General features: G+C 69.4%; 108 protein-coding genes and 1 tRNA gene (2 of these 109 cut by a window edge). 54 read left to right on the top strand and 55 right to left on the bottom strand.

Annotated elements, in window-relative coordinates; translation table 11 throughout:
- The 3 genes in view from K7W41_RS01075 to K7W41_RS01065 are tightly spaced (at most 50 nt apart) and all read left to right on the top strand, a layout consistent with a single transcriptional unit that may run on beyond the window.
- Positions 1-30 carry the 3' end of an MFS transporter gene (locus tag K7W41_RS01075; RefSeq protein WP_224603872.1) on the top strand. 1,230 nt of this gene lie to the left of the window's left edge, so 30 of the gene's 1,260 nt are visible here — the last part of the coding sequence; the start codon falls outside the window, past its left edge; it ends in the stop codon at positions 28-30.
- Positions 31-80: 50 nt separating this feature from the next.
- Positions 81-977, top strand: coding sequence for an HpcH/HpaI aldolase/citrate lyase family protein (locus K7W41_RS01070; protein ID WP_224603869.1), 897 nt, complete (start codon positions 81-83; stop codon positions 975-977).
- 50 nt (positions 978-1,027) lie between these two features.
- Entirely contained in the window at positions 1,028-1,507 is a 480-nt protein-coding gene (locus K7W41_RS01065; protein ID WP_224603866.1) for a MaoC family dehydratase, read from the top strand.
- A gap of 55 nt (positions 1,508-1,562) precedes the next feature.
- Here the strand turns inward: K7W41_RS01065 and K7W41_RS01060 are convergent.
- Positions 1,563-1,637, bottom strand: a tRNA-Val gene (locus tag K7W41_RS01060).
- A gap of 207 nt (positions 1,638-1,844) precedes the next feature.
- Here K7W41_RS01060 and rimP point away from each other — a divergent pair.
- The 4 genes from rimP to infB are packed head-to-tail and all read left to right on the top strand — an operon-like array spanning position 1,845 to position 5,703.
- Positions 1,845-2,306, top strand: a complete 462-nt coding sequence (gene rimP, locus K7W41_RS01055; RefSeq protein ID WP_224603862.1) for a ribosome maturation factor RimP — start codon at positions 1,845-1,847, stop codon at positions 2,304-2,306.
- A gap of 60 nt (positions 2,307-2,366) precedes the next feature.
- Entirely contained in the window at positions 2,367-3,548 is a 1,182-nt protein-coding gene (nusA, locus tag K7W41_RS01050; protein ID WP_224603860.1) for a transcription termination factor NusA, read from the top strand.
- A 5-nt stretch (positions 3,549-3,553) separates the two neighbouring features.
- Positions 3,554-3,835 (top strand): YlxR family protein, encoded by a 282-nt coding sequence (locus K7W41_RS01045; protein WP_224603857.1) that lies wholly within the window; start codon positions 3,554-3,556, stop codon positions 3,833-3,835.
- 41 nt (positions 3,836-3,876) lie between these two features.
- Complete coding sequence (gene infB / locus K7W41_RS01040) at positions 3,877-5,703, top strand: translation initiation factor IF-2 (RefSeq protein ID WP_224603853.1); 1,827 nt, start codon at positions 3,877-3,879, stop codon at positions 5,701-5,703.
- A 316-nt stretch (positions 5,704-6,019) separates the two neighbouring features.
- Here infB and K7W41_RS01035 read toward each other — a convergent pair whose 3' ends face one another.
- The 5 genes from K7W41_RS01035 to K7W41_RS01015 all read right to left on the bottom strand — a co-directional run bounded on the left by K7W41_RS01035 (position 6,020) and on the right by K7W41_RS01015 (position 11,482).
- Positions 6,020-6,979, bottom strand: a complete 960-nt coding sequence (locus K7W41_RS01035) for a hypothetical protein (protein WP_224603850.1) — start codon at positions 6,977-6,979, stop codon at positions 6,020-6,022.
- Positions 6,980-7,073: 94 nt separating this feature from the next.
- The gene (pepF, locus tag K7W41_RS01030; RefSeq protein ID WP_224603847.1) at positions 7,074-8,885 is read right to left on the bottom strand and encodes an oligoendopeptidase F; all 1,812 of its coding nucleotides are present in this window, start codon (positions 8,883-8,885) and stop codon (positions 7,074-7,076) included.
- Positions 8,886-8,940: 55 nt separating this feature from the next.
- Positions 8,941-9,825 carry a metal ABC transporter permease gene (locus K7W41_RS01025; protein ID WP_224603844.1) on the bottom strand — a complete coding sequence of 295 codons (885 nt, stop codon included), beginning with the start codon at positions 9,823-9,825 and terminating at the stop codon, positions 8,941-8,943.
- Positions 9,822-10,589 (bottom strand): metal ABC transporter ATP-binding protein, encoded by a 768-nt coding sequence (locus K7W41_RS01020; protein WP_224603842.1) that lies wholly within the window; start codon positions 10,587-10,589, stop codon positions 9,822-9,824. The genes K7W41_RS01025 and K7W41_RS01020 overlap by 4 nt, the downstream gene beginning before the upstream one ends.
- Complete coding sequence (locus K7W41_RS01015) at positions 10,586-11,482, bottom strand: metal ABC transporter substrate-binding protein (RefSeq protein ID WP_224603840.1); 897 nt, start codon at positions 11,480-11,482, stop codon at positions 10,586-10,588. The genes K7W41_RS01020 and K7W41_RS01015 overlap by 4 nt, the downstream gene beginning before the upstream one ends.
- A gap of 126 nt (positions 11,483-11,608) precedes the next feature.
- On the opposite strand from K7W41_RS01015, the gene K7W41_RS01010 reads away from it, so the two are divergent.
- The 5 genes from K7W41_RS01010 to K7W41_RS00990 all read left to right on the top strand — a co-directional run bounded on the left by K7W41_RS01010 (position 11,609) and on the right by K7W41_RS00990 (position 16,778).
- Complete coding sequence (locus K7W41_RS01010; protein ID WP_224603838.1) at positions 11,609-12,832, top strand: sugar efflux transporter; 1,224 nt, start codon at positions 11,609-11,611, stop codon at positions 12,830-12,832.
- Positions 12,833-12,944: 112 nt separating this feature from the next.
- The gene (locus tag K7W41_RS01005; RefSeq protein ID WP_224603836.1) at positions 12,945-13,589 is read left to right on the top strand and encodes a monothiol bacilliredoxin BrxC family protein; all 645 of its coding nucleotides are present in this window, start codon (positions 12,945-12,947) and stop codon (positions 13,587-13,589) included.
- A gap of 225 nt (positions 13,590-13,814) precedes the next feature.
- Entirely contained in the window at positions 13,815-14,663 is an 849-nt protein-coding gene (locus tag K7W41_RS01000; RefSeq protein ID WP_224603834.1) for a hypothetical protein, read from the top strand.
- A complete protein-coding gene (locus K7W41_RS00995; RefSeq protein WP_224603831.1) occupies positions 14,660-15,070 on the top strand; it encodes a hypothetical protein in 411 nt (136 codons plus the stop codon). Before K7W41_RS01000 ends, K7W41_RS00995 begins: the two co-directional genes overlap by 4 nt.
- Before the next feature lie 58 nt (positions 15,071-15,128).
- Positions 15,129-16,778: a HAMP domain-containing protein gene (locus K7W41_RS00990; protein ID WP_224603829.1), complete on the top strand. Its 1,650-nt coding sequence runs from the start codon at positions 15,129-15,131 to the stop codon at positions 16,776-16,778.
- A 65-nt stretch (positions 16,779-16,843) separates the two neighbouring features.
- Here K7W41_RS00990 and K7W41_RS00985 read toward each other — a convergent pair whose 3' ends face one another.
- A complete protein-coding gene (locus tag K7W41_RS00985) occupies positions 16,844-17,296 on the bottom strand; it encodes a PA2169 family four-helix-bundle protein (RefSeq protein WP_224603827.1) in 453 nt (150 codons plus the stop codon).
- Between the two features lie 274 nt (positions 17,297-17,570).
- On the opposite strand from K7W41_RS00985, the gene K7W41_RS00980 reads away from it, so the two are divergent.
- Positions 17,571-19,232 (top strand): FAD-binding dehydrogenase, encoded by a 1,662-nt coding sequence (locus K7W41_RS00980; RefSeq protein ID WP_224603825.1) that lies wholly within the window; start codon positions 17,571-17,573, stop codon positions 19,230-19,232.
- Between the two features lie 142 nt (positions 19,233-19,374).
- Here K7W41_RS00980 and K7W41_RS00975 read toward each other — a convergent pair whose 3' ends face one another.
- From K7W41_RS00975 to K7W41_RS00960, 4 genes are all read right to left on the bottom strand, one after another.
- The gene (locus K7W41_RS00975) at positions 19,375-20,340 is read right to left on the bottom strand and encodes a hypothetical protein (protein ID WP_224603822.1); all 966 of its coding nucleotides are present in this window, start codon (positions 20,338-20,340) and stop codon (positions 19,375-19,377) included.
- Positions 20,341-20,399: 59 nt separating this feature from the next.
- Positions 20,400-22,664: a RelA/SpoT family protein gene (locus K7W41_RS00970; protein WP_224603819.1), complete on the bottom strand. Its 2,265-nt coding sequence runs from the start codon at positions 22,662-22,664 to the stop codon at positions 20,400-20,402.
- A gap of 520 nt (positions 22,665-23,184) precedes the next feature.
- Positions 23,185-23,799 carry a hypothetical protein gene (locus K7W41_RS00965; protein WP_224603818.1) on the bottom strand — a complete coding sequence of 205 codons (615 nt, stop codon included), beginning with the start codon at positions 23,797-23,799 and terminating at the stop codon, positions 23,185-23,187.
- Between the two features lie 343 nt (positions 23,800-24,142).
- Complete coding sequence (locus tag K7W41_RS00960; RefSeq protein WP_224603816.1) at positions 24,143-25,099, bottom strand: hypothetical protein; 957 nt, start codon at positions 25,097-25,099, stop codon at positions 24,143-24,145.
- Positions 25,100-25,219: 120 nt separating this feature from the next.
- Between K7W41_RS00960 and K7W41_RS00955 the strand changes: the two genes are divergently transcribed.
- The gene (locus tag K7W41_RS00955; protein WP_224603815.1) at positions 25,220-26,176 is read left to right on the top strand and encodes a DUF1152 domain-containing protein; all 957 of its coding nucleotides are present in this window, start codon (positions 25,220-25,222) and stop codon (positions 26,174-26,176) included.
- Here K7W41_RS00955 and K7W41_RS00950 read toward each other — a convergent pair.
- From K7W41_RS00950 to K7W41_RS00940, 3 genes are all read right to left on the bottom strand, one after another.
- Entirely contained in the window at positions 26,118-26,594 is a 477-nt protein-coding gene (locus K7W41_RS00950) for a hypothetical protein (RefSeq protein ID WP_224603814.1), read from the bottom strand. The two genes, K7W41_RS00955 and K7W41_RS00950, sit on opposite strands and share 59 nt — an antisense overlap.
- A gap of 44 nt (positions 26,595-26,638) precedes the next feature.
- Positions 26,639-27,847 (bottom strand): acyl-CoA dehydrogenase family protein, encoded by a 1,209-nt coding sequence (locus K7W41_RS00945; RefSeq protein WP_224603813.1) that lies wholly within the window; start codon positions 27,845-27,847, stop codon positions 26,639-26,641.
- A 195-nt stretch (positions 27,848-28,042) separates the two neighbouring features.
- Positions 28,043-29,707 carry an acyl-CoA carboxylase subunit beta gene (locus K7W41_RS00940; RefSeq protein ID WP_224603812.1) on the bottom strand — a complete coding sequence of 555 codons (1,665 nt, stop codon included), beginning with the start codon at positions 29,705-29,707 and terminating at the stop codon, positions 28,043-28,045.
- 69 nt (positions 29,708-29,776) lie between these two features.
- Between K7W41_RS00940 and K7W41_RS00935 the strand changes: the two genes are divergently transcribed.
- Positions 29,777-31,135, top strand: a complete 1,359-nt coding sequence (locus K7W41_RS00935; RefSeq protein ID WP_224603811.1) for a cytochrome P450 — start codon at positions 29,777-29,779, stop codon at positions 31,133-31,135.
- Here the strand turns inward: K7W41_RS00935 and K7W41_RS00930 are convergent.
- The 4 genes from K7W41_RS00930 to K7W41_RS00915 all read right to left on the bottom strand — a co-directional run bounded on the left by K7W41_RS00930 (position 31,121) and on the right by K7W41_RS00915 (position 35,329).
- On the bottom strand, positions 31,121-32,020 hold the full coding sequence (locus tag K7W41_RS00930; RefSeq protein WP_224603810.1) for a hypothetical protein: 900 nt from the start codon (positions 32,018-32,020) through the stop codon (positions 31,121-31,123). The two genes, K7W41_RS00935 and K7W41_RS00930, sit on opposite strands and share 15 nt — an antisense overlap.
- A gap of 277 nt (positions 32,021-32,297) precedes the next feature.
- Positions 32,298-32,927 (bottom strand): CoA transferase subunit B, encoded by a 630-nt coding sequence (locus tag K7W41_RS00925; protein WP_224603809.1) that lies wholly within the window; start codon positions 32,925-32,927, stop codon positions 32,298-32,300.
- A gap of 78 nt (positions 32,928-33,005) precedes the next feature.
- A complete protein-coding gene (locus K7W41_RS00920; protein ID WP_224603807.1) occupies positions 33,006-33,914 on the bottom strand; it encodes an ADP-ribose pyrophosphatase in 909 nt (302 codons plus the stop codon).
- A gap of 20 nt (positions 33,915-33,934) precedes the next feature.
- Positions 33,935-35,329 carry an MFS transporter gene (locus K7W41_RS00915; protein WP_318010883.1) on the bottom strand — a complete coding sequence of 465 codons (1,395 nt, stop codon included), beginning with the start codon at positions 35,327-35,329 and terminating at the stop codon, positions 33,935-33,937.
- Between the two features lie 55 nt (positions 35,330-35,384).
- On the opposite strand from K7W41_RS00915, the gene nadE reads away from it, so the two are divergent.
- Positions 35,385-36,230, top strand: a complete 846-nt coding sequence (gene nadE, locus K7W41_RS00910) for an ammonia-dependent NAD(+) synthetase (protein ID WP_224603804.1) — start codon at positions 35,385-35,387, stop codon at positions 36,228-36,230.
- 78 nt (positions 36,231-36,308) lie between these two features.
- Here nadE and K7W41_RS00905 read toward each other — a convergent pair whose 3' ends face one another.
- Complete coding sequence (locus K7W41_RS00905; protein ID WP_224603801.1) at positions 36,309-37,625, bottom strand: S41 family peptidase; 1,317 nt, start codon at positions 37,623-37,625, stop codon at positions 36,309-36,311.
- A gap of 714 nt (positions 37,626-38,339) precedes the next feature.
- Between K7W41_RS00905 and ftsE the strand changes: the two genes are divergently transcribed.
- From ftsE to K7W41_RS00850, 11 genes are all read left to right on the top strand, one after another.
- The gene (gene ftsE / locus K7W41_RS00900) at positions 38,340-39,023 is read left to right on the top strand and encodes a cell division ATP-binding protein FtsE (RefSeq protein ID WP_221088911.1); all 684 of its coding nucleotides are present in this window, start codon (positions 38,340-38,342) and stop codon (positions 39,021-39,023) included.
- 115 nt (positions 39,024-39,138) lie between these two features.
- Positions 39,139-40,002 carry a cell division protein FtsX gene (locus K7W41_RS00895; RefSeq protein WP_224603799.1) on the top strand — a complete coding sequence of 288 codons (864 nt, stop codon included), beginning with the start codon at positions 39,139-39,141 and terminating at the stop codon, positions 40,000-40,002.
- The gene (locus tag K7W41_RS00890) at positions 39,999-41,489 is read left to right on the top strand and encodes a murein hydrolase activator EnvC family protein (protein WP_224603798.1); all 1,491 of its coding nucleotides are present in this window, start codon (positions 39,999-40,001) and stop codon (positions 41,487-41,489) included. The genes K7W41_RS00895 and K7W41_RS00890 overlap by 4 nt, the downstream gene beginning before the upstream one ends.
- Before the next feature lie 140 nt (positions 41,490-41,629).
- Positions 41,630-41,878 (top strand): 30S ribosomal protein S16, encoded by a 249-nt coding sequence (gene rpsP / locus K7W41_RS00885; RefSeq protein ID WP_224603796.1) that lies wholly within the window; start codon positions 41,630-41,632, stop codon positions 41,876-41,878.
- 88 nt (positions 41,879-41,966) lie between these two features.
- Complete coding sequence (locus K7W41_RS00880; protein ID WP_199188284.1) at positions 41,967-42,206, top strand: KH domain-containing protein; 240 nt, start codon at positions 41,967-41,969, stop codon at positions 42,204-42,206.
- Entirely contained in the window at positions 42,203-42,748 is a 546-nt protein-coding gene (rimM, locus tag K7W41_RS00875; RefSeq protein ID WP_224603794.1) for a ribosome maturation factor RimM, read from the top strand. The genes K7W41_RS00880 and rimM overlap by 4 nt, the downstream gene beginning before the upstream one ends.
- Positions 42,738-43,565, top strand: coding sequence for a tRNA (guanosine(37)-N1)-methyltransferase TrmD (gene trmD / locus K7W41_RS00870; protein WP_224603792.1), 828 nt, complete (start codon positions 42,738-42,740; stop codon positions 43,563-43,565). The genes rimM and trmD overlap by 11 nt, the downstream gene beginning before the upstream one ends.
- A 113-nt stretch (positions 43,566-43,678) precedes the next feature.
- A complete protein-coding gene (locus K7W41_RS00865; RefSeq protein ID WP_224603791.1) occupies positions 43,679-44,272 on the top strand; it encodes an LON peptidase substrate-binding domain-containing protein in 594 nt (197 codons plus the stop codon).
- Positions 44,273-44,336: 64 nt separating this feature from the next.
- Positions 44,337-46,676, top strand: a complete 2,340-nt coding sequence (recG, locus tag K7W41_RS00860) for an ATP-dependent DNA helicase RecG (RefSeq protein WP_224603790.1) — start codon at positions 44,337-44,339, stop codon at positions 46,674-46,676.
- A complete protein-coding gene (locus K7W41_RS23665; RefSeq protein WP_224603789.1) occupies positions 46,677-47,495 on the top strand; it encodes a HEAT repeat domain-containing protein in 819 nt (272 codons plus the stop codon).
- Complete coding sequence (locus K7W41_RS00850; RefSeq protein WP_224603787.1) at positions 47,492-47,857, top strand: DUF705 domain-containing protein; 366 nt, start codon at positions 47,492-47,494, stop codon at positions 47,855-47,857. The genes K7W41_RS23665 and K7W41_RS00850 overlap by 4 nt, the downstream gene beginning before the upstream one ends.
- A 46-nt stretch (positions 47,858-47,903) precedes the next feature.
- Here the strand turns inward: K7W41_RS00850 and K7W41_RS00845 are convergent, their stop codons facing one another.
- On the bottom strand, positions 47,904-48,572 hold the full coding sequence (locus K7W41_RS00845; protein WP_224603785.1) for a phosphatase PAP2 family protein: 669 nt from the start codon (positions 48,570-48,572) through the stop codon (positions 47,904-47,906).
- A 202-nt stretch (positions 48,573-48,774) separates the two neighbouring features.
- Here K7W41_RS00845 and zwf point away from each other — a divergent pair, with 202 nt between their 5' ends.
- Together zwf and K7W41_RS00835 are read left to right on the top strand one after the other, a co-directional pair.
- Positions 48,775-50,220 (top strand): glucose-6-phosphate dehydrogenase, encoded by a 1,446-nt coding sequence (gene zwf, locus K7W41_RS00840; protein ID WP_224603782.1) that lies wholly within the window; start codon positions 48,775-48,777, stop codon positions 50,218-50,220.
- On the top strand, positions 50,217-51,035 hold the full coding sequence (locus tag K7W41_RS00835; protein ID WP_224603780.1) for an ROK family protein: 819 nt from the start codon (positions 50,217-50,219) through the stop codon (positions 51,033-51,035). The genes zwf and K7W41_RS00835 overlap by 4 nt, the downstream gene beginning before the upstream one ends.
- A 508-nt stretch (positions 51,036-51,543) precedes the next feature.
- Here the strand turns inward: K7W41_RS00835 and K7W41_RS00830 are convergent.
- The gene (locus K7W41_RS00830; RefSeq protein WP_224603778.1) at positions 51,544-51,987 is read right to left on the bottom strand and encodes a cupredoxin domain-containing protein; all 444 of its coding nucleotides are present in this window, start codon (positions 51,985-51,987) and stop codon (positions 51,544-51,546) included.
- A gap of 158 nt (positions 51,988-52,145) precedes the next feature.
- Here K7W41_RS00830 and K7W41_RS00825 point away from each other — a divergent pair, with 158 nt between their 5' ends.
- Positions 52,146-54,485 (top strand): glycoside hydrolase family 15 protein, encoded by a 2,340-nt coding sequence (locus K7W41_RS00825; RefSeq protein ID WP_224603776.1) that lies wholly within the window; start codon positions 52,146-52,148, stop codon positions 54,483-54,485.
- A complete protein-coding gene (locus tag K7W41_RS00820; protein ID WP_224603774.1) occupies positions 54,482-55,087 on the top strand; it encodes a DedA family protein in 606 nt (201 codons plus the stop codon). The genes K7W41_RS00825 and K7W41_RS00820 overlap by 4 nt, the downstream gene beginning before the upstream one ends.
- Positions 55,088-55,308: 221 nt before the next feature.
- Here the strand turns inward: K7W41_RS00820 and K7W41_RS00815 are convergent, their stop codons facing one another.
- From K7W41_RS00815 to K7W41_RS00770, 10 genes are all read right to left on the bottom strand, one after another.
- Positions 55,309-56,493 carry an AI-2E family transporter gene (locus tag K7W41_RS00815; protein ID WP_224603772.1) on the bottom strand — a complete coding sequence of 395 codons (1,185 nt, stop codon included), beginning with the start codon at positions 56,491-56,493 and terminating at the stop codon, positions 55,309-55,311.
- A 99-nt stretch (positions 56,494-56,592) separates the two neighbouring features.
- Complete coding sequence (locus K7W41_RS00810; protein WP_224603770.1) at positions 56,593-56,916, bottom strand: ComEA family DNA-binding protein; 324 nt, start codon at positions 56,914-56,916, stop codon at positions 56,593-56,595.
- A gap of 582 nt (positions 56,917-57,498) precedes the next feature.
- A complete protein-coding gene (locus K7W41_RS00805; RefSeq protein ID WP_224603768.1) occupies positions 57,499-57,891 on the bottom strand; it encodes a low affinity iron permease family protein in 393 nt (130 codons plus the stop codon).
- A gap of 256 nt (positions 57,892-58,147) precedes the next feature.
- Positions 58,148-58,627: a hypothetical protein gene (locus tag K7W41_RS00800; protein ID WP_224603766.1), complete on the bottom strand. Its 480-nt coding sequence runs from the start codon at positions 58,625-58,627 to the stop codon at positions 58,148-58,150.
- A 154-nt stretch (positions 58,628-58,781) separates the two neighbouring features.
- Positions 58,782-62,195: a glycosyltransferase gene (locus K7W41_RS00795; protein WP_224603764.1), complete on the bottom strand. Its 3,414-nt coding sequence runs from the start codon at positions 62,193-62,195 to the stop codon at positions 58,782-58,784.
- Positions 62,196-62,407: 212 nt separating this feature from the next.
- Positions 62,408-63,688 (bottom strand): sensor histidine kinase, encoded by a 1,281-nt coding sequence (locus K7W41_RS23435; protein ID WP_318010882.1) that lies wholly within the window; start codon positions 63,686-63,688, stop codon positions 62,408-62,410.
- Between the two features lie 43 nt (positions 63,689-63,731).
- Positions 63,732-64,400, bottom strand: coding sequence for a response regulator transcription factor (locus K7W41_RS00785; protein ID WP_224603761.1), 669 nt, complete (start codon positions 64,398-64,400; stop codon positions 63,732-63,734).
- A gap of 69 nt (positions 64,401-64,469) precedes the next feature.
- Complete coding sequence (locus K7W41_RS00780) at positions 64,470-65,501, bottom strand: ABC transporter ATP-binding protein (protein ID WP_224603758.1); 1,032 nt, start codon at positions 65,499-65,501, stop codon at positions 64,470-64,472.
- Complete coding sequence (locus K7W41_RS00775; protein WP_224603756.1) at positions 65,498-67,078, bottom strand: ABC transporter permease; 1,581 nt, start codon at positions 67,076-67,078, stop codon at positions 65,498-65,500. The genes K7W41_RS00780 and K7W41_RS00775 overlap by 4 nt, the downstream gene beginning before the upstream one ends.
- A gap of 137 nt (positions 67,079-67,215) precedes the next feature.
- Entirely contained in the window at positions 67,216-68,208 is a 993-nt protein-coding gene (locus K7W41_RS00770; RefSeq protein WP_224603753.1) for an extracellular solute-binding protein, read from the bottom strand.
- A 370-nt stretch (positions 68,209-68,578) separates the two neighbouring features.
- Between K7W41_RS00770 and K7W41_RS00765 the strand changes: the two genes are divergently transcribed.
- A complete protein-coding gene (locus tag K7W41_RS00765; protein WP_224603750.1) occupies positions 68,579-69,421 on the top strand; it encodes an SDR family oxidoreductase in 843 nt (280 codons plus the stop codon).
- Positions 69,422-69,481: 60 nt separating this feature from the next.
- Here the strand turns inward: K7W41_RS00765 and K7W41_RS00760 are convergent, their stop codons facing one another.
- Together K7W41_RS00760 and K7W41_RS00755 are read right to left on the bottom strand one after the other, a co-directional pair.
- Positions 69,482-70,279 (bottom strand): hypothetical protein, encoded by a 798-nt coding sequence (locus K7W41_RS00760; RefSeq protein WP_224603748.1) that lies wholly within the window; start codon positions 70,277-70,279, stop codon positions 69,482-69,484.
- Positions 70,280-70,300: 21 nt separating this feature from the next.
- Positions 70,301-70,873, bottom strand: coding sequence for a gamma carbonic anhydrase family protein (locus K7W41_RS00755; protein WP_224603745.1), 573 nt, complete (start codon positions 70,871-70,873; stop codon positions 70,301-70,303).
- Positions 70,874-71,171: 298 nt separating this feature from the next.
- Between K7W41_RS00755 and K7W41_RS00750 the strand changes: the two genes are divergently transcribed.
- The 6 genes from K7W41_RS00750 to K7W41_RS00725 all read left to right on the top strand — a co-directional run bounded on the left by K7W41_RS00750 (position 71,172) and on the right by K7W41_RS00725 (position 77,186).
- Positions 71,172-72,317 (top strand): YjgN family protein, encoded by a 1,146-nt coding sequence (locus tag K7W41_RS00750; RefSeq protein ID WP_224603742.1) that lies wholly within the window; start codon positions 71,172-71,174, stop codon positions 72,315-72,317.
- Between the two features lie 2 nt (positions 72,318-72,319).
- Positions 72,320-73,423, top strand: a complete 1,104-nt coding sequence (locus K7W41_RS00745; RefSeq protein ID WP_224603740.1) for a M48 family metallopeptidase — start codon at positions 72,320-72,322, stop codon at positions 73,421-73,423.
- Positions 73,424-73,830: 407 nt separating this feature from the next.
- Positions 73,831-74,421, top strand: a complete 591-nt coding sequence (locus tag K7W41_RS00740) for an NADPH-dependent FMN reductase (RefSeq protein WP_224603738.1) — start codon at positions 73,831-73,833, stop codon at positions 74,419-74,421.
- Positions 74,418-75,182, top strand: coding sequence for an RluA family pseudouridine synthase (locus K7W41_RS00735; protein WP_224603736.1), 765 nt, complete (start codon positions 74,418-74,420; stop codon positions 75,180-75,182). The genes K7W41_RS00740 and K7W41_RS00735 overlap by 4 nt, the downstream gene beginning before the upstream one ends.
- A gap of 145 nt (positions 75,183-75,327) precedes the next feature.
- On the top strand, positions 75,328-76,590 hold the full coding sequence (locus K7W41_RS00730) for an MFS transporter (RefSeq protein WP_224603734.1): 1,263 nt from the start codon (positions 75,328-75,330) through the stop codon (positions 76,588-76,590).
- 101 nt (positions 76,591-76,691) lie between these two features.
- Entirely contained in the window at positions 76,692-77,186 is a 495-nt protein-coding gene (locus tag K7W41_RS00725) for a pyridoxamine 5'-phosphate oxidase family protein (protein ID WP_224603732.1), read from the top strand.
- Between the two features lie 59 nt (positions 77,187-77,245).
- Here K7W41_RS00725 and K7W41_RS00720 read toward each other — a convergent pair whose 3' ends face one another.
- Positions 77,246-77,719, bottom strand: coding sequence for an OmpH family outer membrane protein (locus tag K7W41_RS00720; protein WP_224603730.1), 474 nt, complete (start codon positions 77,717-77,719; stop codon positions 77,246-77,248).
- 73 nt (positions 77,720-77,792) lie between these two features.
- Positions 77,793-78,281 (bottom strand): OmpH family outer membrane protein, encoded by a 489-nt coding sequence (locus K7W41_RS00715; protein WP_224603728.1) that lies wholly within the window; start codon positions 78,279-78,281, stop codon positions 77,793-77,795.
- Between the two features lie 131 nt (positions 78,282-78,412).
- Here K7W41_RS00715 and K7W41_RS00710 point away from each other — a divergent pair, with 131 nt between their 5' ends.
- Complete coding sequence (locus K7W41_RS00710) at positions 78,413-79,036, top strand: CBS domain-containing protein (RefSeq protein ID WP_224603725.1); 624 nt, start codon at positions 78,413-78,415, stop codon at positions 79,034-79,036.
- A gap of 60 nt (positions 79,037-79,096) precedes the next feature.
- Here K7W41_RS00710 and lysX read toward each other — a convergent pair whose 3' ends face one another.
- The 6 genes from lysX to K7W41_RS00680 form a co-directional block, all read right to left on the bottom strand.
- Positions 79,097-79,960 carry a lysine biosynthesis protein LysX gene (gene lysX / locus K7W41_RS00705; protein WP_224603723.1) on the bottom strand — a complete coding sequence of 288 codons (864 nt, stop codon included), beginning with the start codon at positions 79,958-79,960 and terminating at the stop codon, positions 79,097-79,099.
- Positions 79,961-80,037: 77 nt separating this feature from the next.
- Positions 80,038-80,211 (bottom strand): lysine biosynthesis protein LysW, encoded by a 174-nt coding sequence (gene lysW / locus K7W41_RS00700; RefSeq protein WP_221088697.1) that lies wholly within the window; start codon positions 80,209-80,211, stop codon positions 80,038-80,040.
- A 76-nt stretch (positions 80,212-80,287) separates the two neighbouring features.
- Entirely contained in the window at positions 80,288-80,623 is a 336-nt protein-coding gene (locus K7W41_RS00695; protein WP_221088696.1) for a phage terminase large subunit family protein, read from the bottom strand.
- Positions 80,624-80,632: 9 nt separating this feature from the next.
- Positions 80,633-81,127, bottom strand: coding sequence for a LeuD/DmdB family oxidoreductase small subunit (locus K7W41_RS00690; protein WP_224603720.1), 495 nt, complete (start codon positions 81,125-81,127; stop codon positions 80,633-80,635).
- Between the two features lies 1 nt (position 81,128).
- Positions 81,129-81,539 (bottom strand): RidA family protein, encoded by a 411-nt coding sequence (locus tag K7W41_RS00685; RefSeq protein WP_224603719.1) that lies wholly within the window; start codon positions 81,537-81,539, stop codon positions 81,129-81,131.
- Positions 81,536-82,762: a 3-isopropylmalate dehydratase large subunit gene (locus K7W41_RS00680; protein WP_396114785.1), complete on the bottom strand. Its 1,227-nt coding sequence runs from the start codon at positions 82,760-82,762 to the stop codon at positions 81,536-81,538. The genes K7W41_RS00685 and K7W41_RS00680 overlap by 4 nt, the downstream gene beginning before the upstream one ends.
- A 331-nt stretch (positions 82,763-83,093) precedes the next feature.
- On the opposite strand from K7W41_RS00680, the gene K7W41_RS00675 reads away from it, so the two are divergent.
- From K7W41_RS00675 to K7W41_RS00665, 3 genes are all read left to right on the top strand, one after another.
- Complete coding sequence (locus K7W41_RS00675; RefSeq protein WP_224603716.1) at positions 83,094-84,452, top strand: esterase/lipase family protein; 1,359 nt, start codon at positions 83,094-83,096, stop codon at positions 84,450-84,452.
- Positions 84,453-84,573: 121 nt separating this feature from the next.
- Positions 84,574-85,878, top strand: a complete 1,305-nt coding sequence (locus K7W41_RS00670) for an erythromycin esterase family protein (RefSeq protein WP_224603715.1) — start codon at positions 84,574-84,576, stop codon at positions 85,876-85,878.
- 81 nt (positions 85,879-85,959) lie between these two features.
- Positions 85,960-86,679, top strand: a complete 720-nt coding sequence (locus K7W41_RS00665; protein ID WP_224603712.1) for an MIP/aquaporin family protein — start codon at positions 85,960-85,962, stop codon at positions 86,677-86,679.
- A gap of 24 nt (positions 86,680-86,703) precedes the next feature.
- On the opposite strand, the gene K7W41_RS00660 is transcribed toward K7W41_RS00665, so the two are convergent.
- From K7W41_RS00660 to K7W41_RS00640, 5 genes are all read right to left on the bottom strand, one after another.
- Complete coding sequence (locus K7W41_RS00660; protein ID WP_224603710.1) at positions 86,704-87,288, bottom strand: hypothetical protein; 585 nt, start codon at positions 87,286-87,288, stop codon at positions 86,704-86,706.
- Between the two features lie 105 nt (positions 87,289-87,393).
- Positions 87,394-88,926 (bottom strand): B12-binding domain-containing radical SAM protein, encoded by a 1,533-nt coding sequence (locus K7W41_RS00655; protein WP_224603708.1) that lies wholly within the window; start codon positions 88,924-88,926, stop codon positions 87,394-87,396.
- Between the two features lie 114 nt (positions 88,927-89,040).
- Positions 89,041-89,451, bottom strand: coding sequence for a hypothetical protein (locus K7W41_RS00650; protein WP_224603706.1), 411 nt, complete (start codon positions 89,449-89,451; stop codon positions 89,041-89,043).
- Between the two features lie 2 nt (positions 89,452-89,453).
- A complete protein-coding gene (locus K7W41_RS00645; protein ID WP_224603704.1) occupies positions 89,454-89,942 on the bottom strand; it encodes a Panacea domain-containing protein in 489 nt (162 codons plus the stop codon).
- 97 nt (positions 89,943-90,039) lie between these two features.
- Positions 90,040-90,354, bottom strand: coding sequence for a hypothetical protein (locus K7W41_RS00640; RefSeq protein WP_224603703.1), 315 nt, complete (start codon positions 90,352-90,354; stop codon positions 90,040-90,042).
- Between the two features lie 90 nt (positions 90,355-90,444).
- Here K7W41_RS00640 and K7W41_RS00635 point away from each other — a divergent pair, with 90 nt between their 5' ends.
- The 3 genes from K7W41_RS00635 (at position 90,445) to nadA (ending at position 93,927) form a co-directional block, all read left to right on the top strand.
- On the top strand, positions 90,445-91,983 hold the full coding sequence (locus tag K7W41_RS00635) for an L-aspartate oxidase (RefSeq protein WP_224603701.1): 1,539 nt from the start codon (positions 90,445-90,447) through the stop codon (positions 91,981-91,983).
- Between the two features lie 100 nt (positions 91,984-92,083).
- Complete coding sequence (nadC, locus tag K7W41_RS00630; RefSeq protein ID WP_224603699.1) at positions 92,084-92,926, top strand: carboxylating nicotinate-nucleotide diphosphorylase; 843 nt, start codon at positions 92,084-92,086, stop codon at positions 92,924-92,926.
- The gene (gene nadA, locus K7W41_RS00625) at positions 92,923-93,927 is read left to right on the top strand and encodes a quinolinate synthase NadA (protein WP_224603696.1); all 1,005 of its coding nucleotides are present in this window, start codon (positions 92,923-92,925) and stop codon (positions 93,925-93,927) included. The genes nadC and nadA overlap by 4 nt, the downstream gene beginning before the upstream one ends.
- A gap of 69 nt (positions 93,928-93,996) precedes the next feature.
- Here the strand turns inward: nadA and hisS are convergent, their stop codons facing one another.
- Entirely contained in the window at positions 93,997-95,346 is a 1,350-nt protein-coding gene (hisS, locus tag K7W41_RS00620; protein ID WP_224603693.1) for a histidine--tRNA ligase, read from the bottom strand.
- A 217-nt stretch (positions 95,347-95,563) separates the two neighbouring features.
- Complete coding sequence (icd, locus tag K7W41_RS00615) at positions 95,564-96,820, bottom strand: NADP-dependent isocitrate dehydrogenase (RefSeq protein WP_224603689.1); 1,257 nt, start codon at positions 96,818-96,820, stop codon at positions 95,564-95,566.
- Between the two features lie 365 nt (positions 96,821-97,185).
- On the opposite strand from icd, the gene K7W41_RS00610 reads away from it, so the two are divergent.
- The 5 genes from K7W41_RS00610 (at position 97,186) to K7W41_RS00590 (ending at position 100,163) form a co-directional block, all read left to right on the top strand.
- The gene (locus K7W41_RS00610; RefSeq protein ID WP_224603686.1) at positions 97,186-97,419 is read left to right on the top strand and encodes a hypothetical protein; all 234 of its coding nucleotides are present in this window, start codon (positions 97,186-97,188) and stop codon (positions 97,417-97,419) included.
- A 34-nt stretch (positions 97,420-97,453) separates the two neighbouring features.
- Positions 97,454-98,035, top strand: a complete 582-nt coding sequence (locus tag K7W41_RS00605) for an FAD-dependent oxidoreductase (protein ID WP_318010881.1) — start codon at positions 97,454-97,456, stop codon at positions 98,033-98,035.
- A gap of 254 nt (positions 98,036-98,289) precedes the next feature.
- The gene (locus tag K7W41_RS00600; protein WP_224603683.1) at positions 98,290-98,817 is read left to right on the top strand and encodes a histidine phosphatase family protein; all 528 of its coding nucleotides are present in this window, start codon (positions 98,290-98,292) and stop codon (positions 98,815-98,817) included.
- A gap of 15 nt (positions 98,818-98,832) precedes the next feature.
- Positions 98,833-99,399: a DinB family protein gene (locus K7W41_RS00595; RefSeq protein WP_224603682.1), complete on the top strand. Its 567-nt coding sequence runs from the start codon at positions 98,833-98,835 to the stop codon at positions 99,397-99,399.
- The gene (locus K7W41_RS00590; protein ID WP_224603681.1) at positions 99,396-100,163 is read left to right on the top strand and encodes an alpha/beta fold hydrolase; all 768 of its coding nucleotides are present in this window, start codon (positions 99,396-99,398) and stop codon (positions 100,161-100,163) included. Before K7W41_RS00595 ends, K7W41_RS00590 begins: the two co-directional genes overlap by 4 nt.
- 315 nt (positions 100,164-100,478) lie before the next feature.
- Here K7W41_RS00590 and K7W41_RS00585 read toward each other — a convergent pair whose 3' ends face one another.
- The 4 genes from K7W41_RS00585 to K7W41_RS00570 form a co-directional block, all read right to left on the bottom strand.
- The gene (locus tag K7W41_RS00585) at positions 100,479-101,033 is read right to left on the bottom strand and encodes a hypothetical protein (protein ID WP_224603680.1); all 555 of its coding nucleotides are present in this window, start codon (positions 101,031-101,033) and stop codon (positions 100,479-100,481) included.
- A gap of 258 nt (positions 101,034-101,291) precedes the next feature.
- Positions 101,292-102,248, bottom strand: a complete 957-nt coding sequence (gene ftsY / locus K7W41_RS00580; RefSeq protein WP_224603679.1) for a signal recognition particle-docking protein FtsY — start codon at positions 102,246-102,248, stop codon at positions 101,292-101,294.
- Between the two features lie 381 nt (positions 102,249-102,629).
- Positions 102,630-102,902 (bottom strand): glutaredoxin family protein, encoded by a 273-nt coding sequence (locus K7W41_RS00575; RefSeq protein WP_224603677.1) that lies wholly within the window; start codon positions 102,900-102,902, stop codon positions 102,630-102,632.
- Between the two features lie 12 nt (positions 102,903-102,914).
- Positions 102,915-104,996 carry a protein kinase domain-containing protein gene (locus K7W41_RS00570; RefSeq protein ID WP_224603675.1) on the bottom strand — a complete coding sequence of 694 codons (2,082 nt, stop codon included), beginning with the start codon at positions 104,994-104,996 and terminating at the stop codon, positions 102,915-102,917.
- 250 nt (positions 104,997-105,246) lie between these two features.
- Between K7W41_RS00570 and K7W41_RS00565 the strand changes: the two genes are divergently transcribed.
- Positions 105,247-107,031 carry a hypothetical protein gene (locus tag K7W41_RS00565; protein WP_224603673.1) on the top strand — a complete coding sequence of 595 codons (1,785 nt, stop codon included), beginning with the start codon at positions 105,247-105,249 and terminating at the stop codon, positions 107,029-107,031.
- 54 nt (positions 107,032-107,085) lie between these two features.
- Positions 107,086-107,736 (top strand): glycosyltransferase family 2 protein, encoded by a 651-nt coding sequence (locus tag K7W41_RS00560; protein WP_224603671.1) that lies wholly within the window; start codon positions 107,086-107,088, stop codon positions 107,734-107,736.
- 190 nt (positions 107,737-107,926) lie between these two features.
- Here the strand turns inward: K7W41_RS00560 and K7W41_RS00555 are convergent, their stop codons facing one another.
- The 3 genes from K7W41_RS00555 to proC all read right to left on the bottom strand — a co-directional run bounded on the left by K7W41_RS00555 (position 107,927) and on the right by proC (position 110,927).
- Positions 107,927-108,481: a hypothetical protein gene (locus K7W41_RS00555; protein WP_224603667.1), complete on the bottom strand. Its 555-nt coding sequence runs from the start codon at positions 108,479-108,481 to the stop codon at positions 107,927-107,929.
- Positions 108,482-108,487: 6 nt separating this feature from the next.
- Complete coding sequence (locus K7W41_RS00550; protein ID WP_224603664.1) at positions 108,488-109,543, bottom strand: LacI family DNA-binding transcriptional regulator; 1,056 nt, start codon at positions 109,541-109,543, stop codon at positions 108,488-108,490.
- Positions 109,544-110,135: 592 nt separating this feature from the next.
- Entirely contained in the window at positions 110,136-110,927 is a 792-nt protein-coding gene (proC, locus tag K7W41_RS00545) for a pyrroline-5-carboxylate reductase (protein WP_224603661.1), read from the bottom strand.
- Positions 110,928-111,007: 80 nt separating this feature from the next.
- Between proC and K7W41_RS00540 the strand changes: the two genes are divergently transcribed.
- The gene (locus K7W41_RS00540; RefSeq protein ID WP_224603658.1) at positions 111,008-111,820 is read left to right on the top strand and encodes a 50S ribosomal protein L11 methyltransferase; all 813 of its coding nucleotides are present in this window, start codon (positions 111,008-111,010) and stop codon (positions 111,818-111,820) included.
- Positions 111,787-112,435, top strand: partial view of a 16S rRNA (uracil(1498)-N(3))-methyltransferase gene (locus tag K7W41_RS00535; RefSeq protein ID WP_224603655.1) — the 5' portion only. Its footprint extends 86 nt past the window's final position; the window shows 649 of its 735 coding nt (coding positions 1-649); it begins with the start codon at positions 111,787-111,789; its stop codon lies off the right edge, out of view. The genes K7W41_RS00540 and K7W41_RS00535 overlap by 34 nt, the downstream gene beginning before the upstream one ends.

Below are 112,435 nucleotides of genomic sequence, written 5' to 3'. Positions count from 1 at the left end.
CTGGAACGCCGGGAAACCCCTGCCGGGTAAGCCGCTATCCTGGGGACCATGAGAACAAACGTTCGTTCAGGGGACCGGGCGTGACGCCTCCCCTGCCCCTGCGGCCCCGCAGCCTGCTGTTTGCGCCGGGCAACCGCCCCGAGCTGGTGGCCAAGCTGCCGCGCAGCGCCCCCGACGCCGTGGTGGTTGACCTGGAAGACGCCATTCCTAGCACGCCCGAGGCCAAGGCGGCGGCCCGCCCCATCGCCCGCGACGCGGCGCGGGACCTGATTGCCGCTGCGCCGCACCTGAGCGTGTTCGTGCGGGTGAACGCGGTGCATTCGCCGTACTTCGAAGACGATCTGGCGGTGCTGACCCCGGAACTGGCGGGCGTCGTGGTGCCCAAGCTGGAGTCGGCAGCGGACGTGCGGCAGGTGGTGGCGGCGCTGGCGGCGCGGGGGTTGGGGCTGCCCCTGCTGGCGGGCCTGGAAACAGGGGCCGGGGTGTGGCACGCCCTGGACATTCTGCGCGAGGACGCCGTGCAGTGGGCCTACTTTGGCGCCGAGGACTATGCGACCGACCTGGGCGGGCTGCGCACGCCAGGAGGGCTGGAAGTGCTCTACGCCCGCTCGCAGGTGGCGCTGGCCGCGCGGCTGGCCGGGGTGCCCGCGCTGGACATCGTGGTGACGCGGCTGAACGATGAGGCCGCCTTCCGGGAAGACGCCGCCCAGGGGCGCGCGCTGGGCTACGCGGGCAAACTGTGTATTCACCCCGCCCAGGTGGCCCTGGCCCACGAGATTTTTGGCGCCACCGAGGCCGAACTCAGGCGCGCCCGCGCCCTGCTGCAGGCCGCCCACGACGCCAGCCTGAGCGGTCACGGCGCCTTTGCCTTTGAAGGGCAGATGGTGGATGAGCCGATGCTGGCGGCGGCGCGGGCGGTGGTGGCAGGCGCGGGAAGTGGGGAGGAGGGAGTGGGACGTGGAACAGCCCCCGCCTGAGCCAGAGCTCTTTACCTCCACTGACCACTCACCACTCCCCGAGGTCCCCTATGAATGAAGACCTTCAGCGCCCCCAGGGCCGATATCTGGAAGAGCTGACGCCCGGCACGGTCATTCGCCACCGCGTCACCCGCACGCTGACCGAAGCCGACAACGTGTTTTTCACGACCCTCACCATGAACCCGCAGCCGCTGCACCTGGACCACGAGTACGCCGCGCAGACTGAGTTTGGGCGCCCCCTGGTGAACAGCCTGCTGACCCTGTCGTTGCTGGTGGGCCTCAGCGTGCATGAACTCACGCTGGGGACGCTGGTGGCCAACCTGGGCCTGACAGACGTGGTGTTCCCCAAGCCAGTGTTTCATGGCGACACCATCCGGGCAGAATCCGAGGTGCTGGAGGTGCGCGAAAGCCGCAGCCGCCCGGACGCCGGGATTGTGGTGGTGGAGCATCGGGCACTGAACCAGCGCGGCGAGGTGGTCGCCAAGTGCAAGCGCACGGCGCTGATGCAGAAGCGGCCGGCGGAAGGCTGAAGCCCTTTCTCCCACGTTCAACACGAAAAACCCCGCCTGGCGCGGGGTCTTCTTCTGGTGGGCGGTGAGGGATTTGAACCCCCGACCTATCGCTTGTAAGGCGAGAGCTCTACCGCTGAGCTAACCGCCCACGCGTGGCCTGACATGCTAAGGGCAGTCCCCCCCGGCGCGCAAGGGGGCCCGGGGCCGCCCCGGGCCGTTTGTGAGGGTCGGCCCGGACAACGGCGCCCAGTGCGGTATACTGCGGGTCGTTCCTCGAACGGGGGGTGGGCCGTGACCCACCCTTTTTCGTGGAGGGGGTGGTGAAACAGGCCTGGGTTTTCCTGGCCGAGACAATATGAATAACAACACAACACACAATCTGGAAGGGCTGGCCCGCACAGCCCTGGAGCCTCTGGGCTTTGAAGTGCTGGAAGTGCAGGTGCAGAACCTGGGCGGGCAACCGGTGGTCCTGATCCGTATTGACCGCCTGGACGAACAGCCGGTGACCGTGGACGACCTGACCAAGGCCAGCCGCGCGGCCGAAGCCGAATTTGACCGCGTGGACCCCATTGCGGGGGAATACCGCCTGGAATTCGAGTCACCGGGTGCCAAGCGGCCCCTGACCCGGGCGCGGCACTTTGAGCGCATGCTGGGCCTGAAGGCCCGGGTGCGCGGCGAGGGCGGGCTGGCGTTTACGGCCCCCATCCAGGCTGTCAGCGGCGATCAGGTGACCTTCATGGTCAGCGGCGAGCCCCAGACCCTGATGGTGGGCACGTTCCAGGCCAATCTGGCCGAGTTTCCGGACCGGCACCGCTGAGCACCGCCGGGGCCCCAAGCACCGTTGCCCGCCACACGCGCGGGCCAAAGGAAGAGTGAGATGAGCCAACCCGAATTCAATTTCGCCGACGCCCTGCGGGAAGTGGCGCAGGCGCGCAACATCAACGAGCTGCAGCTGATCGAGGCCTTCGAGCAGAGCCTCGCGCAGGCCTACACCCGCAACGTGGAGCCCGACAAGCGCATTGAGGTGCACCTGGACCCGCAGAGCGGCGAACTGGAAGTGCTGGTCGTGCGCGAGGTCGTGGAAAAGGTCGAAGACGAGCACCTGCAGATCTCCCTGGCCGACGCGCTGGAGCTGGACCCCGGCGTGGAAGTGGGCATGGAGATGGAGTTCCCGGTGGACCGCGAGAAGTTCTCGCGCATTGCCCTGCAGGCCGCCAAGCAGACCTTGACCCAGAAGATGCGCGAAACCGAGCGCAACGTGGTCTTTAACGAGTACAAGGACCGCGAGGGGCAGGTGCTCACCGCCCAGGTGGTGCGCAGCGACAACAAGGGCAACTGGTTCGTGGAACTGGGCGCGGGCGAGGCGATTTTGCCCCCCCGCGAGCAGATTCCCGGCGAGAAGCTGACCCCGGGCAACCGCGTCAAGATCTACCTGAAAGAAGTGCGCAAGACGCCCAAAGGCCCCACCATCCTGGCCAGCCGCGCCGACGAGCGGCTGCTGGACTACCTGCTGCGCCAGGAAATCCCCGAAGTCGCCAACGGCATCGTGGAAGTCAAGGCGATTGCGCGCGAAGCGGGGCAGCGGTCCAAGGTGGCGGTGTTCTCGCACAACAGCAACGTGGACCCCATCGGCGCGTGCATCGGGCACCGGGGCAACCGCATTCAGGCGGTCACCGGCGAACTGGGCCGCGAGCGCGTGGACGTGATTCTCTGGGACGCCAACACCCGCGACTTCATCCGCAACGCGCTGTCGCCCGCCAAGGTGGGCCTGATTGAAGCCCAGCCCGAGCGCCGTGAGGCCACCGTCACCGTGACGCCCGATCAGTTGTCGCTGGCGATTGGCAAGGGCGGCCAGAACGTGCGCCTCGCGGCCAAGCTGACCGGCTTCAAGATTGACCTGCGCGAGACGGCCGCCATCAGTGACCTGGACGCCGCCATGCAGCAGGCCATGCAAGACGACCAGGGCGCCCAGGGCAACGCGGCGGCGCAGTCGGCCTTTGACGCACTGTTCAAGGACAGCAAGTCGGTGGCCACCGCCAGCCCGGACGACGTGGAGTAAGCGGCTTGACGGGCCCCCACCCTGCCCGCCACGTGCCGGAGCGCACCTGCGTGGCCTGCCGCCGCAAGCGGCCCCAGCCTGAGTTCGTGCGCCTGACCCGGGTGGACGGCGCCTGGACCGTGTGCCCCGGGCCCCGGCAGGGACGCGGCGCCTACCTGTGCGCTGACCGCCCCGAATGCTGGCAGGACAAGCGACTGCGCCGGGTCTTTGGCGCGCAGGCGGCAGCGGTTTCGGCCCTGAGACCAGGCACGGCGCAGACGGGCACCGACCCGATTCACAACGCGTAGCCCCCACGCGGGGACAGGCGCGAGTCTCACCGGAGGTGAGCATGTCGAAAGTTCGTATCTATACCCTGGCCAAGGATCTTGGCGTAGAGAACGCCAAAATGCTGGAAATTCTCGATGGTCTGGGCGTGAGCTACAAGAGCGTGAGCAGCACCATCGAGGAAGACACCGTGGAGCTGATCAAGCAGATTCTGGCCGAGGAAAGTGGCGAGGCGGCCCCTGTGGCCGACACGGTGGCCGACGCCGCGCCCAGCACCCCGGCCCAGCCGGCCTCTACCCCGGCCGCCGAGGCGACCCCGGCCCGCGAGCCTGAAGCCCAGGCCGCGCCCGTGCAGGTGGCCGAGCCCGCCGCCGAGGCCACCCCCGAGATTCCCCACCGCGCCCCGGTGGTCACGATCATGGGCCATGTGGACCACGGCAAGACCAGCCTGCTGGACTACATCCGCAAGACGAAGGTGGCCGCCAAGGAAGCGGGCGGGATCACCCAGCACGTCGGGGCCTTTGAAGCCAAGACGAGCAAGGGCAAGATCGTCTTTATCGACACGCCCGGCCACGAGGCCTTTACCACCATTCGCGCGCGCGGCGCCAACGTGGCGGACATTGCGATCATCGTGATTGCCGCCGACGACTCCCTGATGCCCCAGACGCGCGAGGCGATTGCCCACGCGCAGGCGGCCAAGGTGCCCATGATCGTGGCGATCAACAAAGTAGACCTGCCCCAGGCTGACCCGGAGCGCGTGAAGACGGACCTGACGCAGCTGAACCTGGTGCCCGAAGAGTACGGCGGTGACCTTGTGGTGGTGCCGGTGAGCGCCAAGACCGGCGAGGGCGTAGAAGACCTGCTGGAGTACATCAGCCTGACTGCCGAGCTGGAAGACCTGCGCGCTGACCCCAAGGCGGCCTTCAGCGGCGTGGTCATTGAAGGCAAGGTGGACAAGCAGGCCGGCGTGCTGGCCACCGTGATGGTGCAGGAAGGCACGCTGCACGTGGGCGACTTCCTGGTGGTGGGCGAAGGCTACGGCAAGATCAAGGCCATGACCGACAGCGCGGGCGCGCGCATCAAGGAAGCGGGCCCCAGCACCCCGGTGCAGATTCTGGGCTTCAGCGAAGTGCCGTCCAGCGGTGAAAAGGTGCAGTCGGCCAAGAACGAGCACGCCGCGCGTGAAGTGGTGGCTGGGCGCGTGGATACCCGCCGCGACGCCGAGAACGCCCGCGTGCAGCGCCGCCTGACCCTGGAAGAGATGATGGGACCGCTGGGCAGCGTGCGCACCGTGAACCTGATTCTGCGCGCCGACACCCAGGGCAGCGTGGAAGCCATTCAGGGCATCCTGGCCCGCAAGGAAAGCGACGACGTCAAGATCAACGTGATGCTCGCCGGGATCGGCGCGCCCACCGAAGGCGACGTGCTGCTGGCCTCCACCGCCGAGGCGACCATTCTGTGCTTCAGCGTCACCCCCTCGGGCGGCGTGAAGAAGGTGGCCGACGGCAAGGGCGTGGACATCAAGTCCTTCCGCATCATCTACGAACTCATTGATGAGGTGGACCGCCTGATCAAGGGCAACGTGGAGCCCGTGTTCGAGGAGAAGTACCTGGGCCGCGCGGAAGTGCGCATGGTCATCCGTCACCCCAAGAGCGGCAACATCGCCGGCTCGTACGTGACCGACGGCATGTTCAAGCGCAATGCCAAGGCCAAGGTCACGCGCGGCAAGCAGGTCGTGTACGAGGGCACCGTGGTGGGCCTCAAGCGCTTCAAGGACGACGTGCGCGAAGTGCAGACCGGCTACGAGTGCGGGATTAACCTCGACTGGAACGATGTGATGGAAGGCGACATCATTGAAGCCAGCGAGATGGTGGAAGTCGAGCAGGCGTAAGCCGGGCTGGGCAGGAAAGGGCGAGGCGGCCGGGTGGTCGCCTCGCCCCTTTTGGTGTGGGGCCGATGGAGGTGGAGGCCGGGTCAGGGCTGCGCCACGCTGGCGGTGCCGGCGACAGAACAGCACGGTCTTGAAGACTGCTCGCGGTGGGCGCGCAGTGTCCGCCCTCAGCGAGCCTCCCAGGCGGCGTGCTGAATCTCTCTGGAGCAGTTGACATAAAGATGATGTGGGTTTTCGACCCTCTCCCCTCGTGGGAGAGGGCCTCGCGCAGCGAGGGGTGAGGGGGTTCTTTGGTCAACCGCTCTAGCCTCAGCGGTCAGCGGTTGTACGGCTGTTCGTTCACCCACTGAAAGCCGCGTGTTTTCAGGGGCTCGGCACTGACCTGGGTGCGCTGGCGGTCGGTGTGCAGGGCCGCGAGGCCGGTGCGGGCCTGCACGCCCACCATGACCAGCAGGGCGGCCGTGACCAGCCACGCCAGGACGGTCATCACGCGCGGCTGTGGGCGCGCGACCTGCGCGGGCACCGCCTCGCCGGTGACGAAGGCGCGCAGGCGCCGGGCGTCCAGAGCCAGCAGCACCAGGGCCGCCAGCAGCAGGTGGGCGCTGAAGTTCTTCACAGGCACGTCGTAAAAGAGGTTCAGGGCCAGCACGTTGGTCATGGTGACGGCGGCGATCAGGGCGCCCAGGGTCACAGTGCGGCGGTGCAGCAGCAGCAGGGCGGGCAGCACCTCGGCCACGCCTGCCAGCCACTGGTAACCGGGGCTGGCGGCCATGAAGCGCCACAGCAGGCCCATAGGGCTGGACTCGGCGTAAGTGGTGGTCAGTTGCCGGTCTACCAGCAGGCCAAACTGCCCGAAGTTGAACTTGCTTAGGCCGTAAACCGCCAGCCACCAGATCAGCGACACGCGCAACAACTGCGACAGCGTGACCATCAGGCGGGGGTGGGGCGCCCGGCGGTCCAGCAGGGTCCACACGGCGCCCCCCAGCAGCGACGCCAGCAAAAGCACCAGGGTCCACGCCCAGTCCAGGGCGGTGTCGCCGCTCCCCGTGGGTCCAGCGAGGGGCGGCAGGGGCGCGCTGAACAGGGCGCGGCTGAAAGCGTGGGCCATGGCAAAGCGCAGCGGGTCAGGCAGGGGGGCGAAGCCCTGCACCCCCACCAGGAAATACAGGGCGAGGTACAGGCTGCCGAACTGCAGCGCAAAGCGCCGCCACCACGGCCAGGGGCGGTCCAGCGCAGGCGCTTCAGGGTGGGCAGCAGGCAGGGGCGCCGTGGTCATGGGACCAGCATGACGGGCGCTGAGAGCGCGTGCGAGCACATGTGGGGCCAAAAAAGCCCCCTGGCGGTGAACCAGGGGGCGGCGGCCTGTGCCGTTAGCGGCGTTCTGGCAACAACTCTTCCAGGCGGGCCACGTAGCCTTCCAGGGTGCGGAAGGTGGCCTGCACGGGTTCGGGGCTCAGCATGTCCACGCCCGCTTCCTTCAGGGCGTCAATGGGGTCCAGGCGGCCACCGGACTTGAGGAAGCGCAGGTAGCGCTCACGGGCGCCGGCGGGGTCGGCGGCAAACTGCTCCAGGATCTGGTGGGCCGCGCTGATGCCGGTGGCGTATTGGTAGGCGTAAAAGTTGGCGTACAGGTGGGTGGAAAACTGGGCCCACAGGATGCCAGAGCGCTCGCGGTCCATGGTCACGCCGTCGCCGTAGCCCTGCGAGAGCAGGTCGGCGGTCAGGGTCATCAGGTCCGGGGCGCTGAGGGTGCCGCCCGCCTCAATGCGGCGGTAGGCTTCCAGTTCAAAGGCCGCCAGCGTGGGCATGATGAAGAAGTAGCGGTGGAAGTTCGACAGCGCCTCTTCAATGATCTGCACTTCGAAGGTGGTGTCACCCGCCGCACGGGCCTGTTCCAGCAGATGGGCGCGCACCATCGCCTGATTGAAGTTGCTGGCGACTTCGGCGTGAAACAGCGTGTAACGCGGCACCGAAGAGGGGTGCTCACGCTGCGAGAGCAGCGAGTGCATGGAGTGGCCGATCTCGTGCGCCAGGGTGGAGTACGAATTCATGGTGCCGTTCCAGGTCATGAAGATGTAGGGTTTGACCCGCCCGCCGCCGTTGCTGTAGGCCCCCTGGCGCTTGCCGTCGTTCTCGGCGTAGTCCACCCAGCGGTCGGTGGTCAGGCCGTGGCGCAGGTCGGCCACGTACGCCTCGCCCAGGGGCGCCATGCCCTCGGCAATCCAGTTCACGGCCTGGGCGTAGCTCACCTCGCGCGGGGGGACCAGGGCGGCCTTGACGTCGTACTCGCGCAGTTCATCCAGGCCCAGCCAGTCGCGGCGCACCCGCCAGTAGCGGTGCCAGATCGGCGTGTGGGCGCGGTAGGTGTCCAGCAGCGTGGTCACGACGCCTACGGGAATGCGGTCGGGCGAGAGCGTCGCGGTGATGGCATCCGGGTAGCGGCGGGCCCGCGCCAGGAACACGTTCTGGCGGACGTTGGTGGCGTACATGGCCGCCTGCGAGTGCCGCGCGGCCAGGTGGGCGTCGGCGTAGTGTTCCCAGGCCTCGCGCCGGACCTCGCGCTCGGGGTGGGCGGTCAGGCGGTCCACGTTGCCCTGGGTGACCGGCGTGCCGCCCGCCGTGCCAAAGCGCAGGTCCATATTCGCCAGCGCGGGGTGAATGCCGCGCTCGCTGGCAAACGGCGCCTGCACCGCGCCCAGCAGTTCTTCCACCTCGGCGCTGCGCACATGGGGCTTGCCGCGCAGAATGCGCTCCAGGCGCACGCGCTGATCGGCAAAGGCGGGCGTGTCCAGCCAGCCGCGCACGGTGCGCTCATCCAGGGCCAGCAGTTCGGGGCGGAAAAAGGCCGTGACCGTGTTGTAGCGCGCGGCCAGGGTGGTGGCCACATCACGCCGGGCAGCCGCCACCGCGTCGCGGCCGTCCACACTGGCGCCCATGCTGGCATACGAGAAAAAGCGCGTCAGCCGCAGTTCCATGTCGTCGGCCGCCGTCAGGTAGGCCAGCAGGCCCTCCGGGGTGCCCAGACGGCCCGCGTGGGTGGCCAGGGCGTCCATGGCCCCGGGCAGCGCCTCGGCCTCGGCCTGCCAGTGGTCGGGGCTGGCAAACAGCGCCTCAATATCCCAGGTCTGCTCACGGGGCACGTCGGAACGGGGGGGCAGGGCCGGGGCCTGAATTGTGGTCATGGCCGGAGGGTAGCACTCCCCCCCGGCCACGGGACGCGTCACTAGGCCGCTTGGCTTAGCGACTGGATGATTGGAGCTGGCCCAGTTCTTCCAGACGCTCGCGGCGCTGCTGGCGGCGGCGGGCCAGCTGGCCGTGTTTGGGCGCAAACAGGAACGCCAGCCCAAACAGCACGCTCTGGGTCAGCACGATGCACGCGCCGGTCGCGCCGTCCAGAAAGTAGCTGATATAGGTGCCCAGCACGCTGGACAGCACCCCACAGGCCACCGCCAGCCACAGCATGCGCCCAAAGCGGTCGGTGAGCAGGTAGGCGGTGGCGCCGGGGGTGATCAGCATGGCGACCACCAGAATCACGCCCACGGTCTGCAGCGCCGTCACGATGGTCAGGGCCAGGATGGCCAGCAGCGCGTAGTACAGCAGCGTGGTGTTCAGACCAATGCTGCGCGCGTGCGAGGGGTCAAAGATGTACAGCACGAGGTCCTTGCGCAGGAGCACGACCGCCGTCAGGGCCAGGGTGCCCGCCACCACCGTCTGTAGCAGTTCCGATTGCCCAATGCCCAGCACGTCCCCGAACAGGATGTGCGACAGGTGGACCTCGCTGGAAATCTTGGAAATCATGACCAGGCCCAGTGAGAACAGCGCCGTGAAGACCACGCCGATCACCGTGTCTTCCTTGACGCGCGAGCGCGACCCGATAAAGCCGATGGCCGAGACGCTGAGCAGGCCGAACAGGAAGGCGCCCACCACAAAGGGCCAGCCCAGCAAGTAGGCGATGACCACGCCGGGCAGCACCGCGTGCGACACCGCGTCGCCCAGCAGCGACCAGCCCTTGAGGGTCACGAAGCACGACAGCACCGCGCAGGCGGCGCCCACCAGCGAACTCACCAGCAGGGCACGCACCATAAAATCGTAGGTGAGGGGTTCCAGCAGCGTTTCGATCATGCGCCCACCTCTAGGCGCGCGGGCGCGGCCGGCTGGTGCTGGCGTCCGCCAAAGGCGCGGGCGAGGTTCTGCGGTGTAAAGGTGGTGGCGGTGGGCCCAAAGGCCAGCACGGTGCGCTCGCCCACAAAGGCGACGTGGTCGCAGAATTCCTGCAGGCTGTCGAGGTCGTGGGTGCTGACCAGCACGCTGCACCCGGCCCGGCGCAGGTCGCGCAGCAGGGCAATGATGGCCTCGCTGGTGCCCACGTCCACGCCGCCAAAGGGTTCGTCCAGCAGCAGCAGCCGGGCCTCCTGGGCCAGCGCGCGGGCCAGGAAGGCGCGCTTTTTCTGGCCCCCACTGAGTTCGCCAATCTGGCGCCCGGCAAAGGCGGCCATGCCCACGCGCGTCAGGGCGTCATGCACCATGTCCCGGTCGCGCACGCTGGGGCGGCGCAGGAAGCCCATGCGGCCCTGGCGGCCCATCATCACCACGTCGCCCACGCTCACCGGAAAGTCCCAGTCCACGTCCTCGCTCTGGGGCACGTAGGCAATCAGGCCCTGGCGCTGGGCGGCGCGCATGGGTTGCCCAAAGACCTGAATCTGCCCGGTGATGGGCGGCAGGAACCCCATCGCCGCCTTGAACAGCGTGCTCTTGCCCGTGCCGTTCATGCCAATCAGGCCGCAGATGCTGCCCTCCTGCACGGTCAGCGTGGCGTGGCGCAGGGCCAGCCGCCCGCCGCCGTAGGCCACGCTGAGGTCGTGAATGTCCAGGGCGTGAGGGCTCACTGGCCGGTCAGCCCTTTCACGATGGCGGCGGCGTCCTTGCGCAGCAGGTCCAGGTAGGTGGGCACGGGGCCGCGGGCGTCGGTCAGGGAATCCACGTACAGCACGCCGCCAAAACGCGCGCCGGTGTCGCGGGCCACCTGCTGCATACCGGTCGCCGGCACGGTGCTCTCGCAGAACACGGCCGGAATGCGGTTCTGGCGCACGGCGTCAATCACCGCGCGCACCTGCCGGGGCGTGCCCTGGCCTTCTTCGGCGTTCACCGGCCACAGGTAGAACTCGCGCAGGCCGTAGTCGCGCGCCAGGTAGCTGAAGGCCCCTTCACAGGTGACCAGCGCCCGCTGGTTCTGCGGCACGGTGGCCAGCTGCTTGGCCAGCATGGCGTCCACCTTGCGGATCTCGGCGCTGTAGCGCGCGGCGTTGCGGTTGAAGGTCGCGGCCCCCGCCGGGTCGAGCTTCACAAACGCCTTGCGCATGTTCTCCACGTAGATCAGGGCGTTCTTGGGCGACATCCAGGCGTGGGGGTTGGGCTTGCCCCGGTAGGCGTCAGCGGCAATGGAAATGGGCTTGATGCCCTCGGTGACGGTCACGGTGGGCACACCGCGCAGCTGGCGGGTAAAGCGGGCAAACCACAGTTCCAGGTTCAGGCCGTTGTTCAGGATCAGGTCGGCTTTCTGGGCCTTCACGATGTCGCTGGGCGTGAACTGGTAGCCGTGAATCTCGGCGCCGGGGCGGGTCAGCGACACCACGTTCAGGCGGTCACCGGCCACGTTGCGCGCCATGTCGGCCAGGATGGTGAAGGTGGTCAGCACCGTCTTTTTGGGGGGCGCCGGCTGGGCCAGGGCCGCGCCGGCCAGACTCAGGCTGCCCAGCAGCAGAAAGTGGCGGCAAATCATATTTTTAGTTATACCTAAAAATAATCTTCTGTCAACCTGTGCTTTTGCTTAAGATCGGGCCCCGGCCGCCCACTGGGCCGGCACCCGCGCGGGGTACAGTGGTCGGATGCCGCTGTGGCCCGCCCCATGACCCACCCTGCCCACCCCGACTCAGCGGGGCAGATGCTCCGGGCGGTGCTGCGGCTGCCACACGCGGCGCGGCTGGCCCTCAGCGTGTTTCTGCTGGGCTTTGGCCTGTCGCTGGCGATCCCCTTTATGGCCCTGTTCGCGGTGGAGGAAGCGGGCCTGAACCCGCTGCAACTGGGCCTGTTTCTGTCGCTCAACGCGGTCAGCGCGGTGCTGATCGCCACGCGGCTGGCCCGCTGGTCGGACCGCTGGCCCAGCCGCAAGCCGCTGGTGCTGCTCACCATTGCGGCGGGGGCTATGGCCTACGCGCTGCTGGGCGTGGTGCGCGACTTTGCCGGGCTGCTGCTGGTGGGGGCCGTGTTCCTGGGCACTGGCTCGGCGGCTTTTCCGCAGGTGTTCTCGCTGGCGCGCGCGGCCCTGCAGGACGTGCCCGGCGATCTGGCCGAACGGGCCATGACGGCGCTGCGCTCCGTGTTCAGCCTCTCGTGGGTGGTGGGGCCAGGGCTGGGGGCACTGGCGCTGGCCGGGCTGGACTTTACCGGGGTCTTCGCGCTGGCCAGCAGCTGCTTTGTGCTCTCGGCGCTGCCGCTGTGGCGGGTGCCGGGCCGCGCGCCCCGCGCGGCGGTGGGCCCGGACCGCCCCAGCGCCGGGCCGCCCCGGCGCGCGGTGGCCTGGAGCGCCCTGGCTTTCGTGCTGTATGGCATGGCCATGAGCATGGGGATGACATTTTTCCCCCTGTTCGTCACCGGCACGCTGAACCAGAGCGAGGGGCTGGTGGGGCTGCTGGTGGGCCTGTGCGCGCTGCTGGAAATTCCGGTGATGCTGGCGCTGGTGGCGTGGCGCCGCCCGCCCCCAGTGGCGCGGCTGGTCACAGCCGGGATGGGCCTGTTCGCCGTGCATTTTGCCCTGCTGCTGCTGGCGCAGGGGGTGGGCGCGCTGGTGGCGGCCCAGGTGCTGCGCGCGGTGGTGCTGGCCCTGCTGGCCGGGCTGGGCATGACCTACTTTCAGGGCCTGATGCCGGGGCGCTTTGCGGCGGCCACCACCCTGTTCGCCAATACCGGCAGTGTGGGCAGCATGCTCAGCGGGATCACGGCCGGGGCCTGGGCGCAGGCCTTCGGCTACCGCAGCGTGTTTCTGCTGTGCGCTGCGCTGACGGGCGCCGCGTGGCTGCTGATGCTGTGGCGCGCTCCGTCTGGGGCAGCGTCCACAGACGGGGGAGGATAGGCCTGTCGGCACACCTCCGGGCCTCCTTGCCCTTCCCTCTCCCTGAACCCGTTCTGAGGATGCCCACGACCTCTTTTCACTTCGTTTTGTAAAGCGGCGCTATGCTGGAGGCATGACGCAGACCGCACAAGCCGACGCTCAGGTTCTGGTGCCCCTGACCACGCCCGAAGAGGTGGACCAGTTCCTGCAGGATTACCCGCTGGCCGCCGTCTTCAAGGCCGGCACCTGCCACAAGACCATGCAGGGCTTTGGGGTGGTGGAAACCTTCCTGCAGCGCTTCGAGCTGCCGGTGGGCTACATCCGCGTGGTGGACTGGCGCCCGGCCAGCAACCATGTGGCCCAGCGCACCGGGATCGTGCACCACAGCCCGCAGTTCATTCTGTTCCGGGGCGGCGAGGCGCAGTTTGAGGTGAACAACTGGGACATCACGCCGCAGGCCCTGACGCCCGTTTTTGAGGGCCAGGTGCCGCCCCGAGCCCAGAGCGGCAGCGTGGCCACCGACGACAACGTGGAGCCCTACCGCCGCCTGATGCGCGCTTACCTTGACGGGCAGCTCAGTGAGTGGGCTTTCCAGGACCAGTACGTGACCCTGTTCCGCGACGACGCCAGCCTGCGCAGCCAGCGCGAATTCGAGCTGCTCTCGCGCCTGTTCGGGGACCCGGACGCCTACCACGGCGGCCTGCACCAGCTGGGCGCCCCCCAGGCCCGGGGTGACCTGCGCGAGCGGGTTCAGGCGCTGCTGGCCGAACTGGGCTAGGCAGGCCCCGCCTGCCCGCCACGTGCTGGCGCAGGCGACTGACCCACGCTTGATCAACCTCGCTCTCAGCCGAACCTCACGTGGTGCCCCGGGCCCACGTGAGGTTTCGTACATGTGTAAGCGCGACGTAAGAGCCCCCGAGGTGAGATAGTGCAGTATCCACCCGGTCATGTTCTTTGTGCCTCGCCCCGACCAACTCTCATTCTGACCTCACCCGGAATTGCCATGCCAGAATCTGCTCCTGCTGCCATCCCACCCCTGAACCACGCGGTTGCCGTCCCCCAGGGCGACGCCGTGTACGCTGGCCTCAGCACCGACCATTACCCGTGGACGGAGGTGACCGCCGATCTGACGCTGCGCCAAGCCCAGGGCTTTACCGGGGTCTTTGACGCGTGGCAAAAAGGCCGCTGGGTCCGCTTTTTGTGGACGCGCGGCACCCTGCTGGGCGGCTACACGCACGGCGGCCAGCCGGTGCCCTGGGCGGTGGCCATGCAGGGCGTGCCCCGGGCGCGCATCAGCCTCGCGGCGCTGCCGGTGAATGTCACCGAGCTGCTGTGGGCCACCCGCGCGGCCCCCGGGCGCCCGGCCCCCGCCGCGTGGCCCGCCCTGAAAACGGAGCTGGAGCGCGAGTGCTTCCACGGCCTGCTGGTCTCGGGGCTCAGCTGCAGCTTCTGGTCGTTCGGGCGCTTTCTGGGCGGTGCGCTCCCCGAGGCCGGGGCGCCGTGCCTGCTGTACGCCACCGACGCGGAAGGCAACCGCGCGCAGTTCGTGAAGTTCTGGCAGGAGCTGCTGCAGGCCGTGCACCGCGTCTCGCCGCTGGACAGCGTGTGGCAGCAGGTGGCGGTGCGGCTTGCAGGTGATCACCCCTGCCTGGACCCGTTTGCCCAGGACATCAGCTTCCGGGGTGGGCAACTGACCATTGAAGACGAGGTGCCGGTGCGCGAGTTCCGGCCCGCCATGAACGCGGCGCTGCGCGCCATTCTGATGCGGCTGGGCCTGCGCCTGGCCGACGTTCCCGTGGGCGCCCTGCGTGAGCGCCCAGAATGGGCCGCCTCTGGCCTGGAGGTCGCATGACCCTGACGGTTCCCCACTGGCCTGAAGGCCTGACCGACGCCACGCCGCTGCCCTTTAACATCTGGCGCGTGATGACCCATGTGGACGGCGCCCGCGAGGTGGCCGAGGTGGCCCGGCTGGCCGGCATGACCGTGCCCGACGTGCAAGACCGCCTGCGCATGGCCGCCGACTGGGTCAAGCGCGCCACGCAGCACCACCAGCAGGTCTCCGACGAGATGGCCGACGCCGTGACCGCCTGCCTGACCCCCGTGGTGGGCCCCATGGCCGCCGTGATGGTGGACGAGGCGCTTGACGATCTGGGCGACGGCGGCACCCTGAACGGCCTGCTGTCGCACGTGGCGCGGCAGCTGAGCCCCGAACGGGTGCAGCAGTTTGCCCGCAACCTCCGCGCCCGGGGCCTGGCATGAGCCGCCCCGCCTTGCCCACCCCGCCACCCCCGATTCCCCTCACTCTGGGAGCCCACACATGAAGTACACCGTTGTCATCCGAGAAGCCGTCGCGCAGGACAAGAAGCAGGTGCTAGAGCAGCTGCTGCAGGATAAGTTCGGCCTGAACGCCGAGCAGGCCCAGCGCCTGGGCAGCCGCCGTTCCGGGCGCCTGATGAAGCCCACGGGCCGCGCCCGCGCCGAACTGCTGATGTCAATGTTTCAGCAGGTGGGGGCCAGCGTGGCGCTGGAAGAGGTGCGCGAGGAAACCGACATCCTGAGCGAGCCCTTTCAGGGCGTGGCGCCCAGCCGCCCGGTCGCCGCGCCCACGGCCCCCGACGACGCGCCGCTGGCGCCGCTGCAGACCCAGACCACGGCGTCGCAGGACATGGCCGATCTGCGCGCCTCGGCCATCTGGCCGGCGGTGCCGTTCGGCGAGAGCGGCCCGGACCAGAACCCCTTTGGAGGCGCGGCCGATCCTTTCGCGGCCCCGGCGACGCCGGGCGGCGGCCTGGACGCCGGGCTGGCCAGCGCCCTGGGCGGGCTGGACAGCGCGCCGGCAGGCTGGGGCGCTGGCGCCGGCACAGCGGTGATGGACCCGGTGGTGGCCCCGGTGGTGAGCGCCCCGGCGGCCCCCGAGCCCAGCGCAGATGTGTGGTCGGACTTTACCGGCGCCCTGACGCTGCACGACGCCACGCCGGCCGCCGCGCCTGCCCAGGCCGCCGAAGTGCCCCAGGCCATGGACACCATGGTGGTGACCCCGCTGGTGGACGAGGCGCCCAAGGCGACCAAACGCCGCACCAGCCTGGGCCAGCGCATGGCTGTGGGCGCCCTGGTGCCGCTGGGCATCTCCAGCGCCCTGACCCTGGGTGTGCTGGCTCTGACCCTGCCGCCGCTGCAGCAGGGCCTGGTGCAGCGCAACGCGCAGGCCGTGGCCGTGGCGGTCAGCAGCAACATCGACCCCAACCGTGGCTTCCAGCAGATTCAGCCGCAGCTGGACGCACTGGTGAACAACTCCAGCGTGGGCTTCGTGCAGGTCGAGTTGCGCGACGGCTCGCGCTACTTTGCCAGCCAGAACAGCGAGATCAACGACCTGCTGAACGCCGAAGTCAGCAACTGGTTGATCGAGAACCCCAACAAGAACAACTACCTCGCCACCATCTCGCCCGCCAAGGTGTACCAGGCGCGCGCCAACGAGATGAAGGAGATGGGCGGCACCGCCAACGACGTGCAAAAGCTGCAGGCGCTGGCCGACGACCCCAAGAACCAGAAGGCCACGAACGTGAACTTCATCGTGCAGCAGGTCACCGTGTCGCAGGAGAACGGCAAGCGCACCCTGGCTTCCGGGCGCTCCGTGGAAGGCAACGACAACCTGCTGTACACCGTGGCCGTGGGGGTGTCCAACGCCCAGCAGGCGGCGTCGCTGCGCAACACGCTGCTGCTGGTGCTGTTCGTGTCGCTGCTGGCGCTGGGTCTGGCCGCATACCTGGCGCTGCGGGCCGCCCGGCGCGTGGTAGAGCCCATTGAGCAGCTGGTGAAGATCGCCGACTCGATCAGCATGGGCGACCTGTCGCGCCCGGTGCAGGCCGAGCGCAACGACGAGATCGGGGATCTGGCCCAGGCCCTGGAACGCATGCGCCTGAGCCTGGACTCCGCGATGGAGCGCCTGCGCCGCCGCCGCCGGGGCTAAAACAAAGAGCAGCAATGGAGCGCGCCGCCCCTGTAACCGGGGCGGCGCGCTTTTCATGGCCTGGTTCAGCTGGCCTGCATGCTGTGCTTCATGTCGCGGATCTGGTCGTGGCTGGCCTTCACCTGGGCGTACTGCCCCTCCACGAAGGTGCGGATGTCGGCAGGCAGTTCGGCTTCTTTCAGCACGTCCTGGTAGTTTTCCACGGCCACGTCTTCACCGCGCTCGCACTCGGCGACCACCTGATAGTCGTCGCGGCCAGTCAGGGCGTCGCGCACGTTCAGCCAGGTGCGGTGCAGGGCGGCGCCCACGCTGCCGTGCTCGCGGGGCTTGTCGCCCAGGCGGCTGATGTGGCTTTCCACGTCGCCTGCCATCTGGGCGCGCTGCACGCTGCGCTCCATGAACAGCTGGCGCAGCTGGGGGTCGGTGGCGTGCTCGGCGGCGTCCTTGAAACCCTTCTCGCCGTCGCGCAGGGTGCCCAGCAGGTACTGCAGTTTGTCCAGCACAGTTTCGTTCGTCATGGTCATGGTAATCCCTCCGGTGGTGTGGAATGCCCCCGCTGCGGGGGTGGAACGGCCCCAGCGTAGGGTGAGAACACCGGCCTCACCTGACAGTTGGCCCAACGCGCCATTCACCGAAATTTGGCCCGCAATTGGGCGTTTTCACATCTGATAATGAAGAATCCCAATTTGCCTTGAGAAAAGGTGAAGGCTGGGGCTGCGGGCGCGAACCCGGCTGAACCAGGGCCGCCCGCCGAAAGGGCACCCGACCACCGCTGCCCTGTTTAAATGGGCCATGCCCACACTGGAGACAGACGTACTTGTGGTTGGCGCGGGTCTGGCCGGACTGGTGGCCGCCGCCGAACTGGCCGACGCCGGGCGGCGCGTGCTGCTGCTGGACCAGGAAGGCGAGCAGAACCTGGGAGGCCAGGCCTTCTGGTCGCTGGGGGGCCTGTTTTTCGTGGACAGCCCGGAGCAGCGCCGCCTGGGCATCCACGACTCGCCCGAACTGGCTCTGCGCGACTGGATGGCCACGGCCGCCTTTGACCGCCCCGAGGACCACTGGCCCCGGCAGTGGGCCCAGGCGTACGTGGACTTTGCAGCGGGCGAAAAGCGCGCGTGGCTGCACGGGCTGGGCATGCGCTGGTTTCCGGCTGTGGGCTGGGCCGAACGCGGCGGCGCGGGGGCGGGCCTGCCGGGCAACAGCGTGCCCCGGTTTCACCTCACCTGGGGCACAGGGCCCGGCGTGCTGGCGCCGTTCGAGCGCCGGGTGCGCGAGCATGTGCAGGCGGGCCGCATCCGGCTGCGCTTTCGCCACCGGGTGCGCGGGCTGAACATCACCGGCGGGGTGGTGCAGGGCGTGCACGGGGACGTGCTGGAACCCTCGGACGCCGCGCGGGGCGAGAGCAGTTCGCGGGTGGTGGTGGGTGACTTCAGCCTGAACGCCCAGGCGGTGCTGGTCACCTCTGGGGGTATTGGCGGCAACCACGCGCTGGTGCGCCACTACTGGCCCGCCGAGCGGCTGGGGCCCGCCCCCGCCTTCATGGTCTCTGGCGTGCCCCGGCATGTGGACGGTGCCATGCAGGAGGCGGTGCGCTCGGCCGGGGCGCGGCTGATCAACCCCGACCGCATGTGGCACTACACCGAGGGCCTGCGCAACTGGAACCCGGTTTGGCCGAACCACGGCATTCGCATCCTGCCCGGCCCCAGCAGCCTGTGGCTGGACCCCACGGGGCGGCGCCTGCCCTTCCCGCATTTTCCGGGGGCCAGCAGCCTGGATACCCTGGGGCACATCACCCGGCACGGCTACCCCTACACATGGTTTGTGCTCAACCGGGCCATCATCAAAAAAGAATTCGCCCTGTCCGGCAGCGAACAGAACCCGGACCTGACGGGCCGCAGCCTGCCGCTGACCCTGCGCCGTGTGGGCAAGGCGGTGCAGCCGCCCGTGCAGGCGTTCATGGACCGGGGCGCCGATTTCGTGGTGCGTGACACTCTGCCCGAACTGGTGGCAGGCATGAACGCGCTGACCGGCACCGACCTCGTGGACCTTGTGGTGCTGGAACAGGAGGTCCGGGACCGCGACCTGCAGCTGCGCAACGCGGCGGGCAAGGACCCGCAGCTGGCGGTGGTGCGCGGCGCGCGGCAGCTGCTCAGCGAGCGCCTGATCCGGGTGGCCAAGCCCGCGCCGCTGCTAGACCCGGCGGGCGGCCCGCTGATCGCCGTGCGCCTGAATATCCTCACGCGCAAGTCCCTGGGCGGGCTGGAAACCGACCTGCAGGGCCGGGTGCTGACCCAGGGCGGCCAGCCCATGCCGGGCCTGTACGCGGCGGGCGAGGTGGCGGGCTTTGGGGGCGGCGGGGTGCACGGCTACCGCGCGCTGGAGGGCACCTTCCTGGGCGGCTGCCTGTTCAGCGGGCGGGTGGCTGGGCGGGCCATCGCAGCGGCGGTGCGGTAAGGGGTGGTCAAAGCGGAAGCCTGGGGAACCGAAGGGGTTTAGTGACCCCGTGGGCGAACGAAATCCGTGTCCGATCCAGACCGTGTCGCAGACAGAGTGAAGAGGCTGCCCCTTGGCCCCAGGGTGACGCTGGTCCCCCCTCTCAGCCCAGCGCCAGGGTAAACGGGGTGTCCAGCCCGGCCTGCGCGGCTTCGCGGGCCACCTGGGGGGCATACCCCAGAGCCAGGGTCGCCTGATACGTGCGCCGGGCCAGGTCGCGCTCGCCCTGGGCGTCGCGTACCTGCCCCAGCCGGGCCAGCACCAGCCCCGCCAGACTGCGCGGCAGGTGGTCGGTCAGGGCGTGGGCGGCGCGTTCCAGACGGGCGCGGGCCGCTGCCAGCTCGCCCACCGCCAGATAAATGTGTGCCTCGGCGGCGTCCAGTTCGGCACGGGGCGTCACCGGGTCGCCCGCTTCCCGCTCCAGGGCCGCGAGCAGGCTGCCCAGGTCGTCACTGTCGCTCAGCTGCCACGCGCGGTCGGCCAGGGCCCGCAGGCGGCTGGTGTCGCCGGGGGCAAAGCCACTCAGGTCGGGCAAGGCCGCGCCGGGGAGCAGCGGCAACAGGCCGGGCAGGTCGTCCAGGGGCACCAGGGCCACGCCGCCCTGAGCGGCCAGGACCTGCGCCGTTTCTCCCAGGCGCCGGGCGCGCCAGCGGGTGCCGGGGCCCTCGTCCAGCGCCTCCCGTTCAGCGTCCAGACTGCGCCCAAGGGTGGTCAGAACGTCGGGGCTGATCGCCTGGGGCAGCGTGAGGGGGGCGGTGACCAGGGCAGCCAGCTCGCGCCCGGCCTGCGCGGCCCGCTTCAGGCGCTCGCGGCCCTGGGGGTACTGGCCCAGAAAGGACAGCAGTTGCTCGTGCTCGGCGTCGGCCCAGGACCAGTCGGGAGCGGCCTCGTGGAGGGCCACCCCGGCGGCGGGCAGGGCGTCGCGCAGGGGGTGGTCCGGGTCGCGGCCCGTGGCCCACCACACCTCCCGCGCGCCCAGGTGGCGCAGGGCCTCCACCACCGTGCCCGCGTTGAACTGGGGCTGCAGCCGCAGCAGGTCCCCCAGGTCGGGCAGCAGGGTCAGGGGCACAGGGGCCTCGGGGGACGGGCAGGGGGTCGGCGCATGGCCCGCAGTGTAGAGTGCCTGCGCTACGAGCCCGCGCCGTTGCGTTTGCGCCCGCCCACCCGCACCACGTCGGTCACACCGGGCACGGCCAGGATGGCGCGGCGCACCGCTTCCAGGTCACTCTGGCCCGCCACATGCAGTCTCAGGTGAATCACGGCGATTTCCTGGGCGCCCACCACGGCCTCTACCTTGGTGGGGCTGTGTTTCTCGCGCGCCAGCACACCCAGCACGTCGGCCAGCAGGCCCTGGCGGTCCGGGGCGATCACGTCCACATCCACCAGCATGGTGCCCGCCGTGCCCGCCTCCCAGGAGGCCGCCACGCAGCGTTCGGGCTCGTCTTTCAGGAGGCGGATCATGTTCGGGCAGTCAATGCGGTGCACGCTCACGCCGCGCCCGCGCGTCAGGTAGCCCATCACCTGATCGCCCCGGATGGGATTGCAGCACTGGCTGAGCTTGGTGTTGGTGGTAAAGCCCTCTACGTACACGCCGCCCGGTTCCGGCGCCCTGGGCACGGGCGCGCGGCGGCTGGGGGCGGGGGCCTGCTCCTGGGCCAGCTGCGGCGAGAGCACGCGCCCCACCCCGCTGGGGGTCAGTTTGCCGGCGTGCAGGGCCTGATACAGGTCGTCGGGGTTGCGGGTGCCCAGCAGTTTCTGCGTGGCGTCTTCCAGCAGCTTGGTGCGCATCAGCTGGCGCACGGCCAGCTGGCGCTTGCGCAGGTAGCGTTCCAGCAGGTCGTGGCCGTGCTGCAGCGCCTCGGTGCGTTCCTGCTGGCGGAAGTGGTGGCGAATCTTGGCGCGCGCCGAGCGGGTGACGGCAAAGTTCAGCCAGTCCTTGCTGGGGTGGCCGTTCTTGCTGGTTACGATCTCCACCATGTCGCCGTTGCCCAGGCGGTGCGACAGGGGCACAATCGAGCCGTTCACCCGCGCGCCCACCGTGGTTTCGCCAATCCGGGTGTGGATGTGGTAGGCAAAATCCACGGGCGTGCTGCCCGCCGGCAGGCTGATCGCCAGCCCCTTGGGCGTAAAGACACGCACCCGCTGCGACAGGATGTCGGTTTTCACCGCGTCCATGTAGTCGGAAGCGTCGTTGATCTCGTTTTGCAGTTCGCGCAGCTGGGCAATCCAGTTCTCGCGGTCCTTTTGCGCCAGCTGCGAGCCCTGCTTGTACATCCAGTGCGCGGCAATGCCGTACTCGGCCACCTCGTGCATGCGCCGCGAACGAATCTGCACCTCAATGGGCTGGCCGCTCTGGCTGATGACCGTGGTGTGCAGCGACTGGTAGCCGTTGGGCTTGGGCACGGCAATGTAGTCCTTGAAACGCCCAGGCAGCGGCGTCCAGATGGAATGCACAATGCTGACCGTGTGGTAACAGATGCGCTTTTCGCGGGTGGCCTCGGCACGCTCGCGCCGGGCGTCGTCGGTGCCAGGGGGCACCACGAGGTCACGCGGGGTCAGCATCACGCGGATGGCCAGCAGATCGAAAATCTGCTCCAGGCCCTTGCCCTCGCGCTTCATCTTGTTGTGGATGCTCCACAGGTGCTTGCTGCGCCCGGCAATGTCAATGTCGGCCACCCACTCGGGCAGTTCCAGATCGTCTTCCAGGGCGGCGCGCAGGTCGGCCACCGCGCGGGTGATCAGTGCGTCGCGCTCGTCCTGGCGGGTGCGCAGGCGCGACTGCAAGTAGGCGTAGTCATCCGGGTGCAGGTACTGAAAACTCAGGTCTTCCAGTTCCCACTTGATCTGCCCAATCCCCAGGCGGTGGGCCAGCGGCGCGAAGATGTCCATGGTTTCGCGCGCAATGCGCACCTGCTTTTCGGGCTTCATGGAGCCCAGCGTGCGCATGTTGTGCAGGCGGTCGGCCAGCTTGACCACGATGATGCGGATGTCGCCGGTCATGGCAATCAGCATCTGGCGCAGGTTCTCGGCCTGCACGTCGCGCCCGGTCTCGCTGACCTCGGCGCTCTGCGAGCCCTGCTTGGAGAGCTTGCTGACCTTGGTCTCCCCTTCCACAATGCGCCGCACATCGGGGCCGAACTGGCTTTCGATCAGCTCGAAGGTCACGCCGTCCACGTCTTCCACGGTGTCGTGCAGCAGCCCGGCCATGATGCTGTCGGTGTCCATGCCCAGGCGCGCCAGAATGACCGCCACCGCCACCGGGTGCGTGATGTAGGGCTCGCCGCTCTTGCGGTTGACCCCGGCGTGGGCGTCGCGCGCAAAGATATACGCCGCTTCTACCCGCGCCCTGTCGTCTTCGGGGCGAGACGCGATCAGCGCGCGCAGCTCTCCCATTCCATGATCGCCGTCCACCACGCCCCGCACAATAGCGCCTGAAGCCTGAGACAGATTCTGTGCAGGGCCGCAGCCGCCAAAGCAGAACAGGACGCCCCTGCACGTCCCGGGTGTTTCCCTCTCCTGCCAGTCAACACCTGCCGGCACGCGCGTGGGCAGATTACAGAGGCGGCCTGAAACCCACCCCAACAGAAACACGCCCACCAGTGCGGTGGGCGGAAGAGTGCAAGGAAGAGAAAATCCAGTGATCCAATCAGCGGCGCTGTCGCTCGCGCACGCGGACGGGCACCGGCACGGGCTGGGGTTGCGGGCTCCCCTGGAGCACCTCGCGCAACCACTCCACAAATTCGCGCAGGCCCTTCATGTCGCCATTGTAGGCCCCGCGCTCTGACACAGATGGCACGGGGCTTACCATCATTTCATTCATGGGTAAACGTTAAGCCGTCGTCAGGCGGCGCAGGCGACGCGCGGTTTCGGCGGGCAGGGGGTGTCGGGCGCCGGGCATGGCCAGCACCTGGGTCTAGACTGGCCAGTGGTCCTCTGCTGCGCCCTGGCACAGCACCACCGCGCTCAGGCGGGGCTGGCGCTGGGCAAAAGCGCGGCCGTCCAGGGTCGGGGTGGGCTGCCCGGCCGCTGCCTGCAGCAGACCCAGCGCGCGGCGCAGGAGCCCAGCGGCGTCGCCAGCCTCTGGGGGCAGCACCGCCGCAAGAACAGTGCTGGCGCCCGGCGGCCACTGTCCGGCCTTGTCGGCCAGGGTGCGGGCGAGTTTCATGGTCAGGGCGTCGGGACTGGCCGCCGGGTGCAGGCGCGTGACCTCCAGAAACCAAGCGCCGCTGCCGTCCGGTGCGGCCACGCGGAAATCGGGTCCACGTCCCCCACTGGCGGCCAGTGGTTCGTACGCCAGCGTCCAGCGCCGTTCCTGCAGCAGCCACGCCGCCAGCGCCAGTTCGGCGGCGAGGTCCGCCTGGGCCTCCGGGCCAGTGGCCTGCCGGAGCTTGCGCCGCACCTTGGTCTCGTGGGCCGCCAGGAACGGTGCAAACCCGGGCGAACGGTGGGCCCAGGCCAGCAGCGCCGGGGTCAGCGGGTGCGCGCCGCCCAGGGCCGTGATCAGGGCGGCGTGCCGCTGCGGGGCCATACCAGACGGTAGCGCGGGAGCGGGCTGGGCGCAGAACGGGCCCCCCCTCATCCTGGCCGCGGTCTTCCGTGACGCCGAAGGGAGCAAAGCCCCCCCTGGCCGCCCAGCCAACTGCCCTCTGTGGCGGTCACTCGCGCCTTCCGCACCCCATGACCTGATGGGTTCACCTTCCGGTCATGGGGTGACCGCTCAGAGCCCACGAACCCACAGGTCCCCCAGGGGGCTTCCTGCAAAGCCTCCGGTGCAAACGAGGGGGACGGCCTGAACAGAGAGCGGCCTGGGCAGTGTCCAGGGGCGGCGTTCAGGACCCAGGGTGAACCGGGCCGCCGCTGTGGGGCCGCGTTCAGTACAGGTCTTCCACCTTCTCCACAGTAATCTGCAGGTCGGCGCTTTCATCGTTGCCGTCGCCCGGCAGGGTCCATGAGGTGGGGCCCTGGGGTTTGTCCTGCACGGCCTTCAGCAGGTCGAATTTGGCGCCGGGGTGCTGCCACAGCAGGTCGGTCTTCGAGAGCGAATCGCGGTCCACGATCCGGCCCGCCACCGACAGAAACCGGGCGTCAGGATTGGCGAACGGGATGTCCACGATGATCGTCTCGCCGGCAAACTGCGTGCCCTTGCCCGCCGAGTTGTTGTACAGGTTCAGTTCGCCCGTGTTGTACCGGATAGGGCCGTACAGTTCCACCGTGTTGTCGGCAAAGCCGTCGTCTGCGTTCGTGACCACGAGGCGGCTGCTGACCCGCACCCGGACGCCAGTGGGTTTGGGGGGCTGCGTAGGCTGAACGGGTTTGGCTGTTTGTGCACTTGGCGGGGGCCAGATGCCCTTGTTCAGCGTGAGCGTCATGGTGCGGAAACTGCCCAGATTTGTTCCCGTGGCCACCAGCACCTCGCCGGCCGGGGTGAACTTCACGGGCGCGGGGGGCCGCCCCAGGAAATTCTTGCCGTCCAGCTTCAGACCCATCAAGGCGCTGCCGTCCGGGTTCAGGGTGAGGCTGAGGGTGGCGCCGGTGTTCAGGAAGGGCTTGCCGGTGTTCCACAGCACCGGAAACTCGCCGCTGAGTTGCGGCGCGACCGCCGTGCCGCCCAGGTCCAAAGGCCCGCTGCCGTAGGCCACCACGGTGCGGTCGGCTGTCTGGGCGGGCAGGGCCGACACCAGGGTCACGGTGGCGTAGACCACCGCGCGCGTGTCCTTGGCGACGGTGCCGGTGCGGGCGTAGTTCAGGGCGTCCGAGACGAAGGGAATGGACTGGGCCAGGGCGCTGCCAGAGAGCAGCAGGACGGCACTAAGCAGAACTCGGTTCATAGGACACCTCCGGGGAAGCCGCAGCCTCATGGGCCAGAGGATGCCAGGGCCAGAGTTGCGCGGGCGTTGCAGGGCCGGGAATGGTCACGCAACGCCGCACCGGTCTGGAAGAATGGAGGCATGCTCAGCGCGGTGCAGCCCCCCTTTTTCAAGGCACTGGCGTCCAGCCGGCGCATCCTGATCGCAGGCATGGGCGGCGGCTTCGACGTGTTCTGTGGCCTGCCGCTGTACTTTGCCCTGAAGGCCGAGGGCAAGGCCGTGTTCCTGGCCAATTACTCCTTTACCAGCCTGCCCTATGTGCCCCGGCCCCGTCTGGCGCAGGCGGTGTTTGAGGTGACCCCGGACCTGCTGGTCACGCCGGGCGAGTATTTCCCGGAATACTGGCTCAGCCGCTGGCTGCGCACCCAGGGCGAGCCGGACACCGTGTATGCCTTTCGCAAGGTGGGGGCCGCGCCCCTGAACACCGCCTACAAAGCGCTGGTCCGGCACCTGCAGGTGGACACCGTGCTGCTGGTGGACGGCGGCACCGATTCCCTGATGCGCGGCGACGAGGTGGACCTGGGCACCCCCCATGAAGACGCCACCAGCCTGGTCGCGGTGAACGAACTGGAGGGCGTTCAAAAACTGCTGGCCTGCCTGGGCTTTGGCATCGACCGCTTTCACGGGGTCTGCCACGCGCACTATCTGGAGGCCGCAGCGGAACTTACGCGGGCAGGCGCCTACCTGGGGGCCTTCAGCCTCACGCCGGACATGGCGGCCGTGCAGAAATACCGCGACGCCTGCGAGGCCGTGTTTCAGATGATGCCCCGGTATACCAGCATCGTGAACAGCAGCATCCTGAGCGCGGTGGAGGGGCAATACGGTGACCACCACGTCACCAGCCGCACGCAGGGCAGCGAATTGTGGATCAACCCCCTGATGGGCCTGTACTGGACCTTTGACCTGGGCGCGGTGGCCCGGCGGCTGCAGTATTACGACGCCATGCGTAGCACCCAGACCCTGACCGATGTGGGCCGGGTCATTGAGTCTCACCGGGACTCGGTTCAAATCCGGCCCCGCGTGACGATTCCGGTGTGAACAAGTCCAGAGTCACGTTCCAGAGCCGCCTCTCGTGAACGGACAGCAGGGCGCCGGACGGGCTCTGCCAGAGCTGACTTTCCCCTGCTTCCACCATCAGATCGAGTGGAATGCCTTCGACTTGGCACCAATGCAGCAAGCGGTCTCTGTCCTGCGCCCAATCAAACCCGCACCAGTTGATGAGGTCGGACGGCTCGTGCGGGGCGGTGAGTTCCAGACTGTTCAGCAGCCCCTCGAAAAACCAGAACACGAGCTTACCCTGCATGAGGTGCGTGGCGACCCTGCTTGTTGCGGCGGCATCAAACGGCACGCGGAACCGGACAAGCACCTGCTCCATCCGGTCATCGGAGCGCAGAGGCAATTTGTTCCGCGCCAGCAGCAACGTTTGAAGCGAAATGGTCTTGAGGCGCGGCACCATCACAGGATGGTCGCCGCGCCTCAGGCTGAAATCGGTCGCCTGGCTTATTCCGCGAAGCGTTTCAGCACGTCGCGGCTGATCACCAGACGCTGCACTTCGTCGGTGCCCTCGCCAATGCGGGTCAGGCGATTGTCGCGCCAGAAACGCTCGACGGGGTATTCCTTGATGTAGCCGTACCCGCCCAGCATCTGAATCGCCTCGTCGCAGGCTTCCACGCCCACCGTGGTGGCGTACAGCTTGGCGCGGGCCACGGGCACGGTGAAGTTCATGCCGGCATCTTTCAGGTCGGCGGCCTTGCGGATCAGCAGGCGGGCGGCTTCCAGCTTGGTGTCCATGTCGGCCAGGCGGAAGGCGAGGTTCTGGTTGTGGGCAATGGGCTTGCCGAACTGCTCACGGCCCATGGTGTAGCGCGCGGCGTATTCATAGGCGGCGCGGCCCAGGCCCAGGCCCATCGCCGCAATGCCCACGCGGCCACCGTCCAGCACCTTCATCACGTCCTTGAAGGCGTTGCCGCGCTCACCCAGCAGGGCGTCAGCGGGCAGATGAATATCCTCGAAGATCAGCTGCGCGGTGTCGCTGGAGCGCAGGCCCAGCTTGTCTTCCTTGCGGCCAATGGAAAAGCCCTGCACCTCGTCGCGGTTGAACACGAAGGCCGAGATGCCGTCGTTCTTGCCCTTGCCGGGGCGGGCGGCGTCGGTGCGGGCCAGCACCACGTAGGTGCCGCCCACGCTGCCCTGGGTGATGAAGTTCTTGGAGCCGTTCAGAATCCAGCTGCCGTCGGGTTGTTCCACGGCGCGCGACTGCATCCCGCCGCTGTCGCTGCCGCTGCCGGGTTCGGTCAGCCCCCAGGCCCCCAGCTTCTTGGCGCTGGCGAGGTCGGGCAGGAACTTGGCCTTCTGCGCCTCGGTGCCGCCAATCAGGATGTGGCCCTGGCACAGGCTGTTGTGGCTGGCGACCGTCAGGCACAGGCTGCCGTCCACCGCCGCAATCTCTTCGATGATCATGGCGAAGGTGGCGGTGTCCAGGCCGGCCCCGCCGTACTCCTCGGGCGTCTGGGCGCCCATGATGCCCATCTCGCCCAGTTCGCGCACGATCTCGAACGGGAATTCGCCCGTCTGGTCACGCTCGGCGGCGCCGGGCTCCACCTTGTTTTTCAGGAAGCTTTTCAGCGCGCTGATGATGGTGCGCTGGTCGTCGTTGAGGGGGGCGGTGTTGGGGTTGGCGGCGTCGGGGCGGGACAGGGTGCTGGTCATGGGGGGCTCCTTTGGGGGGCGGGGGGAAATTTGCTTTTCTGCTCCTCCCCCCTTGCGGGGGAGGCGGGGAGGGGGGTAAGGCCGACGGTATCCGGCGGGGCTGAACGGTGTGGCAAGGCAACGTGCTCAGATGAACGATGGTCACACGCCCCCTCACCCCAACCCTCTCCCACCAGGGGAGAGGGAGCGGAACACCTACACCTGAAACACACCCACCCGGAACTCGTCCTGCTCGGGGTTCTGGGCGCAGGCTTCGAGGGCACGGATCAGGCGGTCGCGGGTGTCGTTCGGCGGAATGATCTCGTCCACCCACAGGCGGGCGGCGGCGTAGCGGGGGTCCAGTTCGGTGTCGTACTTGGCCTTTACCTCATCGTACAGGCGCTGCAATTCCTCGTCGTCGGGCTGGTGCCCCGCGCGCTTCAGGGCGGCCAGTTGAATATCCAGGAGCGTCTTGGCCGCCGCGTTGCCGCTCATGACGGCGTACTTGGCGCTGGGCCACGCGAACAGGAAGCGCGGCGCGTAGGCCTTGCCGTTCATGGCGTAGTTGCCAGCCCCAAAGCTGCCGCCCGTGATGATGGTGATCTTGGGCACCACCGAGTTGCTCACGGCATTCACCAGCTTGGCGCCCCGGCGGATAATGCCTTCCTGTTCGCTGTCGCGGCCTACCATAAAGCCGGTCACGTCCGACAGGAAGACCAGCGGCACCCCGGCCTGATTGGCGTCCATGATGAAGCGCGCGGCCTTGTCGGCGCTGTCGCCGTAGATCACGCCGCCCACCTCAATGCGGGTGCGCAGGCCGGGCTCGCCGCCGCTCTTGAGCTTCTTCTTGATCACCGTGCGCTGGTTCGCCACAAACGCCACTGGGTAGCCGCCCGCGCGGGCAAAGCCGCACACCAGCGTCTCGCCGTAGTCGGGTTTGAATTCGTGGAATTCGCCGCCGTCCACCAGGGCGGTGATCAGGTCGCGCACGTCGTAGGTTTTGCCCCCGTCAAAGCCCACGAGGTCGGTCAGGTCGCGTTCGGGGGCGGACACCGTGGCCTTGCGCCGCCTCGCAAAGGGGGCCACCTCGCCCTGCGCATACAGGTCGGCCAGGGCGCGGATGCGCTTCAGGGCCGCCTCATCATCGGGTTCCTTGTAGTCCACAGTGCCGGCAATCGAGGCGTGCATACTGGCGCCGCCCAGATCCTCGCTGTCCACGACCTGCCCAATGGCCGCCTTGACCAGCGCGGGCCCGGCGAGGTACAGCCCGGAGCCCTCGGTCATGATCAGGGTGTCGCACATGACGGGCAGATACGCCCCGCCCGCCACGCAGTTGCCCATGATGGCGGCAATCTGGGGAATGCCCCGGGCGCTCATGCGGGCGTTCAGGTAGAACACGCGCCCGAAGTCGTCCTGGTCGGGGAAAATCTCGTCCTGCATGGGCAGGTAAACGCCTGCGCTGTCCACCAGGTACACGACGGGCAGGTGGTTTTCCAGGGCGATGGTCTGCGCGCGGATCACCTTCTTGGCCGTGATGGGAAAGAAGGCGCCGGCCTTCACGGTGGCGTCGTTCGCCACGATCATCCAGGGGCGCCCGGCAATCGTGCCAATCCCGGTCACAGTGCCGCCCGAGGGGCAGCCGCCCACGTCCTCGTACATGCCGTAGCCGGCAAATGTCATCAGTTCGTCGAAGGGCGTGCCCTCGTCCACCAGCCGCGCAATACGCTCGCGGGCGGTCAGGCGGTTTTTCTCGTGCTGGCGCTGCTGGGCCTTGGGGCCGCCGCCCGAGCGCACCCGCGCCTGATCGGCGGCGAGGCGGGCCAGGGCGTCAGGCCAGGGGGCGGGCGGCGCGGCGGGCGCGCTGGGGTCGGTCTGCGTCATCTGTGGCCCCAGTCTAACAAACGCCCGTTAGGAGAAGTGGGGGCTGGGCAACAGGCGCCATACTGAGGCATGACCCTTCCTGCTGGCTGGCCCCCTGGGCCGCCCCCGCGTGGGCCCCTGGCTTCCTGGCTGGGCCATGTGCCCGAACTGCGCCGCGACGCCCTGGGCTTTTTGCGCCACAGCCGCGCGGCCTACGGCGACCTGTTCCGCATTCGCATGGGCCCGCGCGACGTGCTGGTGGTGGCCTCGCCAGAAGCCGCGCGCGAGGTGCTGGTGGACAAGGCCGCCTTTTTTCGCAAGGGGCGCGGCATTCAGAAGATGCAGCCGTTTCTGGGCACCGGCCTGCTGACCGCCGAGGGCGAAACGTGGCGCACCCACCGCCGCCTGATGCAGCCTGCCTTTCACCGCGCGGCGCTGGAGGGCATGGCCGAGGCCATCGTGGCGTCCACCTCTCCCCTGCTGGACCGGCTGGCGAAGGCGGCACAGAGCGGCGAACCGGTGGACGTGGGGCGCGAGATGCTGCATGTGACCCTGCGCGCCGTGGCGACTGCGCTGTTTGGCACCGCCCTGGCCGATGACGACCTGGCGGTGGTGGAGCGCGAACTGCCCCCGCTGCTCTCGCGCACCGCCGACCGGGTACGGTCCCCTGTGGACTGGCGCCTGCCCACGCCCGGAGAACGCCGGGCCCAGGCGGCGGGGGCGGCGCTGGACCGCGTGGTTCACCGGATCATCGCGGCGCGGCGCGCGGCGGGGTCCGGCGGGCACGACCTGCTGGGGCAGCTGCTGGCGGCGCGTGACGAGGGCGGCACTGGCCTGAGCGACGCCGAGCTGCGCGATGAGGTCATGACCCTGTTCCTGGCCGGACACGAGACGACCGCCACCCTGCTCACGTTCCTGTTCCTGATGCTGGCCCGCCACCCGGAGGTGCGCGCGCAGGTGCAGGCCGAGGTGCGCGCAGAGCTGGGCCAGGGCGCCCCGGGCGCCGCGCAGGTGCGGGCCCTGCCGCTGCTGCAGGCCTGCATTCAGGAGACACTGCGCCTGTACCCGCCCGCGTGGCTGCTGCCCCGGCAGGCCACCGGGCCCGTGACGGTGGGCGGCGTGCCACTGGCGGAGGGCGCGCACGTGAGCGTGAATGTCTTTTTGCTGCAGCGCTGCAGCCGCCACTGGCCAGAGCCGGGCGCCTTTCGCCCACAGCGCTGGCTGGGCCTGACCCGCACCCCCGACGCCTTTCTGCCCTTTGGCGCCGGCGCCCGGATGTGCATTGGCAACCACCTCGCCCTGCTGGAAAGCGCGCTGATCGCCGCGCTGGTGCTGCGCGACTTCACGCTGGAGGTGCCCGGCGGCGGACCACAGGGGCTGGCGGCGGGCCTGACCCTCAAGCCGGACGGGGCGGTGCTGGCGCGGGTCCGCGCGCTACCGCCCACCTGAAGACGGCGGCAACGCCTGTTCCAGCGCCGGGGGCAATTCGGGCAAATCGGGGAACACCACCCAGCCGGGCCAGTGGTACGGGCGGTGGACGCGCTGGGCACTGTAGGGCGGCTCGGTCGGCTGCCAGGGGGTGAGCTTGCGGTGCTCGCCGGGGGTAAAGACCGCCGCGTAGGCCCGCATGCCGGGGCGCACCCGTTCGGTCAGGTGGACCACCAGCAGCGGCGCGCTGGCACGCAGGGTCAGCGGGCGAGGCCGGCCCTGCTGGTCCCGGAAACAGCGGGTGACGCTGGCGCGCACGCCGTCCACCACGAAGTCGGCCGGCAGTTCGGCGCGGCCGGGGATCAGCGCGGGCCTTCTGGCCCAGAAGGTCTGGGCGGCGCTGGCCCCAGAAAAGCCGCTGTCTGGGCGCAGAAAGGAGTCGCCCTGCAGGCCCCGGCAGTCCACCCGCACCGCTGGAGCGAAGGCGAAGAGCACCGCCCCGCCCACCAGCACGAACGGCGCCGCTGGGCTGGCCAGCAGTGGCGGGGCGCCCTGGGCCAGCCGGCGCGCCAGGGTGCCCAGCAGCCACAGCAGGACCGCACCCGGTCCCAGAAGCACCAACGCCCCGCCCAGGCCGATAGGCAGAGGATTGTTGGGTGAGGTGGTCATGCCCAGCAGCAGCAGGCCGCCGCCCAGCAGCCACAACATGCCGGCGGCCAGTAGCAGCAGGGCCAGCAGGCGCAGAAAGCCGGCCACGCCCCGGGCGCCGCCCACTCCGGCGGCCAGCCCCAGGGCCGCCCCCAGCCCAGCGGCCAAGACGACCCCACCCGGCAGGCCAAACAGGAACCAGCCCAGCCCGTAGCCCAGGGGCAGGGCCAGCACGGTCAGCAAGGGGGCGCGGCGCATCTGCCGCAGCATAGGAGGGGCGGGATCGCGGCGCGTGCAGGGTTGACCACTCGGGCAGGGAGGTGCGGCGCCAGGGCGACCCATTGCCAGAGCGGCCCAGGAAGCAGTTCTCCCGCACGTTGGTCATCCAGAGGGGGTCTTTTTCGACCCTTTCCCCTGCCTGGGCCTCCGAGCGCGACGCCGCAGCGGGAAGCGAACGGCCCAGGCTCTTTCCCCTTCCCCCTCAACAGCAACCAGGGGCCCCCCGGAGGCACCCCTGGTCAGCTTTCCTGGATGCTTACGCGTGAACGGGCGCGCCGGTCTTGGCCTGCAGTTCGTCCAGGGTCACGCCGGGGGCCAGTTCCACCAGTTTCAGGCCTTCAGGGGTCACGTCCAGCACGCCCAGGTCGGTGATAATCCGGTCCACCACGCCCTTGCCGGTCAGGGGCAGGGTGCATTCGGGGAGGATCTTGTGGGCGTCCCCCTTGGCGGTGTGTTCCATCAGCACCACCACGCGCTGCACGCCAGCCACAAGGTCCATGGCGCCGCCCATGCCCTTGACCATCTTGCCGGGAATCATCCAGTTGGCGAGGTCGCCGTGTTCGCTCACCTGCATGGCGCCCAGAATGGCGAGGTTCACGTGCCCGCCCCGGATCATGGCAAAGGAATCGGCGCTGGAAAAGAAGCTGGCGCCGGGCAGGGCGGTGACCGTCTGCTTGCCCGCGTTGATCAGGTCGGGGTCTACCTCGGCTTCGGTGGGAAAGGGGCCAATGCCCAGCAGGCCGTTTTCGCTTTGCAGCATCACCGATACGCCCTCGGGGATATGGTTGGCCACCAGCGTGGGCAGGCCAATGCCCAGGTTCACGTAGTAGCCGTCACTCAGTTCGCGCGCGGCGCGGGCCGCCATCTCGTCTCGGGTCCAGGGCATAGGGGCCTCCTTGGGGCGCAGGGTTCAGGGTGGAAATCCGCTGGCAGCTTGCGGCGCGGCGGCGGGGGGTGTCAAGCGTCAGCGGCCGGGCGCAGGCGTGCGCAGCCGCGCCAGGATCACCGCGTGGTCCTCAAAGAAGGCGCGCGGGCGCCGCAGCGCGCTGTCCAGCAAGACGGGCCGGGTGCCAGGGGGCGGCGCCGAGACCGGCACCACATGGGCCACCGCCGGCCACCCCAGCGAGCGGGCCGGGTGATCGAAGACGGCGGCCGAGACGGGAAGCGGGGCACCCGGAGGCAGTACCTCGCCTGGCAGCGCCAGCAGCCCCGCGCCGATGGGCCCCGGGCGCCGCCCCAGCCACACCCGCGCGGTCTGGCCTGGCCCGGCATGGTCAAGGAACAGGCGCAGCACCTCGTGCCGGGGCCCGGAGCCGCGCCGGGCTTTCTGCTCGGCCTGCACCGCCTGGAATTCGGCCTGCAGGCGGGCGAACGCTGGTGTGGCCCGGAACGCCTGCAGGAAGGCGGCCACCGGGGGCGGGGTCCAGGCCGGGAGGGCCTCACCCGCAAACAGGGCGGCGCGCAGGGCCGTGGCGTTCAGGTCGCCCTGGGCAGAAACGGGCGCCCGTTCCCACTCGGGAAACCAGCGCAGGTAGGCGCTGCTGGCGTCCTTTTCAAAGCCGGTCAGCACCACTCTGGCGGACCCGGTGCGCTGGGCCAGGCCCTCCACTTCGGCGCGCACCCGGGCGGCCCAGCGCCCGGCGTCAAAGTCATCAGGCAGCGGGCGCAGGTGCAGCCCGGTCAGGGGCACCCCCTGGGCGGCCAGGGCGCGGCGGATCAGGCGGGCACGTTCGGCGGCGCTCCAGGGGTTCTTAACGCTGCGGGCCAGATTGGCGCTGCCCAGCAGCACCAGCAGCTGGCCGTGCCCGGCCAGGGCCGCGCGCATGGTGTGCAGGTGCGCGGCGTGCGGCGGCTGAAAGCGCCCGATGTACACAGCCAGCGTCCGGGCCGCGTTCAGTGCCGCTCTCCGTCGGGCAGGGGGCGGCCACGCGTCTCGATGCCAATGCCCCACACGCACCCGGCCGAGATGATGAAGGCGGCGGCAAACACGCTTAGCGCCTGCCCCAGGTTGCCGCTGAGCAGCGCCCCGGCTGCCAGGGGCGAGAGCACGCTGGCCAGCCGCCCAAACGCGCTGATCAGGCCCATGCCCCCGGCGCGCAGCGGGGTGGGAAAGAGTTCGGGCGTGTAGGCGTACAGCGCCCCCCAGCCCCCCAGCAGCGAGCACGACAGCAGCGCGGAGGTGAGCAGCGCCGCCACGCTGGAGTCCCCGGCCACCAGAAACAGGTAAGCCCCGGCCGCGCTGGCCAGCATGAACGCCACCAGGGTCACGCGCCGCCCCGCCCACTCGATCAGCAGCGAGGCCAGCAGGTAGCCGGGAATCTGGGCAATCGCCAGGATCATGGCCGTGCGGTAGGTTTCGCCCAGATCCACGCCCTGGGTGCGCAGGTAGGCGGGCAACCACGAAAAAATGCCGTAGTAGCCCAGGCTCATGCCAAACCACGCGCCCGCCAGCAGAAAGGTGCGGTCGCGCCAGGCCGGGCCCAGGAGGTGCCGGTGGCGGGCGGCGACCGCGCCAGGGGATGGGGGACTCAGGGGCGCCTCTGGCAGGGGGCGGCGGTTCACACGGGCCACCACCGCCAGGGCCGCGCGGGCGTCGTCCAGGCGGCCCCGCACCTGCAGCCAGTAGGGGGAATCCGGCACGCCGGCGCGCACCAGCAGGCCCACCACCCCCGGCAGAGCGGCCAGGGCCAGCAGCCAGCGCCAGCCCGCTTCCGGGGGCAGCAGCACGCTCAGGCCGTAGGCCAGCGCCGCCAGCGCCAGGGTGCCCACGGCCCAGAAGCTTTCCAGCAGCACCAGAAACCGCCCGCGCCGCGCGGGGGGCAGAAACTCCGAGAGCAGCGAGTAATCCACCGGCATGGTGCCGCCCACCGCAAAGCCGGTGAGCACCCGCGCAGCAATCAGCACCTCCACGCTGGGCGACAGCGCGCCCAGACAGCCGAAGACCACGCCCAGCACGGTGGTGGTCAGAAACACCGGGCGGCGGCCCAGGCGGTCGGCCAGCAGGCCCCAGAACGGCGCGCCCAGCAGCATCCCGATAAAGGTGGCCATGAGAAGCGGTGTGGGACTGCCCTGCAGGCCAAAGTGCGCGGTGATGCCGGGCAGGGCAAAGCCCATCACCAGCACCTCCATGGCCGCCGCCGCGAAGCTCAGGCCGCAGATCAGAAGCAGCCGCACCTGAAAGCGGCCAGTGCCCAGGGCGCTCAAGGCGTCGTCCACGCGCACGGTGCCGGGTGGGGGCGCGGGCGCGGCGTGCGCCGGCAGGCGAAGACGGGTGGGCCGGTCGGTCACGCCCCCCAGTGTAGGCGCCCCGGGGACTGGGGGAACGCCGTGCCATACTGCGCCCGTGGTCAGTTTGAGGGACAGCATCCGGCGCGACCTTGGGGTGCAGCCCCGCATTGACCCGGCCGCCGAGGTGGAGCGCCGGGTGGCGTTTCTGTGCGCGTACCTGCGGGCTTCTGGCACCCGGGGCTTTGTGCTGGGCATCAGCGGGGGGCAGGACAGCACCCTGACCGGGCGCCTGTGCCAGCTGGCCGCCGAGCGGCTGCGCGCCGGGGGCGAGGCCGCCCAGTTCGTGGCGGTGCGCCAGCCCTACGGCGTGCAGGCCGACGAGGCCGACGCCGCGCGGGCCCTGGCCTTTATCCGGCCCGACCGCACCGTAACCCTGAACATTCAGGCGGCCAGCGACGCGGCGGCGCAGGCGGCGGGCGAGGCGCTGGGTACGCCGCTGCGCGACTTTGTGCGCGGCAACGTGAAAGCCCGGCTGCGCATGGTCACCCAGTACGCGCTGGCCGGGCAGGAGGTGCTGCTGGTGGTGGGCACCGACCACGCCGCCGAGGCCCTGACCGGCTTTTTTACCAAGTACGGCGACGGCGGCGTGGACGTGACCCCGCTAAGCGGCCTGACCAAACGCCAGGGCGCGGCGCTGCTGGCCGAGCTGGGCGCCCCGCCCGAAACGTGGCAGAAGGTGCCCACCGCCGACCTGGAAGACGACCGCCCCGGCCTGCCCGACGAGGCCGCCCTGGGCGTGACCTACACGCAAATTGACGATTATCTGGAAGGCCAGCCGGTGCCAGGCGAGGTGGCCGCGCGCCTGGAAGGGCTGTACCTCGCCACCCGCCACAAGCGCGCGCAGCCGGTCTCACCGTTCGACGACTGGTGGCAGGTGCAGGAGCGCCCGGAGAAGGCGTAGGAACGGAGGCGCAGGAACGCCGAGCTGGAAGCACACAAAAGAGCGGCCCCTCCCGGAGCCGCCCTCTTTTCTTTGCCCTTACTTCAGCAGGTCCACGGCCTTTTTCAGAATGGCGTCGTTCTGCAGGTCCACGGTGGCCTCGCCCTGCTGGGCGCTGCGGGTGGGGCGCTTAATTTCGCCGGTGTAGGTGAACTTGCCGTCCTTGTCGGCGGTCACGGTCACGGGCTTGCCCTCAATGGTGAGGGTGATCTTCTCGCCGGGCTTCACGCCGCTGCCGGTGAAGTTCACGGGGGTGGTGTAGCGGGTATCCTTGACCACCACGTCGGGCGTGATGCCCTTCTTGTGAATCTGGCGGCCCTTGGGGGTCAGCCACTCGCTGTTCACGATGGCCGCCTTGCCGCCGTCGGGCAGGGTCACGGGAATCTGGGCCACGCCCTTGCCAAAGGTCTGCTCGCCCACGATGGTCGCGCGGCCCGTGTCCTGCAGGGCGCCGGAGACCACCTCGCTGGCGCTGGCGCTGTTCTTGTTTACCAGCACCACCAGTTTGCCGGTGTAGTCGCTGGCCTGGCGCCGGGCCGTGCCGAAGACCTCGGTGGCCTTAGAACGGTCGCGCAGGCTCACGATGGGGCCGCTCTGCATGAACTGGTCGGCCACGTCCACACCAGCGTTCAGCAGGCCGCCGCCGTTGTCGCGCAGGTCCAGGATCAGGCCCTTGACGTTCTTCTTCTTCATGTCGGCCACGGCGGCGCGGAACTGCTCGGTCACCTTCTCGTTGTAGAAGGTGTTCAGGGCGATGTAGCCAATGTTGCCGGGCAGCACGGTGGATTCCACGCTCACGATGGTCACGGGCTGGCGCTCCATCTTGACGGTGTAGGGCTTGCCGTCGCGGGCGAAGGTGACGGTCACGGTGGTGCCCTTCTCGCCGCGCACGAGGCGCACGATCTCGTTCAGCTTGGCGGTGGTCACGTCGGTGTCGCCAATTTTCAGGAACTGGTCGCCAATCTGCACCCCGGCCAGCGAGGCGGCCCCGCCGCGGTACACGTTGTCAATCTTGCCGCCCGTGCCGTCGGCGTTGGCCGCCACCAGCTGCACGCCAATGCCGAAGAACTCGCCCTGCAGGTTGGCGGCGTCAATGGCGTTGTCTGCGGGCTCGCTGTAGTAGGTGAATTCGTCGTTCAGGCTGCCAATGGCCCCGTTGATCGCCCCGCGCAGCACCTTCTCCTGGTCCACCGGGTACAGGTACAGGCGGTTGAGGTCATTCAGCACCTGCAGGAAAGTGCGCCCCTCGGGGGTGCTGCTGAGGTTCGCCTGGGTGTACCCGCCGAGTTGCGCGTAGGCGACGGCGGCGGTCGCGCCCAGCGCGGCCAGGGTGACGGTTAGACGTTTGGCGTTCACGGGGTGCAGGATAGTGCTTGAGGATGAGATCAAAGGGGGCGGCTGTTACAGGGGGGGGTGGTTTGTGTTTAGCCTGCGTGTGGCCCCACCCCCCCAGCCCCCCTACCCCAGAGGGGCAGGGGGGAGCGGCGCTGCGCTGGGCAAGAGTTTCTACTGGCGTCGGCTGGGGTTGCGCGACCAAGTGACGTGTCCGGCCTCGACGCCATCCGCTGGTGACGCGCAATGGCCCGCGCCCTTCGGGCACGACGGCCTCGTCTGGACCTGGGCGGTAGAGGGGCAAGCTGTCTTGGTGCGGCCCAGAAGGTTCTACTTTGAACAGCAGCAGAGGCAACAGCGGCTTTTGCCTTTCAAAAGTAGAACCTCGTGTCTTAAGCGTTCATGCCCTTCACCCCTACGGGGCGAGCAACGGAAGCCGTCGTGCGCGCAGCGCGCGGGCGTACGGCGATGGGCGGAGGCAGGCCACGGCGTACAACGCGGGGCGAAGGCAAGCTGCCCCGAACCGTCAGTCAACGTTTGCCGAGCGCAGCGGTACTCCCCCCTGCCCCTCCGGGGTAGGGGGGCTGGGGGGGTGGGGCAAAGCCAGCAAACGACCTCGCCCCAACAAAAAGCCCCCCTCCCCCTTTCACCGCCCCCACCACCATCCAGGCTATGCTGGGCCGCGAGCATGACCAACCGCACCGCCTTGCCGCTGCGCCTCTCCTTGCGGGGTGCGGCGTGATTGATTTCAAGAATGTGTCGCTGGAATACCCAGTGACCCGCACCCTGGCCCTGGACGACGTGTCGCTGCATGTGGGCAAGGGCGAATTCGTGTATCTGGTCGGCCATTCAGGGGCCGGAAAGAGCAGCTTCATGAGTCTGGTGCTCAAGCGCGCCCTGCCCAGCCGGGGCGAGGTCAAGGTGGCCGGAGAGCCGCTGGCGCGCTACCGGGGCCGCCGCACCGCGCTGCTGCGCCGCCGCATGGGCACGGTGTTTCAGGACAACCTGCTGCTGCCGCACCTGAACGCCTACGACAATGTGGCCTTCGCCCTGCGCGTGACCGGCGTGCCGGGGCGCGAGTGGCCGCAGCGGGTGGCGGGCGCGCTGCGCACCGTGGGCCTGGAACACAAGAAATACGCCCTGCCAGTGCAGCTCTCGCAGGGCGAGCAGCAGCGCGTGGCCATTGCCCGCGCCATTGTGGGCAACCCGCCCCTGCTGCTGGCCGACGAACCCACCGGCAACCTCGACCCCGACAACAGCCGTGAGGTGCTCAAGGTGCTGCAAAACGTCAACCTGCGCGGCACCACGGTGATCGTCGCCACCCACGCCCGCGACCTCGTGGAAACCTTCCGCCACCGCACCCTCACCCTGCGCAAGGGCAAACTGGTGCGCGACGATCCGTATGGGGGGTATGCGCTGTGAGGGGGGTAAAGGCCGCTGTGCGGCCTGTGGATGGTAGACGGTTGAGGGTTGATGGCGTGGGGCTGTTCTCCGTCAACCATCTACCATCAACTGTCACCCTGGCCGGTGGCCAGCCATGAGTTACCACTTCCGCCAGGCCCTGCTTGCCATGCGGGGCAATGTCACGGCCACGCTGGCCACGCTGGTCACCATGACGCTGACGCTGCTGATGCTGGGGTTCGTGCTGCTGCTCACGCTGAACGTGAACCGCACGCTGGCACAGCTGGAATCGCAGGTGGAGGTGGCGGCCTTCCTGACGCCGGGCGCCCAGGACAGCGCGCTGCTGGCCCAGGTCCGGCAGCTGCCGCAGGTGCGCGAGGCCACCCTGGTCACCAGCGAACAGGTGCTGCAGGAGATGACCCAGGACTCGCCCTACACCCGCGACGCCGTGGCGCTGGTGGGCAACCCCTTCCCCGACACGCTGCGGCTGCGAGTGGGCCGCGTGGAGGATTCGCGGGTGGTGGCGCAGGCGGTGTCGCAGCTGCCCGGCGTGGAGGACGTGGAATACGGCGCCGACTACGTGGACCCCACGGTGCGCACCCTAACCGCCGTGCGCGGGGCCGGGTACGTGCTGGTGGGCCTGCTGTTCCTGGGCACCCTGTTCAACATCCTGAACGCCGTGCGGGTGGCGATGTACGCCCGGCGCGACGAGATCAGCGTGATGCGGCTGCTGGGGGCCACGCGGGGGTTTATCCGCATGCCGCATGTCATTGAAGGGCTGCTGGTGGGCACACTGGCCGCCGCGCTGGCGGTGTCTCTGCTGACCCCGGCGTATCTGGCGCTGGCGGGGCGGGTGCAGCAGCTGGCGCCGGTCTTTCCGGTGGCGCGCGACCTGGACACCCTGCTGCCGCTGCTGGGCGGCGTGGCGGTGCTGGGCATTCTCACGGGGCTGCTGGGCAGCCTGTTTGCCACGCGGCGCTACCTGCGGGAGCTGGAATGAAGCGCCCTCAGCGCGCGGCGGCGCTGCTGGCCGTGGCCCTGCTGGCGGGGGTGCCGCAGGCCGGACTGGCGCAGACCACCAGCGAGCGGCTGCAAAGCCTGCAGCGCGAACTGCAGCAGCAGCGCGACCTGAATGCCCAGAAGGTGGCGCAGATCGAGCAGGCGCGGCGGGCGATTGCCAGCCTCAGCGCGCAGCAGCGCCAGACGCTGGGCCGCCTGGACGACCTGACCCGGCGCGCCGGGCAGCTGGAAAACGAACTGGCCACCGCCACCGCCCGCGTGGCCCTGGCCGAGCGGGCCCTGGCCGACACCGGCAGTCAGCTCAAAGTAACCCAGGCGCGCGTGACGCGGCTGCAGGGCGACGTGCGCGAGATTCTGCGGCTGCAGTACCGGGACCGCTCCGGGCGCTACCTGCAGCTGCTCTCGCAGTCGCGCAGCCTCTCGGACCTCCTGATCCGGCTGCAGTATGCCAACCGCGCGGGCGAATACAACACCCGCGTCATTCAGACCCTGGCGGCCGATGTCAAGGTGCTGGCGCAGCAGCGCGCCCTGCAAACCCAGCAGGCGCAGGAGTTGCGCACCCTGCAGGCCCAGCGCCAGGGCAAGCTGCGGGCGCTGCAGGCCCAGCGCGCCGAGCAGAACACCCTGCTCGCGCAGCTGCGTGCCAGTGAGCAGGGGCAGCGCACGCTGGCCGCCCAGCGGCAGGCCGAGCAGGCTCTGGCCGCACGCACCATTGACCAGCTGGTGGGGCAGGTGCAGGCCGAGCAGGCCCGCCTGGCCGAGGAACGCCGCCGCAAGCTGGAAGAGGAGCGCCGTCGCCGCGAGGCCGAAGCGCGGCGCATCCGTGAAGCGCAGGAGCGGGCCCGGCAGGAAGCCGAACGCCTCGCGCGCATCCGCGCCGAGCAGGAGAGGGTGGCCCGTGAACGTGCGGCGGCGGCGGCCCGCGCCGAGGCCAACCGCGCCGCAGCGGCGCGGGCCTCAGCCGAGCGTGCCGCGGCCCAGCAAGCCCAGCAACGCCTGGACCAGCAGCGCCAGCGCGAGTCGCAGCTGCAGCAGGAGCAGGCGGCGCTGAAGCAGCGCCAGCAGCAAGTGGAACAAGCGCAGCAGCAGGCCGAGGTGCAGCTGGCCCCCCTGCCCGCCCAGACCGGCCCGATGGGCTTTCCGCTGCCGGGCGGACGGGTCAGCGCGCCGTATGGCTCGGGGGGCACGCCATGGGTGGTGCTGTCTGGCGCCACGCAGGTGGTCGCCGCGCAGGACGGCAATGTGCTCAGTTCGACCTTTTACGCCTCGCTGGGCGGGGTGGTGCTGCTGGACCACGGTTCGCTGGTCACGGTGTACCTGGGCCTGCGCGACAAGTACGTGAACACGGGCGACCGGGTGACGCGCGGCACCCCGCTGGGCACCGTGGGCGGCAGCTCCATCATTGGCCCCGACAGCATGGCGTTCCAGCTGCGCCGGGGCCAGCAGGTGATTCCGCCGCCGTTCTAGCGCTGGGGCACCTTGCCGTTCTACAGCGCATTTGCTACCCTTCTTCGGTGCGCACCCCGGTTGGCTGCTGACGGGCGCATGACCCCCGTGATCCTAGCGGGCGCTGTACCCTCAAAACCCCCCCTCCGAGGTTGTTTGTCATGGTTAAGATTCGCCTGTCCCGTTTTGGTTCCACCCACAACCCCCACTACCGCATCGTGGTCACCGATGCCCGCCGCCCCCGCGACGGCGGTTACATCGAGAGCCTGGGCTACTACGACCCCCGCAAGACCACTGAAAACTACCTGAAGGTGGACGCCGAGCGCGCCGCCCACTGGATTGCCCAGGGCGCCCAGCCCACCAACACCGCCCGCCGCCTGCTCAAGAGCCAGGGTGTGAAAGTCGCTTAAGCGGTGCGCTGCGCAGGACAAGCTCCCTAACCCGGGGGGCTTTTTTTGTTGTCCTGCGCGCGGCCCTGGAGGCGGTAGAATGCCCGCCATGAAAACCGATCCCGTGGAACTGACCCTGTACCTCGCGCAGAGCGTGGTGGACCAGCCGGCGCTGGTGCGCGCCGCGCGGCGTGGCCCCACCGTGGTCGTGCGCGTGGGCCCCGGTGAGGAAGGGCGCCTGATCGGCCGCCAGGGCCGCGTGATTCAGGCCATTCGCACGCTGGTGCGCGCCGCCGCCGACCCCCGCGAGCGCCTGAACGTGGACCTAGACGCCCCCCGCAAAGCGTGAGCGGGGGCGAACAGGACCGCACCCGGCTGGGGCACTTTCTGGGGCCACACGGGGTGCGCGGCGGCGTCAAGGTGTATGTGCTGGGGGATCCGGAGCAGCTGCTGGCCTTAAAGCGGGTGTACGTGGAGGGCCGGGGCTGGCTGCGGGTCACCAAGGCCGAGCCCCTCTCGCCCGGGGTGGCGCTGGGGCTGGCGGGCGTGACCACGCGCGAGGCCGCCGAGGACCTGCGCGGCCTGCAGGTGTACGCCGCCGACGATGAACTGCCCGAACCCGAAGAGGGCGTGTACTACTACCACGAACTGCGCGGCCTGGCTGTCCACGGCGCCTCGGGCGAGGTGCTGGGCGAGGTCACCGACGCCCTGGACGGCGGGCATCAGGACCTGCTGGTGGTGCGCCACCCGGGCGGCGAGTCGTTTGTGCCGCTGCAGGCGCCGTATGTGGTGGTGGAACTGAACGACAAGCGGCGCCCGCGCGCCATCACGCTCACCGAGGACGCCCCGGAGAACCTGCTGGGCGACGCCGAACCCGACCGTGACGACTGAGGCCCCGCCCACACCCCTGTCCTTCTCGTTCCTGACGCTGTTCCCCGAGTTGCTCTTTCCCTTTGCGCAGGAAGCGATTCTGGGCAAGGCGGCGGCCCGGGGCCTGATTGACGTGCAGCTGGTGAACCTGCGCGACTTCGCCCAGAACAAGCACCTGAAGGTGGACGACACCCCGTACGGCGGCGGCGCCGGCATGGTGATCCGGGTGGATGTCGCCCAGCGTGCCCTGGAGAGCCTCCCCCCGGCCGACGAGGTGATTCTCTTCAGCCCGGCCGGCCAGCCCTTCACCCAGGCGGTGGCCGAGGAACTGGCGGGCAAACGCCACCTCGCCTTTCTCTGTGGCCGCTACGAGGGCTTTGACGCCCGCGTGGAGACCCTGGTCACGCGGGAACTCAGCATTGGCGACTTCGTGATGATGGGCGGCGAGGCAGCGGCCGCCTGCGTGCTGGAAGCGGTGGCGCGCCTGCGGCCCGGCGTGCTGGGCGACCCAGAATCGCACCAGATGGACTCGTTCAGTTCGGGGCTGCTGGATTACCCCGAATACACCCGCCCGCCCGAATGGAACGGCCACGCGGTGCCCGAGGTGCTGCGCGGCGGCAACCACGCGGCGGTGGCGGCGTGGCGGCGCGAGCAGGCCTTGCGGCGCACCCTGGCCCGGCGCCCGGACCTGCTGGCCCAGGCCCCGCTGACCCCGCAGGACAGCGCGGCGCTGCTGGCCTTGGGGGTCAGCGAGGCCGAGCTGGCGGCCTGGGGCGCCCCGCCGCCGCCCCCGCCCAAGCGGCGCCGCACGGCGAAGCGTCCGGCCAAAGCGGACTGATGAGCTTGTGGGGCGAGGTTTAAGCGCCCATGCAGAAACGGTTGACGTTTTTCCCGGTGGTGTGTGGGCTGCGCTCAAGTTCCGGGCGCGCCTGGGGGGCACCATAACGGCGTATGCGCGTTCCGCTGTTTCCTCTGCCCAAGCTGGTGCTGTTTCCAGGCGTACTGCTGCCGCTGTACGTCTTTGAACCCCGGTACCGGGCCCTGCTGGCAGACGTGCAGGCCAGCGGGAGCCCCTTTGGCATCGTGCGTATCGTGGTGTCCTCAGAAGAGTCGGACAGGCCGTTTCACGAGCGGGTGTCGCGGGTGGGCACACTGGCCTCGCTGCGCCAGGCGCAGGGCCACGAGGACGGCACCAGCACCATCCTGGTCACGGGGGGCGAGCGCTTTGAGATCGAGCGCTTTCACTTCGACCAGCCGTATCTGTCCGCCGACGTGCGGCTGTGGCCCCTGGCAGGCGACGACACTGAGGTGGAGCGGGTCTCGGCGGGCGAGCTGCTCTCGGCCCTGATTCGCCTGCGCCCCGAAGAAGGTGAGGCCCTGCGCCGCGCCGCGCCCAGTGAGCCGCTGCTGCTGGCCAGCTTTGCTGCCGCCAGCCTGCCGCTGACACCTGAGCAGCGCGAAGACGCCCTGCGCGCCCCCACGCTGGGCGACCGCCTGGACGTGCTGCTGGGCTATGTGCCGCGCGAAGCCAAACTGCTGAACTAGGCTCCGGGCGATGGTGCCCGTCTCCCCCGTCCGGCCCGGCCCCCTCTGCTAGCCTGGGCGGGCGATGGCGACCGTGGCGGAACTCCGGGAGAAACTGCGGCGGCCCCTGTCGGCAGAGCTGGCCTCGGGCTGCCAGAACCGCGTGGTGGCGGGCGGCATGGACAAACTGCTGGCCTCGCCGCTGGGGAACCCCTTTCCGAAGGTGCGCGAGGTGCTGGCGGGCTACGCCGCGCTGGACCTCCCGGAGCGCGAGGACGCCCTGAAACGGGCCCTGGCCCTGCTGAGTGAGGCCGCCAAACCTGCCGCCAAGCCAGCGCGCGCGGCCCGGGTGGCGGTGCCTGCCGCTGCCCCCGGCGAGCGCCTGCCCCCGGACGCCCCGGTAGAGCGGCTGGACACCGGCCCCGGTGGTGCCCGCAAACTGCACACGCTGGGCCTGCACCTGCTGCGCGACGTGCTGCACGCCTACCCCCACCGCCACGAGGACCGCCGGGCCCTGCCGGACCTCTCGGAAGTGGAGGAAGGCCAGAAGGTGACCGTGGAGGGCCGCGTGGTCGCCAAATCACGCCGCAGCCCCAAGCCCGGGATGCTGATTCTGGAAGTCACGCTGGAAACGCCCGCCGGGGGGCGGGTGCGCGCCAGCTGGTTTAACCAGCCCTGGGTGGAGCGGCAGCTGAAAGAAGGCGCGCGGCTGGTGCTGACTGGCCGGGTGAAGAAATTTGGCCGCTCGGTGCAGCTGGGCGTGGAGCACCTGGAAACCGTGGATGGCGCGCAGGACAGCCTCTCGACAGGGCGCATCGTGGGCGTGTACGACAGCAAGGAAGGCATCTCACAGGAGTTTCTGCGCCGCGCCGCGCACCGCTCTCTCCAGGCGGTGCCGCTGGACGATTACCTGCCCGCCCACTGGCGCCAGAAGTACCGCCTGACCGATCTGGCCGACGCCCTGTGGGGCATTCACTTTCCGCACGACGAGGGCCACCTGGGCCGCGCGCGCGCCCGGCTGCGCTTCGACGAGTACCTGTTCCTCGAACTGCGCCTGCTGCTGCAGGGCGAGGACGCCGTGCTGCAAGGCAAACGGTTTCAGGCCACAGGGGACGACATCTATACCTTCGAGGCCGCGCTGCCCTTCCGTTTCACGAACGCCCAGCGGCGGGTGCTGCTGGAAATCACGGACGACATGCGGGGTGAACGCCAGATGGCGCGGCTGGTGCAGGGGGACGTGGGCAGCGGCAAGACCGCTGTGGCCGCCTGCGCCCTGTATCTGGCGGTGCGCGACGGCTACCAGGGCGCCCTGATGGCCCCCACCGAGATCCTGGCGCGGCAGCACTATGCCAATCTGGTGGGTTACCTGGGGAAGCTGGACGTGCGGGTGGGCCTCTTGATTGGCGCCATGACCCCCAAGGCCAAGCTGGAGATGCAAGCCCGCATTGCCCAGGGCGACGTGGACGTGGTGGTGGGCACCCAGGCGCTGATTCAGGAGAACGTGCGCTTTGACAACCTGGGGCTGGCCGTGGTGGACGAGGAACACCGCTTTGGCGTGCAGCAGCGGCGCAAGCTGCTGGCCGGGCGCCCCGACGTGCTGGTGATGTCGGCCACGCCCATTCCGCGCTCGCTGGCGCTGACCGCCTACGGCGACCTGGAACTCAGCATCATTGACGAGCTGCCGCCCGGCCGCACGCCCATCGAAACCAAGCTGATTCAGGACACCGCCCGGCAGCAGGCGTACGGCTTCGTGATGCGCCAGATTCGTGAAGGTCGGCAGGCCTTCGTGGTCACCGCCCTGATCGAGGAAAACGAGAATCTGGAGCTGCTGGCCGCCACCCAGCTGGCCGACGACCTGAAGACCATGCTCCCAGAAGCCCGCATTGATCTGCTGCACGGCAAGATGAGCGCCGCCGAGAAGGACCATGTGATGGACCGCTTCCGCGCCCACGAGTTCGACGTGCTGGTGTCCACCACGGTGATTGAGGTGGGCGTGGACGTGCCCAACGCCACGGTGATGGTCATTGAAAACGCCGAACGCTTTGGGCTGGCGCAGCTGCACCAGTTGCGCGGCCGGGTGGGGCGTGGCAGCGCCCAGAGCTACTGCGTGCTGATTGCGGGCGAGCACAGCAAGAAAACCCGCCAGCGCCTGAAGATCATTGAGGGCAGTACCGACGGCTTTGTGATTGCCGAAGCCGACCTGAAGCTGCGCGGCCCCGGCGAGCTGCGCGGCACCCGCCAGAGCGGCATTCCCGACCTGCGCCTGGCCGACCTGGCCAACGACACCGAGATCATCGAGCAGGCGCGCGAACTGGCCAAGCACATCCTGGCCCACGACCCCAGGCTGGAGCACCCCCGCCTGCAGTACCTGCGCAGCGAACTGCAAAACCGCAGCCAGAGCGTGGCGTTCAGGGAAGTGATTTAGGTGGCGGCGCCGTTTACGCAGGTGTTGACGCTTGGCCTGCCCGTCGGCGTGGTGCAGGGCGAGTGGGGGGTGTTGCGCCCACCTGATGACTTTGTGCCGGTCAAGATAGGGCTGTTGCCCAACATGGTGACGCTGCTGGAAGGCGATCCAGCCGGGTTCCATGACGACCTGCAGGCGCGGCTTCGGGCCGCCGCCCTGCCAGAGGCCCTGGCCGCAACCTATCCCCTGGTGCCCACCCTCCGGCTGGGGCTGCAGTGGGGCGCGGCCTACTGGGAAGAACATGCCCTGCGCTGGACCGAGCATTGCCAGTTTGCGGGTCAGCTGAACGCTGAGCTGCGAGCCCTGGCGCAGACTGGAAAAACGCAGCGGGTCCGGCACTGGGCCCAGCGCCTGGTGCGGACAGCCGAGCGGAACCATCAGATCGCCAGTGCGCAGGAATTTCTGGACCTGCGAAACGGCACTGATCCTGAGCTTTATCAGCGTGCGGCCCACGGCCGGGCCAGTCCCGAAGTGTGGACCGCCGTGATGGCCCTGGACCCAGAGATGAAGTTCTGGGTGGCGCGCAACAAGACCGTGCCGCCAGAAGTGCTGACCCGACTCTCCAGCGACCCTGACCCGCGCGTCCGCTGGATGGTCGCCACTCGCCGCGCCTGCCCACCAGAAACGCTGGCGCAACTGGCCAATGACCCGGATGAATCGGTCAGGCTGAGGGTGGCCTATAACGCCAAATGCCCGCCGGCCCTGCTCGTTCGATTGGCCTCCGACACCGAGCCTGAAGTGGCCCGAGTCGCCCGGTCCCGACTGAAGGCGCAAGCATGAGCCCTCCCCCGCTGGTCGTTTATGTGGATGTGGACGAAACCCTGGTGCGCAACGCTGGGCGCTCCCGCATTCCCATTCCGGCAGCGGTGGCCCATGTGCGCGAACTGGCCGCGCAGGGGGCCGAGCTGTACTGCTGGAGTTCGGGCGGCGCCGCCTACGCCCGCGCCAGTGCGCGCGAGGTGGGGCTGGAGGCGCTGTTTACGGCCTTTCTGCCCAAACCGCAGGTGCTGCTGGACGATCAGCCAGTGCAGACGTGGCGCCGACTGGTGCAGGTGCATCCCCTGAGCTGCGCGGGCGCCAGCGTGGCGGAGTACCGCGCGCGCCTGGCCTCCAGACCACCGGGCGGTCACGAGGAGGGGTAAGGTCTCTCGCGTTCCTCTCTGTCCAGCCCCTTAAACCTCTGACCGTTCAAGGCACCGACCGCAGCAGGGGGCGCCACAGCCGCTGGCCCCAGGGGGCATGGACCACGTTGTGGGCGCTGAGCACACACACCCAGCCGGTGAGCCAGCCCGCCAGCACATCGCTGGGGTAATGCACCCCCAGGGCCAGGCGCGCGGCGCCGCTCAGCAGGGCGTACAGCAGGCAAGCCGCCGCGCCCGGCCAGCGCAGCGGCGTGCGCCACAGCAGCAGGGCCACGCAGGTGGCGAGGGCAGCGGCCACCGTGGCGTGTCCGCTGGGAAACGAGGCGCCCGTTTCGGCCACCAGCCGGGGCCACAGTTCTGGCCGGGCGCGGTGAAACAGCAGCTTCATGACAAACGCGGTGCCCACAGCGCTGCCCAGACCCAGCAGGGCGCTGGCCGCGTCGGCTGGCCGGCGGCGCTGCCACAGCCACGCGGGAATCAGCACAAACACCACGGCCATCACCGGGGGGCTGCCCAGGGTGTGCAGCGCCAGGCTCAGGGCGATCAGGGCGGGGGGCGTGTGGGCATGCAGCCAGAGCAGCAGCGGCGTCTCGAACGCGGCGCGCTGGTGTTCGAGCACGTCCTCAGCCAGCAGGCCCAGCACCACCAGAGGCAGCAGAATGCCCAGAACGTAGCGCCGCAGCGCGGGCCAGAGCCAGGGGCGGACCAGAGTCATGGCGGCCAGCCTGCCCGAACGAGTTAAGTGTGGGATGGAATGTGGCCCTCGGTGGAGACCGCAGGGGCGGGGCCAGGAGAGCGGAAGCCTCGCGGCAGAGGCCCCGCGTGAGGGCACACTCTCCAGAGGGCCTGCCTTGCGCCGCCCTTGCCTGCCAGAGCATTTCATCTGGGCGCCACCGGGGGCCCCTACGGTGGCGCGCATGACCCCCACGCAAGCGGCCGACGCCCTGGTGTTCTTCGGGGCAACGGGTGACCTGGCCTACAAGCAGATTTTCCCGGCCCTGCAGGGCCTGCTGGCGCGCGGCCTGCTGGACATGCCCATTATTGGGGTAGCGAAGTCGGGCTGGACGCTGGCGCAGCTGCAAGACCGCGCCCGCGCCAGCCTGCAGGAGCACGGCGGCGTGAACGAGGCGGCCTTTGCCCGGCTGTGTGCGCAACTGCAGTACATTGACGGCGATTACCACGACCCAGCCACCTTTACGGCGCTGCGCGCGGCCCTGGGGCCCGCCCAGCATCCGCTGCATTACCTCGCCATTCCGCCCAGCCTGTTCGGGCCGGTCACGCAGGCCCTGGCGGCCAGCGGCTGTGCCCAAGGGGCGCGCATCGTGGTGGAAAAGCCGTTTGGGCACGACCTCGCCAGCGCGCAGGCGCTGAACCGCACCATTCATCAGGTGTTCAGTGAAGCCAGTGTGTTCCGCATAGACCACTACCTGGGCAAGGAAGCGGTGCAGAACCTGCTGTACCTGCGCTTTGCCAACGGGTTTCTGGAACCGCTGCTCAGCCGCGACCATGTGCAGGCGATTCAGCTCACCATGGCCGAAACCTTTGGCGTGGCGGGCCGGGGCCGTTTTTACGAGGAAGTGGGAGCCATCCGCGACGTGGTGCAAAACCACATGCTGCAGGTGCTGAGCCTGCTGCTGATGGACGCGCCCGCCCACGCCGACCACGACGCCATCCGCGACAGTGCGGCGGCCCTGCTGCGCGCGGTGCGCACCCTGAACCCGGGCGAGGTGGTGCGCGGGCAGTACCAGGGCTACACCCAGGAGCCGGACGTGGCGCCCGGTTCGCAGGTCGAGACCTACGCGGCGCTGCGCTTTCATGTGGACTCCTGGCGCTGGGCGGGCGTGCCCATTGACGTGCGGGTGGGCAAGCGGCTGCCCGTGACCGCCACCGCCGTCACCGTGTTCTTCAAGCCGCCGCCGCAACAGATGTTTGGCGACGCGCGCCCCAGCGCCAACTTTCTGCGCCTGCACCTGACACCGGGCGTGCAGGTCACGCTGGGCCTGAACACCAAGCGGCCCGGCGCCGGGCTTCATGGCGAGGCGGATGAACTCGTGCTGCACCGCCAGCACTGGGACGGGCTGGCCCCCTACGAGCGCCTGCTGGGCGACGCCCTGGCCGGCGACCTGACCCTCTTTGCCCGCGAGGACGAGGTGGAAGAAGCCTGGCGCATCGTGCAGGACGTGCTGGGCTCTGCCGCGCCCCTGTGGCCCTACGCCCCGGGCAGCTGGGGCCCCCCGCAGGCCGACGCCCTGCTGGGCCCGGACGGTCCCTGGGTCAACCCCGACCCGGCCGAGGGGGGCACCCTGGACCCGCCGCCCGGCCCGGCCTCGGCGCCCCGGCAGGCCAGCGCGGTGGGCGAATGAGCCGCGCCCGCGCGGCCCGCCCAGCGCCCGCTGCGCCCCGCACCGTCCTGACCGTGGACATTGGCGGCACGCATGTGAAGGTGCTGCGCAGCGGCCTGGACCCGGAGCAGCGGCGCCGCTTCGTTTCGGGGCCCGAGCTGACCCCAGCAGCGATGGTGCGCGGCGTACAGGCCCTGGTGGACGACTGGACCTTTGACGCGGTGAGCGTGGGCTACCCGGGGCCAGTGCTGCACGGCCAGCCGGTCCACAACCCGGCGAACCTGGGGCCGGGCTGGGTGGGCTTTGACTACGCCCGCGCGTTTGGCTGCCCCCTGAAGCTGATCAACGACGCCGCCATGCAGGCTCTGGGCAGTTACCAGGGCGGCTCGCTGCTGTTTCTGGGCCTGGGCACCGGGCTGGGCACCGCCCTGATCGTGGACGGGGTGCTGGAGCCCATGGAGCTGGCCCACCTGCCCTACCGCAAGAAAACCTATGAGGACTACGTGGGCCTGCGCGGCCTGAAACGGCTGGGCAAAAAGGCGTGGCGCCGGGAGGTGGGCCGGGTCACCGCGCTGCTGATGCAGGCCCTGGCACCCGATGAGGCCGTGCTGGGCGGCGGCAACGCAGCGCTGCTGGAAGGGCATCTGGATCACCTGCCGGCCGGGGTGCGTCTGGGGGACAACAGCAACGCCTTTGTGGGGGGATTCCGGCTGTGGGCCGACGATCTGAACGCGCGCCCACGCCCCCACAGACAGGCGCGCCCCGACCGGGCGGCGACCAGCGCGGCCGAAGTGCCCACCCGCCCAGCGCGGCGGCGCACAGTGAAGGCGAAGTGACACGACTGCCGAAACCTTCCGTCACGTGCTTCCGGCGTTTTTCCGACCGAAGGGACGCGCAGAGCGGCAGAGAGGGAAAAACGGTGACGCAGAGGGGTGGAATCACCGCAGCGACGCGGAGGGCTGGAACGGATCATCCGGAAGCCGTGTGACGCAGTGTTTCGGACGGTCTCAGCAGGCCACAGAGGATAGCCTGACAAACACGCTGTTGTTCCCCTCCCCCCTCATGGGGGACGCGCAGAGCGGCGCCGCAGGGGTTGGGGCTTGAACAGCGGCGGAGCAGAGGGGGCAGCGAGTGGGGCGTCCCAGAAGACCTTTCTTCCATGAACCGCCCAGCACGCTTGACCACTAGCTGCACCACTGATGAGACGGCTTGCCGGAACGTCCAGGAAAGAAATGGGAGTTCCCCTGCGATGCCCCGCGCCAAGGGCCGGACCTCCCTCTTGCTCGGGTGCGCCGTCTGACAGTCCCCTGGCCCGTCCCCGATCCCCCGCTCTGAGCCGCTTGCCTACTTCACGGTCACGGTGCCCTTCATGCCGCCCTCGTAGTGGCCGGGCATGTGGCAGGCCATCTCGAACACCCCGGTCTTGGTGGGGGTAAAGGTCAGGGTGGCCTGGGCGCCGGGGGCCAGCACCACCTCAAAGAAGGTGCCGCCCACGGCCTTGCCATTTTGGATCAGACGCAGGTTCTTGGCCCCTTGCCACAGCGTGTGCGTTTTCATGTAGGCGTCCCAGGCGGCTTCGGTGGTGGGGGCCACCCGGGGCTTGGCGTAGATCTGCAGTTCGTGGGGCACCTTGCCCGTATTGCTCAGGCGCAGGGTCACGGGCTGGCCCGCTTTCAGGGTCAGGGCCGCGGGCGTGAACTTCAGGTCGGACATCGTGAGGTTCAGGCTGGCGGCCTGCACGGTGCCCAGGGTGCTCAGGAGGGTCAGCGTCAGCGGAACTGTTTTCATGGGGGGCTCCTTCGGGCAGCCGGGGGGGGGCCCGGCGCGCGGCTTCAGGCATACCGGGCGCAGCTCAGGGCCAGATGAAACAGGGAGGCACCGCGGCGCATGTTCTCTGGGCGGCCGGGTTTCATCTGGGCATCAGGCGCGGCGACCAGCATGCACCCATGAGCGACCTTCCCTCGTTCGCGCTGGTGGGCGACGACGCGCTGGCCCCGGGCGCCCCGGGCTTGGCGCCCACCTGGAGCAGCAGCGACAAGGATTTCGTGACCACCAGCCTGGGGCAGGCGCGGGTGTGGGTCACCCTGGGCCACGGCGTGCTGAACGAGGTCTACTGGCCCTCGACCGGCGAGCCGCAACTGCGCGACCTCACCTTCTATCTGGTGGGCGAGGGCGGCTGGGTGGACCTGAAGCGCACCGCCCACTACACCCTCAGTGTTCCCGCCCCGTTTCTGCCGCTCCCCACCGTGGTCCACACGGGCGCGGACTACCAGCTGACCCTGGAGGTCGTGCCCGATCCGCTGCGCGACGTGCTGCTGGTGCGCTACGAACTGCAGGGGCCCTACACCCTGGCGGTGGTGGCCGCGCCCCACCTGAATGGCGACGGGCACGACAACGTGGCCTGGGTGGACGGCGCGTGCTTTGCCCACTGTCACCGCCGGGTGCTGTGTCTGACCGCCGACAGCCCGCTGCGTCAGGCCTCGGCGGGCATCGTGGGGGTGTCGGACGGCTGGCAGGACCTGCAGGCCCACGGCCGCCTGACCTGGGCGTACACCAAGGCCGGGCCGGGCAACGTGGCCCTGAGCCTGGCGCTGGCGCGGCCCCAGGGCGTGCTGGCGCTGGGGTTTTCCAACACGGCGCGCGGCGCCTACACCCTGGCGCGCGCCAGCCTCGCCGAGGGCGCAGACGCGGCGCGCGGCGCGTTTTTGCACGGCTGGTCGCAGTGGGCCCGGCATCTGCCCTTTCCGGCGCCCGACCCCGAACTGGGCGCGCTGGCGCAGTTCAGCGCCGCGGTGCTCAAGATGCACGAGGACACCACCTATCCCGGCGCGGTGGTCGCCAGCCTGAGCACCCCCTGGGGCGAGGCCACCGACACGCTGGGCGGCTACCACCTTGTCTGGCCGCGCGACGCCACGCTGGCGGCCTTTGCGCTGCTGGCCGCCGGCCAGCTGGACGACGCCCGGCGCATCCTGGCGCGCTTTGTGGCCACGCAGGAGGAAGACGGCCACTGGGCGCAGAACAGCTATCCCAGCGGCGATCCGTTCTGGACCGGGCTGCAGCTGGACGAAACGGCCTTTCCAGTGCTGCTGGCCGCCAAGCTGCGCGAACTGGGCGACCCCGAACCGGCGGGGGTCCCCGAGATGGTGCGCCGCGCCCTGGGGTTTGTGGCGCGCACCGGCCCCACCAGCGACCAGGACCGCTGGGAGGAAAACCCCGGCGTGAATCCGTTTACGGTGGCGGTGGCCATTGCGGCGCTGGTGGCGGGCGCGCCGTGGCTGGCGCCCGACCAGCAGGACGAGGCCCTGCGGTTGGCCGACGAATGGAATGAGCGCCTGGAGGGCTGGTGCTACGTGGAAGACACGCCGCTGGCCCGCGAACATGGGGTGCGCGGCTACTACGTGCGCCTGGCGCCCCCGCAAAAGGACGGTGGCCTGGGCGGCGAGGTGCTGCTGCGCAACCGCCTGGGCGAGACGCTGCTGGCCTCGGCGCTGGTGAGCCTGGATTTCTCGTACCTGACGCGCCTGGGCCTGCGCCACGTCACCGATCCCCGGGTGCAGGACACGCTGCGGGTGGTGGACCGGGTGCTGCGGGTGAGCACGCCCAGCGGCGACCTGTACCGCCGCTACAACCACGACGGCTACGGCGAGCACGATGACGGGCGGCCCTTTGACGGCAACGGCACCGGGCGCCTGTGGCCGCTGCTGGCCGGCGAGCGCGGGCACCTGGCCCTGCAGGCGGGCGAGGACGCCTTGCCCTACCTGCGCGCGATGGCCCACTGCGCCAGCGACGGCGGCCTGCTGCCCGAACAGGTCTGGGACGGCCCGGCGCTGCCGGAGCGGGGCCTGTTTCCCGGGCGGCCCTCGGGGAGCGCCATGCCGCTGGTCTGGAGCCACGCCGAGTTTCTGAAGCTGCTGCTGGCCCGCGAGTCGGGGCGGCCCTTTGAGTTGCTGCGCGCCGTCGAGGACCGCTACGCCCACGCCCGGCCAGCCCCCGAATGGCGCTGGCGCAACGAAACGCCCGTCGCCGCGCTGCCCCCGGGCCGGGACCTGCGCCTGGAAAGCCCGGTGCCCTTTACCCTGCACTACGGCTGGGACGGCTGGCAGGACGTGCAGGAGGCAGCGGCCCAGCCCGGCCCCTTTGGGCTGTGGCAGGTGTGCCTGGGGGCCGAGGCGCTGGCGGCGCACGACACCCTGCACTTTACCCGCCGCTTCGAGACCGGCTGGGAAGGCCAGGACCACCGCGTGGCGCTGCAGCACGCGCCGGCCCAGGCCCTGACCCCCACATGACCCACCCCGAAAGCCTGCGGCTGTGGCTTGCGGCGCTGAACCCGGCGCTGCTGAACGGCGCCACCTTCGGCCTGCTGGCCCTGGAAGGCGCGGGCGTGCCCGGGGTGCCCGGCGTGGTGCCCATGCTGGCGCAGGCGGCGGCCATTGACGCGGGCCACGCCACGCTGGGCGGCGCACTGCTGTGGGGCACGCTGGGCAACTGGCTGGGCAGCCTGCTGGGCTACCACGCGGCCCGGCGCTGGCGGGCGTGGCTGGGCCCCCGGCTGGCGCAGCGCCACACCGAGCGGGCCGAGCGCCTGCTGGCCCGGGGCGGCGCGGGCCTGATCATCCTGAGCCGCACCATCGGCAGCCTGCGCACGCCGGTCACGCTGGTGGCGGGCGCGGCCCCCTATCCCTTTGGCCCTTACCTGCGCCTGAGCCTGCTGGGCGCCGCCCTGCATGTGGGTGTGTGGCAGACCCTGCTCTGGAAAGGCGGCCCGGCCCTGCTGCCGCTGCTGGACCGCTGGGGCCACGCGGGCCTGCTGGCGGCGGCCGGCGGCGCGCTGCTGTGGGCCCTGGGCCGCTGGGCCTGGACCCGCCGGAGCGCGCTGAAGGAGGGGTAGGAGCCTTCTGGGGCGAACGAGGGGCGTGCCCTGCACGGGCGCTGGCTGGAGGGTGGCGGCACCAGCAGCCTGACAGCAGTCTGCCATTCCATTGAGGGGAGGGAAGCACCCTCCTTCACGTCGCGCCAAATGCTGTTGTGGCGGACAGTCACTTCGTTCGCCCCAGTTGACCTGAATGGTTCACCTGCAGGTCATGTGGTTCCCACTCTCGGTTGCCCCAGCTAACCCTGGGCCACGCCCCCGGGCCCAGGGGGTGGCGCCCCGGGGTCGGCTGGGCCTGGGGGCCCTTCTTCCCTTCGCCCGGCCGCTGGCTGCGCCCGGTACGACGGGCTGCGGTAGTAATAGGCGTCCAGCAGGGACTTCAGGGCGGCCACGGTGGGCACCGCCACCACCGCGCCCATCAGGCCAAACAGTTCCACCCCGAACAGAATGGACAGCAGCACCGCCAGCGACGACAGGTGCGTGTTCTGGCTCACCACGCGCGGGGCGATCACATGGCCCTCTAATTGGTTGGCGCCCACGAACAGCGCGGCCACCGCCGCCACCTTCAGCAGGCCAAACGGCAGGGCCAGCAGCAGCGCGGGAATCACCGACAGAATGACCCCCAGGTACGGCACGATGTTCAGCAGCGCCGCCAGAAAGCCAATCGCCAGCGCCGAGGGCAGGCCCAGCAGGCTCAGGCCCACGCCGATTATCACGCCCATGATCACCGCCACGGTCAGCTGGCCGCGAAAGTAACCGCCCACCGCCCTGGACACATGCTCGCTGATGTCCTGCGCCAGCGGCTGAAAACGCACCGGCAGCAGGCGCAGCAGAAACGGGCCCATGCTGGGGTAAATCGCCATCATGTACACGCTGATAATCAGGGTCACAAAGGCGCGGCCTATCCAGCCAGCGGCGCCCACCACCCCGCTCACCAGCGCCCCCTTGGGCGACAGCAGCGCGCCCAGCTCGGCACTCAGCTGGTTGGGCAGGGTCTGAATCCAGCTGTCCAGCTGGGCCTGGGCCCCGCGCAGGACCGGGAAGCGCTGCACAAGGCCGTGGGCGATGGTTTCCAGGTTGCCGGTCAGGGTGGGCAGCTGGCGGCCCAGCAGCTGCACCTCTTTGAGCACCGTGCCCATCAGGGGCAGCACGCCTGACAGCACGGCCAGCAGCGTCGCCACCAGCAGCGCAATCCCCACCGGGCGCGGCACGCGGCGCGCTTCCAGGCGCACCAGCAGGGGGTTGGCCAGGTGGGCGATCAGGTAGGCCACCGCCACGCTCAGCACCAGCGGGTGCAGGTGCACCAGCAGCCGCCATACCACCCAGAGCGCCAGCAGATACACCAGCACCTGCAGCCAGGGCCAGCGCCACACCCGCCGCACGGTGCTGGGCGGGGCCGGGGGTGGGTTGGGTGAAACCGTCATGCTTTCTTGCCTCCTGACGGGAGCGGCGCCCAGCGGGCCATTGTGCTGTGCTTGGCCTGCGCAGCTGCGTTGGCAAGGCCGCAGCCGCCAGGGTCCGGCTTACTTGAAGTCGATCAGGGGCAGCAGTTTCTGGACGTTGTTCTGGCCCAGGCCCTTCACCTTGACGATCAGCGCCTTGGCATCCCTGTAGGGGCGGTTCTTGATGATCTCGGCGGCCACCTTGGTGCCCACGCCCGGCAGGGTCATGAGGGTCTTGGTGCTGGCGCTGTTGATGTGGACCGCCGTGCGGGTGAGTGTGACGGGCGCGGCGGGTTTGGCCGCCGCTGTGGTCGCCGCAGGTTTGGCGGCGGGCATGGTCTGCGCCGAAGCCAGCGTGGGCAGAAGCAGGGCGGCGGCAACGGCGAAAACGTGGGTCTTGTTCATGGAAGTCCTCCGGGGCGCACTCTAGAAAGGTGAGCTAAGGCTCGAATGAAACCCGGGGAGGGGCAGCGAGGACGGCGTGTGAACAGGGAAGTCCTGCCCATCTCTGGCTCTCTGGAAAGGGCACAAGCAGGCAAGACGGGCGCTGGCAGCGGAACACACAGCCGCCCTGCGGCTTTCCCACCACGGCTCTGCGTTCTGCGTACTGGGCCGCCAGAAAGGACAACAACACCAAAGGGGCGGCGGGGCCACGTTCTGGCTCCGGGGTGGGATTGGACAGCCCGGCGAACAAGGCCAGCACCTGTCACCTGCCTGGGCGCGGCGTTCTGTCTTCCAACTGCCATGAAGGCCGAATCCAACGAGCGGTGAAACCCCGCCAGCAAGACTTAGGCGCATTTGAGCAACCCACAGAGAGCGGCCCGCCGAACACGCTGTTTTTCTACCTCTCCCCTGGCGGGGAACTCGCAGGGCAGCGATGCCAGGAGCATGAGCGTGCGCTGCGTCCCAGACAACCTTCTCCGCATGATCTACCCGCCTCGCTTGACCGCTCTCCGCACCCGTGCTGGACATGGAGAACCACCCGGCTCAGTCGTCGCCTGCGCGGACCTCCTGCACAATCTCGTCGGGGGTCAGGGCCAGCAGCCCTGGGTCGTGCATCATGCCGCGTTCGGCGCGCAGTTCCTGCAGCACGGCGTCCAGCTTGGCATGCAGCTCACGGGTATCCTCGTTCTGGGCGTTCTGAATCAGGAAGACCATCAGGAAGGTCACGATGGTGGTGCCGGTGTTGATGACCAGTTGCCACGCATCTGAAAAGTGAAAGAGCGGGCCAGTGACCAGCCACAGCATCAGGCTCAGGCAGGCCAGGCAGAAGGCCACGGCGGTGCCACTGAAGTCGGCCATGCGCCGGGACAGCCGCTGAAAGGTGGCTTCCAGCCGGCGCGAACGCGGACGGGCCCGGCGGGCCGAGAGGGTGAACATGGGCGACCACCTCCTGAAGCAGAGAAAGACGCAGCGAAGCGGAGCAGCGTTGGATTGGGGAAACCGGCTGTTCCCGCCGCGAGAGAGCCCCGGGTGGGCGAGGCCAGTGGCGCCCACCCACGCCCTCTGTTTCCCTGCAGCCGCCTGAAGCCAGCACAGGCCATCAGCGGCCCGCCCAAGCCTGCGGCGGCGGGGTCAACGGCAGATGAAAGGCGGGCCCCCACCTTCTGGGCCCGCCCACTGACCCTCCCGCCGTTTACAGCCCCGGAATGGGGGCGGCGATGTCCCTGATGGGCTGCCCGGCCGCCGCCGAACCCTGGCTCAGGGCGCCTGTGGCACTTTCCAGGGCGCGCACATCGGCCTCAGAGAACTGGCCCTGCTTGAAGCGGTTGCCCACCTCGCCAAACGCCCCCTGCACCTTCGCCAGTTCGCCGTCCAGCTTTTGCAGCAGCGGATCGGGGCTGTTGTGGGCCACTTTCCCCGCCACATTCACCTCGTGGGCGGCAAACAGCAGGGCCAGGCCGCCCTTGGCCAGTGCGCCCATACGTCCAGAGGCGCCGCTGGCGAACTTGCCGGCCGTGTAGGGCGCCAGCACCCAGTGGTGGAAGGCGTAGTAGGCCACGCCCAGGTGCGCCACGAACCGGGTCTTGTCCAGCAGCGCGTGCGAGGTACTGAGCGGCCCCGCCGCCAGCGCGACAGAAGCGAGAAGCAGCAGCGGACGTGACATTTTGCTCATGCGCCCAGCCTCCGCTGCGCAGATCAAGCGGGCATGAAATCGGTGGGGCCGCGTGCTGGGCCCCACGGCACCGGGGGCCAGACCCGCCAGGGCCAGCGCCGCCCCGGACTGGTCCCGTGGGCGGCGCTGGCCTTGGCAGGTCTGGCGGCGCCCGCTAGGCCTTGGCACCCGCCACGCGCCCGCTGCGCTCCAGCTTGTTCCAGCCGCGCGGCTTGCCCTTCAGGGCGGCCAGGGTCGCGCGCACGGCCACGTACGACAGCAATTGGCGGTAGACGATGCGCTGCGGCAACAACAGCGGCAGCAGCCGCCAGTCCTCGCCGGGTTCCAGCACAAAGGCCAGGGCGGCGGCGCACAGGTCAATCAGAAGAAACAGCCCGGTGAACAGCAGCACGGGGCCCGTGGGCGAGAACCCGCCGTCCGGGTGGGAGGGCCACTGCAGCAGGGCCCAGGCCAGCGACACCACAAAGCTCAGGTCCAGCAGCGCGCCCACCAGGGGAAACAGCACCTGGAACAGCACCACGTTGGGCAGCGTAAAAAGCCCCAGGCCGCGCGCGCGGCTGCGCAGGGCCCCGCGCTGTTTCCAGGTGGCCTGCAGGGTGCCGAACATCCAGCGGTCGCGCTGCTTGACAAAGGCGCGCAGGGTTTCGGGGGCCTCGGTGCGGGCCACGGCGCCGCTCTCGTAGGTCACGCGGTAGCCCGCCCGCAGGGCGCGCATGGTCAGGTCGGCGTCCTCGGCCAGGGTGTCGTGGTGAAAGCCGCCCAGGCGCAGCAGCGGCGCGCGCCGCCACGCCCCAATGGCGCCGGGCACCACGCTGATGGCATTGAACTGGGCCAGGGCCCGCCGCTCCACATTCTGCGCGGTGATGTATTCCAGCGCCTGCCAGCGCGTGAGCAGGTTCACGCGGTTGCCCACCTTGGCGTTGCCCGCCACCGCCACCACCCGGGGGTCGGCAAAGTGGCGCCGCAGCAGGCGCGCGGCTTCGGGGTTCACCTGGGTATCGGCGTCCAGAAACAGCGCCACTTCGCTGTCCACCTGCGCCAGGGCGTGGTTCAGGGCATGGGCCTTGCCGCCGTTGGGAATGCGCTCAATGGTCACCCGGGGATGGGTGCCGTAGGCAGCGCGCGCCACCTCGGCGGTGCCGTCGGTGCTGCCGTCGTCCACCACGTACACCCGCAGGTCCGGCAGGTCCGAGGCCAGCAGCGAGGCGATAGTGGCCCCAATCACCCGCGCCTCGTTGTAGGCGGGCACAATCACGGTCATGTCCGGCAGGGCGGCGTCCGGGCTCGGGGCGGGCGCCGCGCGCCGCGTGGCCACCTCGCGCAGCGCCAGGGCCAGGACGACCAGCAGGCGCAGCACACTGAGGGTCACGCCCACCTTGAACAGCCCGTCCAGAAGGCGGCCCAGCCAGCCCAGCGCCGTGAAATTGGCCCCCAGCAGCCGCGCCAGCCAGCGCTGCCCGGCCGAGACCGGCGGATTGGCCTGCGCGCGGGGAATGCCCGCCAGTTCCGACACGGTGGTCAGTTCGTAGCCCCGGTGCCGCAGCGCCGCGATCAGGGCGGGCAGGGCCTGCACGGTCTGGGCGCGGTTGCCCCCGCCGTCGTGCAGCAAGACCACCTGTCCGTTGCCCGCCGCAAGCTGGGCCAGGGTCTGCTGCACGATCTGGTCGGCCCCGGGCCGCCGCCAGTCGCCGGGGTCAATGCCCATGCCGCTGATGTAGTACCCCAGGCGGCTGGCCCCCTCCACAATGCCCGCCTGATCGGGGGTTTCGGGCTCCACATCCTCGGCAAAGGGCGGACGGAAAAGCAGGGTGCGCACGCCGGTTTCGCCCTCGATCAGCCGCTGGGTGGCGTTGAGTTCCAGGGCAAACTGGTGGCGCGAGACCAGGCTCAGGTCCGGGTGGGTGAAGGTGTGGCTGCCCAGCTGGTGGCCCTCGTTCACCATGCGCCGCAGCAGTTCGGGGTGCGCCTCGCCGTGCAGCCCCACCACGAAGAAGGTGGCCGGGGCGCGGGCGCGTTTCAGAATGTCCAGAATCTGCGGGGTATACAGCGGGTCCGGGCCGTCGTCGAAGGTTAGGGCCACCTGGCGCGGATTGCGCCCGCCCCAGCGCTGAATGACGTACGGCGTGGCAAAGGTGGTCAGGTGCTCGGCGGTCACGAGGTGCGTGGCCGGGTCCAGGGTCAGCTGGCGCGCGCCGGGGTGCGGGTGGCCGCTGACCCGCAGCAGTTCGCCGCTGCCCTGGTAATCAATGTCGTAACCCGCCTGCAGCGGCGACAGGGCGCGCGCCACCTGCGCCGGGGCGCTGCGCAGCGCGGTCCACACCCCCGGGTCCTCGGTGCCCAGGCGCCACATTGCCACGCGGCGCACCCCCAGCGCGCGCAGGGCCTGCGCGGCGTCAAAGGTGCTGGCGGCGTCCAGATACCAGACGCGGTGGGGCCGCCCGGCCTCGTCGGCGTAGGCAAAGGTGGGGTTCAGGGCGCGGCGGTCCAGGTGTGGCGTTTCCTGGGCGCCCTGGGCCAGCGACAGGGCGTCCTGAAACGACAGTTCGCTGGCCGTGCCCGCGCCCCAGTCGTAACCGTAGCTGCCCAGCGCCACGCTCAGGCGGCTGGCCGGAATCTCGCGCAGGCGCTGCGCCACCCGGCGCTGCACCCAGCCCTGCGAGGCGATGGGCCCGGCCTCCGAACGGTCCTCGTGCTCGTCGTAGGCCATTAACAGCACGCTGTCGGCCCGCTGGCCCAGGGCGCGGTAATCAAAGGCCGGGTCGTCCAGCGGCGCGTCCACCGTCAGGGTCTTGCCCGCGCGGTGCAGGGCCGCGCCCAGTTCGCCCACAAAGGCCACGTAGGCCGGCTGGGCACTGCCCGGCAGGTTCTCGAAATCCAGATTCAGGCCCGCAAAATGGTTGGCCACCACGCCCGCGCGCAGGCGCTCGACCAGGGCGGCGCGCGGGCCCGGGGCACGCAGCACCGCCGCCACCCGCGCCGAGGCCCAGTCCTGACGCTGCGCATCGTAGTTGTTGACCAGCGGCGTGATGGGCAGCCCTGGCCGGTGCCGGGCCACGTAGGCCAGCATGCCCGCGTTCTTGCCCGGCGATTCCGGCACCAGCGTCCCGCCCGCGCCCAGGTGCCACCATTCGGGCGCCAGCACGTCGAGCGCGCCCAGGTTGTGTTTCAGGGACGACAGGCTGTTGTCGTCCCAGGCCACGAAAAAGCCCGTGACCTGCAGCGGGGCGGCCTGACCGGGCCCGCCCCCACTCCAGCCGGCCTCCGGGCCCTCCTGAGAGCGCGAAGTCTGCAGCGCGCGCAGTTCGCGGGCGTGGTGCCCCAGGTGCAGGGCCGGCAGGGCGTCGGGCTGCCACAGCCCCAGCAGGGTCACGCCCGCCGAGCACAGCAGCGTGGCCCCCAGAATGGCGGCCAGCCCATTGATGCCCCGGCGGCGGCGCCCGGCCGGGTCAAAGAACACGGGGGCGGCCTGCGGCGGGCAGGTGCTGGCCGCCGCCTGCTCTGGGGCGGCCCGGACAGCGGGTTCACCCCCCGCGCGTTCAGGGGTGGGACCAGAGGTGGGTTCAGGCATGCGGCCACGCTAGGCGGCCCAGTTAACGCCCAGCTCAAACCCGGGGTCAGCCAGCAGTCCGTCCCTGGCCGGGCAGCGCGCACGGGACAGGTGCTGGGCGCTGAGAGGAAGCCTCAAGCCTTCCCGGTGCCGTTCAGACCGGAGGAACCCCACAGCGCGCGGCCTCCTGGGCTGGGGGCGAGCTTTCCCCTCTGTCGTCCCCGCTCCGCCCCTTACGCCGTTCCGACGGGTCCCCCGGGCGGCAGCCACACGGTGGCCTGCGCGCCGCCGCCGGGGGCCGGGCCCAGCGTCAGGGTGCCGCCGTGGACCTCCACCACCCGCCGCACCACCGCCAAGCCCAGGCCAAATCCCTCGGTGTCGGTCTGGCCGCGCACAAAGGCGTCGGTGAGGGTGCCAGCGGGAAAGCCGGGGCCAGTGTCCTGCACGGTCAGGCGGGCGCCGCCGGCCTCTGGGCCCACCACGACCTGCACCCGCCCGCCCGGAGGCGTGAACTTGATCGCGTTGCCGATCAGATTTTCCAGCAGGCCGCCCAGCAGGCCGGGATCGCCGCGCAGGGGCGCGCTGTCGCCGTCCAGCCACAGGTCCAGGGCGCGGCGCGAGGCCAGGGGCTGCAGCAGGTCCACCGCCTCGCCGGCCAGGGTCAGCAGGTCCAGGTCCGGCCACGCCGCGCCGCCGGGCAGGGCGTTGGCCCGCGTGAGGTTCATCAGGTTGCCGGTCAGGCCCCGCAGGCGGCTGGCGGTGCGCTCGGTGCGCACCAGGGCGGCGTGCAGGTCCTCAGGCGAACGCGGGCGGCTCAGGGTGTGCTGCACGTCGGCCAGAATCGCCGTGACCGGGGTGCGCAGTTCGTGTGAGGCGCTGGCCAGAAACAGGGTTTCGTGCGCCCGCTCGGCGCGCAGGGCCTGCAGGCTGCGGTCCAGGGCGCGGGCCAGGGCGCCCACCTCGCCGGGCTCGGCCAGGGCGGGCAGCGGCTCGGCCGATTCCAGGGTCTGCACCCGCGCGGCCAGGGCCTCCAGGGGGCGCAGGGCCCGGCGCACCGCCCGCGCCACCACCAGGCCCAGCAGCACGCTCAGGCCCAGCAGGGTCAGCAGGGCCGCCAGGGTGTAGCGGCGCAGCAGGTGTTTCAGCGGCGCCAGGTTGCGCCCCACCTGCACCGTCACCTCGCCTGCCCGGCGCGAGGTCACCAGAAAGTTGCCGCTCTGGCGCGTGGCGCGCACTTCCTGGTCGTTCAGGAAGGTGGGGTCCAGGGTATCGGGCGCGGCGGCGCCGCCCAGAAAACGCAGCGCGGCGCCCTGGTACACGCGCGCCGCCGCCGCCTGCCCCTGCTCTTCGAGCAGTTCGGTGGCGGCCAAGCGCAGCTGGGCGGGCGTGCCGGCCGACACCGCCAGCAGCGCCTCGGCCTGGGCCTCGATCTGCCGCACGACGCTGGCGCGCTCCAGGCGCCACAGCAGAAAGCCCGCCACGCCGGCAAAGGCCAGCAGGGAGAGCAGCAGCACGCTGAAGGTCAGCAGGGTCAGGCGGGCGCGCAGGGTCAGGGCGTCACTCCTGGTCGGGAAAGCTGTAGCCCAGGCCGCGCGTGGTGACCACGACCTCGTCGCCCAGCTTGCGCCGCAGGTTGCGCACGTAGGTGTCCACCACGTTGGACTCGGCGTCAAAGCGGCCGTCCCACACCCGGTCAATGAGTTCCTCGCGGGTAAAGATGCGCCCGGGATGCGAGGCCAGCACCTCCAGCAGCGAGAACTCCTTGGCGGTCAGCGCCACGCGCGCGCCCGCGCGGAACACGGCGCGTCCGGTCCAGTCCAGCTTCAGGTCGCGCCAGGTGCGGGTGCTCTGCACCTCGGCGCGGCCCCGGCGCACCAGGGCGCGCAGCCGCGCCTGCACCTCGCCCAGGTGAAAGGGTTTGACCAGATAGTCGTCGCCGCCGCTGTCCAGCCCGGTGATGCGGTCTTCCACCGCGTCGCGCGCCGTGAGAAACAGCACCGGCGCCGCGCAGCCCTCGTCCCGCAACGTGCGCACCAGGTCAAAGCCCGCCTGGGTGCCCTCGGGCAGGCCCACATCCACCATCAGGGCGTCGAAGGGAAAACTCACGGCCAGTTCGTGGGCTTCACGGGCGCACCCCGCCTCGTCCACCGCGTAGCCCGCCTCGCGCAGGCTGGCCGCCAGCGGGTGGCGGATGCCCACCTCGTCTTCCACGATCAGAAACCGCATAGGGGCAGCTTACCCGGCGCGGTTAACAGCCATATGGAAGGGCGGGGCCGGGCAGGCCCACGCGGCGCCTTACTGCACCGCCCGCGCCGGCTGCAGCACCTGCAGGCGGGCCTGGGTGCCTTCTGGGCGCACCTCGTCGCTGGGGCGGTGCACCAGCAGGTCCTGGGCGTGGCCGGCCAGCCGCACAGTGTAGGTCACGTCGTGGCCCTTGAATTCCCGCGCCACGATGGTCACTTCGGGGGCGGCGGGGTCGTCGGTAAAGCCCAGGTGTTCGGGGCGCACACTCACCATCACCGGGCCGCTGGCGGCTTCGCGCAGGGGCACCACGCCCAGCGCCGTGCGGGCCATGTGGCGGTCGGCGGTGCCCGAGAGCAGGTTGCTGCGCCCCAGGAAGTTCGCCACAAACGCGGTGCGCGGCTGCGCGTAGACCTCGTGCGGGGGGCCCACCTGCTCAACGTGGCCGCCGCGCATCAGGACCAGCCGGTCACTGAAGGCCAGGGCCTCTTCCTGGTCGTGGGTGACCAGCACCGCCGTGGTGCCGCTCTGGTGCAGGATGGCGCGCACCTCCTGGCGGGTGCTGTGGCGCAGCTGCGCGTCCAGGTTGGAAAAGGGTTCGTCCAGCAGCAGCACACTGGGGCGCGGAGCCAGGGCGCGCGCCAGCGCCACCCGCTGCTGCTGCCCGCCTGAGAGCTGATCGGGGCGCCGGGACTCAAAGACGGTCAGCCCCACCAGGGCCAGGGTCTCGCGGGCCCGGGGCAGGCGCGCGGCGCGCGGCAGGTGGCGCAGGCCGAAGAGCACGTTGCCCAGCACGGTCAGGTGCGGAAACAGCGCGTAGTCCTGAAACACCAGCCCCACGCCCCGGCGCTCGGGCGGGGCAAAGGGGGCGGTGACATCGCGCCCGGCAATGCGCACGGTGCCCGCATCGGGGCGCTCCAGGCCCGCAATCAGGCGCAGGGTGGTGGTCTTGCCGCAGCCCGAGGGCCCCAGCAGGGTCAGCAGTTCACCGCTTTGAACGCTGAGGTTCAGGCCGTCCACCACCGGGGGCAGGCCGGGGGCATAGCGTTTGGTCAGCCCCTCCAGTTCCAGAATGGGCGAGGTCATGGTCGGTCCTTTCGGCGCCGCTCACGGGGGCGCTCGCGGCGCAGGATCAGCAGGGTCAGGCCCGCGCCGCTGACCGCCAGGGCCAGGGCGTAGGGGGCGGCGGCGGCGTACTGCGCTTCTTCGGTGTAGGTCCAGACGTTGCGGGCCAGGGTTTCAAAGCCGGTGGGCGCCAGCAGCAGGGTCAGCGGCAATTCCTTGAGCACGCTCAGGAACACGAAGGCCGCACTCACCAGCAGCCCCGGGCGCAGCAGCGGCAGAGTCACCCGGCGCAGGGCACCTACGCCGCTCTGGCCCAGCACCCGCGCGGCTTCTTCCAGGCGGGGCGTGGCGCGGGTGAGCCCCGTGCGGATGGGCCCCACCGCTTCGGCCACAAAGTGCAGGGTGTAGGCGGCGATCAGCAGCGGAAAGGTCTGGTACAGGGGCGGCGCCAGCCGCAGGGTAAAGAAGATCAGGGCCAGGGCAAAGGCCAGCGGCGGGGTGGCGTAGCCCAGGTAGGCCGCCCGCTCGGTGATGCGGGCCAGCCGCCCCTGCGCCCGGCTGCCAATGTAGGCCAGCGGAAACGCCAGGGCGGTGGTGGTCAGGGCCGCCAGCGCGGCGGCGCCCAGAGCCCCCTGCAGGGCTTCTTGCAACCCGGCCCAGGCGTAGGGGTTTGTCTCCAGGCGCAACCAGTGCAGCACGGTGCCCAGCGGCACCACCAGCGTGGCCCCGGCCAGCGCCGCCAGAAAGGCCCAGGCCAGCGGCGCGGCGCGGCCCAGCGAGACCCGGCGCGGCTGGCGGGCGCCCCCCGGCGACACGCGCGACAGGTGCAGGCCCCGCACCAGCCGGGCTTCCAGCCACAGCACCGCGCCCGTCACCAGCAGCAGGCCCAGGGCCAGCCACGCCGAATACACCCGGTCGTAGGCCGCTGTGTACTGCTGGTAAATGGCGGCGCTGAAGGTGGGGTAGCGCATCAGGCTCACCACGCTGAAGTCGCCCAGCACATGCAGGGCGATCAGCAGGGCCCCGGACAGCCACGCCGGGCGCAGGTGGGGCAGCGTGACAGCCAGGAAGGTCTGGCGCCGGGTGCGGCCCAGCAGCCGGGCGGCGTCTTCCAGGGCGGGGTCCAGGCTGCGCAGCGCCGACTGCAGGTTCAGGAACAGGTACGGAAAGGTGAACAGGGTCAGCACGCCCAGCGCGCCCCAGAAGCCGGTGGGCCCAGGCCAGTTCAGGCCAGTCCAGGCCTGAATGGTGCCGCCGGGGCCGCTGGCCGCAATCAGGGCGTAGGCGCCCACGTAGCCGGGAATGGCCAGCGGCAGCACCCCCAGCAGCATGGGCAGCCAGCGCGGGCGCAGGGTGGTGCGGGCGGCCACAAACGCCAGCGGCAGGGCCACCAGCGTGGTGGTCAGCAGCGTGGCGGCCGTCAGCAACAGCGTGTTGCCCAGCAGTTCCAGATTGCGCGTCCGGAACACGATCTCGCGCAGTTCTGTCCCTTCGGCGCCAAACGCCCGCACCACCAGATACACCAGCGGCAAAAGCACGCCCAGCACCGTCAGCAGGGCGGGCAGCAGCAGGGGCAGGGGCGGGCGGCGGTGGGTCATGGGCAGCGCAGACAGCAAAGCAGGGCAGCCGGGTCACCATAGCAGACCGGAATAGTCAGCATTCGGGCCACGCGTCCCGGCCGGGCAAAAAAAGCCCCGGCCCAGGGTGCGGGCAGGGGCGGCAGTTTCGCCTGGGCTTACAGCAGGCCGGCGTCGCGCAGGAGCTTCTGGGCCTTTTCGATGTTCTTGGGGAGCACGGTGGGGTCAATGCGGGGGCTGCGCTTGACCACGTCGGCGTAGGGCAGCATGGTCGTGGGCTGCAGGATGTTGCCAATCACCGGGTACTCGAAGTTGACGCTGAGGAAGAAGGTCTGGGCGTCCTTGGCGACCAGGGCCTGCAGGAAGCGCAGGGCGGCGGCCTGGTTCTTGCTGGTCTTCAGGATGCCCGCACCCGTGGCGTTGCCCAGGTTGCCAATGTCGCCCGCCTTGAAGAAGTAGGTGTCAATGGGGTAGTTCAGGCGGTTGACGCGCTGGATGTAGTAGTGGTTGGTCAGCGCCACGTCGATCTCGCCGGCGCGCATGGCTTCGAGCATGCCCACGTTGCTGGTCTTGTAGTCCTTGGGCTGCAGGGCCTTCATGCCTTCAATCCAGGCCTTGGTGGTGGCCTCGCCGTACTTGGAAATCATGGCGGCCAGGAAGTCCTGAAAGCTGGGGTAAGACACCGTCCAGCCAATGCGCCCCTTGAGGCTGGTCATCTTGGGCAGGTCCAGAACAGAGTCGGGCAGAGATTCGGGCTTGATCTTGGCCGTGTTGTAGGCCAGGGTGCGGAAGCGCACGGTGGTGGGCAGCCACGCGCGGTTGTCGGGCAGGTAGTCGTCGCTGACGTTGCGGGTCAGCGCGGTGCCCAGCTTGGTAAAGCGGTTCTCGGAGGCCAGTTCGCCCAGCGCGCCTACCGAGTTGCCCCAGTACACGTCGGCAGGGCTGCGCGCGCCCTCTTCACGCAGGGCGGCGACCAGCTGGGCGTCGGTGCCGTAGCGCACGTTCACCTTGATACCGGTCTGGCGCTCGAACTGCTGCACCACGGGGTCCACGAAGGTCTTGGCGCGGCCCGAGTACACGGTCAGGGTGGTCTGGGCAAGGCTGGAGCCAGCGAGCAGCAGGGCGCCGAGGGTCAGGGCAGTTCGGGTCATGGCCGCAATCCTAAGTAAAACACTCGGGATAGTCAGGGATGAATGTCCCGCAAGTCACAGTGGTGGCCTGTGGTCGGGTGTTCTGCCCAGCTGGACACCACAGAACGGCTGGCCAAGGATTGGGGGAGGGAGAGGCAGATACGCCGCGCTGGCACGGCATCACCTTGTTTCAACCACCGTCAGCCCAGATCACCTGCCGCCGCCTCAGATGTGACACTTCTGTGACGGCCATCACCTACACTGGGCAGTACCAGCGCAACTGAATACAAAGGCGGGCCGGGTGAAGTCCGCTGCGCACGAAGTCGGAAGCGGTGCCCCCACTGCCTCCGGCCTCTTTTTGGGCCCGTGTGGCGTGCACTATGCTGCCCCCATGAGCCTGCCTTCTGCTGCTTCCCCCCGCACCGTGCTGGTGACTGGCGCCACTGGCGGCATCGGGCTGGTCACGGCCCGCGAACTGGCCCGTCAGGGCGAGCGCGTGCTGATCGTGGGCCGCGATCCCCAGAAAACAGGCCGTGTGGCCGGGGAGATCGGCGCGGCGGGCACCTTCCTGGCCGACCTCTCCGAGCTGGCGCAGGTGCAGCGGCTGGCGGCGCAGGTGCGCGAGCAGAACGGGCAGCTGGACGTGCTGATCAACAATGCCGGGGCTTTTTACCGCGAGCGGCAGGAAACGCGTGAGGGCATCGAGCGCACCTGGGCCCTGAACCACCTCTCCCCTTTCCTGCTCACCCGCGAGTTGCTGCCGCTGCTGCGCCAGTCGGCGGCGCCCCGGGTGATCACGGTGGCCAGCGCCGCGCACGCCATGGGCAGGCTGCGGTTGGACGACCCAGAATTTCGCCGGGGCTACGGGGGCTGGGCCGCCTACGCCCAGAGCAAGCTGGCCAACATCCTGTTCGCCCGTGAACTGGCGCGGCGTGAACGCGGCGTGCTGAGCAGCAGCCTGCACCCCGGCATGGTGGCCACCGGCTTTGCGCACAATAACGGCGGCTGGGTCAGCCGGTTGTACGGCATCGTGGACCGCTTTGCCCTGACGCCGGAACAGGGCGCGCAGACCACGCTGCACGTGGCCACCGCGCCGCTGACCGCCTCGGGCCGCTACTACAGCGAAAGCCGCGAAACGACGCCCGCCCCCCAGGCGCTGGATGACGGCGCGGCGCTGGCCCTGTGGCAGCTCAGTGAGGCGTACGTGGCGGACATAAAGCCGGCTGGGCGCTGAAAGAGCCCCCTGGCCGAGGGGCGAGGGGTGGACATGGGCCAGCGGAAGGGCTCTCCCCGCTCAGGCCTCGCGCACGAAGCCGCCGGCCACGAACTCCTGCACCAGGGCCTCTAATTCGTGCAGGGCGCCGTCATCGCGCAGGGCAAACTCGGCGGGGGTCAGGCCCTCGGCCAGGGCGCGCAGAAAGCCCAGGCCCGGCTGGCCGTGGCGGGTGCGGAAGGCCTGATGCACGTTGGTGATGGCGTTCAGGGCGTCTTTGCCCCGCAGGGTCAGCACGTAATGGTGGTGCGCCCAACCCGCCAGACTGCGCGGCAGAATCAGGGTCTGGGGCCGCAGCGGCGCTGGAAAGGCCCCCTCGTAGGGCAGCGTGGCAGGCATGGTCGCCATAATCTGCCCGCGCACATAAAAGATGGCCCCGCCCGGCCGGGCATGCAGCCCCGTGAAGTCCTCGGTCAGATTGAATTTCCAGGCGCGCGAGCCTATGCCGCTCAGGGCGTGGGTCAGCTGCGGGTCCATGGCGCAGGCGTCCAGCAGCGCCCCCTGCTCATACAGCCCCAGCAGTTCGCCCAGGGCCTGCTCGCCGGTCAGGCTGCCGGCCGCCGCAGTCACGGTGCGGCCCTCGTACAGCAGCACGTAGGCGCTGTGTTCTTCCAGGCTGGCGTGCAGGTAGCCGTACCACGCCTGATCATGCAGGTACTTTAAAAAGGCGTGCAGGTCGCAGAAACTGACGTGCAGCCCCGCGTGCGCGGGCACCGCCTGCGGCAGAAAACGGGCCAGAAACGGCGCGGCCCCCGGAAACATGGGGGTCAGGTCGGGGGCGGCCTCGCCCAGGTCGGGGCCCGGCTGCGGGTCAGTCATGGGCAGCTCCGGCGCGCAGGCTCACAGCGCCTCAGACAGAACTGCCGGGGCGCCGGGACCGGCAGTGGGGTTGTCCGCGTCAGCCTGTTCGGGCAGCAGGCGGGCGCCCTGGCGAAAGCGCTGGGCATTGAGCACATACCGCTGCGCGTTGCCGCCGCTGGGGGCGGGGCGCACCACACGGGCCGGCACGCCCACGGCCAGCATGCCGTCGGGCACATGCGCGCCTTCGGGCAGCACGGCCCCGGCGCCCAGCATCGCCCCGGCCCCCAGGCTGGAGCCGCTGAGCATCACGGCGCCCATGCCTACCAGACTGCCTGGGCCACAGGTGGCGCCGTGCACCACTGCGCGGTGGCCCACGGTCACGCCCTCCCTCAGCACGCAGGGCCAGCCCGCGTCGGTGTGCAGCACCGCGCCGTCTTGCACGTTGCTGCCCGGCCCCACGGTGATGGGTTCCAGGTCGCCGCGCAGCACCGCGCCGTACCAGATGCTGGCGTGCTCGGCCACCGTGACCTGACCGATCACGTCGGCACTGGGGGCAAGAAATGCAGTGGGATCAATCTGGGGGACGTGCCCGTCCAGGGCGTAGCGCGGCATGCCTTTTCCTCCGGAAAGCCACGGGCAGGGCCGCTGCGGTGCCCAGCCGGGCACCAGGACACGCGCCACACCCCGGGGCAGATGGTGAACTGCCGCCCAGGGTAGCACGGGCCAGCGCGCCCCCGCCGGGCCCGCTGGACAGGGGAAGTTGGCCCCTGCCCGCACGTCCCCAGCCGCCTCTGGCCGGGAGGGGCGGGCAGCGGTGAATGCCTCTTCCCCAGCCCAGCGGCCCACCCCCACCGGAGGCCCCCCACATCTGCGGCCCAGGCGGCCAGGGCGGCCCGGTACCATGCTGGGGATGACCGACGTTCCGCTTGCCGCCCCCAGCCTGGGCCGCCCCGTCTTTGAGCGGCAGGCCCCGCCCACCGTGCTGCACCACCCGGTGAGTTTCACCGGGCAGGCCGGCGAATACTTCCGCATCTGGATCGTGAATGTGGCGCTGACGCTGGTGACTTTTGGGCTGTACATGCCCTGGGCGCGGGTGCGCACCCGGCAGTATTTCTACGGCCACACCTGGGTGGACGGTCAGAACTTTGAGTACCGCGCCAATCCCTGGGCGCTGCTGCGCGGCTACCTGCTGATTGGCGGGCTGTCGGTGCTGTACGCGCTGGCGCTGCAGTCTCAGGACCTCAAGTACATTCTGCTGGGGGTGCTGCTGCTGCTGATCTACGCGGGCTTTTACCCCTGGCTGGTGCGGCAGTCGCTGCGCTTTCAGGCAGTCAACACCTTTCACCGGGGCCTGAATTTCTCGTTTCACGGCTCGGTGGGGCAGGCGTATGTGGCCTACGGCGCCGCCAATCTGGCCGCCAGCTTTACCTCGGGGCTGGCGCTGCCCTGGGCGTGGTTTATGCAGCGGCGCTACCAGCTGGATCACCTGGCCTACGGCACGGCCCGCACCCACTTCCGGGGCGATGTGGCGCCGTTTTACCTGATCGGCCTGACTGGGCTGGGGCTGGTGATCGGCGGCGGGGTGGCGCTGGGCCTGCTGCTGGTGCTGGTGGCGGGCGGCGCAGCGGCCCTGAGCGGCGGCGACTTCCTGGGCATGGACCCGGACAGCGACACCGTGGGCTGGGGCTTTCTGGCCGCGGGCGCGGCCGTCTACGTCGGGGTGCTGGCGCTGTACGCCCTGGCGTGGCAGTACGTGCGCGCGGCGGTCATGGCTTACGTGCTCAACCACGCTGAACTGGGCGGCGTGGTGCGCACCGGCGCCAGTTTCTCGCCGTGGCGGCTGGTGTGGATTGGGGTCACCAACAGCCTCGCGCAGCTGTTGACGCTGGGGCTGGCCACCCCGTGGGCGGCGGTGCGGCGCACCCGGTACATCATGGGCGGCATTCAGGTGCGCTCGCTGGTGCCGCTGGACACCTTCATGGGGCAGGCCACCACCGGCGAATCTGCGCTGGGCGAGGCCGCCAGTGAACTGCTGGATATTCAGGTGGGGTTCTGAGGATGAACCGTGCGCCGGCCAGCCCGTCAGACACGGTGGTGCAGGGCGTGTACTTCGATGGCCGCAGCAGCCGGCCCCACCCCGCCGAACTGACGCTGGGTGCCCAGGGCGCGGCACTGCGGGTGGTGGGCGGGGGCGTGGCGGCCAGCGCTGTGCACTGGCAGGCCGCGCAGGTCACCGTGGACCCCAGCATTCCCGGCGTGCGCCGCCGCCTGAAGTTTCCCGACGGCAGCCGCTTTGAAACGGATGACGACGCCGCGCTGCGCCGCTGGGAAGCGCAGAGCGGGCACAACCGCGTGCTGCGCGGCGTGCGGGGCCTGGAAGGCCGCTGGACCACGGCGCTGGGCGCGCTGGTGGTGGCGGGCGCGCTGGGCGCCGCTTTCGTGGTCTGGGGCATTCCGGCGCTGGCCACGCAGGCCGCGCTCGTAACCCCGCGCAGCGTCCTGGCCACCTTTGACCGCCAAACCATTGAGCTGCTGGACACCGAGGATTACATGGGGCCATCCAAGCTCAGCGCGGCGCGGCAGGCGCAGTTGCAGGCGGCGTTCGCCCCGGTGCGCGACTGGGCCGGGGGCGGGTACTCGTACCGGCTGCTGCTGCGCGACGGCAAACCCAGCAGTGACCTGGGGCTGGGCGCCAACGCTTTTGCGCTGCCGGGCGGCACCATTGTCATGACCGATCAGCTGGTGAAACTGGCGCGCAGTGACCGCGAACTCGTGGGGGTGCTGGCCCACGAAACCGCCCATGTGACGCGGCGGCACGGCGTGGCCACGGTGTATCAGGCGCTGGGGGTGTCGCTGGTGGTGACCCTGCTGACCGGCGATCTGGTCAGCGCGGGCACCTTCGCGGCGGCTGTGCCGGCCACGTTGCTGCGCAGCGGCTACTCCCGCGCCGCCGAGAGCGAGGCAGACCGTATCGCGGCGGGCTACCTGCTGCGGGTGTACGGAACCACGGTGCCCCTGCAGACCATGCTGGCTCAGCTAGAGAAAGAGGCCAGCAAGGACGGCGAGGACAGCGGAGGCTCGTGGCTGGACCTGCTCAGCTCGCACCCGGTCACCCGCGAGCGCATTGAGGACCTGCGGGCGTTGGAAGCGGTGAAACAGTAGCCCCGCGTCAGCGGGGGCAGGGCGTCGCTCTTATGGTCAGCCAGTCATGCGGAACTCAGGTGCGCCGAAGGCAAGGGGTGAGCGGACTCGCAGCGCTGCATTGCAGACTCGGAGAGCTCTGCAGGAGGGCGAAGACGGGAAACTACGGGACGACGGCGATGGAACGGCAGAGTTGCGCTCTTCCCACTCTGCTTTGCAATCAGAGGAGTCCCGTATCCGGCACTCAGGGCTGCAGAGCTGCCGGCCTTCCAGGCCACCCTGCACGTTAGGCCATGCGGGAGGGTGCCTCTTCCCGCCTCCATCAGCCTGAAATCTTTGTGCCCGCCTCCCTGGCCCTCTCCCCTGTTATGGCTCACAGCAAGCTGGGCAAGGGGCCTGCTTACGGCAAATGCTCTAGGCTGCGGGGCGTGAAGTTCACGGTTCTGTCCACCAGCCTGGACCCGGACAGCCGCAGCGCGTGGCTGTGCACCCTGGCCGCCCAGCAGTTGCGCGTGGAGGGCCACGAGGTCACCCACCTGGACCTGCGCCAGACCCCGCTGCCCCCCTTCGACAACGTGCAGGGGCCGGGCGGCTGCTACGAGCACCCCCACGCCGAGCTGTACCACCGCGCCATCCGCGAGGCCGACGGGCTGTTTCTGGGCGTGCCGGTGTACAACTGGGGCCTGGGCTCGGGGGCCAAGGCGCTGGTGGAACTGACCGGCAGCAGCGACGAGACGCGCGGCCTGCACGGCGCGTGGTTCGACCAGCCGGTGACGTTTCTGGTCTCCGGGGGGCTGGATCACGGCTACCTCAGCCACGGCGCCTTTGCCTTTGGCCTGATGGTGGATTTCCGCTGCGTGGTGAACCCGGACTTCGTGTATGCCACAGGCGCGCACTGGGCGGCGCCGGGCGTGCCGGGCGAGTGGCTGGCGGCGCGGCTGGCCCGCACGGTGACGCGCGGCGCCGACCTCGCCGGGCGCCTGCAGGGCCGTCCCTACCGCAGCGTGTGGGAGCTGTGACTTCTCCCAGCAGCCCGCGCGCGCCCCTGCTGCCCCCCACCGAAAAGCCGCGCGTGGTGGTGGAGCACCCCGATTTCTACGTGGTGCACAAGCCGGCGCTGTGGCTGACCCACCCCGTGCGCGCACGCGTGGACGTGCCCGACGTGCTGACCTATCTGCGCCGCCTGACCGGCGAGGACACCCTGGCGCCGCCGCACCGCCTGGACCGCGAAACCAGCGGCGCGCAACTGTTCTCGCGGGACCGCGAGGCGGCGCAGCGCTTCTTTACGCTGTTCAAAACGCATCTGGTGGGCAAAACCTACGTGGCCATCGTGCACGGCACCCCCGACTGGGAGCGGCGCACGCTGGACGCCCCGCTGGGCGACCTGGGCCTGGGCGGGGCCAACCGCATCGCTATCCGGCAGGCGGTGGTGCCGGATGGCCGCCCGGCCGTCACCGATTTCCGGGTGATGGCCCGCCGGGCGGGGCACACGCTGATAGAGGCCTATCCCCGCAGCGGACGCCTGCACCAGATTCGCGCGCACCTCAGCCACCTGGGCCTGCCAATGGTGGGCGACAAGATTTACGGCCGCGATCCCAGCGTGTTTCTGGCGTTCATGGAGGTGGGCCAGACCCCAGAACTCACCGCGCGGCTGGGTCTGCCCCGGCAGGCGCTGCACGCCGCGCGCATTGCCTTTCCCTGGAGTGGCACCCAGTTCAGCGCCGAGCTGCCGCTGGCCCCAGACCTGCAGGCCTACTGGGACGCGCTGCCGCAGGACTGAACATGGGGCCTGCTTCCCCACGCGGAGGCTGTAGGCAGGAAACGCCAGACGGGCAAAGGCTCCACGCAACCAGTTCTGGGCACTTCCCCCAACCCTGCAAAATTTAGCCCCCAGCCCCGCGCGGCCACCCGTATACTCGCCGCACATGACTTCCACTCCTGCACGCGCGCCCGTGAGCCCGTGGGTGCTCTCGGCGTTCTGGTTCGGCACCGCCTTTCACTGGCTGGCGCTGCTGCTGATTCTCATGCCGGCCAACGTGCTGGAGTTCGTGGGCGAAGCCCGCAAAGGCTCGTACGTGGGGCTGCTCACCGTGATTGGCGCGGTAATGGCCCTGGTGATTCCGCCGCTGGTGGGGGCCCACAGTGACCGCACTGGGCGGCGCTTGCCCTACCTGAAGCTGGGGGTGGGGGTCAACCTCGCTGGCCTGGGGGTCATGGGGCTGGCGGTGGCCCTGCTGGACGGCATGCCCGGCTTCTGGGTATACGTGCTGGGCTTTTTGCTGGTGCAGTTTGGCAACAACTACGCCACCGCGCCCTACTCGGCCCTGATTCCGCAGCTGGTGCCGGTGTCGCAGCGCGGGCGCTACAGCGGGGCGATGGGCATGCTGCAGGCGGCTGGGCAACTGCTGGGCGCGCTCAGTGCGTTCGCGCTGGGGCAGCTGCAGTTGCCGTCCATCACGCTGTTTGTGCTGACGGCCGTCATGCTGCTGGTGCCCGCCCTGGTCACCATGCGCGGCGTGCCGGATGATCCCGTTTCGGCGACCCCGCAGGCCGCCCAACCAGCCGCCCACTGGACCACGCTCTTTGCCCACCGCCCCTTTCTGTGGGTGTTCATCACGCGCGCGCTGTTTGCGCTGGGGCAGTATTCGGTGCAGCCCTTCTTGCAGTACTACAACGGCGACGTGCTGGGCCAGAAGGATCCGGTGACCTCCAACTCCATCATGCTGGCGTGCATTATCGTGGCCAGCATTGTCTCGGCGCTGATTGGCGGACGCCTGAGTGACCGCGTGGGGCGCAAACCGGTGATTTACGTGGCGGGCACCACCATGGCGGGCGCCGCGCTGCTGCTGCTGGTCGTGCCCTCCTTTGCGCTGGCCCTGCCGCTGGCGGCGCTGTTCGGCCTGGGCTTTGGGGCCTTTACCAGTGTGGACTGGGCGCTGGGCAGCGACGCCATGCCCAGCGAACGCTCCTTTGCCCGCGACATGGGCATCTGGCACGTGGCTTTTGTGGCGCCGCAGTTTATCGGCGGGCCGCAGGGGGTGCTACTGGACTGGGGCAACGCCCGCGCCGAGAATCTGGGCTACACCCTGGTCTTTGGGCTGGCGGCGGCGTTTTTCATGCTGGGCGTCGTGCTGGTGCGCAACGTCCCCGAGCGCCTGCACGGCGAAGGGGCAAGGCAAGCAGCCTGAGGGTGCGGCCCCTCCAGCAATCTTCAGGGCACCTTTGGGCGGCGTTCAGACGGTGGCAGACCTCTCAATCTGCCCGGCGGGCCCCATGCGACGGTGACGGCATGAGCGACATAACCCGCCAGGAGGCCCTCACCAAGATCGGCGCGATGATCAAGGACGTGAAGTTCGCCATGCTGACCGTGCAGAGCGAGAACGGCCACCTCAAGGCCCACCCCATGACCACCCAGGACGTTGAGTTTGACGGTGACCTGTGGTTCCTGGGCGGCAAGGACACCGAGCAGGTGCGCAACATGGCCGCCCGCCCACAGGTCAACGTGAGCTATTCCAAGCCGGACAAGGGCATTTACGTGAGCCTGCAGGGCACCGCCACGCTGGTGGAAGACCGCGCCAAGCTGGACGAGCTGTGGAACGAGATGTACAAGGCCTACTTCCCCGAAGGCAAGGACGACCCGAACATCCAGTTGATCCGCATTGAGGCCCACGGCGCCGAATACTGGGAGAGCGACGGCAAGATTCGCAGCCTGCTGGGGCTGGCCAAGGGCCTGCTGACCGGCACCCAGGCCAAGCAGGGCGAAAACGAGCGCGTCTCGCTGTAAGCCAAGCCAGCAAAGAGCCCCAGGGAGGAAACCCCTGGGGCTCTTTCGCGCACGTCTGCTTACTTCAGGTTCTTAATCACAGCGGGCGTGAGGTTGGTGGCGTTCTCGTTGGCGTAGACCACCAGACTGGTCTGGGCGGCCACCTGCTCATCCAAGACAATCGTGTAGCCGTTGGTCTTGGCGGCCTTGGCCACGGCGGCGTTCACTTTGCTGGCCAGCGGCTTGAAGGCGGCGTCAATGCGCGCGGCGTAATTGTCGCGCACACTGGCGTACGCCTGCTGCGCTTTGGCCAGCGCCTGACGGTCGGCGGCGCTGCGGGTGGCGGCGGCCTTGGCGGCCAGATCTTCGAGGCTCTTTTGGCGGGCACCCAGGTCGGCGGCCACCTTGGCGTTCAGGTCCAGATACGCCTTGCTCTCGGGCAGGGCCTTGACCGCCTGCTGGACATTCACGATGCCCACGCGGGATTTGGCCTGCTGGGCGTGGGGCACGGTCGACAGCAGGGCCAGGGGCAGAATCAACCAGATCTTGTTCATGCCGGGGGCCTCCTTGGGGGGCGAAGAAAAAGCAGGCCCCTGGCGTCGGGGGCCTGCCCAGGCCAGGGCGGCCTTACTTAACGGCTTTGGCCACGGCGTCGGTGATTTCGGCGCTGCCGTCGGCGTAGATCACGAGGCCACTCTTGGCGGCGACGTCGCGGTCCATGATGATGCTGTAGCCGTTGCTCTTGGCCACGTTGCTGATGGCGGCGTCCACGGCCTTTTCCACCACAGAGATCTTGGGTTCCAGCTGCTTGTCGTAGGCGTCGGCCTTGGACTGGATGGTCTTGACCAGCGTCTCGCGGGTCTGCTTGTCGGCGGCGGTGGCCGAGGCGCCCTTGGCGTCAATGGCCTTGATCTGCTTGTCCAGGGCGCCCAGTTCGGCGTCGGCCTTTTTCTGGATCTCCTGGATTTCCTTGTCCATGGGGTGGGCCGCCAGCAGCTTGGACACGTCCACAAAGCCCACCTTCTGCGGGGTGGTCTGGGCGTGTGGGGCGACCGTGCCCAGGCCGAACGCGGCGGCAAGGGCCAGAGGAGCCATGACTTTGGCGCTGATCTTCATGCCCGGCAACGTATCATGGGCCTTTCTGAGCCGAATGAAGCCCAGTGCATGCGCCTCACATCTGCCGTCAGCCCCGGGTCAGGCCCGGACGCGGGGCTTCCACCCCGCAGCCCACCCCGTACACTGGGCCCATGCTCGTACGCGATTGGATGACCCCCGACCCCATCACGGTCACGCCAGACACGCCCGTCATGGACGCGCTGAGAATCCTCAAGGAAGGCAACTTCCGCCGCCTGCCGGTGGTGGACCGGGGCCAACTGGTGGGCATCACCACCCGCAAGGACCTGAAAGACGCCATGCCCAGCAAGGCCACCACCCTCAGCGTGTGGGAACTGAATTACCTGCTGAGCAAGCTGACCGTGGCCGAGATGATGGCCCGGCCCGTCATCACGGCCGCCGAGGGTGAATACATGGAAGACGCCGCGCTGCGCATGCAGGAGCACCATGTGGGCGGCCTGCCGGTGCTGAACGATGCCGGCGTCCTGAGCGGCATCATCACCACCATGGACGTGCTGCGCGCCTTTACCGGCATTCTGGGCATGCGCGAGGGCGGTAAGCGCCTGACCCTGGACATGCCTGACGTCCCTGGCAGCCTGGAGCGGGCCACGGGCGCCGTGCTGCCCAGCAACATCATCAGCGTGGCGACCTTTGGGGGCGAAAATGGCCGCCGCCGCTTTGTGATGCGCGTGAACGGCGAAGGCGTGAAAGACGTGCGCCGCCGCGTACAGGATGCAGGGATTGACGTGCTGGAATAACGGCAAACAGGGGGCGGCCCGGCCATCTTACGTGACCGGGCCGCCCCCTGTTGACCCGCCTTACAACTTGGACACCGCGTACTCGCCCATCAGGCGCGGGATGTTCACGCCCGTGGTGCTCACCGAATTCTTGAATTCCATCGTGTGGTTGATCTCGATGATGGTCAGGCCGCCCCACTCGTTCCCGGCGCGCGGGTCTTCCACCAGATCAATCGCCACGATCTGCCCCTGCACGGCGGCGGCGGCGCGGACGGCAAGGTCGGCCAGTTCGGGGGTGAGGGGGCAGTTGCTGGCCTTGGCGCCGCGCGCGGTGTTCGTGATCCAGTGTTCACTGGTGCGGTAAATGGCGCCAATACACTGCCCGCCGACCACAAACGCGCGGATGTCGCGGCCCGGCTTGTCCACCAGTTCCTGCACGTAAAAAATGCCGTGCTGCGGCCCGCCCAGCACCTCCTTGTGCTCAATGACAGCCTCGGCGGCGGCGCGGTCATTCAGGCGGCTGACCATGCGGCCCCAGGAGCCCACGGTGGGTTTCAGGACCACCGGGTAGCCCAGGGTTTCAATGAGGGCCAGGGCGCTCTCGCCGTCAAAGGCCACGCCCGTGCGGGGGGTGGGCAGTCCGGCGGCGTGCAGCGCGGCGTTGGTGGCCAGCTTGTCGCCGCAGACCTCGATCACGTGCGCGGGGTTGATCACCTGCACCCCAAAGCCTTCCAGCGCGCGGGTGACCGCGTGGCCCCGGCTCTGGCTCACGCAGCGTTCAATCGCCACGCGCCAGGGCACCCCTCGGCGGCCCTGCTCGTCAAAGGTCAGCGTCAGCTGGGGCGTGTACACCTTGTCGTAGGGCACACCCAGATCGTCCAGGGCCTCAAAGAGCATCTTCTCGTCGGGGCGGATGCGGTCGTACAGCACGGCCAGTTCAGCCATAGGGGCCTTTCCGGGGGCAACGGGTCAGCGGCGGTCAGGGCAGGCGCTGAGGCCCCCCCGACCGCCGCCGGGCCACGTTACTCGCCCCAGTCCTCCGCTTCTTGCGGGGCGGCTTCCAGGCGGGGCGGGTCCACCGAGACGACTTCGTATTCCACGCCGGTTTCATCGTCAATGACCAGTTCGCCCAGTTCGGGGTTGGTCAGTTCGATGGCGGCGCCGGTATCAGGGTTTTCAAAGACAACAGTAGGCATAGCTTCTCCTTGCGTTTGATAGGCTAAGTCAAAATACGCTTTGCGTTTGATGTTGTCTGGACAGGCCGCTTTACCTTCACTCCGGCTCGTCGCTCAGGTCCAGCTCAAACTTCGATTTGCAGTGCGGGCAGGTCATCAGGCTGACCTCAGTGCCGTCCTGGCTGCGGGTAGCCGGCGCGGCGGCGAGCATATCGGGCGTCACCTCGAATTCCTCGTCGCAGTGGGGGCAGGTGGTCATGGCGCTCAGCAGGTCCAGCTCAAAGTCCTCGCCGCCGCCGTTGCGCGTGACTTCCATCTCGCTGTGGCACGACGCACACACGATCACGTCGCCCACGGCCAGTTCGGCGCGGTCCTCGTCCGTCAGTTCCAGCACTTCCTCACAGATCGGACATTCCACTTCCAGAATTGCCATGCGCCCAGTTTAGGCGTCCTCGCCCGGAAAGCGCCCGTGCTTCTTGAAAAAGGCCAGAATGCTGCCTTCCTGCAGGGCCTCGCGCAGAAAGGCCGGAGGTGGGGGCAATTGCACCGCGCCGCCGGCATAGGTCAGCACGCCGGAATTCACGTCCAGCGTCACCTCATCGCCGTCGTGCAGCACGCCCGTCAGGTCGTATTCAAAGGCGGGAATGCCCAGGTTCAGCAGGTTGCGGTAGTGAATCCGCGCGAAGCTGGGCGCCACGATGCCGCCAATCTGCAGCTTTTTCAGCGCCTGGGGGGCATATTCGCGGCTGGACCCCAGCCCCCAGTTGCGCCCGCCAATGAGCAGATCGCCGGGCTGCACCTGCGCGGCGAACTCCGGGCGGATGTAGTGAAAGGCGAAGGTCTGAAAGCGGTCCTCGCCTGCCATAAAGGGCGCGAACTTGCCCGGCAGGATGTCGTCGGTGTTCACGCTGTCGCCAAATGTCCAGACTCGGGGCATGTCAGGCCCTCCTTTCCAGCGGGGCCACCGCCACCGCCTCGACTTCCACCAGCACGTCGGCCCGGAAGAAGGCACTCACTTGAACCAAGGTGCTGGCCGGGGGCTGGGCCGTGTTCACGAAGTCGTCGCGCACGCGGCGCAGGGTGGGCAACCCGGCCATGTCCAGCACGTACAGACCCAGCTTGACCACATCGGCAAAGGTCATGTCGGCCGCTGCCAGCGCGTGCGCCACGTTCTGAAAACACTGCCGGGCCTGGGCCTCAAAGTCGCCGGGGCCTACCAGTTCGCCCCCGGCATTCAGGGCCACCTGGCCGGAAATGTACAGGGTGCGGCCACCGCGCACCTCCACAGCCGGGGTGTAGCCCCGGGCCCGGGGCAGCGTTTCGGGGAGATGAAAGACGGTCTCGCTCACGCGGCCCCCACGTCTTCGGGCAGGGCGATCACGCCGCGAACCGCCGTGGCTGCCGCCACCGCCGGACTGGCGAGGTAAATCTGCGCGTCCTTGTCGCCCATGCGGCCGATAAAGTTGCGGTTGCTGGTGCTCACGCAGACCTCGCCGGGGGCCAGCACGCCCTGGTGGCGGCCCATGCAGGGCCCACAGCCGGGGGTGCCCAGCACTGCCCCGGCCCGCTGCAGGGTCAGCAGGGTGCCGTCGGCCATCGCCTGCTCCATCACCTCGCTGCTGGCGGGAATCACCAGCAGCCGCGTGCCCGGAGCCACCCGCTGTCCGCGCAGCACCGCCGCCGCCGCGTGCAGGTCTTCCAGGCGCCCATTCGTGCAGGTGCCGATAAACACCTGATCCACCTTCAGGCCGCGCAGCGCGGCCACGTCGTGCACGTTGTCCACCTCGCTGGGGGCGCTCATGCGGGGCGCGAGACTGGAGAGATCGAGTTCGAGTTCACGGACATAGAGGGCGCCGGGATCGGGGTACACCCAGTCGGGCACGTCGTACCCGTTCAGAATCTCGCCGCCGGGCACCACGAGGCCGGTCTTGGCGCCCGCTTCCACGCACAGGTTCGCCAGGGTCATGCGCTCGCCACGCGTGAAGCGGTCTCCGGCATGGATTTCGATGCTCTGGTAGGTGGCGCCGTCGGCCCCCAGCACCCGGATCATCTCCAGGGCCACGTCCTTGGCGCCCACGCCGGGGCGCACCTCGCCGTGCAGGGTGACTTTTACGCTCTCGGGCACCTTCAGCCACGTCTTGCCGCTGGCGGCGGCCAGGGCAATGTCGGTGGCGCCCATGCCGGTGCCGAACGCCGCCACCGCGCCGTAGGTCGTGGAGTGGCTGTCGCTGCCCAGCACAATCCAGCCTGGGCGCGCCAGTCCCTCCTCCACCAGCACCTGATGGCAGATGCCCCGCCCCACGTCGAACAGCCGCACGCCGGTCTGGGCGGCGTATTCGCGGGCCTCTTTCTGCGCCTGCGCCACGCTGACGGTGCTGGCGGGGGCCACATGGTCAATCACGATGCTCACGCGCTCGGGGAACCTGGGCTGGGCCCCCAGGTCGCGCGTCATGCGCTCAATAAAGCTCTGGGCGATGGAATCCACCACCATCACCTGATCCACTTCCACCACGGCGAGGTCCCCGGCGTACACCGGGCGCCCCCCCCGCCTGGACAGAATTTTCTCCGCCATGGTCTGCGGCCTGCTGACAGCTGTCATGCGCCCATAATGCCGTCTGCCCAGACCAGGAGCGTGAGATTGACTGGAATAGAGACAGAATTGTTTTCAATCGCCAAGGCGGGGGCGATCTCTTGCTGTTGTCGGCGCACCCCCTTCCCCGCCCACCGTGCGCTTTTCCTCTGTTTTGAACCCGGGTCAAGACAGCGGGTCAGCTGTGTGCCACAGTGCACCCTGTACCAAAAATCCAACCTCGCCGCCCCGGGGCGCGCGGCTGCGTGTGGTCAGCGGTGACCGGCGTGGGCGCCTGCACCGCGCCCTGGTGGGCGGCCCCCCTGGGAGCCCCATGACTGGTTCACGTTCCTTCCTGCTCCTTGCCCTGACCGTCACCGCTGGCCTGCTGGCTGGCTGCGCCGCCCCGGCGGCGGCCCCCGAGCCCGCCCTGCACGCGGCGGCCACCCCCACCCCGCCCGAGCCCACCGCCACCCCCGCGCCCATGACCGACCTGAGCCGCACCTACCCGGGCGGCCGGGCGATGACGGCACAGGTGCTGGACAAGAGCGTGCCGCTGATCCTGGTGCATGGCCTGGGGGGCTTTGGGCGCGACGAGGGGCTGGGGCTGCGCTACTGGGGCGGACTGCTGGATGTACAGGAAGACCTGCGTGCCCAGGGCTACCGGGTCTTTACCGCCAGCCTGGGCCCGGTGAGCAGCAACTGGGACCGCGCCGCCGAGCTGTACGCGCAGATCAAGGGCGGGTGCGTGGATTACGGCGCGGCGCACGCGGCGCAGCACGGGCACGCCCGCACCGACAGCGCCAAGTGTTACCCCGGCTTCTATCCGCAGTGGGACGCTGCTCACCCAGTCAACCTGCTGGGGCATTCGATGGGGGGCCAGACGGCCCGCACCCTGGTGAAGCTGCTGGACGACGGCCACCCGGCCAACGCGGGCAGCGGCGCCCTGTTCACGGGCGGGCGCGCGGGCTGGGTGCGCAGCGTGATGACCGTCAGCAGCCCCAACAGCGGCAGCCCGGCGGCCGACACCCTGCAGGCAGCGGTGCCCATGTTCAAGAACCTGATTCTGGCCTTTGCCGCCAGCGTGGGCGCCGCCGACCCCGAGAACTTTGTCTACAACTTCGACCTGGGGCAGTGGGGCCTGAGCCGCGCGCCCGGCGAGCGCTTCAGCACCTACCAGAACCGCGTGTTCGCCTCGCGCGTGTGGACCAGTAGGGACCAGGCCGCCTGGGACCTGGGCCCCGACGGCGCGGCCGAACTCAACCGCTGGCTGGGCCGCAGCCGCACCACCCGTTACTTTTCCTGGGAAACGAACGCCACCACCCCGGGCCTGCTCACCGGCTGGCACTACCCCAACCTCACCATGAACCCGGTGCTGTCGGCCGTGGCCTTTCCCTACGCGCCGCCCCTCAGCCCAGGGCTGGGCAACATCGGCGGGCGCAGCCCCGGCGGGGCCGTGACCTATGACCGGAGCTGGTGGGCCAACGACGGCATTGTGCCGGGCAAATCCATGAACGCGCCCCTGAACGAAAGCAGCGTGGCTTACAGCGGCGGCGCCACCCTGCCGGGCCTGTGGTATCGCCTGGGCCGGGTGGACGGCTACGACCACATTGACATCACGGGCAATCTGTCGTTCCGGGACGTGAAGGCCTTTTACCGCAATCAGGCGGCGTTCCTGGCGAACCAGAACTGACGGCCCGGGGGGCACTCTTGGGGAACCGTTGAGCTGTTTGCGGCCTGCGGTGGGCGTTCGGCCAGCCGGACTTTAGGGTTCCCCAATCCCCACCCGGCCCGGCGCTGGGCAAGGTAAAGGCATGACCTCTGCCCTGCCCGGCCTGCACCCCCTGAGTGAGCCTGGGGCCTACGACGCCCTGCTGGCGCGCATGGGGGCGCGGCGCTTCGTGCTGATCGGGGAAGCCTCGCACGGCACCCACGAGTTCTACCGCGAGCGCGCCGCGCTGACCCGCCGCCTGATCGAGGACCATGGCTTTACCGCCGTGGCTGTGGAAGCCGACTGGCCCGACGCCTACCGGGTGAACCGCTACGTGCGCGGCCAGAACGGCGACCACAGCGCCGCCCAGGCCCTGGGGGACTTTGGGCGCTTCCCGCGCTGGATGTGGCGCAACGAGGACGTGCGCGACTTCGTGACGTGGCTGCGCGGCCACAACGAGCGCCGGCCGCAGGCACAAGCGGGGTTCTACGGCATTGACCTGTACAGCCTGCACCGCTCGATGGACGCGGTGGTGGCCTACCTGGACGGCGTGGACCCGGCCGCCGCGCAGCGTGCCCGGCAGCGCTACAGCTGCTTTGAACCCTACGGCGACGACCCCCAGAGTTACGGGCTGGCCACGGCCTACGGGGTGGACGAGCCCTGCGAGGACGAGGCGGTGGCCCAGCTGCTGGAGTTGCAGCGCCGCGAGGCCCAGACCCACGGCCCGGACCTGCTGGCGGGCGACGACCTGTTCTACGCCGAGCAGAACGCCCGGCTGGCCCTGAACGCCGAGCGCTACTACCGCGAGATGTTCCGGGGCCGCCTGGACACCTGGAACCTGCGCGACACCCACATGGCCGACACGGTGGACGCCCTGGCCGAGCACCAGCGGGCCCAGGGCCTGGAACCCCGGATCGTGGTGTGGGCCCACAACTCGCACCTGGGCGACGCGCGGGCCACTGAGGTCAGCTGGCGCCAGGGGCAGGAAAACCTGGGCCAGTACCTGCGGGAGCGCCACCCGGGGCAGACCTTCATCCTGGGCCAGAGCACCCACAGCGGCGAGGTGCTGGCCGCCGATGACTGGGGCCAGCCTGGACGGGTGAAGGGGGTGCGCCCGGCGCTGGCCGGCAGTGTGGAAGCCGCGCTGCACGACCTGGGCGTGGGCGACTTCTGGCTGGACCTGCAGGGCGAGGTGCCCGAAGCCCTGCAGGCCGAGCGGCTGCAGCGCTTTATCGGCGTGATCTACCGCCCCGGAACCGAGCGCCAGAGCCACTACTACCACACCCGCCTGCCCGAGCAGTACGACGCGCTTCTGTACCTGGACCAGACAGCCGCGCTGGTGCCGCTGGACGCGGGGAGTGGGAGCGATGAGGGCGAGTTGCCGGACACCTACCCCAGCGGGCAATAGGCCCAAGCGGAGGCCTCAGCGCTGTGCATGGCCTGACCGTCTCGTGATGTTTCCCAGGCGGCAGTGTCATCATTCTGTCTGATGCCCGGCCTGAGCGCTTGCCCCGACCATCCCGCCCCGCCGCTGGGCCCTGCCCTGCTGGCCGAGGGGCTGGGAACCTTTGTGCTGACCCTGATGACCGTGGCCGCTGCCGCGCTGGCCCAGGGCCACCTGCTGCCCGACCTCGTGGCCCACGCCTTGACCCCCGCCCTGGTGATCCTGACCATGATCTTCACGCTGGGCGACCTCTCCGGGGCCCATTTCAATCCCGTGGTCACGCTGGCCTTCGCGCTGCGGGGCGCCTTTCCCTGGGGGCGGGTGCTGCCTTACGTGGGGGCCCAGTTCGCGGCGTCAGCTGCCGCCGCGGCCCTGCTGCGCACGGTGACGCCGCTGCCCCACCCCACCGAGCGGGTGCTCGCGGCCGGGGCGACGCTGTTGGAAGTGGGCGCGACCTTTTTCCTGCTGACGGTGATTCTGGGTGTGGCGCACCGCAACCAGACGCTGAAGGTCAGCGCGGGGCTCATTGTGGGGACGGCCGTGGGCCTGGACCATCTGCTGACCAATCCGCTCTCGGCGGTGGCGATGAACCCCGCCAAGAGCTTTGGGCCAGCGCTGCTGCGCGCCGATCTGGCCGGCAGTTGGCCGCACCTGCTGGGGCCACTGGCCGGGGCCCTGCTGGCGCTGGCCTTCACCCGGCTGACCCGGGACCCTGCCAACGCCCAGGAATGCGAGGCGGCGCAGGGCAGAGACAGATTCCAATAGCTCATCCAAGAGTTGTACGAAAGACTAATATCCCCGAGGTTGCATCAAAAAATCTTGCGCAAACTTTACTCCTGTGGGAGAGCCACCACGAAGGAAGGGCTGTAGGCGTGCCCCCTTCCTGTCCAACCAAATAAATATGTCGAATGCCGGCAGTATTGGAAGAAGCCTTTTGTGTGCTCTGGGATCAGATACAAGTCTGAGAGGCGTTTGACCTTCAAACTCCGAATATCCATATATACACTCTTCCAAATCGCCCACATCAGCATAGCTTGCATTTAAGATGATAAGGCACCGAATACTTGGATATCCCCTCAGCTGCTCATAAGCCTTTTCGATGCAATTTGACACGCGATTAACCGAGTTGTCCTCGCGGCTATGCATCGACATCGTCATACCTTCCTCATGAACCTGCATCTCTTCCACTTCAGACCAGCCAGGAGTTTGGGATGGGTCTACACGCTCAAGGGTCTTCAGTTCTGCGTAACCAATCAAATTAGCATCAAAACTGATTGAAAAGTCGGGTGTTTTTGTTGTGGATTCGGGAATTTTTTCTAAAATTAATCCATAGGTTCTCTCCATCCAATCTTTTACCAGTTGCTCAGGGTCCATATCCTGAGCATACTTCGTGCTGCTTGCTAATAGACTGCATAAAATCAATCCCCTTCCCGATTCGGGGAAGGGAATAGGATCAGCAGATCGCTTTAGGAACTGAACTTAAATCGCCAGGCCCTGCGCGTGGGCGCTGACATCCTTGCTCTCGTACTGCCCGGGCGGCAGGCCGATGGTGGGCATGTTCGCCTCGAACTCGTCGCTCCAGCCCACTTCATCCAGGGCCTTTTTCCAGGCGCCGATGCTCTCGTTGCGGTAGATCTGGTAGGCGGCCATGCCCACCTCGGGGCCGCCGCGCGCGATCACACTTTCCACCCAGGCCCACTTGGCCGACACGTTGCGCAGTTCGGCGGTGGTGCGCAGCTCCTTCTGAATGCGCTTCATGCGCTTTTCGATGGTCTGCACGCCCGCAAAGGGGTCAGCAAAATGCGGCGTGTGGCGCTTGGGCACGAAGGGGCTGATGCCCAGCGCGATGCGGTTGATCTTCGCCAGTTCCCTGGTGAACTCGATCAGCTCGGTGATGTCGTCGTCGTTCTCCGGGCCCAGGCCGATCATCATGTACACCTTGATGCCCTTGAAGCCCAGATCGCGGCTGATGTGCGCGGTCTTGAGGAGGTCCTCGGTGGTGATGCCTTTTTTCAGCCAGCGGCGCAGGCGCTCGCTGGGGGCGTCGCTGGCCACCGTAAAGGTGCGCAGGCCGCCTGCTTTGAGGATCTCGGCCAGTTCGGCGTCCACGGTGTCGGCCCGAATGCTGCTCACGCCCAGCTTGATGCCCCGGTCGGTCAGCACGCGGCCCACGTACTTGGTGTGCGGAAAGTCGCTGAGGGCCGCGCCCACCAGGCCCACCTTCTCTACCCAGTCGGGGATGGTGTCCAGCAGTTCCTGGGCCTGGTTGTTGCGGTTGGGGCCATACATGGTCCGGGCCAGGCAGAAGGTGCAGGGGCGGGGGCAGCCGCGCTGGGCTTCAACCAGGAACATGTTGCTCAGCTCGCTGTGCGGGGTCACGATCTGGCTGTAGGCGGGCAGCAGTTCCTTAGGCGCGGTGGCCCACTTGGGCTCGTGCGCGTGGCGCGCCGGCAGGAAGATGCCGGGCATGCCGTCCACGAGGTCATAGAAGTCCTCTCGGCTGTTCGCCTCGCGCAGCGCCTCGCTGATCACGGGCACGATCTGCTCGCCGTCGCCAATCACGATGATGTCGGCAAAGGGCGTCAGCGGGTAGGGATTGGAACTGGTAAAGGGCCCGCCGATCATCACCAGGGCGTCAGTGTCGTCGCGCTCTTCACGCAGTGGGCGCAGCCCGGCCACGTCCAGCGTACGGATGATGTTCGTCAGGTCCAGCTCAAAGGACACGCTCAGGGCAAACAGCTGGCAGTCGCCGGCGTCGCGCCCGGTTTCCACCGTGGGCAGCGCCTGCCCGGTGCGCTCGAAGGCCTCCACATCGTCGGGCAGGAAGGCACGCTCGCAGGCCACGCCTTCTTCCTGGTTGAACATGCGGTAGATGACCTGATACCCCAGCGAGGCCATACCCACGCTGTAGCGGTTGGGAAAGGCCAGGGTCACGCGGATGGGGGCCTGTTTGAAGATGGTGCCGGTTTCGGCATCCAGAAGGGGTTTTAAGGTGGTGCGCCAGTAACTCAAGGGTCCTCCGGGGAAGGGGCGCGCCGGAGGAAAGCCCGGGACAGACAGGGCTCAGGCGGCGCGCGTCACAATCTGCGATTTTACCGCATTTTCCCACATGAACTGTTGGGCGGCTCACGCCCCGCCGGGCGGCGCGGCCCCCTGCGGGTACAGCCAGCGCAGGAACACCAGGAACAGGCCGATGACCGTGGCGGTGCTGGTGGTCAGGAAGGCCACCACGACGGTGCTGTCGAGCTTGAAGGCCCGGCCCCCCAATTGCCCCCAGCCCACGGCCAGCGTCAGCACGATATCGGCGGCCAGCCACCCGGCCGACAGCAGAAACACAATGGCGCCCACCCCCAGGCGCAACCAGCGCTGATCTACGGCCTCGCGGTAGCGCAGTTCGCGGGTGCGGCGTTCCAGTTCGGCCTGGGTGGGCAGGTCGCGCCGCTCGGCTTCCAGGCTGTGCTGCACCGTACGCGCAATCGCCGCCGAGGTGCTGTCCGGCGCTGCGGCAGGTGGGGCGGCTGGGTCGGGGCGCGTCACCGTCAGGCGCTGCGGGCCAGGGCCGTGTAGTACTCGCGCGTGACCTGATCGGGAATGAGGTCGGGGGCCTGCCCGTAAATCTGGGACCAGGGACTGCCGGGCCGGTGGGTCAGGCGCGACAGTTCCAGGCCGTCCATCTGACCGTAGGCGGCCCAGACACTGCGAATCACGTCCAGCGCCTCGGGGTCGCCGGCCAACTCGGGTTCGCCCTGGGCCACCGGCAGGCGGCCCTCAATGGGCTGGGTGCCGCGCTCGCCCCACAGTTGCCACAACCGGCGCACCACCGGCCCGCCGCGCCACGCATGCACGGTGTTGTAAATGAGTGGCCGGCCCAGCAGCGCCAGGGTAAAGCCGTGCGCGATAAACACCAGCTTGTGCACCTGCATCTGGGTCAGAGCGCGGCCCTCTTCCCGGGCCAGTTCCAGAAAGGCGTTCGCCACCACTTCGGCGGCGTAGCCGGTGCGCTGCGGGTTGGTGATGGCGATGGTCATAGGCAGGCCTCCTTTCTGTCTGCAGCGTAACATGTTTGGGGCAGAAGAGCTTGCGTTCAGGCGCCTGGGGAACGCAGGGGCAGGGGCGCTGCGCCCGTTAAGGGCGGGCCTCGGGGGCCGGTTCAGGCGAGGCGGGGGTGGGCGCCGCCTGGGCCGCCCGGTGGGGCTGGGGGCCGGGCGCCGGGGTGACGGTGAGCCGCGTGCCCGGACGCCACGCGCTGGCCACAAAGTACACCAGCCCCGAGAGCCCCCCCGCCACCAGCAGGAACCACAGCAGGCGCCCCAGCACGCCAGCCGCGCCCACGATAAAAATGCCCAGCCCGGTCAGCAGCTGGCCCAGCAGCCATACCAGCGCCAGCGCCGTGACCGCCAGCAACACCACGCCCGCCAGGGCCAGCAGAACGCGCGTCATGGGGGCAGTCTAGCAGTGTGAGCTCCTGACCCACTGTTCAGCCGCGCAGTGACACCTGACCGGGCCCTGGCTGCCCTACCCTGGGCAGTTGTGAACACAGTCGAGACCGAGCTCTTGGTGGTGGGCGGCGGTGTGGCCGGGGCCTACGCGGCCCTGACGGCGCGCAGCTACGGCGCGGACGTGCTGCTGGCCTGCAAGGGCGCGCTGACCGGCGGCTCGACCCGCTGGGCGCAGGGCGGCGTGGCGGCGCCCGTGGAGAGCGGCGACGAGGCCAGCCACGCCGCCGACACCCTGAAGGCGGGCCGGGGCCTGTGCGAACCCGACGCGGTGGCGGTCTTCGTGCGCGAGGCCCGCACCCAGGTGGACACCCTGCGCGACCTGGGCGTGACCTTTTCCCCGCATGTGACGCTGGAAGGCGGCCACAGCCGCGCCCGGATTCGGCACACCGGCGACGCCACCGGGTACGCGGTCAGCCTCGCCCTGAGCACGGCTCTGCGCGCAGGACAGGGGCCGGCCCTGCAGGTGCAGGAGGGGGCGTTTGTGCAGACCCTGCGCCGCTCGGGCGGGCGGGTGGTGGGCGCCGACCTGCTGACCCCGGCTGGGCCCGTGCGGGTGCGAGCCGGCGCCGTGCTCCTGGCCACCGGGGGCTTTGGGCGTCTGTTCGGCGTGACCACGGCCCCCCCCGAGGGCACCGGCGACGGCGTGGGGCTGGCCTGGACGGCAGGCGCAGCCCTGCGCGACCTGGAATTCGTGCAGTTTCACCCCACCGCCGTGGTACGCGGCCACGAGGCCCAGCTGGTGACCGAGGCGGCGCGCGGCGAGGGCGCCCAGCTGCTGAACGCCCGGGGCGAGCGCTTCATGGCCCGCTACGACGAGGCCCTGGAACTGGCCCCGCGCGACGTGGTGGCGCGCGCCATTGCCGCCGAAATGGCGGCCACAGGCGGCGTGTGGCTGGACCTGCGCCATCTGGGCGAGGCGTTCGTGCACGCGCGCTTTCCCACCGTCACCGAATCGCTGGGCCGCTGGGGCCTGAATCCGGGCACCGACCTGATTCCGGTGCAGCCCGCCGTGCACTACACCATGGGCGGCGTGCAGACCGATGTGGACGGCCGCGCTACGGTGCCGGGCCTGTACGCGGCGGGCGAGGTGGCCTCCAGCGGACTGCACGGCGCCAACCGGCTGGCCAGCAACAGCCTCTCGGAAGGGCTGGTGTTCGGGGCGCGGGCCGCCCGCGCCGCCCTGGCTGAGTTGCGCACGCCCCAGGACGATGGCGAGGCGCCCCCACTGGCCGGGGTGGACCCCGCCTGCCTGCCCAGGCTGCGCGCCGTGATGGACCAGGCGGCGGGCCTGCGCCGCAACGCAACGGACCTGGAGGCCGCGCTGGCGGGCTGGACGTGGCCGGCCGCGCCCCAGGCCACCCGCGCCAGCCTGGAAGCCGGGCACCTCGCCACCCTGGGAGAACTGCTGCTGCGGGCCGCCCTGGCCCGCAAGGAGTCGCGCGGCGGACACTGCCGCACCGACTTTCCCGCCGAGACCACGCCCCCCAGGCACACCGTCTGGGGGCAGGGCCGCGACGGCCAGCCGGTCCTGCGCGAGGTGCCCGTGGGGCTGGCCGTGGGGGTCCGGTGAAGGGCGCGCACACCTGCACGCCCGCTTCCGGCGAATACGCTAGGGTTCTGCCCGTGCGTTCTCTCCGTCTTCTTCCCCCGCGTCCTGTCCCGGGCCGGTCATGCTGAGCCTGGATGACCGCCTGCTCGCCGCCCTGGCCGAGGACATTGGGCGCGGCGACGCTACCACGCTGGCGACCATTCCCGCCCATCAGCCGGCCCGCGCTGAAGTCCTGCTGAAAGAGCCCGGGGTGCTGAGCGGCCTGGAGGTGGCGGCGCGCGTGTTTGCTCTGGTGGACGAGCGCGTGACCGTCACCTGGACCGCCCAGGACGGCGAGGCGCGCGAACGCGGCGTGTTTGGCACCCTGACGGGCCCGGCGCGCAGCCTGCTCACTGGCGAGCGGCTGGCCCTGAACCTTCTGCAGCGCCTGAGTGGCGTGGCGACCCAGACGCGGCGGTATGTGGACGCGCTGGGCGAAGGACAGACGCGCCTGCTGGACACCCGCAAGACCACGCCGCTGTGGCGCGACCTGGAAAAGCAGGCGGTGCGCCACGGCGGCGGTTTCAACCACCGCGCGGGGCTGGACGACGGCCTCCTGATCAAGGACAACCATGTGGCGGCGGCGGGCGGGATTGCCGAGGCGATTCGCCGCGCCCGCGAGTACGCGTACCTGCTGAAGGTGGAGTGCGAGGTGCCGGACCTGCCGGGGCTGGACGAAGCCCTGCGCGCAGGGGCCGACCGCGTGCTGCTGGACAACATGAACGACGCCCTGCTGGCCGAGGCGGTGGCCCTGCGTGACCGCGTGGCCCCCCACGTCACCCTGGAGGCCAGCGGCAACATGACCCTGGCGCGCCTGCCCCGCGTGCAGGAAAGCGGCGTGGACTTCGTGAGTGCCGGCGCCCTGACCCATTCGGCCCCCGCCCTGGACATCAGCCTGAACTTTCAGCCCGAGGACCAACCATGAAGAATCTCAACGAACCCGCCCCGGTGGTGCCGCGCCCCCAGGTACCGCACCGCGACCTGCTGCAGCTGCAAGTTCTGCCCGATGAGGCCCAGTTGCGCGCCGACATCGAGCGCCTGCGCCGCGAGAAGAACGCCGTCATCCTGGCCCACAACTACCAGCGCCCCGAGGTGCAGCAGATCGCCGACTTCGTGGGCGACTCGCTGGGCCTCTCGCGCCAGGCCGCGAAGACCGACGCCGAGGTGATCGTGTTTGCGGGCGTGCACTTCATGGCCGAAACCGCCGCAATCCTGAACCCAGAAAAGACCGTCCTGCTGCCGGACCTGCGCGCGGGCTGCTCGCTGGCCGACACACTGACCGCTCAGGGCATCCGCGACTGGAAGGCGGCGAACCCCGGCGGGCTGGTCGTGACCTACGTGAACACCACCGCCGACGTGAAGGCCGTTTCGGACTACTGCGTCACCAGCGGCAACGCCGTGCAGGTTGTGCAGAGCCTCCCGGAAGGTGTGCCCGTCCTGTTTGCCCCGGACCGCTACCTCGCCGCCCATGTGATCCGCGAAACGGGCCGCCAGATGGACGTGTGGGACGGCGCTTGTCACGTCCACGAGGCCATTCGCCCCGAAGACGTGCAGGGCCAGCAGGCCGCCTACCCGGACGCCGAACTGCTGATTCACCCGGAATGCGGCTGCTCCAGCAAGATTCTGGGCGCCATTCCCGAACTCCAGCTGTACTCCACCGAGGGGATGATTGGCCGCGCCAAGACTAGCCCCGCGCAGGAATTTATCGTGGTGACCGAAACCGGGATGGTCACGCGCCTGGAGAAGGACGTGCCGGGCAAGACCTTCATTCCGGTCAGCCGCACCGCCTGCTGCGAGTACATGAAGATGATCACGCTGGAGAATGTCCGCGACAGCCTCGTGAACCTGCAGCCGCGCGTGACGGTGCCCGAGGCGATTCGCGTCCGGGCGCTGAAGCCCATTGAGCGTATGCTCGCCATTGGTTAACAGCCCGCCTGAGGTGACGGCGTGCCTGCCCAACATCTGGCGCAGGCACGCTTTCGTTGATCTGACGGGTTACGCGGGTTCAGCCAGCCAACGGCGAACATCGGCTGTCCAGGTGTCTCGCGGCCACACCTGCTCTGTGCCCGTGGCGAGGTGCCGCACGCGGACCACCCCAGCGGCCAGTTCATCCTCACCCACAATGGCCACCAGCACGAACCCCTTTCGGGCGGCGTACCGCAGTTGCTGCCCCAGGCGGTCGGACTCCAGGTACATCTCCGTGTTGATGCCCGCCTGCCTCAACTCGGCGCCCAGGCGAAAGGTTTCTGCCCGCAGGGTCTGGCGCAGCGTGGTCACGAGGACCGGCGCGCAGGTGGCGGCAGCTGGCGCCAGTACGCCCGCAGCCATCAGGGCCGGGACAAACCGGCTCACGCCGATGGACATGCCCACGCCTGGAAAACGCTCAGGGCCAAAGGCCTCGGCCAGATTCTCGTACCGCCCCCCGGAACAGATGCTGCCTAGCGTCGGAAAGGCCTGCAACCCGGTTTCGTAAACCGTGCCCGTGTAGTACCCCAGCCCCCGGGCCACACTCAGGTCCAGGCGGTAGTGGGTGTCCGGCACGCCCAGCGCCTGCATGGTGGCTGTCACGTCCTGAAGTTCCTGAATGCCCTGCTCCAGGGCGGCATTCAGTGGCAGGGCACCGGCCGCAAGGTCATCGAGCACCTGCGTGCCTGGGCGTGAGGCGGTGGCCAGTTCGAGAAAGGTCGTGACCCGGGCGGGGTTCAGCCCACAGGTGGACGTGAGCTGCGTACGCACCGCGTCTATGCCAATCTTCTCCAGCTTATCGAGCACGCGCAGGGCGGCGGGAACCAGGGCGGCGGGCAGCCCCGCTCCGGTGGCCCAGCCCTGCAGCAGTTGCCGGTGATTCAACCGAATGCAGAAGGGGCCCACCCCAATGGCGCTCAGGGTGTCGCTGATCACGGCAGGCAGCAGGGCGTCGTAGGTTAGGCCAAGGCGGCCACGGCCCACCACGTCCAGGTCAGCCTGGTAGAACTCCCGAAACCGGCCAGCCTGGGGCCGCTCGCCCCGCCACACCTTCTGAATCTGGGCGCGTTGAAACGGAAACACCAGCCCGTCCGCGTGCTGGGCCACGTAGCGCGCCAGGGGCACGGACAGGTCGAAGTGCAGGGCGAGTTCCGTTTCGGTGCTGCCAGAACCGGTGGTGAGGCGGGACAGGGTGTAGATTTCCTTGTCGTCGCCTCCGCGGGCCACCAGCGTGTCCCGTCGTTCTACTGCTGGCGTTTCTATAGACGTAAAGCCGTAACGCTCATATGTCGCGCGGATGGTGGCCAGCACGCGGTCAAAGACCAACTGCTCAGCGGGCAGGAATTCGGGAAAGCCACTGATGGGCGTGGGTCGGGTCATGGTGGGTGCAGGGTCCTGGCGCACCTGAACGCTGCATCCCATTCAGGCCGGAATGAACGAAAGCCGGGCTCAACGCACGCAGGCGGAGCACAGGGGCTGTCGAACGTCCTGAATGTCGGTGAAAAGCAGCCATGACAGTCACCTTACGTGAGGCGCGCGGCGCAACGAAATGAGGCAGACGGCCTATTGACGGCCGCCTGCCCCGGTTGAAGGAAGGTTACGCCTTGCTGGCCTTGATGTTCTCGATAATCCGGTCGGCGAACTCGCTGGTCTTCACTTCCGTGGCGCCGTCCATGCCACGGGCGAAGTCGTAGGTCACGGTCTTCTGCTGGATGGTGGCGTCCAGACCCTTCAGGATCAGGTCGGCGGCCTCGGTCCAGCCCATGTAGCGCAGCATCATCTCGCCGCTCAGGATCACGGAGGAGGGGTTGATGACGTCCTTGCCGGCGTACTTGGGCGCGGTGCCGTGGGTGGCCTCGAAGATGGCGTGGCCCGTCACGTAGTTGATGTTCGCGCCGGGCGCGATGCCAATGCCGCCCACCTGCGCCGCCAGCGCGTCACTGATGTAGTCGCCGTTCAGGTTCAGCGTGGCGATCACGTCGTAGTCGGTGGGGCGCAGCAGGATCTGCTGCAGGAAGTTGTCGGCAATCACGTCCTTGATGACGATGCCGTTGGGCAGTTTGAGCCAGGGGCCGCCGTCCAGTTCCACCGCGCCGAATTCGCGCTTGGCGAGTTCATAGCCCCAGTCGCGGAAGCCGCCTTCCGTGAACTTCATGATGTTGCCCTTGTGCACCAGCGCCACGCTCTTGCGGCCATTGTCCACGGCGTACTGGATAGCGGCGCGCACGAGGCGCTCGGTGCCTTCCTTGGACACGGGCTTGATGCCAAACGAGCTGGTTTCGGGGAAGCGAATCTTCTTGACGCCCATTTCGCGGGTCAGGAACCCGCGCACCTTGTCGGCCTCGTCGGTGCCGGCCTTGTACTCAATGCCCGCGTAGATGTCTTCGGTGTTCTCGCGGAAGATCACCATGTTCACGTCACCTGGGCGCTTGACGGGGCTGGGCACGCCCTCGAAGTACTGCACCGGGCGCACGCAGGCGTACAGGTCCAGTTCCTGGCGCAGCGCCACGTTGATGGAGCGGATGCCGGTGCCCACGGGGGTGGTCAGCGGGCCCTTGATGCCGAACAGGTACTCGTTAAAGGCGTTGATGGTGCCCTGCGGCAGCCACTCGTTCTCGCCGTAGACTTCCAGGCTCTTTTCGCCCGCGTAGACTTCCATCCACTCGATCTTGCGTTCGCCCCCGTAGGCCGCTTCCACTGCCGCGTCCAGCACGCGCACGCTGGCGCGCCAGATGTCGGGGCCCGTGCCGTCGCCTTCCACGAAGGGAATGATGGGGTGGTTGGGAACGGTCAGCTGGCCGTTCTGCATGGTGATCTTTTCGCCCTGCGCGGGCACCTTGATGTGCTTATCCATGTCGGCCCTACTGTACTCCACCCGGTGAAAAGCCGCCCCGGCGCAGCTGTTACCCGAACGGTTTAGACGCGGTTCAAGAAAGGACCAGCGGGCCGCTCAGGGAGCGGGCAGAACAGGGCGGCCGGAGGCCCTTGTCCGCCAGCAAGTGTCTGAAAAGAGGCTACCGCTGGGCACCCATCCCTTCACGCTGATGTTGGCTGCCATACCCCTCCCCTGCTTTCCCTACACCCGGGCTTAAGGGACATGAAGGAAACCCTGGGGGAAGCCCCCGGTTCACCTGAAGGGTTGCTCACCTGCCCCGCACCAGCGCGCGGCACTCTGAGAGGACCCAGACCGGGAATTCACCTCACAGGAGGACCTGATCCATGAGTGACAAGAGCACCGCTGGTAACATGCTGGACGCCGCCAAGGCCAAGGTGAACGAGGCCGCCGACCGCGCCCGCGAGGCCGGACACAACGTGGCCCACGCTGTCACGGGGGACGCCCACCACAAGGCCGAGGCCCTGGAAGACCGCGCCAAGGCCGAAGTGCACAACGCCCAGGCCCACGCCGAATACAGCGAGGGCAAGCGCGAAGCCACCGACGGCGACGGCCACTAACACCTGCAGCTTCCCTGAGCCAGCGCCTCTCTGTGTGGGGCGCTGGTTTCTTCATGCCCGCGTGCGCCCTGGCCGCTACACTGCCGGGCATGACCACAATCAGGCGGCGCGCCTCGCGCCGGGAACAACACCGCCTTGGCGGCACGGGCCTATAGGTCACGGCGCGCAACACGCCGACGGACATGCCTCTCTCAGCTTCTCCTGCCCACGCATCCGCGCCGACCTGAACGACGGCACCGATTCCTGGCACCTCAGCGCGGCGCAGGTGAGGGGCGCGCAGGCAATCACGCGGCCATCAGCGTTTTGCCGGGCCTCGCCGCCAGGATGTGGGGCGGCCCATCTGGACATGGTGGCGCCGATGGTGGGCAGTCGCGAAACGCGGCGCATTGCGGGCGACGGGCCCCTCACGCTGGCCGGTCGTCTGAACTGCGCTCGCTTCCCGGGCAGCATTTGTCGCAACCACTCCCCGGCGAACATTCACAGCCGGCACAGCGGCAAGCTGATCCATGAGCGTAGGGGCCGCGCCTGCCCCAGACCCCTCCCAGGAGGTTCCGCGCGCTGCCCGTTGGCGCCCCGAAGCTGCTGGCGCCAGGGCGCGCGCCAGCAGTCCGTTTGAAACGCAGTCGGCCAAGCGGAGCCAGCAGAACTGCTGTATCTTGGGCGAGGCGCGGCCGGGGCAGCGGTGCGGCACAGCGGGGACGCGCGCTGAACGTGGGCGCCCTGCAGGCCGATCTACAGGCGCGCGGGGAGGAAACGTTTGACAGCGGCTGCTTCCATTCAACGGCTCAAACGTGGCTCCTCAGCTTCACGTCTGCCCCGGTCTTTGGCAGAGCATCGCTCCGCTGGCGCAGGCACACCCGGGGTGACGCCGTGACCGGCCTGCCCCCCGGCACCCTCCTGCTGGTGCGCCACGCAAAGGCCGCCGGGCAGGCGCCAGAGGCCCCCCTGACCCCAGACGGCCAGCTCGGGGCCCAGGCACTGGCCACCGGGCTGGCGGACCTGGGCATCACCCGGATCGTCAGCAGTCCGTGGGCCCGGGCAGTGGCGACCGCGCAGCCGCTGGCCGGGGCCCTGGGCCTGGACATTCACACCGACCCCCGCCTGACGGAACGGGTGCTGACGGGTCGGCCGGTGGGCTGGTGGAGGGGCGCCCTGCGCCTGAGTTTTCAGGTGCCTGTCCTGCGCTTTCCGGGCGGAGAATCGGGGCGCCGGGCCGGGGTCCGCGCGCACGCTGCGCTGGCCGAGGCGCGCGACCCGGGGGGCGTCTGCGTGGTCGTCACCCACGGCAACCTGCTGGCCCTGGCACTGGGGCTGGGTTTTGCCGAGTGGGCCACCCTGCGCAACCCGGACGTCTGGGTGTGCTCGCCCGGCACCCCGCCCCGGCGACTGAGCCCCTAACCGCTACCCTGGGGCATGACCGCCTTTGCCCATCTGGCCACCACCCTGAAAGACGACCGGGCGTTCCAGATTCGCACCGGTCCCCCGGCGCCCTTCACCCCCCAGATCGCCGCGCTGGCCGACATGCTCACGTACGCCCGGCTAACCACCCTGCAGGCGGTGGCCGACATGACCCCCGAAGAACTGGACGCCGTGCCGCCGGGGCTGGGCAACTCCTGCGGCATGCTGCTGGCGCATCTGGCCGCGGTGCACCGCATTTACCACGCCCTGAGCTTCGAGGGCTACGACCCCTACGACAGTGAAGCGTTCGCCCCCCACCGCGTGGCCCTGGACCTGGGTGAGGCGGCGCGGGCGCAGCTTCGCGGCCACGATCTGGCGTGGTACGAGGCCGACCTGCGCGGGACGATGGCCCTCACGCTGGCTGGACTGGCCGGGCGCGACGATGAGTGGCTGGCCCAGCCTGTCCCGGCCGATCCCAGCATGAACCACCACTGGGCCTGGTTCCACGTGATGGAAGACGAGGTCAGCCACCGGGGCCAGATGCGCCTGATTCGCCGCCTACTGCAGCAAGAGGCCCCGTGAGCCGCCCCGCCTTTGCGGGCGATCCCCACGCCACGCCCATGACCGGGGGCGTGCCTTACACCATTGAGCGCCGCGTGCTGGCGGGGGTGCCCTGCCTGGTCGAGCGGCCCCCGGATGGTCAGTCGGTGCGCGCCCTGTGCGTCGTATACCACGGCGCCTGGGCCACCAAGGAGGGCAAACTGGGCGTGTACAGCGCCCTGACGGCAGCCGGAGCGGCCATCGTTTTGCCCGACAGCGCCCTGCACGGCGAGCGGCAGGACGACACCCCGCCCGGCCTGAATGCCCGCGAATACGTGTGGGAGAGCGTGCGCCGCACCGTGGCCGAAGCCCCTGCCCTGCTGGACGCAGCGCAGGCCATCTACGGCGCCGTTCCCGTCTGGGTGGTGGGGTCCAGCATGGGGGGCTACGTGGCGCAGACCCTGGGCCGCACCGAACCCCGCGTCGCGCGCGTGGCCGCGCTGATCACGTCTGGCGTCTGGCACGAACCCGACGTGCGGGTGCCCGCACTGCGCGCCTTTCTGGACGCCCACCGCCCCCTGACCCATGCGGGCGACCTGGCGCCCACGCCCCTGCTGCTGGCCAGCGGCGAGGCCGATGCCACCTTTGCGCTCGCCGCCCACCACGAACCCACCGCGCAGGCATACCGCGCCGCCTATGCCCAGGCCAGGCACCCGGAGCACGTCCAGGCGCGCACCTACCCCGGTGTGGGCCATTACACCAGCCGCCGCATGCGCGACGACGTGGTGGCGTTCTTGCTGGGTTGAAGGTACGCGGCGTCCTTACGGTGGCCCCCTCACCCTTCCGTCGCTGCGCTCCTCCCTCCTTCTCCCACACGGGGAGAGGGGAATATGGCAAGCGGGCAGGAGAGGTGCACGTCCTTTTAAGGCTGGATCACAGCGGAACCAGGGGATTCAAGGGCGTGACCAGATGCAGCCCAGAGCTGGCGGTAGCCCTCAACCACGCTGCGCCCATTTGTGGCTCGCGGCTCATCCACTTTCCTCAAATGTCCAGCCGCATTCCAGCATTGTGTCGACCAGCGGGAGAGGCCAGGAACACTCCAGAAATACGCTGCATCTGCCCTAAAACTTGAACGTGCAACTGGCCTGCCAGGCGCCCGTCCCAGGCTGTCCGCTGCGTTCCAGGCGATAGGTGGAGGTGAAGTAGCCCAGCCCCGAACTCTGCTGGCGCTCGAAGTAGGCGGTCACTGGCCCAAAGCTGGCCTGCGCCGTGTCGCTTTTGCCCGCGTTGGTGCGCCCCACCCACGCCTGGACGGCGGCCCGCTGCGTGCTGGTCGCGCCGAAGCAGCGCCCCGCGGTGCGCCCAACCACCTGCTGAAGCACACCGATCCGCGCCGGCTGCAGGGCGGCCACTTCCGGCTGGCCCCCGGTGGCGTCCAGGTCCACGGCCATCACACGGGCGGGGCTCTGGGCGGTCAGCGTCAGCAGGTAGCCCACGGTGAAACGCCCACGACCCGGCAGGGCGTAGGCAAAGGACCCCATGCCCTGGTGGGCGGCTCTGTCCCCGGTGCGCGCCACCACCTGGGTGCCCGGGAACAGGGTGTCGAACGGCGTCGTTTGGGCCCCGGCCCCACCCACTGCTGCCAGGGCCATTGTCCACAGCCACGCTTTGATCATGCCCGAGTGTGGCCCGCCCAGGCCGCCTCGATATGAGCCCTTCATGGAGAGAGGCAGCGGAATCGGGGACGATCCAGCAACCGAGCTTCCCGCCAGCTTGCTCCTCCACCCCACCTGTTCCTGGGCAGGCGGCCGTCTGGCACGCCAACCTCCCGCACCTATTCCACTTCAGCAATAAAGAGCGGCGCCTCTCCTCAGTCGGCGCCGCTGTTTTCTCCTGGGGTTGTAGCTGCTGGCCATGGGGCCACGGCACCCGGCTTACTCGCGCGGAATATTCACATCAAACAGGGCGCGCACGAATTCGCGGCTGTCGAAGGGCTGCAGGTCGGCCGCGCCCTCCCCCACCCCAATGAACTTGATAGGCACGCCCAGTTCCCGCACGATGGGCACCAGAATGCCGCCCTTGGCGGTACCGTCCAGCTTGGTCACGATCACGCCGGTCAGAGGGGTGGCCTCGTGGAACTTCTTGGCCTGCTGCAGGCCGTTTTGCCCGGTCACGGCGTCCAGCACCAGCCACACCTCGGCAGGCTCGCCGGGGTCGGCCTTGTCAATCACGCGGCGCACCTTTTTCAGCTCTTCCATCAGGTTGTGCTTGTTGTGCAGGCGCCCGGCAGTGTCCACGAACAGCAGATCGGTGCCCCGGGCCACGCGGGCGCTCGCTCCGTCGAAGGCCACCGCAGCGGGGTCGCCGCCGTCCACGCCCTGTACCACCGGAATGCCCAACCTCTCGCCCCACACGCCCAGCTGCGCGCCCGCCGCCGCGCGGAAGGTGTCGCCTGCCGCGAACATCACGCTCTTGCCCCGGCCCCGGTAGTACTGGCCCAGCTTGGCAATGGTGGTGGTTTTGCCCACGCCGTTCACGCCGATCACCATGACCACATGGCCCTTGGGGTCCACGGAGCTGCGCCGGGCATCCGGGGTAAAGCCCAGCTTGCGGAACTCGGCGCGGCGGGCGTCGGGTTCCAGTTGCAGCGTCAGGGCGTCCATCAGGGCCTGCTGCAGGTTCTTGCCCTCGCTGGCGCGGATGTCTTCCAGAATCTCTTCAGTGGCGGCGCGGCCCACGTCGGCGGCGATCAGGGCGTATTCCAGGTCCTCAATGGTCTCCAGGCGATTGGAAAACACGTCGCGCACATCGGTGCCCAGGAAACCGGCGGTGTCGTTGATCTGTTTGCGGGTCTTGCTCAGCCCGTCGCGCAGGCGCTCCAGCCAGCTCACGCGCGGACCCCGGGGAAAGAGGCGGTCTTGATCATGGCCCCACCATAGCGCCCAGCCCGCGAGCAAAAGGCCCGGAAGCGGTGCAGGGCGGCGGTACAAAGAGGCGCTGCGCCGCGCGGCAGAGGTTGATCCAGAACCCAGGTGAGTCGAAGGCAAGGGGCAAGCGGACTCGCAGAGCAGGACCGCAGACTCGGAGCGCTCCGCAGGAGAGAACACAAGAACAGACGGGGCGGCGCCGATGGCACAGCACCCCTGTGCTCTCCCCACTGTTCTTTGGCATCAGAGGCGGCCCGTCTGAAGCTGAGCGAGTGCCAAAAAACGAACGTCCCGCCAGAGGTGGGGGCGCGTCATTCGGTTTCAGGTCACCTCACGCAGACCAGTTCAGGGCGGTGCCGCTGGTCCAGTGCCCTGCGCCTCTCTGAGCAGCAGCAGTTTGATGCCACCCAGCCGGGCGCGGCTGAAGGCCCCCTTGCCCAGCACGCGCTCACCGCAGGCCAGGACCGGCACATCGTCGCCGTGGCGCTCACGCAGCTCCGGGTTCCCGTCCACATCTACCGCGTCGTAGGCAAAGCCCAGGGCGTCCAGTCCCTGCGCCGCCAGTTCGCAGAGGTGGCAGCCAGGGCGGTGGTACAGGGTCAGGCGGGGCAGCGGCACAGGATCACCAGCTCAGGCGGGCTGCAGGGCGTGGGGGCGCGCCAGGATGGTCATGGCCTGCACCGGGGCGTACATGTCGCAGGAACTCAGCAGGTCGCCCGCGCCCGAGTAGGTGCGCAGCACCTGCCCGCCCTGGCGCACGGCGTACAGCTGCCCTTCGGGGCCAATCTGCAGCAGCCACGGCGCCTCGGTGGGCTCGCCCACCAGCGTATCCAGCGGAAAGGTCAGGCCCGGGGTGCCGTCGGCCTCGATCTTGCGCACCTTGCGAGCCACGGCGTCCACGATGTACACGGCGCCGAAGCTGTCCACGCCCAGGCCCTCCAGGGGGCGCAGGTTGTCGGTGGTGCGGTCCAGGCGGAAAGCGTAGCGGCTGAGGTACTCGCCCTGCGGGGTAAAGCGCTGCACCTCGTTGGTGCCCACGTCCAGCACATACACGTGGCCGTCTGGGGAGGCCACGATGGCGCGCGGTTTCTCAAACCGGCCCAGTCCCTGCCCCTTGCCCCCGAAGCGGCGCACGAAGCGGCCCTGGGTGTCGAAGACCACCACGTGGTGGGCCTCGGCGTCCAGCACGAACACCTGCGATTCGGTGGCGGCAATCGCCACAGGCTGCAGCAGTTCGCCGTCGTTCAGGCCGTAGGGCCCAAAGCTCAGGAGTTCCTTGCCGCCCGGGTCGAGTTTGCGCACCAGCGCGCCCGCCTTGCCCTGGCGGTAATCCAGCAGGGTCACGTACAGGTGGCCCTGGGGGTCACTGGCCATCGCGTTGGGCGCGCCGGGCATGCCCCCCGTCGCCGCCGACTGGTCGCGCAGGCTGGCGCGCAGCTTGCACTTCAGGTCCAGCAGGCGCACGGTGCCGCGCTTTTCCTGCACGCTCAGGGCCAGGGCCACGGGGTCGTTAAAGGCCTCGTCGCTCAGCACGCCCGCGTCAATGCGCGCAATCACCTCGTCCAGGGTGGGGCGCTGGGCAGGGTCTTTCTCGATCATGTGCAGAATCAGGTCGTTGAGCTTGCCGGGCACCTCCAGGCGCACCTGCTTGGGCGGCTTGGGCGACTCGAACACCTGCTGGTGCACCACCGCCTCGTAGCTGCCTTTGAAGGCGGTCTGGCCGGTCACCATCTCGTAGGCCAGCAGGCCCAGCGAGTACACGTCGCTGCGGGCGTCCACGCGGTTGCCCTTGGCCTGTTCGGGGGCCATGTAGATGGGCGTGCCCACCCGCGCGCCGGTCATGGTGAGGCGGGTGAGCACCTTGCCCACCGCGATACCAAAGTCCATCAGCTTGACCCCGCCCTCGCGCAGCACGTTGTCGGTAAAGGCGTTTTTCAGGATCATCACGTTGGCGGGCTTGATGTCGCGGTGCACCACGTTCTGCATGTGAATGTGGCGCAGGGCGTCGGCCAGGGCGCGGATAATCTGCGTGCCTTCGGTAAAGCTCAGGGTGCGGTTTTCCAGCAGGGACTCGAGGCTGTCGCCGTCCAGAAACTCCATGGCGATGTAGTGCTCGGGGTCCTGCATGCGGTAGTCGTACACCCGCACGATGTTGGGGTGGCTAAAGCGCTTGAGCACCTCGGCCTCGCGGTAAAAGCGCTTGACGAACTTGGCGTCGGCGAGGTACTTGTCCTGCGGCACCTTCAGGGCCACGATGCGGCCGTCCTGGCGGCGCCGGGCGCGGTACACGCTGCCCATGCCCCCAATCCCAATGCGGTCGAGCACCTCATAGTCCTGAAAGCGCAGGTCCGCCGAGGTCTGGGTCAGGGTGCTGCGCCGGGCGGCCAGGGTGGGGTTGGCGGTGCGCTGCACGCGCACGGGACGGCCCCGGGCGTCGCGGGGGCCCCGGTGCAGGCTGGGGGTCAGCACCCGCCCCAGGCGAAACGCGGCGGTGGCCAGCACAAAGGCGGCCACGCTCAGCACGCCCTGGGCGCGGCCCAGGCCCGCAACATTCAGCGCGCCCTGGGCCCCGCCGCCCAGCGCCAGCGCCGCGAGCAGCAGGGCCAGCACCCCCACCACGCCGGCCGACACAAACGCCAGCACACGCTCAGGCGCGCGCACCGAGAGCAGCAGCCCCACGATGAACAAGGCGCCCAGCAGCAGCCACGTCACGCCGCGCCGCCGGGCAGGGGAAGTTGAAGGGTCGGCTTCATCCTCTTCAGTTATACAGGGCGGCCCTTGCGCAGAACTTACATGGCGCGCCCTGGCCACGGCACGCACCCCGGGGCCCCTGCACAGGGGCGGGGCGGCGGGGCATACTGAAACAGATGGCGCGCGCACCTTCCCCTGTACCCTGCCTGTGGCCGGGGCCCTGCGCGGCGGGCCGGCCCCTTCTTGGCCCCGCCTGCGGCCGGGGGGCGCCGTGAACCACTGGGCTGAACTGGTCGAACTGTTTGAATACAAGATTGCGGACGTGCTTGAAGGCCGCACCCCCCGCGGCGGGCGCCGCTCGGTGACTGAACTGCGCGAAACCCTGCTCTCGGCGCCGCTGGAGCCAGCGCTGCTGCGCCGGGTGATGGAAACCGACCGGCTGTTTCGCGGTGCCAATGGGCGCGCGCCCAATCCGCACCGGGGCCGCCCGGCCCCGCAGACCCACCCGGGCTGGGAGGCCCCGGTCACGGCCGACTCGGAAGAGGCGCGCGCCTGGGACGAACTGCAGACCCTGCTGTGGCACCAGCACGTCACCGCGCGCCTGCAGGAACTGGCCGCCCACTGGCAGCGCGACGCCACCCTGCAGCGCCTGCGGGTGCTGTACGCCGTGGTGGAAAACGCCGAGCGCGCCGGCAGCGCCCAGCCGGTGCCGGTGCCCGAAGCCAACGACCCCCTGATGGACCTGCACGACCCCGAGGTGAACCAGGCCATTGCCAGCGCCCTGGGCACCCTGCTGTACACCGAGGCGGGCCGGGTGCAGGTGCGCGCGGCGCTGTCGCAGGTGCAGGCCGAACCCTTTCCGCGCCACCCCGACGAAGACGTGCTGGCCGCGCGCATTGCCGCCGCTGAGCGCGAGCCGCTGTCGCCCGAAGCCAGGGACGCCCTGATTCGGGCGCTGAAGGCCGAGTACCCCATGCCGCGTGACCCCCGCGAGCGCTCGGTGATTCGCGTGGCGGCGCGCGAGGTGGCCGACCAGCTGGAGCCGCTGCTGGACAGCGCCCCCAAGCGGGCCCTGGGCGCCGTGCCGCACGGCAGCGTGCTATACGCGCAGCACCCTGCCAACGCCATGCGCGTACCCGACGACGGCGCCGATAAACTCATCATTCATCTGCGCGGGGCCCAGGCGGCGCACTGGCGCGGCCTGGACCTGCGCTGGCAGCCTATTGGGCCCAACTGGCAACTGCAGGTGGGCGGACAGGTGGCGCTGCTGCGCCCGGGGCTGGGGCCGCTGGAGCGCACGCAAAGCCTCTCGCTGCCCGGCACCCGACTGCGCCTTTTTCTGAGCGGCGCGTACCTGCTGCTGCACGTGGACAGCCACGCCGCCGTGGAACTGGGCCGCCGCGCTTCGCTGGCGCGCGCCGTGTCGCTGCTGCTCGACAGCCAGGAATCGTTCGGCTACCTGCGCCTGGCCCGGGCCGCCGCCCAGTTGCTGCGCGGCGGGCCCCTGAATGCCGAGGCACTGGGCCCCGCCAGCGCCGGCAAGTACCACGCCGCCACGCCAGACGTGCTGCTGGCCTTTGCCCGCAAGGGCGTTGAGACCCTGTGCGTGCGCCTGGAGCGCACTGAGCCCACGCAGGCGGCCTCAGCCTTTGCCGAGGCGGCGGCGCAGCTGGGCCTGCACCCGTTGGCGGCCGAGCGCCTGCACGCGGCGCTGCACGCGGCCCTGCACCGGCCCGAACCCCTGCCCGATCCCCGCAGCGGCGAGCGCTTTGAGCTGAGCCCTGGCCCCTTCCTGAGCGTGCACCTGGGCGACGACCCGGTGACGCTGGACGCGGGCGCGCGCGCCGTGACCCTGCGCCAGGACTACAAGGGCGAACTGGTGGTGGTGCTGCCGGGCCTCGCGCCCATGATTCTGCACGACCTGCTGGTGGTGCGCGTGCCGGACCTGCACCTGCTGCTGGTGCGCCACGGCGCGTGGCTGGCCGCCGCCACCGGCCATGATGAAGCCGTGCCCACCCTGGCGCCGGGGGCCAGCACCCACGCGCCGCCCCACTGAGGGCAGCCAGGGCCGCCATACGGCTAAGCGTCCCCATCCCTTACCATGATCGGCATGCTGGCGTCCCCCCCACCCGCCTCTGCCCTGGCTGTGCTGATCCCCGCGTTCAACGAGGCCGACACGGTGGGCACGGTGGTGCGCGTGGCGCTGGAACTGACCCCGCAGGTGATCGTGGTGTCCGACGGCAGCACCGACGGCACCGCGCAGGCGGCCCATGAGGCCGGGGCGCAGGTGGTGGACCTGCCCCAGAACGCGGGCAAGGGCGCGGCGCTGCTGGCGGCAGTGCAGGCCGCCACGGCTGACACGGTGGTGCTGCTGGACGCCGACCTGACCGGCCTGACCCTGGCCCACCTGCAGCGGCTGTGCGCCCCGGTGCTGAGCGGCGAACTGGACATGAGCATTGGCGTGTTTGAGGGTGGGGGCTTCGTGACCGACTGGGGCAACAAGCTCACCCCGCACCTGAGCGGCCAGCGCGCCTGCCGCCGCGCGTGGCTGCTGGGCGTGCCGGACCTGGGGGCCGAACGCTGGCCCGAACCCGCCATCACCCAGCACCTGAAAGCCACAGGCGCGCGCTGGGCCTACGTGGAACTGCCCCATGTGGCCCAGGTGGTCAAGGAAAAAAAGCGGGGCTTCTGGCGCGGCGCCCAGGCCCGCACCAAGATGTACGCCGCCCTGCTGACCTACCGTGCCCGCCGCCGAAAGTAGAGGCGCTGGCCGCGTTCAGCCAGCGCACGCAGGCTTCGGACTCTGCCTGAAGCACTGGTGCAGGCGGATTGAACGGTTCAATAGGCAAGCCTCGATGGACACGGCGTTTTCATTCCCTCGCGCGCGCTACCCCACCCGGTCTTCACGCCACAGCCGTTTCCCAGGACGTGAACCGCTGCCCGCCTCAGCCCTATTTCACCAGATCAATCACGCTGCCGTCGGCGGTTTCATAGCGCACCACGCCCACGGTGGGCACGAAATAGGTGGTCTGCACGCTCAGCTTGCCAGCGGCGGTGGTTTCGGTGCGGATCTTCAGGGTGTTGTATGCCCCCGCCGACGTGCGCAGGGGCGCCACCCCCACCACGGTGGAGCGCTGGCGCAGCCCCGCCGTCACGCCTGTCCAGGTCTGCCCCGGGCGCAGCGGCCCCGGGGGGTAAATGTTCAGGGGCGGGGTGTACCACGTCAGGCGACCGCCCGTGTTCACGCCGCGCAGCCACACGCTGCCGTCGGCGCGGTGCTCCAGCAGGTCCTGGGTAAAGACCGTCTGCCCAAACTGGTGGCTGACCGGCGTGACCGACACGCCCCGGTGCACCACGGGCGCGCCCACCACCTGGGTTTCGCCGCTGCTGTAGGTCCAGCGCATGCCGGGGCGCTTGGGGTAGTAACTGGTGTCCACCGCCAGGGCGCCCGCCAGCGGCAGGGGCAGCAGCAACAGAAGAAGGTGGGCCGGGCGCAGGGCGATCATCGGGCTTCAGGGTAGCGGCTTTGGACGGCGTGGGGGGTGGGCGGGGTCGGGTCCCACGCGGCGGGTCGCCACGGATTCGCGCAGCATCAGTTCCTGGCGCGGCGTAAAGGGCGGGATGGCCTCGCCGCGCAGCCGGGCCAGCACGGCGCGCGCCAGCCAGCGGCCCATCTCGGCCATGGGCTGGCGCACCGAGGACAGCGGCGGCGTGGTGTACGCCGAGCCCGGCAGGTCGTCAAAGCCGATCAGCGACAGGTCCTCGGGCACGCGCAGGCCCAGGCGGTGCAGCGCCAGCCGGGCGCCGTAGGCCATCTGGTCGTTGGCGCAGAACACGGCGGTCAGGCGGGGGCAGCGCTGCCAAAGCCGCTGCATCCCAATAAGCCCCGACAACTCCTGAAAGTCGCCCGCCACCACCAGCGAGGGCTGAAAACGCAGGCCGCAGTCCTCCAGTGCCTCGCGGTAACCGGCCAGCCGCTCCCGGGCGTCGGCATGGTCCGGCGGCCCGCTGATGTGCCCGATCACCCGGTGCCCGCGCCCCACCAGATACGTCACAAGGTCACGCGCCGACTGCCGCTGGTCCAGCGCGATAGACACCCCGCCCCAGGCGTCCAGGTTCACCACGCGCCCCAGCACCCCCACGGGCACCTGCGCGGCCACCGCCCGAATCTCGGCGTCGGGCAATTGGCCGCCCAGCAGAATCAGGCCCTCCACCCGGCGGCCCAGCAGCAGTTCCACGGCATGTTCTTCCTCGCCGGTGCGCCAGTGCCCGCTGATCATCAGGGGCGAGTAGCCGCTGCCCATCAGACCGCGCTCAATGCCGCTCAGGGCGTCGTTGTAAAAGGGGCTGGCAATGTCCGGCGTCAGCACCCCGATAATGCCGGAGCTGCCCGTGGCGAGGCTGCGCGCAAAGGCATTGCGCGTGTAGCCCAGTTTCTCAATGGCCCGGCGCACCTGCGAGGCCTTGTCATCGCCCACGCGGGCGGTGCCGTTCAGAATGCGCGAGACCGTGCTGGGCGACACCCCAGCCTCGCGCGCCACTTCGGTGAGGGTAACGGCACGGGTCATGGCCGCCGCCCCCAGGAGTGGGGCCGCACTGGCGCAGCTTGATCCATACGCCAGTGTAAATGAAAGCGCTTTCAGATGCTAGGGCTAGAGGGCGGGGAGAGCGTGCCGGCGCAACAGGACAAGCTGTTCCGCGCCGAGGCCAGGGGCGGGTGCTGATAGAGCAGGAAAAGGCTGAGGGAGGGGGCTCCACATGCGAGAAGCGCCCTCCCCCATTCACTCCTCGCCCCAACGACGTGCCTTCGCGGCTCTAGAGCAGTGGACACAAAGATGATGTTGGTTTTCGACCCTCTCCCCTCGTGGGATTCGAAGAGCGGCGGCGCACAGAGGGCATAGGGGTGAGGGGGTGCTTTGGTCAACCGCTCTAGCGCACTGTGCGACTGCCTGCGAAACCGCGCTCAGGGCCCCTGACGCTCCGGCAAGACTCAACAACCGACGCGCCCCACTGGCCGAGCGTCCGAAACTGCAGCGCCCCAAATATTCGCTCAGGACAGCTTCTTTCGCTTCGTGCGCTGCGGAAGCCCTGCTCACTCCACTGCGCCAACACCCTTGCCAGAGGCTGCCCTGCATGTCTCCAGCCCCTCCACCCCGGCCCTCAATCCTGATCGCGGCCCAGTTCGTTGCCGCGCCGGGTGGCCTGCACCACCGCTTCAATCAGGCCGCCGCGCACGCCCGCTGCTTCCAGGGCAGCCAGCCCGGCAATCGTGGTGCCGCCGGGGCTGGCCACCTCGTCTTTCAGCAGGCCCGGGTGGGCGCGGCGCTGCAGCAGTTCGCCGGTCGCCACCAGCAGCTTGGCGGCCAGTTCGTTGGCCAGCGGGCGGGGCAGGCCCATGCGCACGCCGCCGTCGGCCAGGGCCTCGGCCACCACAGCGGCGTAGGCGGGCCCAGATGCACTCATGCCGGTAAAGGTGTTGAACAGGTGCTCGGGCAGGTCGTAGGTGTCGCCCACCGCGCCGAAGAGGGTGCGGGCAAAAGCCAGATCGCCGGCGTCGGCGGCCTCGCGCGGGCCGGCAATGGCGGTCTGGCTCAGGCCAATGGTGGCGGCGAGGTTGGGCATCACCCGCACCACGCGCTTGGTACCCAGGCGCCGCGCCAGGGCGGCCACATTTACCCCGGCCATCGTGGAAATGTACCCGGCGTTTTCCTGCGCCAGCCACTCGGCGGCTTCGGGAAACACGCGCGGCTGCAGGCTGATCAGAATGCGCTCGGCGCGCCCCAGTTCGGCCGGCGCGATCACGCGGGTGCCGGTGCGCGCGGCAATCTCCTGGGCACGCGGCACGTTGGCGTCCAGCAGGCCAATATCGGCAGCCGGCAGCACGCCGCGCGCGGTGACCCCCTCCAGCAGGGCCAGACCCAGTTTTCCCACTCCAACAATGGCGAGCTTCATCCCGGTCAGTATAGGTGCGGCCCATCCCCCGCCCGGGGCCCGGCGTGCAGACGTGCGGGGCGCAGGTACACTGCGGGGCGATGCTGGTGTACCACCTTCCCGGAACCTTCGACACGCGAGACGACCACCTGGACCTGCTGTGGCAGGCGGGCGCCACCGGCCTGGAGGAGCGCGCGGGCGTGATCCGCGCCTACTTCGACGAGGAAACCGAACTGCCTGAGGCCGTGCGTGACGGCGAGTGGCGCCAGGAAGCCGACCAGGACTGGCTGGCCGAGTTCAAGGCGGGGCTGCGTCCGGTGCAGGCGGGCCGCGTGACCATCGTGCCGCCGTGGCTGCGCGCCGAGGTGCCGGGCACGCAGGTGCCGCTGATCATTGAGCCGGGCATGGCCTTTGGCACCGGCCACCACGCCACCACCCGGCTGGCCGTGGAGGCGCTGGGCGAACTGGACCTGGACGGCCGCACCGTGCTGGACGTGGGCACCGGCAGCGGCGTGCTGGCGATTGCGGCGGCGCTGCTGGGCGCGCGCTACGCCCTGGGGGTGGACATTGACCCCATCACCATTCCGATTGCCTTTGAAAATGCCGAACTGAACGGGGTGCCAGCGGGCCGCGCGGCCTTTATGGAAGGCACTCTGGGCGATGATCTGCCCGGCGACGTGGTCGAGGACGGCGTGTACGACGTGCTGGTGGCGAACCTGTACGCCGAACTGCACGACCTGCTGGCGGGGGCCTATGTCTCGCACCTGCGTCCGGGCGGCCCGCTGATCCTGACCGGCATTCTGCTGAGCAAGCTGCCGCTGGTGCGCGCGGCGCTGGACCGCGAGGGCTTTACCAAGGTCACGGTGCGCGAGGACGGCGAGTGGGCGCTGGTGACGGCCCGCGCGGGCGCGTGAGCGCGGGTCTGCCCCGCCACCGCCTGCGGGTGACCGCCCTGGCGCCCACGATGGTCCTGGGCCCGGGCGAGGCCCGGCACCTGCACGTGCTGCGCCTGCGCCCCGGGGACGAGGTGCGGGTGTTTGACGGCCAGGGCCACGAGGCGCGCGCCACCCTGGCCGAACTGGACGAGGGCCGCGCGGTGCTGACCCTGGGCGAACCGGTCAGCGGCGCGGCCGAAACGCCCTTTCCCCTCACGCTGGGCGCCGCGCTGCTCAAGGGCGACAAACTCTCAGATGTGGTGCGCGCCGCCACCGAACTGGGCGTGGCACAGGTGCAACTGCTGGTCACCGCCCGCGCCGATGTGCGCGACATTGGGCCACAGAAACTGGAGCGCCTAAACCGCGTGGCACAGGAGGCCAGCAAGCAGTCGCGCCGCGCGGTGGTGCCCCCCGTACTGGCCCCGGTGCCCCTGGCTGCTTTTCAGCCGGCCGGGCAGGTGCTGGTGGCGCAGCCGGGCGCCGCTGCCCGCGTGGCCGAGGTGGTGGCGTGGCACGCGCCTTTGACCGTCATCACCGGCCCCGAAGGCGGCCTGACCGAGGCCGAGGTGACCGCCCTGAGCGCACGCGGCGCCC

The organism is Deinococcus multiflagellatus (genome assembly GCF_020166415.1).
In the GTDB taxonomy this organism is placed as follows: domain Bacteria; phylum Deinococcota; class Deinococci; order Deinococcales; family Deinococcaceae; genus Deinococcus; species Deinococcus multiflagellatus.
Note: the sequence above shows the minus strand (reverse complement) of the source record. Positions and strands in the feature narration are given on the sequence as shown.

Coding starts and splice junctions, on each gene's coding strand:
- K7W41_RS00890 (WP_224603798.1), top strand. CDS start 39,999: ATGAAGCGCCCTCAGCGCGCGGCGGCGCTGCTGGCCGTGGCCCTGCTG.
- K7W41_RS00945 (WP_224603813.1), bottom strand. CDS start 27,847: ATGACCAGCACCCTGTCCCGCCCCGACGCCGCCAACCCCAACACCGCC.
- K7W41_RS00780 (WP_224603758.1), bottom strand. CDS start 65,501: ATGACCTCGCCCATTCTGGAACTGGAGGGGCTGACCAAACGCTATGCC.
- K7W41_RS00845 (WP_224603785.1), bottom strand. CDS start 48,572: ATGACTCTGGTCCGCCCCTGGCTCTGGCCCGCGCTGCGGCGCTACGTT.
- K7W41_RS00765 (WP_224603750.1), top strand. CDS start 68,579: ATGAGCCTGCCTTCTGCTGCTTCCCCCCGCACCGTGCTGGTGACTGGC.
- recG (WP_224603790.1), top strand. CDS start 44,337: ATGGCGACCGTGGCGGAACTCCGGGAGAAACTGCGGCGGCCCCTGTCG.
- K7W41_RS00720 (WP_224603730.1), bottom strand. CDS start 77,719: ATGAACAAGATCTGGTTGATTCTGCCCCTGGCCCTGCTGTCGACCGTG.
- K7W41_RS00640 (WP_224603703.1), bottom strand. CDS start 90,354: ATGACGCGCGTTCTGCTGGCCCTGGCGGGCGTGGTGTTGCTGGCGGTC.
- K7W41_RS00750 (WP_224603742.1), top strand. CDS start 71,172: ATGACCGACGTTCCGCTTGCCGCCCCCAGCCTGGGCCGCCCCGTCTTT.
- rimP (WP_224603862.1), top strand. CDS start 1,845: ATGAATAACAACACAACACACAATCTGGAAGGGCTGGCCCGCACAGCC.
- K7W41_RS00645 (WP_224603704.1), bottom strand. CDS start 89,942: ATGACCATCGCCATCACCAACCCGCAGCGCACCGGCTACGCCGCCGAA.
- lysX (WP_224603723.1), bottom strand. CDS start 79,960: ATGGCTGAACTGGCCGTGCTGTACGACCGCATCCGCCCCGACGAGAAG.
- pepF (WP_224603847.1), bottom strand. CDS start 8,885: ATGACCACAATTCAGGCCCCGGCCCTGCCCCCCCGTTCCGACGTGCCC.
- K7W41_RS00930 (WP_224603810.1), bottom strand. CDS start 32,020: ATGCGCCGCGCCCCCTTGCTGACCGTGCTGGCCCTGCCCCTGGGCTAC.
- K7W41_RS00935 (WP_224603811.1), top strand. CDS start 29,777: ATGACCCTTCCTGCTGGCTGGCCCCCTGGGCCGCCCCCGCGTGGGCCC.
- K7W41_RS00675 (WP_224603716.1), top strand. CDS start 83,094: ATGACTGGTTCACGTTCCTTCCTGCTCCTTGCCCTGACCGTCACCGCT.
- K7W41_RS00710 (WP_224603725.1), top strand. CDS start 78,413: ATGCTCGTACGCGATTGGATGACCCCCGACCCCATCACGGTCACGCCA.
- K7W41_RS00660 (WP_224603710.1), bottom strand. CDS start 87,288: ATGGACCCTGAGCAACTGGTAAAAGATTGGATGGAGAGAACCTATGGA.
- K7W41_RS00955 (WP_224603815.1), top strand. CDS start 25,220: ATGCTCAGCGCGGTGCAGCCCCCCTTTTTCAAGGCACTGGCGTCCAGC.
- K7W41_RS00960 (WP_224603816.1), bottom strand. CDS start 25,099: ATGAACCGAGTTCTGCTTAGTGCCGTCCTGCTGCTCTCTGGCAGCGCC.
- nusA (WP_224603860.1), top strand. CDS start 2,367: ATGAGCCAACCCGAATTCAATTTCGCCGACGCCCTGCGGGAAGTGGCG.
- K7W41_RS00595 (WP_224603682.1), top strand. CDS start 98,833: ATGACCGCCTTTGCCCATCTGGCCACCACCCTGAAAGACGACCGGGCG.
- zwf (WP_224603782.1), top strand. CDS start 48,775: ATGACCCCCACGCAAGCGGCCGACGCCCTGGTGTTCTTCGGGGCAACG.
- K7W41_RS00825 (WP_224603776.1), top strand. CDS start 52,146: ATGAGCGACCTTCCCTCGTTCGCGCTGGTGGGCGACGACGCGCTGGCC.
- K7W41_RS00800 (WP_224603766.1), bottom strand. CDS start 58,627: ATGAGCAAAATGTCACGTCCGCTGCTGCTTCTCGCTTCTGTCGCGCTG.
- proC (WP_224603661.1), bottom strand. CDS start 110,927: ATGAAGCTCGCCATTGTTGGAGTGGGAAAACTGGGTCTGGCCCTGCTG.
- K7W41_RS00745 (WP_224603740.1), top strand. CDS start 72,320: ATGAACCGTGCGCCGGCCAGCCCGTCAGACACGGTGGTGCAGGGCGTG.
- K7W41_RS00690 (WP_224603720.1), bottom strand. CDS start 81,127: ATGCCCCGAGTCTGGACATTTGGCGACAGCGTGAACACCGACGACATC.
- lysW (WP_221088697.1), bottom strand. CDS start 80,211: ATGCCTACTGTTGTCTTTGAAAACCCTGATACCGGCGCCGCCATCGAA.
- K7W41_RS00715 (WP_224603728.1), bottom strand. CDS start 78,281: ATGAAGATCAGCGCCAAAGTCATGGCTCCTCTGGCCCTTGCCGCCGCG.
- K7W41_RS00925 (WP_224603809.1), bottom strand. CDS start 32,927: ATGCCCTGGACCCGAGACGAGATGGCGGCCCGCGCCGCGCGCGAACTG.
- K7W41_RS00795 (WP_224603764.1), bottom strand. CDS start 62,195: ATGCCTGAACCCACCTCTGGTCCCACCCCTGAACGCGCGGGGGGTGAA.
- K7W41_RS00835 (WP_224603780.1), top strand. CDS start 50,217: ATGAGCCGCGCCCGCGCGGCCCGCCCAGCGCCCGCTGCGCCCCGCACC.
- K7W41_RS00815 (WP_224603772.1), bottom strand. CDS start 56,493: ATGACGGTTTCACCCAACCCACCCCCGGCCCCGCCCAGCACCGTGCGG.
- K7W41_RS00555 (WP_224603667.1), bottom strand. CDS start 108,481: ATGATCGCCCTGCGCCCGGCCCACCTTCTTCTGTTGCTGCTGCCCCTG.
- K7W41_RS01025 (WP_224603844.1), bottom strand. CDS start 9,825: ATGATCGAAACGCTGCTGGAACCCCTCACCTACGATTTTATGGTGCGT.
- K7W41_RS01005 (WP_224603836.1), top strand. CDS start 12,945: ATGACGCAGACCGCACAAGCCGACGCTCAGGTTCTGGTGCCCCTGACC.
- nadC (WP_224603699.1), top strand. CDS start 92,084: ATGCTGAGCCTGGATGACCGCCTGCTCGCCGCCCTGGCCGAGGACATT.
- K7W41_RS00990 (WP_224603829.1), top strand. CDS start 15,129: ATGAAGTACACCGTTGTCATCCGAGAAGCCGTCGCGCAGGACAAGAAG.
- K7W41_RS01035 (WP_224603850.1), bottom strand. CDS start 6,979: ATGACCACGGCGCCCCTGCCTGCTGCCCACCCTGAAGCGCCTGCGCTG.
- K7W41_RS00965 (WP_224603818.1), bottom strand. CDS start 23,799: ATGGCCCCGCAGCGGCACGCCGCCCTGATCACGGCCCTGGGCGGCGCG.
- K7W41_RS00895 (WP_224603799.1), top strand. CDS start 39,139: ATGAGTTACCACTTCCGCCAGGCCCTGCTTGCCATGCGGGGCAATGTC.
- K7W41_RS00785 (WP_224603761.1), bottom strand. CDS start 64,400: ATGCGGTTTCTGATCGTGGAAGACGAGGTGGGCATCCGCCACCCGCTG.
- K7W41_RS00950 (WP_224603814.1), bottom strand. CDS start 26,594: ATGGTGCCGCGCCTCAAGACCATTTCGCTTCAAACGTTGCTGCTGGCG.
- K7W41_RS00610 (WP_224603686.1), top strand. CDS start 97,186: ATGAGTGACAAGAGCACCGCTGGTAACATGCTGGACGCCGCCAAGGCC.
- hisS (WP_224603693.1), bottom strand. CDS start 95,346: ATGACCCGACCCACGCCCATCAGTGGCTTTCCCGAATTCCTGCCCGCT.
- K7W41_RS01015 (WP_224603840.1), bottom strand. CDS start 11,482: ATGATTTGCCGCCACTTTCTGCTGCTGGGCAGCCTGAGTCTGGCCGGC.
- K7W41_RS00770 (WP_224603753.1), bottom strand. CDS start 68,208: ATGACCCGAACTGCCCTGACCCTCGGCGCCCTGCTGCTCGCTGGCTCC.
- K7W41_RS00805 (WP_224603768.1), bottom strand. CDS start 57,891: ATGTTCACCCTCTCGGCCCGCCGGGCCCGTCCGCGTTCGCGCCGGCTG.
- K7W41_RS00995 (WP_224603831.1), top strand. CDS start 14,660: ATGACCCTGACGGTTCCCCACTGGCCTGAAGGCCTGACCGACGCCACG.
- K7W41_RS00560 (WP_224603671.1), top strand. CDS start 107,086: ATGCTGGCGTCCCCCCCACCCGCCTCTGCCCTGGCTGTGCTGATCCCC.
- K7W41_RS00585 (WP_224603680.1), bottom strand. CDS start 101,033: ATGATCAAAGCGTGGCTGTGGACAATGGCCCTGGCAGCAGTGGGTGGG.
- K7W41_RS00940 (WP_224603812.1), bottom strand. CDS start 29,707: ATGACGCAGACCGACCCCAGCGCGCCCGCCGCGCCGCCCGCCCCCTGG.
- K7W41_RS00775 (WP_224603756.1), bottom strand. CDS start 67,078: ATGACCCACCGCCGCCCGCCCCTGCCCCTGCTGCTGCCCGCCCTGCTG.
- K7W41_RS00880 (WP_199188284.1), top strand. CDS start 41,967: ATGAAAACCGATCCCGTGGAACTGACCCTGTACCTCGCGCAGAGCGTG.
- K7W41_RS00865 (WP_224603791.1), top strand. CDS start 43,679: ATGCGCGTTCCGCTGTTTCCTCTGCCCAAGCTGGTGCTGTTTCCAGGC.
- K7W41_RS00810 (WP_224603770.1), bottom strand. CDS start 56,916: ATGAACAAGACCCACGTTTTCGCCGTTGCCGCCGCCCTGCTTCTGCCC.
- icd (WP_224603689.1), bottom strand. CDS start 96,820: ATGGATAAGCACATCAAGGTGCCCGCGCAGGGCGAAAAGATCACCATG.
- K7W41_RS00670 (WP_224603715.1), top strand. CDS start 84,574: ATGACCTCTGCCCTGCCCGGCCTGCACCCCCTGAGTGAGCCTGGGGCC.
- K7W41_RS01000 (WP_224603834.1), top strand. CDS start 13,815: ATGCCAGAATCTGCTCCTGCTGCCATCCCACCCCTGAACCACGCGGTT.
- K7W41_RS00980 (WP_224603825.1), top strand. CDS start 17,571: ATGCCCACACTGGAGACAGACGTACTTGTGGTTGGCGCGGGTCTGGCC.
- K7W41_RS00985 (WP_224603827.1), bottom strand. CDS start 17,296: ATGACGAACGAAACTGTGCTGGACAAACTGCAGTACCTGCTGGGCACC.
- K7W41_RS00680 (WP_396114785.1), bottom strand. CDS start 82,762: ATGGCGGAGAAAATTCTGTCCAGGCGGGGGGGGCGCCCGGTGTACGCC.
- K7W41_RS00695 (WP_221088696.1), bottom strand. CDS start 80,623: ATGGCAATTCTGGAAGTGGAATGTCCGATCTGTGAGGAAGTGCTGGAA.
- K7W41_RS00850 (WP_224603787.1), top strand. CDS start 47,492: ATGAGCCCTCCCCCGCTGGTCGTTTATGTGGATGTGGACGAAACCCTG.
- K7W41_RS00760 (WP_224603748.1), bottom strand. CDS start 70,279: ATGACTGACCCGCAGCCGGGCCCCGACCTGGGCGAGGCCGCCCCCGAC.
- K7W41_RS00755 (WP_224603745.1), bottom strand. CDS start 70,873: ATGCCGCGCTACGCCCTGGACGGGCACGTCCCCCAGATTGATCCCACT.
- K7W41_RS00540 (WP_224603658.1), top strand. CDS start 111,008: ATGCTGGTGTACCACCTTCCCGGAACCTTCGACACGCGAGACGACCAC.
- rpsP (WP_224603796.1), top strand. CDS start 41,630: ATGGTTAAGATTCGCCTGTCCCGTTTTGGTTCCACCCACAACCCCCAC.
- K7W41_RS00830 (WP_224603778.1), bottom strand. CDS start 51,987: ATGAAAACAGTTCCGCTGACGCTGACCCTCCTGAGCACCCTGGGCACC.
- nadA (WP_224603696.1), top strand. CDS start 92,923: ATGAAGAATCTCAACGAACCCGCCCCGGTGGTGCCGCGCCCCCAGGTA.
- K7W41_RS00730 (WP_224603734.1), top strand. CDS start 75,328: ATGACTTCCACTCCTGCACGCGCGCCCGTGAGCCCGTGGGTGCTCTCG.
- K7W41_RS00725 (WP_224603732.1), top strand. CDS start 76,692: ATGAGCGACATAACCCGCCAGGAGGCCCTCACCAAGATCGGCGCGATG.
- K7W41_RS00550 (WP_224603664.1), bottom strand. CDS start 109,543: ATGACCCGTGCCGTTACCCTCACCGAAGTGGCGCGCGAGGCTGGGGTG.
- K7W41_RS01065 (WP_224603866.1), top strand. CDS start 1,028: ATGAATGAAGACCTTCAGCGCCCCCAGGGCCGATATCTGGAAGAGCTG.
- K7W41_RS00820 (WP_224603774.1), top strand. CDS start 54,482: ATGACCCACCCCGAAAGCCTGCGGCTGTGGCTTGCGGCGCTGAACCCG.
- K7W41_RS00970 (WP_224603819.1), bottom strand. CDS start 22,664: ATGGGAGAGCTGCGCGCGCTGATCGCGTCTCGCCCCGAAGACGACAGG.
- K7W41_RS00665 (WP_224603712.1), top strand. CDS start 85,960: ATGCCCGGCCTGAGCGCTTGCCCCGACCATCCCGCCCCGCCGCTGGGC.
- infB (WP_224603853.1), top strand. CDS start 3,877: ATGTCGAAAGTTCGTATCTATACCCTGGCCAAGGATCTTGGCGTAGAG.
- K7W41_RS01010 (WP_224603838.1), top strand. CDS start 11,609: ATGACCCACCCTGCCCACCCCGACTCAGCGGGGCAGATGCTCCGGGCG.